The sequence below is a fragment of the Intrasporangium oryzae NRRL B-24470 genome, assembly GCF_000576595.1.
Taxonomy (GTDB): domain Bacteria; phylum Actinomycetota; class Actinomycetes; order Actinomycetales; family Dermatophilaceae; genus Intrasporangium_C; species Intrasporangium_C oryzae.
The window spans coordinates 1-97,753 of record NZ_AWSA01000016.1 but is presented as its reverse complement, the minus strand read 5'-3'; the positions used below and the strand labels follow the sequence as shown (position 1 = coordinate 97,753).

Sequence of the window (97,753 nt, the reverse complement as noted above, 5' to 3'; positions counted from 1 at the left end):
GCCGGCGCCTCCAGCGACCCGCAGGGCCAGGCGCTGACCTACGCCTTCGACTTCGGCGACGGCACCACGTTGCCTGCGCAAGCCTCCCCCACTGCCACCCACTCCTACCCGACGGCCGGCGCCTACACCGTCACCGTCACCGTCACCAACACCTCGGGCCTGAGCGCGACCGCCCAGCAGACCGTCACCGCCACCGCCCCACAACCCCCTGTGGCCCAGATCGGTGTCACGCCGACCAGCGGCATCGCTCCCCTCGCGGTGACTGCCGACGCCGGCGCCTCCACGGACCCGCAAGGACAGACCCTGACCTACGCCTTCGACTTCGGCGACGGCACCACTCTGCCCGCCCAGGCCTCCCCCACCGCGAACCACACGTACGCGGCGGCCGGCGCCTACACCGTCACCGTCGCCGTCACCAACACCTCGGGCCTGAGCGCGACCGCCCGACAGACGGTCACGGCCAGCCCCGCCCCAGCCTGGGTGGCGCTCGTCGGGACGACCTCAGCGACGTCGTCGAAGAGCTCGGCCGTCGTGACCGTGGCCCCCGCCGCAGGCGTCCGGCAGGGCGACCTGCTCGTCGTGAGCGTTCAGATCGCCACGAAGTCCAACGGTGCCGTCTCGGCGACGGACTCCGCGGGCAACACCTATACCGTCGTGCGTGACGTCGCGGTCAGCGGCGGACGGCTGGTCGTGCTCTCCGGCCGCGCCACGAACGCCTTGGCGCCCAACGCCAAGATCACGGCCTCCTTCCCGGGCTCGAGCACGTCTCGGATGGTCGTCGACGAGCTCACTGGTGTGACCCGCGTCGATCGCACTGCTGCAGCCACCGGCACCACCGCAGCCTTCTCGTCCGGCCTGACGGCGACGACGACGTCGCCGCGTGAGGTCGTACTGGGCGTCGTGGCAGCGTTCACCAGCTCCACGAACCCGACGTGGGGGACATCGTGGACGGCGCTCGGCCCACTCGCGACCGGGGCGACCAACCTCGGACGTGCGTACCAGCTCCCGACGACCACCGGCACGTACAGGGCCGACGGGACCACCAAGGGGACCTGGGCCGCTCTGGTCATGACGTTCCAACCCTGAGGCCTCTGGCGACCAGTGGCGTCGGCTCCGGACCAGGGTCTCCCCCCGCCCTCCGGGACCGGCGCCACGCCGGCGCCGCCCGCCCGCTCCCTAGCCGGGCTACAGCGCGATGCCGAGGTAGGTCGTCTCGAGGTACTCCTCGATGCCCTCGAACCCGCCCTCGCGCCCGAATCCGGACGCCTTGACCCCGCCGAAGGGTGCCGCCGGGTTGGAGACGATGCCCGTGTTGACCCCGACCATGCCGAACTCGAGGCGCTCGCCGAGGCGGACGACCCGGGACACGTCGCGGGTGTAGACGTAGGCCGCCAGTCCGTATTCCGTGTCGTTCGCGCTCGCGACCGCCTCGTCCTCCGTGGCGAACGTCGTGATCGGGGCGACAGGGCCGAAGATCTCCTCGCGGAGCAGGTCCGCGTCGGCCGGGACGTCCGTGAGGACCGTCGGGGCGAAGAAGTAGCCGGCCTCGCCGACGGCCTTGCCGCCGCAGGCGACCCGCGCGCCACGTCGGGTCGCGTCGTCGACGAGCTCGGTCACCTTGGCCAGGGCCTTCGCGTCGATGAGCGGGCCGACCTCCGCGCCGTCGTCCGCACCCCGGCCGACCGGCATACGGCTCATCTGCTCGGCGAGCCGCTCCGCGAAGGCGTCGGCGACAGACTCGTGGACGAGGAATCGGTTCGCGGCCGTGCACGCCTCGCCCATGTTGCGCATCTTCGCGAGGAGCGCGCCCTCGACCGCCGCATCGAGGTCGGCGTCCTCGAAGACGATGAACGGCGCGTTGCCCCCGAGCTCCATCGACAGGCGGAGCAGCTGGGTCGCCGACTGCTCGACGAGGAGCCGGCCCACACCGGTCGAGCCCGTGAAGGTCAGCTTGCGCGCCCGCGGGTCGCGGACGAGCGGCTCCATGACCTCGGCGGTCCGGGTCGTCGCGAAGACGTTGACCACGCCCGCGGGCACACCGACCTCGCGCAGGAGGTCGGCCAGGGCGAGCATCGTCAGCGGCGTCTGGGTCGCGGGCTTGACGACCATGGTGCAGCCCGCGGCGATGGCCGCACCGATCTTGCGCGTTCCCATCGCGAGCGGGAAGTTCCACGGCGTCACCATGAGCGTCGGACCGACCGGCTTCCGCAGGGTGAGCAGGCGGGTCGCGCCGTTGGGCGCGGTCATCCACCGGCCGTCGATGCGGACGGCCTCCTCGGAGAACCACCGGAAGAACTCGGCACCGTAGGCGACCTCGCCCCTCGCCTCGGCGAGGGGCTTGCCCATCTCGAGGGAGATGAGCCGCGCGAAGTGCTCGGTCCGCTCGATGAGCAGCTCGTATGCCGCTCGCAGCAGCTCGCCGCGCTCGCGCGGTGCAGTCCGGGCCCAGGCCTCCTGCGCGGCCGAGGCGGCGGCCAGGGCTGCGTCGCCGTCCGCCACCGTCGCATCGGCGACGCTGGCGACGACCTCGCCCGTTGCGGGGTCCTCGACGTCGAACCGGGACCGGTCGGACGACTCCCGCCACTCGCCGGCGACGAACAGGCCGGTGGGGACGGAGCTGACGAGGGCGGACTCGGAGGGGGAAAGCGGCATACGAAGACTCCTGCATGAACGACGGTGGCAGCTGGCCAAGGTCGGGGGACGGGCGCCCGGGTACGGGCCGGGGTTGCTGGACGGGTCGGCGGGTGGGCTCAGGCGTGGGCGACGAAGGCCTGCTCGAGGATGTCGAGACCCTCGTGGAGCAGCTCGTCGGAGATCGTGAGCGGGGGCAGGAAGCGCAGGACGTTGCCGTAGGTGCCCGCGGTCAGGGTGACGAGACCCTGGCCATGGCAGAACGCGTTGACCGCACGGGTCAGGTCCGGGTTGGGCGTCGTGTCGCCGCCGCCGCGGACGAGCTCGATCGCGAGCATGGCCCCGCGGCCGCGGATCTCGCCGACCACGTCGAACTTGTCGGCCAGGCGCTCGAGCCGGCTTCGGAAGAGCTCCTCGACCTGCCGCGCCCGGCCGCACAGGTCCTCGGACTCCATCGTCTCGATGGCGGCGAGGGCTGCGGCGCACGCGACCGGGTTGCCGCCGTAGGTGCCGCCGAGCCCGCCGGCGTGGACGGAGTCCATGACCTCGGCCCGGCCCGTCACCGCCGCGAGCGGCAGGCCGCCGGCGATGCCCTTCGCCGTCGTGATGAGGTCGGGGACGACCCCCTCGTGGTCGCAGGCGAACCAGTCGCCGGTCCGGCAGAACCCGGTCTGGACCTCGTCGGCGACGAGGAGGATGCCGTGCTCACGGCACCAGTCGGCGATGCGACGCAGCCACCCGGCAGGCGGCACGATGAAGCCGCCCTCACCCTGAATCGGCTCGATGACGACCGCCGCGACGTTCTGCTCGCCGATCTGCGCGTGGACCTGCGCGGCGAACGCCTCGAACGCCTCCTCGGCGACCCGCGCCGCGTCGCCGACCCAGCGGTACGGGTAGGCCATGGGTGCGCGGTAGACCTCCGAGGCGAACGGCCCGAACCCCTGCTTGTAGGGCATGGCCTTCGCGGTGAGTGCCATCGTGAGGTTCGTCCGGCCGTGATAGGCGTGGTCGAACGCGACGACCGCCTGCCGTCCCGTGAAGGCGCGGGCGATCTTGACCGCGTTCTCGACGGCCTCGGCCCCCGAGTTGAACAGGGCCGAGCGCTTCTCGTGGTCGCCGGGAGTCAGCTCGGCGAGCTTCTCGCACACGGCGACGTACTCCTCGTAGGGGGTCACCATGAAGCACGTGTGCGTGAAGTCGGCGGCCTGGCGCTGCACGGCCTCGACGACGCGCGGGTTGGACGCGCCGACCGTCGTCACGGCGATGCCGGACCCGAAGTCGATGAGCTGGTTGCCGTCGACGTCGACGAGGATCCCCCCGGAGGCCCGCTCCACGTAGACGGGCAGGCCGGTGCTCACCCCGGCAGAGACGCTCGCGGCCTTGCGATCCTGCAGCTGCTGCGAACGAGGGCCGGGGATCGCCGTGGCGAGGTGGCGTCGCTGCTCGACGACGGACATGGGTGCTCCTTCGGGTGGTCGGTGGGCCGGTGCGGTCACCGCCTCCAGCGTCGAGCCCAAGGTGTCATGCTGTCCAATACCTGTCACGCACGTGATCCATGCTCAGGAGGCATACCGTGGAGATCCGCACCCTGCGCTACTTCTGCGCCGTCGCCGAGACCGGCACGGTCACCGCCGCGGCGGAGGTCGTGCACGTCACCCAGCCGTCCCTGTCCCGCCAGCTTCGCCAGCTCGAGCGCTCGCTCGGGATCGAGGTGTTCAACCGCGACGAGGGACGGCTTCAGCTGAGCGCGGCAGGCCGGGAGTTCCTCCCGGTGGCGCAGCACCTCGTCGCACAGGCCGACGCCGCGCTGGCCACGGCAGCGTCGATCGCCGCCGGTCGCCTCCAGCGGATCACGATCGCCGCCCCCGGGACCACGCTGACCGACGTCGTCGCCCCCTTCCTGGCGACGCTGACGGAAGCGGACCCGATGCCCGCGGTGTGGGAGGAGGTCCCCGCGTCCGTCTACGCCACGCTCGCGCGCGGGGCCGACCTCGCGGTCGGCACGACGACCCCGCCCCCGCCGCTCGCCGGCCGGGCACTCGCCGACCTGCCCGTCTTCGCGTACGTCCCTGCCGGGCACGCGTGGGCGCGTCGCACGCGCGTGGCGCTCGACGAGCTCGTCGCGGTGCCCCTGCTGGCCCAGTCTCGGGACTTCCACCCTCGACGCGCGCTCGACCAGGCCGTCTCCGCCGCCCGTCTCGGCTACGGCGAGCTCCACGAGTTCGATACGGCCGAAGTGGCCCAGGCCGTCGCCGCGTCAGGGCGGGGCGTCGCAGTCGTCTCCGACGACCCCCGCTTCGGCCTGCGTCCCCTCGGCATCGACGGGCCGTCCGGACCCGTCCACATCAGCCTCTATGCCGCATGGGACCGCGCGCACCACGGTGCGGCCGCCATCGGCGAGCTCGCGGGGCGGCTCGCCGCCTTCTGCGTGGCCCGCTACGGCGAGCAGGTCACCCCGCCGCGCAGGCCCGCCAGACGGCATACGGCGAGGTAGGCGCCACGGGGGGCTCACGCGCCCACCGAGTCCACGCGGGGGGCTCACGCGCCTACCGAGTCCACCACCTCGCCCAGGGGGAGATGACGAACGTGCGCCGACTCGGCCACGCCTGGCACGAACCCGAGCTGGACCTGGAACCGCGCGACACCGGGCTGGGCGAGGCCGACCGACCACCACCCCTCGGCCGCATGGTGCTCCTCGTCCGTCAGCGACAGGGCCTCCGCGCCGAGGCGGGGGAAGGCGTGCATGACCGCATCGGTCGCCGCCGCGATGGCCGCGTCGCGCGGCAGCGCGTCGGCTGGTCGAGCCGGGAGCGTCTCGGCCATCCGGGCGAAGGCGGACCGGACCACCGGTGTCACGTCGGGGCCCGACTCATCGGTCGGCGGCGTGGCGCCGAGGGCGAGGACGACCGACAGGTGCGCCTCCCCCAGCCCGTCACGGTCGCTGCGATGCGTGCGGGAGACGTCGACGATCCACGACGTCGGGCCGCCGACAGCGTCGAGCACCGGCTCGAGGCACTCGAGATAGGGCACCTCGTCGAACCGGCCCCCTCCCCTCGTCGGCTGGTCCTGGAGCGCGAGGTCGACGAGATAGACGTCGTGGGGAGCCTCGCCGAGGGCTCGGACGCAGGCGACCGTGACCCGCAGGCCGGCGACACGGCCCTGTCGGAGCGCGGTCAGCATGACGCCAGCCTTCTCCGGTCTGGCCGCGCCCGCAACCGAACGGCGGGGTCCGCGACGTGTCGCGCCGCCACGAGCTGACGGGTGCTCCGCGATTCCCGCCGATCGGCGCCGACCCGAGTCGTGTGCCCTATACGCTGGCCACGTGATCGCTCGCCATGGTGGGGCACGACTCTCGAGCGCGATCCGAGTCCTCCCCGCGACCCGGGCCCGGATCGTCGGCTGACCATGGCCGCGCTCACCGACCGACCTGCTGTCGGACCGAATCGGTGGGAGGAGCGCGTTCCCGGGCTCCGTCTCGCCCGAAGCTACGAGCGCCCCTGGCTGCCGAAGGACATCGTCGCGGGCCTGGTCCTGTCGGCGCTCCTCGTCCCGCAGGGCATGGCGTACGCCCAGCTGGCCGGCCTGCCGCCCGTGACCGGGCTCTACACCTCGATCCTGTGCCTGGTCGGCTACGCCGTCTTCGGGCCCTCCCGGGTGCTCGTCCTCGGCCCCGACTCGTCGCTCGGCCCCATGATCGCGGCGACCATCGCCCCCCTGCTGCTCGCCGGCGGAGACCCGGCCCGGGCCGTCGCCCTCGCGTCGATGCTCGCCATCATCGTCGGCGTCGTCATGGTCGTGGCGGGGCTGGCCCGGTTCGGGTTCGTCGCCGACTTGCTCTCCAAGCCGACCCAGATCGGCTACATGAACGGCCTCGCCCTGACGATCATCGTCGGCCAGCTGCCCAAGCTCTTCGGCTTCTCCACCGACGCCACCGGCTTCGTCGCCGAGACGAGGGCCTTCGTCTCGGGCCTCTTCGCCGGTGAGGCCAACCGAACCGCCGCGGTCATCGGGGTGAGTGCACTGGCCGGCATCCTGCTCCTCAACCGGTTCATCCCCAAGGTCCCGAGCGTCCTCGTGCTCGTGGTCCTGACCGCCGTCGCCGTCAACCTGTTCGACCTGGAGGCACAGGGGGTCGACACGATCGGGGTGCTCCCCCAGGGCCTGCCGACCTTCACGATCCCCCGGATCGGTTGGGGCGACCTCCCGCCCCTCGTCCTGGGAGCACTGGCCATCGCCGTCGTGGCGCTCGCGGACACGATGTCCACCTCCTCGTCCTTCGCCGCTCGGAGGGGCGAGCGGGTCCAGGGCAACCAGGAGATGATCGGGATCGGGGCCGCCAACATCGCGGCCGGGGCGTTCCAGGGCTTCCCGGTCAGCACGAGCGGGTCGCGGACCGCGGTCGCGGAGCAGGCCGGGTCCCGGTCCCAGGTGACCGGCATCGTCGGAGCCGTGGTGATCGCCCTCGTCCTGCTCTTCGCGAACTCGATCATGCAGTACGTGCCGCAGCCGACGCTGGGTGCCATCGTCATCGCGGCCGCGCTCTCCCTGACCGACATCGCCGGCGTCCGCCGCCTCTGGCTGCAGCGCCGGATGGAGTTCCTCCTGTCCGTCGTGGCCCTGCTCGGCGTGGCCCTGCTCGGGGTGCTGCCCGGCATCCTCATCGCCGTCGGGCTCTCCATCCTCAACGTCTTCCGTCGCACCTGGTGGCCGCACCAGGCCGAGCTCGGCCGCGTGGAGGGCGTCGCGGGACTGCACGACACCGAGAGCTACCCCGACGCCGAGCGGCTGCCCGGGCTGATCGTCTACCGGTTCGACGCGCCGCTCATCTTCGCCAATGCTCGGAGCTTCGGCGAGACGGTTCGCGAGCTGGCCGAGGACGACCCGGACCTGCGCTGGATCGTCGTCGCGGCCGAGCCGATCACCGACGTCGACACCACGGCCTCCGACATGCTGCAGGAGCTGGACCTCTGGCTCAACGCGCGCGGGGTCTCCCTGGTGTTCGCGGAGATGAAGGACCCGGTCCGCGCCAAGATCGAGCGGTACGAGCTGACTCGCACCATCGTCCCGGAGCACTTCCTACCCACCGTCGACGCGGCGGTGGCCGAGTACCAGCGACAGACCGGCGCGAGCTGGCGTGGCCCCGAGGAGCCGACATGACGACCTCCGTCCCAAGTGGAAGACGAGACGCCCGTCGCAGGGCCTCGGCCGCGCTCGCCCTGACGGCGCTGGCCGCCGCCGTGCTGTTCCTCGTCGTCGTCTCCATCCGCCGGTGGGACGTGCTGCTGGTGAGCGTCGTCTCGCTCGGGCTGGCCGTGGTGGCCGCCTGGTACGTCGTGTCGCGGCGAGGCAGCGTCCGGGTGGCTGCGGCCGTGCTCGCGGTCATCGCCCTGGCCGTGTTCGTCGCGGTGATCCTCGCGAGCCAGAGCGGTCGCGTGCTGGCCGTCGGCCTGGCCCTCGGGGCGATCTCCACTGTCGCAGCGGGCTATGCCCTCGCACCGGAGCCCGGGCTCGTCGAGGCGGAGAGCGCGCCCAGGGCACGGCATGCGGTCCTGATCATGAACCCGCGGTCGGGCGGGGGCAAGGTCGAGCGGTTCGGCCTCGTCGACCTCTGCCGTCAGCGTGATGTCGAGCCCCACGTCCTCGGGCCCGGCGACGACCTCCGAGAGGTTGCCGAGGCAGCGGTCGCCCGAGGTGCGGAACTGCTGGGCATGGCCGGCGGGGACGGCTCGCTGGCCATCGTCGCCTCCATCGCCAGCAGGCACGGCCTCCCGTTCGTCGTGGTTCCCGCGGGGACACGCAACCACTTCGCCCTCGACCTGGGCATCGACCGAGAGGACGTCCCCGGCGCGCTGGAGGCGTTCGACGACGGCGTCGACACGCGGGTCGACCTCGCCGAGCTCAACGGGCGGGTGTTCGTCAACAACGCGTCGATGGGCGTGTACGCGAAGGTCGTCCAGTCGGCGGACTACCGCGAGGCCAAGGTCCAGACCGCCTCGGCGATGCTGCCCGACATGCTGGGTCCCGGGGCGCGGCCGCTCGACCTGCGCTACACCCTGCCCTCCGGCGAGCAGGCTGTCCCGGGACAGCTCCTGCTCGTGTCCAACAACCCCTACGACCTGGCGCACCTGCGCGGAGGAGGCACCCGGGAGCGCCTCGACGGCGGAGTGCTCGGGATCGTCTCGCTTCGCGTCAGCTCGGCCGCAGATGCGGAGAAGGTGGCCGCGCTGGAGATGACCGGCCAGGTCCAGCGGTTCGCCGGCTGGAACGAGTGGACGGCGTCCGAGTTCGACGTGACCTCGGACGGGCCCGTGGAGGTCGGCGTCGACGGCGAGGCCCTCGTCCTCGATCCGCCGCTGCACTTCGCCATCCGCCCCGGGGCCGTCACGGTCCGACTCCCGCGCGCCGCCGTCCGTCGCCGGGCAGGCGCTCGCCAGCCCGCCCGCATCACCGCCGGGTCCACCCTGACCGCGCTCTGGGAGACCGCGACGGGTCGACAGGCGCAGGCCGGATGAGCGTCCCGCGTCCCCCTGAGCCCGTCGAAGGGCGCCTTGCCGAGCGCCTCTCGACCCGCCACGACCCTCGGCTCTCGCGCGTCGTTTCGCTGCTGCGCAGGCTCGATGCGGCCGACCGCGGCGTCTACCGTGCCGTGGCGGACCTCCCGACACCATGGCTCGACGAGCCTCTGCGCCGGGCCTCCGACTTCGCCAACTTCTCCAGACCCTGGTTCCTGACGGCTGCAGCCCTGGCCGCGTTCGGTGGGGAGAAGGGACGGCGGGCCGCTCTCACCGGGGTGGGCGCGATCGCCGTGACGTCGTTCCTCGTCAACCAGCCGATGAAGCTGGTGGCGCGTCGCCGCCCCCGGCGCACGCAGCTCGGGGTCCCGGAGACCCGATGGGTCGGTATGCCGTCGTCTGCGTCCTTCCCATCCGGTCACTCCGCGTCGGCTGCGGCATACTGCGTCGCGACGAGCGCGGTGGTGCCTCAGCTGCGCTGGCCGCTGCGGGCGGCGGCGGGGGTCGTCGCGTTCTCGCGCGTGTACACGGGGGTCCACTACCCCGGAGACGTCGTCGCTGGTGTGGTCGTCGGCGCTGGGCTCGGACGCGCGGCCTCGGTCGTCGCCGGCCGGCTGCGCCGCCGGTGACGACTGGCCCGCCGTGGGGGCGGGACGTCGCGGCGTGACGTGGCCCGTCGCGGGCCGCGAGGGCCTCAGTTGCGTCGTCGCATGGTCGGGTTGACGAAGAACGCGGTGAACAGGCCCATGCCGACCCCGAGGGCGTAGCCGGCGACGACCTCCGTAGGGGTGTGCACCCCGAGCATGAGCCGGTCGAGCCCGACGACGAGCGCGACGAGCACACCGACGACGAGAACGCGGCGCAGCGCTCGCCGGCTGACGAGCAGCGCCGACAGGACGCAGGCCGCCGTGACGGCCGCGGCGATGTTCGACGCATGCCCGCTCGGCATCGCGCTCGACGCGTACTCGATGATCGGGTGCACCACGACGGGCCTGGCCAGGTCGACGTACCGCTTCAGCACGGCGGTGACGAGGGAGGTACCGGCGATCACCAGCACGACGTACACGGCCGCTCGATGCTGCTTCCTCGCGATCAGCAGGGCGGCCACCAGAGCGGTCGCGATCGTGCTGGCCGCCGTGCCGAACGCGTTGGAGACCCACACCAGCGGGCTCTCGAGCCATGGAGCGGCGCCCCGCCACCGATCGGGACCGAGCTGGAGCAGCCGGTCCCAGCCGGCCATGACGTCGGGGCGCCGCGCGGCCAGGGCGCTCAGGCCGAGGCAGATCACGATGCAGGCGCAGCCCCAGAGCAGGAACCGCCGGCGCGTGCGCGGGCTGAACGCCACGACGCCCGCCGGCTCGCGACCCCGCGCGCGCTGTGCCTCACCGACGCCCATGGAGGACCGAGCCGCCGCGTTCGCCGGCCGCCGCACTCACGACCGGAGCGCTGAGCTTCTCGGACATGCCTTCCTCCATCGGACGAGTTCGCGGTCAGCCCTCGGCGAGACGGGCCCGGTCAGAAGGGCTTGGGAATGTAGCGCGGGGGCAGGGTCGGAGGCGTGTAGCCGCCGGCGGCCTGCCGTTTCGGCAGCTCGACGTCCTTCGTCTTGAGAGGCTCGTAGGGCACCTGGCTCAACAGATGGCTGATGACGTTCAGGCGACCGCGCCTCTTGTCGTCGGTGAGCGCGACGTTCCACGGCGCCCAAGGGGTGTCGGACGCGGCGAACATCGCGTCGCGGGCGCGGGAGTAGTCGTACCACCGGCTGTACGACTCGAGGTCCATGTCGGAGAGCTTCCAGACCTTGCGCGGGTCATGGATGCGACTCTCGATCCGCCGGGTCTGCTCCTCGGGGCCGACCTCGAGCCAGTACTTGAGCAGGATGATCCCCGAGTCGACCATGGCCTTCTCGACCGCGGGGATCATCTCGAGGAACCGCTCGGTCTGGGCGGGCGTGCAGAACCCCATGACCCGCTCGACCCCGGCGCGGTTGTACCAGCTGCGGTCGAAGATGACGACCTCACCGGCCGCCGGGAAGTGCGGGATGTAGCGCTGGACGTACATCTGCGACTTCTCGCGGTCGGTCGGCGCCGGCAGGGCAACCACACGGAAGACCCGCGGGCTCACGCGCTCGACGATCCGCTTGATCGTGCCGCCCTTGCCCGCCGTGTCCCGACCCTCGAACACGATGCACACCTTGGCACCGGACGCCTTCACCCACTGCTGCATGGCGACGAGCTCGGCCTGCAGCACCGCCAGCTCCGCCTCGTACGCCTTGCGTCTCAGCTTGCCCCCGACCTCCAACTCGTCGTGTCCCGCGGTGTCGCCGGGCGACTCTCCCCGAGCCCTCGACTTCTTGCCCTTCTTCTTGCTCATCGCGGGCCTCCGACACGATGCCATTGCGTCAGTCGCTTGCGGTCAACGCACACGGTTGCTGCCTTCGTAGGCTAGCCCTGGATCCGGCGCCGCGTCCGACCTTCACCGAAGGTCGCCGACGAGGTGCGTCGGCGCAGGTCCCGACCGGTCCTGCCAGGACCGGTCGGGAGCGGCCAGGTCCAGGCCCTGGCGGAGATCTCGGGAACGACGAAGCCCCCGAGCCTGCGATCACGCAGGTCGGGGGCTGTCTCGTGCTGGTGGGCGATACTGGGTTTGAACCAGTGACCTCTTCCGTGTCAAGGAAGCGCGCTACCGCTGCGCCAATCGCCCGAGGGTCGTGCTTGGTGGTGAAACCGAGGTGGAGACGGGATTTGAACCCGTGTACGCGGCTTTGCAGGCCGCTGCCTCGCCTCTCGGCCACTCCACCGCTGAAGGCAAGGTGCCTCCGAGCGGACGACCGGGCTCGAACCGGCGACCTCAACCTTGGCAAGGTTGCGCTCTACCAACTGAGCTACGTCCGCGGGAACACCAGCGGTGTAACTTCCCCGCTCGGTGCGAGGTAGACATTACTGGACTCCCCGGCGAGATACAAAACCGGCACCGACCCCGGCCAGGCCCTGAGCGGGCGCGCCGGCCCGCCCCGGTGGTCAGGGTTCGCCGCTCTCGCCGGGCCGAACCATCCCCTGCGCGAGCTCCTTGTCGATCGCGTCGGCGAGCGCCGAGCGCTCCCGGCGGGTGAACTGGCGGTCCCGCGCCCGCCGCGCCTCATCGACGTCACCGTCAGGCTCGGTCAGGGGCTCCGCCGTCGCTCCGGCGTGGCCGGGAGCCGCGCCGTCCGACTCGGTGGTGCGCGCCAGGAGCCCACCGGCACCGTCGCGGGCCCAGTTGACGAGCCGTATGCCGGCCCCGTCGTGCAGGGCCACGGGCCAGAGTGCGCGCGCGGCCGCGTTGAGACCGGCGCCGATGAGGATGGCGATGGCGAGCGCGTAGAGCCAGATGAGCAGGACGATGGGGGCGCTGAGGGGACCGTAGATCGACGGACCGCCGAGGGAGCTCTCGAGGGACGAGCGGACGACGGAGGACGCGAGGACCCAGATCGTCAGGGCCAGCAGGGCGCCGGGCAGGTCGCGCCACCACGAGCTCCGGCGCGGGGTCGCCACGTGGTAGAGCGAGGTCAGGGTCGCGACGCTGAGGACGATGAGGATCGGCCAGTAGGCGGCGCGGACGACCGCAGCGAACGGGTCGGGCAGCCACCCGGAGACGATGCCGGGCCCGAGCAGGGTGAGGGGCAGGACGACGACGGCGACGACGATGCCGATCGAGTAGAGGGCGAGGCTGAAGGCCCGCATGTGGATGATCCCGCGGGCCCCGCTCTGGCCGTACATGATCGAGATCGTGTCGACGAAGACGTTGAGGGCCCGCGAGCCGGACCAGAGCGAGAGCAGGAAGCCGACCGAGACGATCTCAGGTCGACCCCCGCGCAGCACCCCGTCGACCGTCGGCACGAGCAGGTCGGTGATGCTCGACTCGGTGAGGAAGCGGGCGGCATACGTCCTGATCGACTCGACGACCCGGTCGACGGAGTCGGGGCCGAGCCAGGCGCCGACGTAGCCGAGTCCGCCGAAGAGCCCGAGGACGAGCGGGGGGAGGCTGAGGAGCATGAAGAACGCGCCCTCGGACGCGAGGCCCGTGACGCGGTATCTCATGCAGACCCGGATCGTCCCGAGGGTGAGGCGCGCGAGGGCGACCCCACCGGGGACGTGTTCCAGGAGGGTGCGCACCCTGCCCTTGACCGTCATCGCCTCAGAGGCTAGCGGCAGGCCCGGGAGTGTCTCTCCCCGCGCGTCCTAGGCTCGGGACGTGAGCACACACGAGGTGACGAACCAGGTGCCGCCGTACGTCGGGCACCACCTCCTCGCGGAGGACCAAGCCCTCGCCGAGGCGGTGGCCCGGTGGGCGGATCCCGCTGGCCATGGCGAGCTCGCCGCCCTCGGCCTGCTTGCCGGGAGCGAGGAGGCGCAGGAGCACGGCCGGCTCGCTGACGCGAACCCACCCGTGCTGCGGACCCACGACGCGCGGGGGAACCGGATCGACGAGGTGGAGTTCCACCCGTCGTGGCACTGGCTCATGACCCGCGCCGTCGGTGCCGGCCTCACGGCCGAGCCGTGGACGTCCCCGAGCCACAGCGGCGCCCACGCGCGGCGGGCAGCCGGCTTCATGACGTGGTCGCGCGTCGAGGCCGGGCACGGCTGCCCCATCTCGATGACGTATGCCGCCGGGTCGGCCCTGCGGCACGACCCCGGTCTGGCGGGTCGCTGGCTGCCCGCCCTCGCTAGCCGCGAGTACGACTTCGGGATCCGACCGGTGTCCGGCAAGGCGGGCGCCATCGCGGGCATGGGCATGACGGAGAAGCAGGGCGGCTCCGACGTCCGGGCCAACACGACCGAGGCGGTGTCGACCCCTGGCGGGCCGCTCCCCGGCGAGACCTATCGCCTGCGAGGGCACAAGTGGTTCTGCAGCGCGCCGATGAGCGACGTCTTCCTCGTCCTCGCCCAGGCGCCCGGGGGGCTCACCTGCTTCGTCGTGCCACGGGCCCTCGACGACGGGACCCGCAACCCCTTCGCGCTGCAGCGGCTCAAGGACAAGCTCGGCAACCACTCGAACGCCTCCAGCGAGGTGGAACTCGACGGGACGTGGGGCTCGCGCCTCGGCCCGGAGGGGCGCGGGGTCCGCACGATCATCGACATGGTCGGAGCGACACGGCTCGACTGTGTCCTGGGCTCGACTGCGACGATGCGCGACGCGCTCTCCCGGGCCCTACACCATGCGCGACACCGCCGAGCGTTCGGGGCGCTGCTCGTCGACCAGCCGCTCATGCGCAACGTCCTCGCCGACCTCGCCCTCGAGGCCGAGGCCGCGACGGTGCTCGCCATGCGTCTCGCCCACGCCTTCGACGAGGGCGAGTCCGAGCTCGCGCGGCTTGGCGTCGCCCTCGGCAAGTTCTGGGTCTGCAAGCGCACCGCGCCGATGGTGGCGGAGGCGCTCGAGTGCCTCGGCGGCAACGGCTACGTCGAGGAGAACGGTCTGGCGCGCCTCTACCGCGAGGCGCCACTCAACTCGATCTGGGAGGGTTCCGGCAACGTCAACGCGCTCGACGTCATCAGGGCGATCGTCCGGGAGCCGGCCAGTCTCGAGGCGCTGACGAAGCAGCTGCACATCGTCCGGGGGCGCAGCTCCGAGCTCGACGCCCACACGGATTCCGCTCTCGCCCAAGCGAGCTCGCTCGACCCCGCATCGCCGGCGGCAGCCTTCGCCGCCCGGTCCGTCGTCGAGGACCTTGCCATCGCGCTGCAGGGTGCCCTCGTCCTCGAGCACTCCCCCGCACCGGTCGCCGACGCGTTCATCGCGAGCCGCGTGGCCCGCCGCCACGGACACACCTTCGGCTCGCTGCCGGTCGACCTCGCTCGCTCGGCCCAGGCGATCCTCGAACGCACCGGCTGACGACGCCGCCCGACGCGCGGGAGCCGGCCCAACGGCATACGACGTGGGCCGGCTCCCGGCATCGCCGACTCAGGTGGCGCTCAGGCGCGCGGCCTCCGCCTCGATGTCGAAGTCCGCGCCCGGCCACTGCAGGTCCATCCCGCGCAGCGCCTCGAGGAGGAGCTGCTGGACCGCGAGGCGGGCGTACCACTTGTTGTCGGCCGGCACGACGTGCCAGGCGGCGCCGACGGTCGAGCACTTCGTCAGGGCCACCTGGTACGCCTCCATGTAGTCGTCCCAGAAGGCCCGCTCGTCGACGTCGCCCGGGTTGTACTTGTAGTACTTGTCCGGGCGCTCGAGCCGCTCCATGAGCCGCGCCTTCTGCTCGTCGCGGGAGATGTGGAGCATGACCTTGATGATCGTCGTGCCGCCCCGGGCGACCTGCCGCTCGAAGGCGTTGATCTGCGCGTAGCGCTTCGACCAGACCGCCTCGGGGACGAGGTCGTGGACCCGGACGATGAGGACGTCCTCGTAGTGCGAGCGGTCGAAGACGCCGAGCTGCCCGTGGGCCGGCAGCGCCCTCTCGATCCGCCACAGCCAGTCGTGCGCCTTCTCCTCCTCCGTCGGAGCCCTGAAGGCGGTTGCCTTGACGTTCTCCGGGTTGACGGAGACGACGTGACGCATGATGCCGCCCTTGCCGGCGGTGTCCATGCCCTGGACCACGAGAAGAACCGAGCGCCTGCTGCCCGCGGTCGACCCGGCCCAGAGCCTCTCGAGCAGGTCGGTCAGCTCGTCCTTGCCGTCGGAGAGAGCCTTGTCACCGTCCTGCTCGTCACCGTCGAAGTTCGGCGTCGACCCGGGGTCGACGTCGGCGAGGACGAAGCCCCGCCCGACGCGGAGCACCTCGGTGAACCCGCCGAGCGGCTTGGCGAAGTCGTCGTCGACGGGCTGCGTGTCGACCTTGACCTCGGGCGCGGGGCCCGCCGCGGCCGCGGCGAGCGCGGCCTTCTTGGCCTTCTTCGCTTCCTTCTTGGCCTTCTTCGCGTCCTTCTTGGCCTTCTTCTCCTTCTTGCCCATGCGCTCATCCTGCACGAAAGGGGTGCTTGCGACGGGGCGACGCACGGAACGGGCTCTGAGCGCCGCCGCCGCTGTCGCCGTGCCGACGACGGTCGACGGACGACGGACGACGGACGACGGACGAGGGACGACGGACGACGTCGCGGACATACTGGCCTCATGCGCCTCCTCGTCCCCGGCTCGTCGGGTCTGCCCGTCAACGCCGACCTCGACACCAGGGCACTGGCCCTCGCGTATGCCGCCCCGCACGGACCCTGGGTCCGCTGCAACATGGTGACGACCCTCGACGGCGCGGCGAGCGGCCCGGACGGGCGGTCCGGCTCGATCAACACGGAGGCCGACCACGTCGTCTTCGAGCTGCTCCGGGCGCTCAGCCACGTCGTCGTCGTCGGGGCGGGCACGGTTCGGGCGGAGGGCTACCCGGCGCTCACGGTCGCCGACGCGCTTCGGCCGCTGCGGCAGGAGGCAGGCCTTCCCGAGGCGCTCCCCCTGGTCGCCGTCACCCGGTCGGCCGACCTGCCGGCCACGCTCCGTGACTCGCCGCCCGGTCTGGTGCTGCTCGCGACGACGGCCGGTGCGCCCGGTCTGGCCGCCGCCCGCGAGGCCCTCGGGCCGGAGCACGTGCTCGTGTGCGGTGACGACGAGGTGTCGATCGACGCGCTGCTCGCGCAGCTCGGCGAGCGAGGGTGGACGCACGTGCTCACCGAAGGCGGGCCGAGCCTCGTCGGGTCCTTCCTGGCCGCCGGCCGCCTCGACGAGCTCTGCTTCACGATCGCCCCGCGCGTCGTCGGCGGGCAGCACCCGCGCCCGGTCGGACCAGCCGGCGTGCCCGTCGACCTCGGGCTCTCGCTCCTCGTCGAGGAGGACGGGACCCTGCTCGGCCGCTGGGTCACCCGGCGCTGACCGTCCTGGACACAGCCCGGATCACCGGCCGTCGAGGAAGTCGCGCAGCACGCCCTCCCAGCGCTCGGGGTCGACATTCCACTCGCGGCAGTGCCGCGCGACCGACCACCGCTCGAGGTGGACCAGATCGGGACGCCGGGCGGCGAGCGCGGCGGCCGGCCCGATCGGGACGAAGTCGTCGCCGTCGGAGTGGATGACGAGCATCGGGTGACGGAGCTCCGCGGAGCGGGTCACCCAGTCGGTGAGAGCCACGTCGATCGGCTCGCGGACCCCGACGAGACGCCTCGTCCGCTCGGAGCCCATCAGCCCCTTGGCGACGCCGACGAGCGGGCTCGGCACGCGGTGGAGACGGGCGTGGTGCGCGAGGACGTCGCCCCAGTCGACGACGGCGCTGTCGAGGCACACGCCGACGACGCGGTCGGCGAGGGGCGACCGGTCGAGGGCCTGGAGGACGACGGCCCCGCCCATCGACCACCCGAGCAGGACGATGCGCTCGGCACCGTGGGAGATGGCATGACCCATCGCCGCCTCGACGTCGCGCCACTCGGACAGGCCGAGGTTGTAGCGCCCGTCGGGCCCCTTTGCTGCGTCGAGGTCGTTGCGGTAGGCCGTCACGAGGCTCGTCCAGCCGGCAGCGCGCAGGACCGGCACCGCGCGGAGGGTCTCCTCCTTCCGGGCCCCCCGGCCGTGGACCAGGACCGCCCAGTCGCCGCTCGAGCCACCGTCTGGTCGCACGACCCACCCGGGCAGCGGCCCCACGTCGGACACGACGGAGACGTCCTCGTCGGGGATCCCGAGGCTGATGGACGGCCGGTCCCACCAGTAGTACTGGTTCCACCGGGCCGGACCGTCGCGGAGCGCGCCCCGGTCGACGCCGAGCAGACTCCGGGTGACCGACGCGTCGTCCTGCTCGACGATCTCTCCGACCCGCAGGTGTCCTGCACCGCCGTCGAGCCACACCCCGTACCTCCCGGGCTCCACCGTGTCGGCAGTGACCGCGAAGGTCACCGTGTCGGAGTCGTGCCGCAGGATCTCCACGTCGTCGGGCAGGAGCGCGTCGGGCGTCAGGATGCGTCGCGCGAACCACGCCGCGGCGGCGACCGTCCCCGCCGCCGCCCCCACGAGGGACCCGCCCCCCGCCGCTCCGGCGACGAGGACGGGCCGGGTGAGGGGGTTGCGTCGCTCCATGGCGAGCATCGTCGCAAACCCGGCACCTCCTCCACGACCAGTCCCGCGGCGTGCCCTCGTGGAATGTGGCGAAGACGGTGGATGTCCCTACCGTTCGAAGGTCGCCACGTCCCCCTGGACGTTCGCGTACCGCACGCCTGAGACCGGCACGGCCGGGTCGCCCACCCTGAAGTGGATGGCCCCGGCGCCGCACTCGCCGGTGTTGTAGTACTTCTGCCTGGGAAGCGCACCAACGAGGCCGGCCAGCCCCGCGTCGGGCCTGATCTTCCGTCCGTCCTCGAGGACGAGCGTCCATGGGTCCCAGCTGATCCGTGTGCGTCCATCCTCCGCGTCCGGAGCAGCCGAGGTGACGCAGACCCGGACCATGAGGTCGTAGATCAAGGAGCCCGACCCGTCCGTGCGCGGCCCCTTCAACTCGTTCACCTGGACGGTGAAGTGCTGGAACTCCCGGTGGCCGGCGAAGGGCGTCGTCCCCACCTGACGGCTGCTGGTTGTCGGGCCCACGAAAGCGTTCGGGCTGGTCGGCTGGTCACTCCGACCGCTCAGCACAGAGGTGGCCACGACTCCTGCGACGGCGGCGAGCACGGCGCCGACGACGCCGATCACCGCGTTGAGCATGGCGTGCCCGCCTGCCCCGTTCCCGTCCCCTGAGCGATCGCTCATTGCAGGCTCCATCTCGGACCCAGACGCGTTGATCGAATCGGTGCCACGCTTCTGCCCGGAGCGGCCGCGGCCATTCCGGCCGTATTCGTGACGTTCCACCCATGGTTGCACCACGGAGCCCGGCGCGTCGTAAGAACATCGTCAGATCCCGGAGCCGAGGTCGAGGGCACAAACGCCGGTACGCCGGCGTTGGCTAGGACATGAGCGACCAGACGAAGAACCAGCAGTCGTATGCCGTCCAGCACAGTGACGAAGAATGGCGCGCCCAGCTCACCCCGGCCGAGTACCACGTGCTGCGCCAGGCGGGCACCGAGCCGGCCTTCCGCGGCGAGTACACCGACACGAAGACGAAGGGCGTCTACTCGTGTCGCGCCTGCGGCGCGGAACTCTTTCGCAGCGACACCAAGTTCGAGTCCCACTGCGGCTGGCCGTCGTTCTACTCCCCGCTCGCCGGTGACACGGTCGAGTACATCGAGGACCGCTCCTTCGGGATGAAGCGTGTCGAGGTCCGCTGCGCGACGTGCGGGTCACACCTCGGGCACGTCTTCGAGGGCGAGGGGTACGACACGCCCACGGACCAGCGCTACTGCATCAACTCGATCTCGCTCCGTCTCACCCCCGACGAGGGCTGAGCGTCGACCCGCCCGGTCCCACCGGCTCGGCCGGGACGGCGACTGGGATCGCTCACGTGGGCCCGCGGCCACCCGGTCGCGGGCCTATCGTGTGCCCATGACGGACGACAGGGAGATCCGGGTCGGCGAGCCTGAGCGGCAGCGGGCCCTCGAGCTCCTCGCACTCCACTTCGCAGCAGGCCGCCTCGACCCCGACGAGTACGAAGACCGGCGGGGCAGGGCGACGGACGCGATCACCCGAGGGGAGCTCAACGACCTCTTCACCGACCTGCCCGCGGTCGACGACAAGGGGCAGGTCGTCGAGCGGAGACCGCCGGCCGGGATGGCAGCCCGACACCGCAACCCGAGCCAGCTCATCATGGGGCTGGTCCCGTTCGTGGCGGTGGGTCTCTTCCTCGCCACCGGGAGGTGGTGGTGGTTCCTGCTCATCCCCGTCGCCGGTGTCGTCGCGCGCTACCTCGACGGCAACGGCTGACGTCCGGCCGGGAGCGCGACCGGACCCGCCTCCGTGGGACGGGTCGGGGCGGCCTCCCTCAGCGAAGGCTCTCGACGAGCGCCCGCGGCTCGACCTTCGGACCGGTGTAGAACGGCACCTCCTCGCGGACGTGACGCCGGGCCCGGGAGGCCCGCAGGTCGCGCATGAGGTCGACGATGCGGAAGAGCTCGTCGGCCTCGAAGGCGAGGAGCCACTCGTAGTCGCCGAGCGCGAACGACGCGATCGTGTTGGCGCGGACGTCAGGGTAGTCGCGGGCCATCTGACCGTGCTCTCGCAGCATGTCCCGCCGCTCGCTGTCCTCGAGGAGGTACCACTCGTAGGACCGGACGAACGGGTAGACGCAGACGTACTTGCGGGCGACCTCGTCGGCCATGAAGGCCGGGACGTGGCTCTTGTTGAACTCCGCCGGGCGGTGCAGGGCCGCCTGGCTCCAGACCGGCTCGAGGTGCGAGCCGAGCTGGGTGTGGAGCAGGGCGTGGTAGGCCGCCTGGAGCTGCTCGATCGTCGGGGCGTGCCACCAGACCATGAAGTCGGCGTCGCCGCGCAGGCCCGCGACGTCGTAGATGCCGCGCACGGTGACACCGTCGGCCGCGACCGTCGCGAGCAGCGCGTCGAGCTCGTCGCCGAGGGCCTGTCGGTCCTGGCCGAGGGGGGAGGCGACCCGGAACACCGACCACATCGAGTAGCGGATCGTCTCGTTGATCTCTCGCATCTGCGCCGGGGTCAGCTTCTCGCTCATGCGGCCATCATCCCAAGTCGGCACCCGCGTCACGCAGGCGGGTCAGGAGCGTGCCGGCCGCGGCCCGTCCGGAGCCGATGCACGCGGGGATCCCCACGCCGTCGTATGCCGCCCCGCCGAGCACGAGGGTCGGCGGCAGGGCCGCTCGCGCCGCCTCGACCCGGGAACGGTGCCCGACGGCATACTGCGGTAGTCCGCCACCCCAGCGCTGGACGTGCGACCCGACCACTCCGGTGAGCGGGCTCCCGAGCACCGTCGCCAGGTCACGGAGGGCCACCTCGACGAGCTCGTCGTCGGTGCGCTGGAGGCTCGCCTCCTCCCGGTGGCGGCCGATGGAGGCACGCAGGAAGGTGCGGTCGGGGTGAGCGGCCCGCAACCACGGCCACTTCGTGCTGCTGAACGTCGAGGCCTTGATCGTGAGCGGCTCCGTCGGGGGGACGAGGAACCCGCTCGTCGTGGCCAGCTCCACGGGCCGTCCGTCGAGGACAAGACTCACGATCGCCATCGAGGCGTACTCGATGCCTGAGAGGTGCCGCGCGCTCTCCGGAGCCACAGGTCCGAGGAGGCGCGCCGTCGGCGCGGCCGGGGTCGCGATGACGACGGCGTCGAAGGGCTCCTCGCGCTCGTCGATGGTCGGCCCGGAGACGAGGACCCACTCCTCGCCCACGGGACGCACCGCCCGCACGGTGGTGTCCGTGCGGATCTCGACCCCCCGCGCCACCAGCGCCTCGCCGAGCAGGTCCGGCAGCGAGCCGAGGCCGCCCACGAGGGTCGCGAAGACCGGGGTGCCGGCCTGCGGTCCGTCCTGGGCGGCTCGGGCGGCCTCGCGCGCCGCCTCGAGCACCGACCGTCCCTCGCGCGCCGCGCGGTCGAGGACGGGGACCGCCATCTCGAGCGAGATGGCGCGCGAGTGGCCGGCGTAGACGCCGGCGAGGAGCGGCTCGACGAGCTTGTCGGTCACCGCCGGCCCCAGCCGGTCGTCGAGGAAGGCACCGACGGCGAGGTCGGAGCCGGTCGGGCCGGTGAGCTGCTCGGCGTGGAGGCGCTCGACCTCGGCGTCGGTGAGCAGCCCGCGGACCGACTCGGGGTCGGACGGCACCCCCATGAGCGTGCCGGTCGGCATCGGCCACTGCCGACCCCCGGACACGATCGTCGCGGAGACGGCCGCCGGGTGCGTCAGCCGTTGTCCGAGGCCGAGCTCGCGGATGAGGCCCACGGCCTCCGGGCGCCGGGCGAGGACCGACTCGGCCCCGACGTCGATGAGGTCGCCACCCACACGGTCGACGCGGAGCTTGCCGCCGATCCGGTCCGACCCTTCGAGAACGCTGACCACAACGCCGGCGCGGGAGAGCTCCCACGCCGCTGCCAGCCCAGTGATCCCACCGCCGACCACCGCAACGCGACAACCCATGCCGCCACTCTTCCACTCGCTCCTCGCAACGATCGAACCGGCCCCGGTGTCTTCCCATCAGGACGTCGCCGCGGGGCGACAGGAGGAAGGAGCTGCCATGAGCGCCACGACCGCGAGGACCGGACGGCGTCACCGTCTCGTCGCGGACCATCGAAAGACCATCGGGTGGGTCGTCGCGGTCATCGCCCTGGTGGCCCTGTCGATCCCCGTCGGCCTGGCCGCCCGCGACGGCCGCGGCGGCGCGGCGACCAGCTCGTCCGGGTTCGCCGGCTCCGCTGCCGTCGACGGCAGCTCGGGCGCGCCCGAGCCCGCTTCAGGTTCGACCTCTGGTCGAGGCTCAGGCTCAGGCTCGGGTTCAGCGTCAGACTCGGCCGGCATTGCTCCGGGTGCCCCGGCCAAGGGCAGCGCGGCAGACGCGGCAGGCGCGCAGGCCGCTGCCGCCGACCCGCTGGGCGGTCCGAAGATCGCCCGCACCGCCTGGCTCGGGATCGAGGTCACCGACCTCACGGCGTCGAGCGGGCGGGTGCGCGCCATCGCGACGGCGGCCGACGGCCAGGTCGTCTCCGAGAACGTCGTCACGGGGTCGGACCCCACCGGCGGCTACGGCCCCGACGGAATGTCGGGCGGCGCGCCCAAGACCTCCGACGGCACCCAGCCCTCCGTCGCGACCGAACCGGTCGGCGTCAACGAGGCCAGGCTCACGATCCGTGTCCCCGCCGAGCGGCTCGATGCGGTGCTCGCCGAGCTCTCCCGGGTCGGGACCGTCTCCTACCGCTCGTCCCAGTCGGAGGATGTCACGGAGACGTACGTCGACACCAAGGCGCGGATGGGGCCGGCCCAGGACAGCATCACCTCGATCCGGGCGCTCATGCTCAAGGCGACCGACCTGCAGCAGATCGTCCTGCTCGAGAGCGAGCTGACGCGGCGGCAGGCCGAGCTCGATTCGCTGGTCCAGCGCCTGGCCGAGCTCGAGCGCCGCACGACGACCTCCGACGTGACCGTGACCCTGTGGACGGCCGGGGTGACACCGGTCGCGACGGTGGACAGCGGGTTCGTGGCCACGCTCCGGGCTGCCTGGGACCACCTGCTCGCCTCCGTGGGAGTCATCGTCACGGGTCTCGCCGTGCTGCTCCCCTGGCTGCTCATCGGCCTGATCGTGGCGTGGGTCGTGCGTCGCATGCGCCTGGGCCGCAACCGTCCGGCGACCGGCGGATCGGCGCCGGCCGGCGACTGAGCACCGGGCGGCGCCGTCGGCCTTTCCGCGGGCCCTCAGCGACCGATCCGGCGCCGGACCATGTCGGACAGGTCCTGGACCTCCCGGACGCGGAAGGCGTGTGCCAGGCCGACGTAGACGGCCGTGAAGACGAGGCCGCTGAAGGTGATCGCGACGGCACTGCCGAAGATCCGGTCGAAGGTCGAGGTCGCAGCGGGGTCCTGCGGGTCGCCGAGGATCGGCGAGAGGACGGTGAGGGTGCCCCACGCCAGCAGGCCGGCGATCGCCGCCGCGACGCCGATGCGGGCCGCGGAGTCCATGATCCGCATGAGGCCGAGCGGACCGAGGTGTCCCCGGACCCGAAGCACACCCGTCGTCGAGCTGATGATGTTGCCGAGCGTCATGCCGGCCGCCATGACACCGAGCGCCCACTGAGGGGCGATCAGCAGCGTGGCCGCACCACAGGCCAGGCTCGTGCCGGTCAGGAGCACCTGCATCACCAGTGGCGACTTGCCGTCCTCGAGGGCGAAGAAGAGCCGGTAGCAGAGCAGGTCGACCCCGAAGGGCACGATGCCGATGATCATGACGACGAGCGCCGCCGCCGCCAGGTCGATCGAGAGGTCGTCGATCCCGGGGTTGAGCAGGGCGACGATCGGCCGCGCCGCCACCATGAAGAAGGCCATCACCGGCACGTTCGCGACGAGGGGAAGGGTGAGGCCCCGACGGAAGTCGGACCTCAGCCGCGAGTAGTCGTGGTCGGCCGCCGCGTGCGCGAGACGCGGGAAGAGTGCGGTGATGATCGAGACGGCGATGAACGCGTGCGGGAGCATGAAGATCGTGAACGCGATCGCGTAGACCGAGTTGCCGCGAAGCGGCGGCTGCCCGCGGGGGACGCGGCCGGCCGCGTAGTTGAGGACCCACTGGGTGATGAAGAAGCCCACCTGCGAGATCGCGAGCCCCGCGAAGGCCCAGAGCGCGAGGCGGCTCACTCCCCCGAGCCCCACGCCGCGCAGCCCCCACCGCGGCCGGTAGGTGAAGCCGGTCCGGCGCAGGGCGGGGATCAGCCACACGGCCTGGGCGACGACCGAGAGGGTGGCAGAGCCGGCGAGGAGCCAGATCATCGGGCCGGTCCACATCTCGGGAGGGCGTGGCAGCCGGTGCCCGGCCCCGTCGAGGACCTTCGGCGCCGGGAAGAGCACGATGAAGAGCAGCAGCCCGACCACCGCCACGACGTTCGCGACGAACGGCGCCCACGCGAAGGCCCCGAAGTGGCCCTTCGCGTTGAGGATCTGTCCGAGGAGCGCGAAGACGCCGTAGAAGAAGATCTGGGGCAGGCAGATGAGGGAGAACGCCAGGGCCAGGTCGGAGAACGACTGCCCACGGTTGCCGTCGAGGAGCCGGACGAACAGCCCTGCGCACGCGGTGATGACGATCGTGAAGAGGAGCATCGCCCCGAGGGCCATGGTGACGACCCGGTCGGTGAACTCCTTGCCGCCGTCCTCGAGCTTCATCGCCCGCGAGAGTGCGGGGATGAGGACGGCGTTGAGGATGCCGCCCGCGGCGAGCATGTAGAAGACGTTGGGCAGGGAGTTGGCGAGGCTGAACGCGTCACCGGCGGCCAGCGTCCCGATGATCGCGGTGAGCAGGGCCGACCGCACCACCCCGAGGACGCGGGAGCCGAAGGAGCCGCCCACCATGACGAGGCTCGAGCGGGCGAGGGACCCCTGCGCCATCAGCGCGCCGAGACCTCGTGGACGAGCTCCGTCACACGTGTCAGGACGTCGGGGTCGACGTTGGGAAGGACCCCGTGCCCGAGGTTGAAGATGTGGCCCGGGGCCTGCCGCCCCTCCTCGACGATCCCCCGCACGGCCGCCTCGATGACCTCCCACGGCGCGAAGAGCAGGGCCGGGTCGAGGTTGCCCTGGACGGCATACCCCTGACCCAGACGGGCGATGGCGTCGGTGAGGCTCACGCGGTAGTCGACGCCGACGACGTCGGCCCCGGCCTCACCCATGAGGCGGAGCAGCTCGCCCGTGCCGACCCCGAAGTGGATCTTCGGCACGTCGAGGTCGTCGACGGCGGCGAGCGCGGCGGCGGAGTGACGCTGGACGAACCGGCTGTAGTCGGCCCGCTGCAGCGCGCCGACCCACGAGTCGAACAGCTGCACGGCGCTCGCCCCGGCCTCGGCCTGGACGCGCAGGAAGGCGCCCGAGATCTGGGCGAGGCGGGCGCACAGGGCGTCCCACAGCGCAGGGTTGCCGTGCATCAGCGCCTTGGTCTTCTCGTGGTTCTTCGAGGGGCCGCCCTCGACGAGGTAGGAGGCGAGGGTGAAGGGCGCGCCCGCGAAGCCGATGAGGGGGGTGCCGCCCAACTCGGCGACGAGCATCCGCACGGCTTCGGTGATGTACGGGACGTGCTCGGGCGTCAGCGGGACGAGACGGTCGAGGTCGCGCTCCTCGCGGATCGGCTGGGCCACGACGGGGCCGACCCCGGCGACGATGTCGAGGTCGACACCGATCGCCTTGAGCGGCACGACGATGTCGCTGTAGAAGATGGCGGCGTCGACGCCGTGCCGGCGGACCGGCTGGAGGGTGATCTCGGTGACGAGCTCGGGGCGCATGCACGACTCGAGCATCGGGATGCCCTCGCGGATCGCGCGGTACTCGGGGAGCGAGCGGCCGGCCTGCCGCATGAACCAGACCGGGGTCCGCGAGACCGGCTCGCGGCGCGCGGCGCGCACGAGGTCACTGGTGCGGGCGGGGGCGGGGGCGTCGGTCGGCACCGGTCAATCCTGCCACGCACGCGGCAGTGCCCCGCACACGACGCGGCGTGCCCTCGGGACATCAGGGTCGACGCGGCATACCCTCATCGGGTGCACACGAGAACGTTGCCGGGGCATCACGGCGCGAGCTTCGCGAGGGCGCTGGCGGCCCTGCGTGACGTCCGTCTGCGCTCCGAGATCCGCTTGACCGAGGTCCCGGCACCGACCCGCATCGCCCCTTATGCCGCCGCCCTGACCGCCGACGTGGCCGACCCGACCGACCCCGACGAGGACCTCGCGACCGGACGCTTCGTTCTGCTGCACGACCCGGCCAGCCCGGAGGCGTGGGACGGCGCGTGGCGCATCGTGACGTTCGCCCGGGCCCGGCTCGAGCCGGAGCTCGCCGGTGACCCCATGCTCGGCGCGGTCGGCTGGTCCTGGCTCAGCGACTCCGTGGCCGAGCGCGGCCTGACGTGGCGGGCGGAGGCCGGGACCGTGACCCGCGTCGTCAGCGAGAGCTTCGCCGGGATCGCCGACCGCGAGGCGAGCGTCGAGATGGAGATCCGGGCGTCGTGGACCCCGGCCGGCGGCGACCTCGCCGAGCACCTGCGTGCGTGGGGCGACCTGCTCTGCACGATCGCCGGCATCCCGCCCCTGCCCGAGGGCGTCGTCCCGCTCCCCGGGCAGCGCCGGTGACGGCGGTCCCGGCGTCCCCGGACGAGCCGGCTGAGACTCCCCCGCTCGTCCCCCTCACGGTCCCCCGTGACGGGGTGCCCGACGTCGTGGTCGACGAACGTGTCCTGCTCCGGTGCGCCGAGGCGGTCGCCAACGGCAGCGGCCCGGTCGCCATCGACGCCGAGCGGGCCTCGGGCTACCGCTACGGCCAGCGGGCCTATCTGGTGCAGCTGCGCCGGAAGGGCGCGGGCACGTGGCTCATCGACCCCGTCGCCGTGCCCGACCTCTCCCCCGTCGGCGAGGCGATCGGTGACGCCGAGTGGATCCTCCACGCGGCGACCCAGGACCTCGTGTGCCTCGCCGAGGTCGGCCTGCGCCCCCGGGCCCTCTTCGACACCGAGCTCGGCGGCCGGCTGGCCGGCCTCCCGCGGGTCGGGCTCGGGGCGATGGTCGAGCACTACCTCGGGCTCCAGCTCGCCAAGGAGCACTCCGCGGTCGACTGGTCGGCCCGGCCGCTTCCCGAGCCGTGGCTGCTCTATGCCGCCCTCGACGTCGAGGTCCTCGGCGACCTGCGCGACGCGGTGGCGGCCGACCTCGCACGGCAGGGCAAGTCCGCCTGGGCGGAGGAGGAGTTCGCCTCCCTGCTCGAGTTCTCCGGCCCCGAGCCGCGGGTCGACCCGTGGCGGCGCACGTCCGGCATACACAAGATCCGGACCCGGCGCGGTGTCGCCGTCGTCCGCGAGCTGTGGCAGCTGCGCGACCGGATCGCCCGCCAGCGCGACACCTCCCCCGGCAGGGTCCTGCCCGATGCCGCGATCGCCGAGATCGCCCTGGCCCATCAACGGTCCGAGTCGATCCCCCGCACGCTCTCGTCCCCCGACCCGCGGCTGGCCCGGTCGATCCGGCGCAACCAGGAGGCGTTGCGCGAGGCGCTCGCTGACGCGCTCGCCCTGCCCGAGGACGAGCTCCCACCGCTGACCCTGCCCCCGACGGGACCGCCGCCGCCCAAGGCCTGGGCCGACCGTGACCCGGTGGCCGCGGCCCGCCTCACGCGGGCCCGCGAGCTGCTCGGCGCGGTGTCCGAGGAGCTCGCCGTCCCCGTCGAGAACCTCCTGACGCCCGACCTGCTCCGGCGCTTCCTCTGGGAGGGACCCGCCGCGCCCACGACCGACGAGATCGCCGAGGCCCTGATCGGGATGGGTGCGCGCCGGTGGCAGACGACGGTCGCGGCCCCGCTCATCGCCGTCGCCTGCAGCGAGCACCCGCGCTCCTGAGCCGATGCGGCGCGTGACGACGGTCACGGAGAGGGCCCTTCGCGGCGAAGTTACCGGGAAGTAGGATCGACGCGGACGGCCTCGTGCCGCCCCTCCCGATCGTCTCGAACCACCCGCATCGAACCCAGGAGGCACTGTGCCCCGCCAGCTCAATGAGGTCGTCTTCGTCGACGGCGTCCGCACGCCGTTCGGCAAGGCCGGTGAGAAGGGCATGTATGCCCAGACCCGCGCCGACGACCTCGTGATCAAGTGCATCCGCGAGCTCCTTCGCCGCAACCCGGACCTGCCGAAGGAGCGCGTGGAGGAGGTCGCCATCGCGGCGACGACGCAGATCGGCGACCAGGGGCTCACCCTCGGCCGGACGGCCGCGCTCCTCTCGGGTCTGCCGAACACGACGCCCGGCTACTCGATCGACCGGATGTGCGCGGGCGCCATGACCGCCGTGACGACCACGGCCTCGTCCATCGCGTTCGGCGCCTACGACGTCGCCATCGCGGGCGGCGTCGAACACATGGGCCGCCACCCCATGGGTGAGGGCGTCGACCCCAACCCCCGGATCCTCGCCGAGAAGATCGTCGACCCCGACGCCCTCGTCATGGGCAAGACGGCCGAGAACCTCCACGACCGCTTCCCGCACCTCACCCGCTCGCGCTCGGACGCCTTCGCGGTCGCGAGCCAGGACAAGCTGGGGCGCGCCTACGCGGCCGGCAAGATCCAGCGCGACCTCGTCCCCGTCGCGACCCGCCACGCCGAGCTCGGCTACGGCCTCGCGACGGTCGACGAGCCGCCGCGGCCCGGCACGACGGTCGACGACCTCGCCTCCCTCAAGACCCCGTTCCGCGCCCACGGCAACGTCACGGCGGGCAACGCCGCCGGCCTCAACGACGGCGCGACGGCCTGCCTGCTCGCCTCCGAGCAGGCGGCTGCCGAGCTCGGCCTTCCCGTACGCATGCGCCTGGTCTCGTACTCCTTCGTCGGCGTCGAGCCGGAGGTCATGGGCGTCGGGCCCGTCCCGGCCACCGAGAAGGCCCTCGCCAAGGCCGGCCTCACGATCGAGGACATCGGCCTCTTCGAGCTCAACGAGGCGTTCGCCGTGCAGGTCCTCGCCTTCCTCGACCACTTCGGCATCGCCGACGACGACCCGCGCGTCAACGAGTACGGCGGCGCGATCGCGGTCGGGCACCCCCTGGCGAGCTCGGGCGTCCGACTCATGACCCAGCTCGCCCGCCAGTTCGAGGAGCACCCCGAGGTCCGCTACGGCCTCACGGCCATGTGCATCGGCATCGGCATGGGAGGCGCCGTCATCTGGGAGAACCCCAACCACCCTGACTACCAGCGCACGCACGAGACGGCCGCCTCCGGCGCCGTGAAGGAGTCGGACCAGTGACCTCAACCACGACGACCGGCACGACGACCGGCACGAACCCCGGCACGAACCCCGGCACGAGCGCCTTCGCGACCGAGGTCGTGACCCGCACCCCCGTCCGCGACATCGCGCTCCCCGGCGGCGCGGGCACCCTCGCCCTCGTCACGCTCGACAACGGCCACGACCACACCAAGCCCAACACCTTCGGACCGCAGTCGATCGCCCAGCTCACCGCGACGATCGCCCGCCTTCGCGAACGTGCCGAGGCCGGCGAGATCGCCGCAGTGGCCGTGACGGGCAAGCCGTTCATCTTCGCGGTCGGCGCCGACCTGACGGGGGTGCCGTTCATCGGCTCGCGAGACCAGGCCATCGAGATCGCGCGAGCCGGGCACGCGGCATTCGCCTCGTTCGCCGACCTGCCGGTCCCGACGTTCGCGTTCGTCAACGGCGCCGCTATGGGCGGCGGCGTCGAGCTCGCCCTGTCGGCCGACTACCGCACGATCAGCGCGGGGGTCCCCGCCGTCGCCCTGCCGGAGGTCTTCCTCGGCCTCGTGCCCGGGTGGGGAGGCTGCTGGATGCTGCCCAACCTCGTCGGCGTCGAGAAGGCCCTCAAGGTCATCATCGAGAACCCGCTCAGCCAGAACCGCATGATGAAGGGTGTCGAGGCCTTCCAGCTCGGGATGGCCGACGCGCTGTTCGAGCCGGCCGACTTCCTCGAGGAGTCGATCGCCTGGGCCGCGAGGGTCGTCTCCGGCGAGACGACCGTGACCCGTCCCGTGGTCGACCGCGACGAGACCCTCTGGGCGACCGCCGTCGCCAAGGCGAAGGGGCTCGCCGACGTCAAGACGGGCCGCCAGGCGCGCAGCCCGTATGCCGCCCTCGACCTCGTCGCCGCCGCCCGGACCGCGTCGCGCGAGGACGGCTTCGCCGCCGAGGACGAGGCGCTCGCCGACCTGCTCATGAGCGACGAGCTCCGGGCCGGCCTCTACGCGTTCGACCTCGTCCAGAAGCGCGCCAAGCGTCCGGCCGGGGCCCCCGACCAGGCGCTCGCGCGGCCGGTGACGAAGGTCGGCATCGTCGGCGCGGGGCTCATGGCGAGCCAGCTCGCGCTGCTGTTCGTCCAGCGCCTCCAGGTGCCCGTCGTCCTCACCGACATCGACGACGAGCGGGTCGCGAAGGGCGTCCGCTACGTCCACGCCGAGCTCGACAAGCTCGCCGCGAAGGGGCGGCTCAACCCCGACCGCCTGAACCGCTACAAAGCCCTCATCACCGGCGCGACGTCGAAGGTCGGTTTCGCCGACGCCGACTTCGTCATCGAGGCCGTCTTCGAGGAGATGTCCGTCAAGCAGCAGGTCTTCGCCGAGGTCGAGGCGGTCGTCTCCCCCGAGTGCGTCCTCGCGACGAACACGTCGAGCCTCTCGATCGCCGAGATGGCCTCGAGGCTGGAGCACCCGGAGCGTGTCGTCGGCTTCCACTTCTTCAACCCGGTCGCCGTCATGCCGCTCCTCGAGATCATCCCGGGCGAGCGCACCGACGACGCGACGCTCGCCACGGCCTTCGCGGTCGGCAAGGCGCTCAAGAAGACGTGCATCCGCGCCGCCGACCGTCCGTCGTTCATCGTCAACCGCCTTCTCGGGCGGTTCATGGGCGAGGCGGCGCGGATCCTCGACGAGGGCACCCCGATCGAGGTCGTCGACCGCGCCTTCGCCGGCCTCGCTCCGATGCCGCCGTTCGTCCTCATCGGCCTCGTGGGACCGGCCATCGCCCTGCACAACGGCGAGACGCTCGTGCGGGCGTTCCCCGACCGCTTCTACGCCTCGCCGACGCTCCAGCGTCTCGTCGCGGCGAAGAAGCCGGGCTTCTACGACCTCAGCTCGGGCCGACCGGTCCTCGACCCCGAGGTCGCCGAGCTCATCGAGGAGCCGGCGGAGCCGGTCGTCCTCGACGTCGCCCAGGTCCGCGAGCGGGTCCTCACGGTCCTCGCGGACGAGGCCCGTCGGATGCTCGACGAGGGCGTCGCCCAGGCGCCCATGGACATCGACCTCGCGATGATCACCGGCGCCGGCTTCCAGTTCTGGAACGGCGGCATCACCCCGCTCCTCGACCGCACCGGCGTCGCCGAGCGCGTCACGGGGTCGCGGTTCCTGCCGAACGGCGTCGCGAACGCCCCCGCCTGACGGCGAACGTCGCTCAGGCCCCGGATGCCGCCGGGCTCCCCCACCACGCCGGTCGTGGTCGTGGGGCGAGCCCGGCGGCATCCGTGCGTCCGGGGACCTCGGTGGTGGCCGGCGCGTGGCCTCACGGGAGCAGGTGGGCCGTCAGTCCCCGCTCTACGAACGCGCTGAACTGCTCGGGCGTCCACCCGCTCTGCTTCACGAGCCGGTCGTAGAACGTCGTGTAGAGCAGCAGGACGTCGCGGGCCTGCTCGGGCGTGACCCCGTCACGCAGGTAGCCAGCCTCGACGAGGTATGCCGCATTGTGCGCCATCCGGGCGGTGCGCTCTCGCTCGATCGCGTCGCGCAGTCGAGCCGCCTCGGGGTCGACATGGGCCGCGCTCTCGACGAGGCGGAGGACCGGGTCTGCCACGGCCCCGACCTCGGCGGCGAGCCGCGCCCAGTTCCGGATGACGGTGGCGCCGTCGGTGGCCCGGCGAGACCCGGCGTCGCTGCGACGTTCGGCGTGCGTCGGACCCGACCCTGCGAGCGAGCGGTCCCAGACCGCCCGGAGCAGCCCGGCCTTCGAGCCGAACCATTTGTAGACGCTCTCGACAGAGACCCCGGCGTCGGCGGCCACGGCGGCGACCGTCGTCGCGACGAACCCGTCGGCGAGGAAGTGCTCACGGGCCGCCGTGACGACAGCGTCGCGACGCTCGGCTGCGCGAGCGCGTCGGCCGGAGGCGTCGTAGCGACGACGCCGGGGGTGGCGGCCGTGGGTGGAACCGTTGACACGGGAGGGCATGAGGCGCACCCTTTCATTAGATACAGATAACTGTATCCAATTGGAGGTGGGATCCATGTACGCGACGGCCCCTCACACCCGCACTCCCGCGCAGGTGCTCGACACGCTCGTGTCGGCGACCAACGCGCACGACCTCGATGCTCTTGTCGAGTGCTTCGCCGCGGACTACGAGCTGACCGACCCCGTCCACCCGGCGAGGTCCTTCACCGGGGCCGCCCAGGTGCGCAGGAACTGGGAGACGTTCTTCACGGCGATACCGGACATCCGGCTCGACGTGACGCAGCACTGCGTGACCGAGGGAGGCTTCTGGCTCGAGGCCGTCCAGGCAGGGACCCGGCAGGACGGGGTGGACCTGGACGGCCGGATGGTCTTCATCGCCGAGGTGGCCGACGGCCGCATCCAGCGGGCCCACATCTACGTGGCTCCGGTGGAACCCGGCGGCCCCGACATCGACACGGTGGTCCGCGCCATGGCTGGAACGCTCGGGCGGGATGCCGCCGGGGCGGCCCCGACACGTGGAGCAACGTCATGATCACCATCGTCGGGGGGACGGGACGGCTCGGACGTCTGGTCGCGGCGCGGCTCGTGGCGGACGGGCGGTCGGTGCGGGTCGTCGCTCGGTCGACCCCCTCCACCCCGGTCCCGGGCGCCGAGTTCGTGCCGGCCGACGTGCGCGTCCCGACCAGCCTGCCCGACGCCGTGGACGGCTCGGAGGTGGTCATCGCGGCGATGCACGGGATGGCGCCAGACGCGGGCGAGTCGCCGGCGCAGGTGGACCGCGACGGTACGCGCGCACTCGTGGCCGCTGCCCGCTCGGCCGGAGCCGACGTGGTGCTCGTGTCGATCGTCGGCGCGGCCGACGAGCACCCGATCGAGCTGTTCCGGATGAAGGCCGCCGCCGAACGTGCGGTGCGAGAGGGCTCCCTTGGCGTCGAGCCCGACTGGACCATCGTCCGGGCCAGTGCGTTCGCGCAGCTGTGGCTCGACCTTTTCCGGTCGACGGCAGGTGCCTCCGGGGTCCCGAAGGTGATGGGTCCGGGCCGCAACCCGGTCAACTTCGTGTCCGTCGACGACGTCGCCGTCGCCGTCGCGCGGGGGGCCACGGACCCGTCGCTGCGGGGGCACGTCATCGAGGTGGCGGGCGAGGACCTCAGCCCCACCGAGCTCGCGACCCTCGTGACTCCCCCGGGCGAACGGCCGGGCCACATCCCCACCGCCGCGGTGTGGGCGCTCGGCACCGTGCTCCGTCCGTTCCGACCGGCGCTCGCGAGGCTGGCCCGGCAGACCCTCGCCATGGAGCACGTGCCCCTGGGCACCGACCCCGGACCGGGACACGCCGACCATCCCTGGCTCCCCCAGACCCCCATCGCGGAGCTGGCGCGGGTGTCCTGAGCCGGACCGACACCCCGGCGTGGCGGTTCGCGGATATCTCATATATGAGTTAGTGTCGTCGTTCGTGACGCAGACCTACCTCACCCGGATCGGCGGACTCATCCGCGATGCCCGGCGCCACAAGGGCATGACACAGGCCGAGCTCGCCGAGCTCCTCGGCACGTCCCAGAGCGCCGTCGCACGGATCGAGCAGGGCAAGCAGAACCTCAGCCTCGACACGCTCGCCAAGATCGGCGACGCGCTCGACTCCGAGTTCGTGTCCCTCGGCCACTCGGGCCCGCAGCACCTGCGCATCGTGGGCGGCCAGAAGCTGAGCGGCTCGATCGAGGTCAAGACCTCCAAGAACGCGGCCGTGGCGCTCCTCTGCGCGTCCCTGCTCAACCGTGGTCGCACCACGTTGCGCAACCTCGCCCGCATCGAGGAGGTCAACCGGATCCTCGAGGTCCTCGCCTCGATCGGCGTCCGCACCCGCTGGCTGCCCGACAGCAGCGACCTCGAGATCATCCCGCCGGCGCGGCTCAACCTCGCCGACATCGACGTCGCAGCCGCCCGCCGCACGCGCACCGTGATCATGTTCCTCGGCCCGCTGCTGCACGACTACAGCGAGTTCCGGCTGCCGTATGCCGGGGGCTGCGACCTCGGCACGCGCACCGTCGAGCCGCACCTCGCCGCGCTGCGCTCGTTCGGCCTCGAGGTCACCGCGACCCACGGCTTCTACGAGGCGCACTCGGACCGCTCGGTCAACCCGACCCGCGCGATCGTCCTGACCGAGCGCGGCGACACCGTCACCGAGAACGTCCTCATGGCCGCCGCGCGCCACCAGGGCACGACGGTCATCCGCAACGCGAGCCCCAACTACATGGTCCAGGACCTCTGCTTCTTCCTCGAGAAGCTCGGTGTGCGGATCGAGGGCATCGGCACCACGACCCTGACCGTCCACGGTCGTGGCGAGATCGACGTCGACGTCGAGTACTCCCCCAGCGAGGACCCGATCGAGGCGATGAGCCTCATCGCGGCCGCCGTCGTGACCGACTCGGCGATCACGATCCGCCGCGTCCCGATCGAGTTCATCGAGATCGAGCTGGCGACCCTCGACGGCATGGGGATGAAGTACGACCTCACGCCGGAGTACACCTCGGCCAACGGCAAGACCCGTCTCGTCGACCTCACGACGATCCCCGGGCCGCTGCACGCGCCAACAGACAAGATCCACCCGATGCCCTTCCCGGGCCTCAACATCGACAACCTGCCGTTCTTCGCGCTCATCGGAGCCGTTGCTCAGGGCAGCACGATGATCCACGACTGGGTCTACGAGAACCGTGCGATCTACCTCACCGAGCTGACCAAGGTCGGCGCCCGCGTCCAGCTGCTCGACCCCCACCGGGTCATCGTCGAGGGACCGACGAAGTGGCGGGCGGCCGAGGTCGTCTGTCCGCCGGCACTGCGCCCCGGCGTCGTTGTCCTGCTCGCGATGCTCGCCGCGCCGGGGACATCGGTGCTGCGCAACGTCTACGTCATCAACCGTGGCTACGAGGACCTCGCCGAGCGGCTCAACTCCCTCGGCGCGACCATCGAGGTCTTCCGCGACATCTGAGTCCGGCGCGGCCTCGCCCGGCGCCGGTCAGCGAGCTGCCGCGCCCGGCATCCGTGCCTGAACCGTTCTCGACGGCGGGCGCCCTCAGAGGCGGGCCGCCGTGAGCTCGACGGCGGTCCCCGAGACGGTGACCCGCGTGTCATCAGGGCGCAGTCCGACGAGCAGCTCACTGGGTCGCCCCATGTCGTAGCCCTGCAGCACCCGGACGGTTCGAGGCCGCCGAACCAGGCCCAGCGCGAGGAGGTAGCCACCGAGTGCGGCGGCCGCTGCACCGGTCGCGGGGTCCTCCACGACGCCCCCCACGGGGAACGGGTTACGCGAGTGGACGGTGGTCTCGTCCTGCACCCAGATGAGCTGCAGCGTGGTCCATCGTTCCCGCGTCATCAGGGTCTTGAGCCGGTCGAAGTCGTAGTCCAGGTCGGCGAGCAGAGGCCGGCTGCGGACCGCGAGGACCAGGTGCTCGTTCCCGGCGTAGGCCACCTGAGGGGGCAGATCGTCGGCCAGGCGCTCAGGGGACCAGCGCAGGGCCTGGAGTGCTTCGCCCAGGACGGCGTCCGACACCGGGCGGCTGTGGGTCTCGACACTCGTGAGGCTGGCGCGGACCACCCCGTCGACGCGCTCGGTGCCCACCTCGATGTCCCCGACGGGCGTCTCGAAGACCACGGTCCCCGTCGCACCGCGTTCCGCCAGGGCGACCGCGGTGGCGATCGTGGCGTGGCCGCAGAAGGCGACCTCGTCCAGCGGGCTGAAGAACCGGAGGCCGTAGCGCGGCGGCGTCCGATCCGCCCGGAAGAGGAAGGCCGTCTCGGAGTAGCCCACGTCGGCGGCGATCCGCTGCATCTCGTCATCGCGAAGCCCGTCGGCGTGGAGCACGATGCCGGCAGGGTTGCCACCTGCGGGGTCGGAGGTGAAGGCGGCATACCTCAGAACGTCTTTCATGCGCGGCTGCTCCTCTCGCGGTGGCGGTCAGGTGACCCTCGCCAGCAGGCCGGCTGCGACCGCGTCATCCCAGCCTCACCGTCCTGCCGAACGGAGCCGGCACGAGCACGTCGGCGATCCCCTCGGCTGCGAAGGCGTCGGGAACCGTGGCTGCGTTCTCGGTGAAGTGCGACCAGCCCTCGGTGTGGACGACGACGACGCTCGGGCTCGCGAGCAGTCGTGCCGCCTGTGCCGCCATGGCACTGGACAGGGTGAGGAAGCGGTCGCCGAGCAGTGGTGTCCGGGCGCCCCCGGCGAAGAGCACGGCGACATCGATCTTGGGGAACCGGCCCGCGATCTCGGCCACGAGGTCCAGGGACGCGTTGTCGCCGCTGACGTAGACGGTCGGCAGGTCGTCCCCGTGCAGGACGAACCCGGTCACCTCGCCCGTCAGGTGCTCGGTGCCCTCGGGGCCGTGCCGCGCCGGGACACCGGTGATCTGCAGGGCCCGGCCGTCCGTCCCCGGCACGTCGACCGTCTCCCACGCCCCCAGCGCCCGGACGGTGCCGCCCAGCCGGGTCGCAGCCGAGGCGGTCGAGAGGACGAGCGGCGCCTCGCTGAGGAAGGTGCGCCCGGCACGGTCGAGGTTGTCGGGGTGCTGGTCGTGGGACAGGAGGACGACGTCCACGTCACCGACCTCGGCGGGCGTCCACGAGGACGGCTGGGTCTTGGTCAGCCGCCTCTCGCCGACCGGGTAGTCGCCCGGCGGGTCGAAGGTCGGATCGGTGATGAGGCGCAGGCCGGCGAGGTCGAGCACCACAGTGGGACCACCGAGCACGGTCAGCTCGAGCGGCGTGCCGACAACCCGTCCGGTCCCGGCTGAGGCAGTTGGAGAAGTCATGTCCCAAGAATGGCCAAGGGCCTCATCGCAAAGAACTGGCTGGGAAGACATCCTTCGTAAAGATCCTGCCACGTCACCCACCGTCGGTCGTCGAGTGAGGCGAGGGCCGTTCGCTACGCTGTCCTCGATGGCGGTGGGGCTCGCCGATAACCGCGACAGGGGTCGCCGACAGTCCCTACCTGAGACAAGGTAGGAGTCCGTATGCCCAACAACGGTCACACCGATCCGGCGGCGATCGACGACGATCCGCCGGACCACCGCCGCGGCCACGACACGATCCCCACGGACCCGGACGTGACGGCCGCGGACCGCCCACGCGCCGTCGCCCGCGAGGGCCTCGTGCGGGGGCGCCTCGACGTCCTCGGTGTGATCGCGGTCGGCGGCGCACTCGGCAGCGCCGCGAGGTTCGGCCTCGCAACGATCGTCCCCCACGGACGGACCGAGATCGCATGGTCCACGGTCATCGCGAACCTCACGGGCGCCTTCCTCCTCGGCCTGCTCATGGTCTTCGTCAACGAGGTGTGGCCGCCGCAGCGGTACGTGCGGCCGTTCCTCGGCGTGGGCGTGCTCGGGGGCTACACGACGTTCTCGACGTACATGCTCGACGCGCACGCCCTCGTCGATGCGGGCCGTGCCCTGAGTCTCGTCACCTACCTGCTGAGCACGCTGGTGGGCGGCCTGGTCGCCGTGTGGCTCGGAGCAGCCTCCGGCCGACTCGTCGTCCGTCGCGGCCGAGGCGGGGTGACGACGTGACGCGCGTCGCCGGCCGCCTGCCGGCCGCTCCTGCCGCAGCGGCGCCCGCCCCAGCGGCGCCTGCCCCAGCGGCGCCCGCCTCACCTTCCCAGACCACTCCAGCCGTGAGAGGAAAGCGATGACGCTCGATGGTGCAGCAAGGCGCCTGACGGTCCTGGTCGGCGAGTCCGACCAGTGGCACCACCACCCGGTGTATGCCGAGATCGTCCACCGCGCCCACCGCGCCGGACTCGCCGGGGCCAGCGTGTTCCGCGGCATCGAGGGCTACGGCCGCTCGAGCCGGATCCACACGAACCGGATCCTCTCGCTGAGCGAGGACCTCCCGGTCTCGGTCGTCATCGTCGACACGGAGGAGCGCATCCGTGCGTTCCTGCCCGAGATCGAGGAGCTCGTGACGGGGGGCCTTGTCATGATCGACCCCGTCGAGGTCGTGCGGCACGTCGGCACCGCGGATCCGGAGACTCCGGCGTGACGCTGCTGCTCGTCCTCGTGGGCGGGGCCGTGGGTGCGCCGTTGCGCTACCTGACCGACCTGGTCGTCCAGTCCAGGCATGACAGTGTCTTCCCGTGGGGCACCCTCACCGTCAACGTCGTCGGCTCCGCAGTTCTCGGGTGGATCCTGGCGGCGGCCTCTCTCGGGCAGCTCTCACCCGAGATGGTCGCGCTGCTCGGGACCGGGCTGTGCGGCGCCCTGACCACGTTCTCGACCTTCGGCTACGAGACCGTGCGACTGCTCCAGGAAGGGTCCACGCTCGAGGCCGGACTCAATGTCGTGGTCAGCCTCGTGGCCGGCTACCTCGCCGCTGCGGGCGCGTGGAGCGCCACGGTCTGGCTGCTCGGTGCGTGACCGCGGAACGCGACCGGCTCAACGCGGGACGTAGGTTCTCTCCCACCGGGACAGCTCGGCGAAGAACTCCGCGCGCGCCGGCTCGGCAGAGAGCGCGAGGTCGTGGATGCCACCCGTGATCCGCACGAGCGTCACGCATCGTCCCAGCTTCACCGAACGCCTGGCGATGTGCTCGACGTCGAGCACGACGTCCGCGTCGGCCACCGCCTCGGGGTGCTTGGCCGCGTCGGCGCTCCGCGTCGAGCACGCGACGAACACCGGGGACGGCAGTTCGAGGCCACGGCCCAACTCGGCGTGCCCCTGGCGGATGGCGCGGAGCCAGCCGGCGAGGACGGGGAAGCCCTCGATGGGTTTCCACTCGAGGTTGTATTCCCACGGGCCTCCTGTGCTCACGTGGAGGGCCCGGCCGTACTCCTGACCGAGCTTGCTCACCTCCGTGTGCGGCCGGAAGGACCCGACCTGGTGGATGACGGCCGTGCCGACGGTCCGGAGCAGGAGGTTGGCGTTGAGGTCGAACCACGGGCTGTTGAGCACGAGCGCGTCGACGACACCGTCGTGACGCCGCCGGTGGGCCCAGAGGCTGACGATGAGCCCGCCCGTCGAGTGGCCCATGACGGTGAGGGATGTGTGGCCGTCCTCCTCCCGGATGATCCGGACGGCGGCGTCGAGCTCCTCGTCGTACTCGTGGAGCGAGGTGACGTAGTTGGGCGTGTGGTGAGTGCGCAGCGACCGACCGTACTTGCGCAGGTCGAGGGCGTAGAAGGTGTAGCCCGCGTCGGCCCAGAACTCGGCCAGGTGCGTCTGGAAGAAGTAGTCGATGAAGCCGTGGACGTAGAGCACGGCCCGCGTCGACGCAGCCTCACCGTCGGGGCCAGCCACCCGCTTGACCAGCGTCGCGTGCACCTCACCCTCGGCGTCGGGGGCGAGCTCGATCGTCCGTGTGGTGTAGTCCGGCCCGAGGACGTCGTGGTCGGGGTCCGTCGTCGACATGCGCACTCCTGGATGCCTTGGGTGGTGCCTGGGGTGGTGGACTCTGCCCCGAATCTACGCGATCAGCCCGCCCGCGCCCGGGCAAGCGCGAACGGCGTTGCGGCCCAGCGGCATACGACCTCGTCCGTATGCCGCTGGGCTCCTTGTCGACCCAGCGACCCACGTGCCGCTCCCCCACATCGGGCGGGCCGTTTTGTGTGTGTGGCGCACATGAGTGGCTCCGACCCGCCTGCCTAGTCTTCCCGCATGGCCGACGCCCGCACTGCCGCTCGCGACGACGTCCGCGATGCCGCCACCGACGAACTGACCCGACCCGCCGCGATCCGCGTCAACGAACGCATCGAGCTGACCGGGCGGACCGCCCTCGTCACGGGCGCCGCGAGCGGCATCGGGGCCGCCGTCGCCCACGCCCTGGCGGCCGCCGGCGCTGCCGTCCACGCGGTCGACCGCGACGAGGTGGGTCTCGCTGAGCTCGCTCGCTGCCCGGGCATCACGGCGACGACCGCCGACCTGTCGGACCTCGACGGGCTCGCCGCCCTGCCGACCGAGGTCGACATCCTCGTCAACAACGCCGGTGTCCAGCACGTCAGCCCCATCGAGGACTTCCCCCTCGAGAAGATCGACTTCATCCTCGACCTCATGCTCGTCGCCCCCTTCCGCCTCATCCGCCAGACGCTCCCCCACATGTACGCGCAGGGCTGGGGCCGGGTCGTCAACGTCTCCAGCGTCCACGGACTGCGGGCGAGCGCCTTCAAGTCGGCCTACGTGACGGCGAAGCACGGCCTCGAGGGGCTCTCCAAGGTCGTCGCCCTCGAGGGCGGTCCGCGTGGGGTGACCTCCAACTGCATCAACCCCGCCTATGTGCGCACCCCCCTCGTCGAGAAGCAGGTCGCCGACCAGGCGCGCGCGCACGGTATCCCGGCTGCCGAGGTCGTGGAGACGATCATGCTGTCGCCGGTGGCGGTCAAGCGCCTCGTCGAGCCGGAGGAGGTCGCCGCCCTCGCGCTCTTCCTCTGCGGGCCGGCGTCCGCGTCGGTCAACGGCACGTCGTTCGCGATGGACGGCGGCTGGACCGCTCACTGAGCCGGTCCGGAACCCCGCCCGCCCAGCGGTCCTGCCTAGGATCTGCCCGTGCCCACCGATCCCGAGCCCGATCCCGAGCCCGATCCCGAGCCCGACGAGACCGCGGCAGTCGTGCGCCTGCTCGAGCTGCTGGCGTCCGACGCGCCGCTCGGGGTGATCGCGGCCGCGAGCGCTCCCGCCGAGGCGCGCGAGCTGGCCCTGCGGATCAGCACGGTCCGCGACGACCACCGTCGCCGCGAGGCGGGGCTCGCGGCCCTGCTCGACACCGCGCGGGAGCTCGCGACCGAGAGCGACCCGGGCCAGGTTCTCGAGGCGATCGTCAGGCGAGCGCGCACGCTGCTCCGCACCGACCTCGCCTACCTCACGCTGTATGACGCCGAGGCCGGCGACACGTTCATGCGCGCCACCGACGGGTCGGTCTCGGCGGTGTTCCAGTCGGTGCGCCTCGCCCTCGGCGCTGGTCTCGGCGGCCTCGTGGCCTCGACCCACAAGCCGTACTGGACGGCCGACTACTGGTCCGACGACCGCTTCCGCCACACGAGTGCCATCGACGGGGCCGTCGGCGAAGAGGGCATCATCGCGATCTGCGGGACGCCTCTCATCGTCGAGTCGCACTTCGTCGGGGTGCTCTTCGCGGCGAACCGGTCACCACGCCCCTTCACCCGCGAGGAGGTCGCGCTCCTCGGCAACCTTGCGACCCTCGCCGCGGTCACCCTGGTCCAGACCCGTGCCCTGGCCGATGCCGAGAACGCCCTCCGGGCGCTCTCGGAGGCTCACGAGACGGTCCGGCACTACGCCGACGGCATCGAGAAGGCCGCCGCGGCCCACGATCGGTTCGCGTCCCTCGTGCTCGACGGCGGTGGTGTCGACGACATCACCCATGCCCTCGGGGAGCTGCTCGGCGGCTGGGCCGTCCTCGTCGACGAGAACGGCACGCGTCGCAGCGCGTACGGTCCGGCGCCCGCCGAGGGGCCGTCGGGCGCCAACCCGTTCGCCGCACTCGACTCCGTCCCCGACTTCGACACCGGACGGCTCGTCGAGCGCGACGGCGTCTACGCCGTGACGATCACGGCGGCCCGCGAGCGCCTCGGCACGATCTACGTCGGTGGCCTGGGCCACCTGAGCGACTCCGACCAGCGGACGGTCGAGCGCGCCGGTGTCGTCACGGCGCTCGTGCTGCTCTTCGAGCGCAACGCGGCCGACGCTCGTCAGTCGGCCCGCAACCGGGTCGTCTCCGACCTCGTCACCGGGCGCGGCACCGTCGAGGAGCGGATGCAGGTCGCACGCGCGGCGGGGTTCGACCCTCGCGCCCCGTTCTGTCTCCTCGTCCTGCGGGGCGAGGACCGGGCGGCACACCGGGCCGTGCTCCTCTCGGCGAGCACCGCAACCGGCGAGCGTGCCCTCGTCGGCTCCCACGAGGGTGACATCGTGGCACTCGTGCCAGGCACGGACGCGGGGGCGCTCGCGACGTCGGTCGCCACCCGGATCGGCAGGCGCACGTGCGTCACGGTCGCCGGGGTGGGGCCGGTGACCGACGTCGCAGGAGTGCCGGCGGCCCACCTCGAGGGTGTGCGCACGGTCGGCGCGCTCATCGCCCTCGGCCACCGAGGACGTGGCGCGGCCGCCACCCAGCTTGGGTTCGCCGGGCTCATCGTCGGTGCCGATCCCGACGTCGACGACTATGTGCGCCGGCTCCTCGGGCCCCTGCTCGACTACGACCAGCGGCGCGGGACCGATCTCGTCGGCACCCTGGACGCCTACTTCGCGGCGGGGGCGAGCCCGCGGCATGCCGCCGGCGCTCTCCACGTCCACGTCAACACGGTGTCCCAACGGCTCGAGCGGATCACGGCGCTGCTCGGCGAGTCGTGGCAGCAGCCGGACCGGTCGCTCGAGCTGCAGATCGCCCTCAAGCTGCGCCGGCTGCAGGCCCAGCGCTGAGCCGGGGCGCCACAGTCAGGTGGCGGACCGGCGGAGGTTCGAGGCACGGGCCGCGTTTGGGGCCAGGGACCGCTGTGCGAACGGCGGTTCCTGACACGAAGCGCAGCCCGTGCCGACCGGCGCGGGGGTCAGAGCGTGCGTGCTGCGAGTTGCCGGTCGATCGCGTCGACGACCGCGGTGACGCCGCTCTCACCGAAGATGACGTCGTAGTGGTTCGCGTCGACCGCCGTGGCCCGGACCTCGTCCGGCACCTGCAGCGCAGCAAGGCGCGTCTCGTCATAGACCCCCTGGGGCTCGTCGAGCAGGCCGCGCCGGGCCCAGACGAGCTCGACGGGGAGCCCCAGCTCGACCGCGCGGCGGACTGCGCCGTGCGTGGCGGCGTCGGCGAGGACGTCGGCCCCGTCCGCCCGGACTGCGTCGAGGACACACGTGCTGCGCCACTCCGCCGGGTGCTCGGGGTCCGCCACGAGGTCGTGCGCGATGTAGCGCCGAGCGGCATCGCCTGCGGATCCGCGCAGGACCGGCCCGAGGGCCGGGTGTGCCTCCCAGAAGGAGACGTATGCCGCCTGGTCGGCGAACGTCATCCGCAGCCGGTCCATCGCCGGCCCGATGACGGTCTGCAGCGTGGCGTCGATGTCGAGGTCGGGCGGGGTTCGGAACGCGAGGCCGCCGTCGACGAGGACCGCGCCGGTGAACCGGTCGGGATGGGTCGCGAGCGCGAGCGCGCCGATGAAGGCCCCCATCGAGTGCCCGACCAGTACCGGGTCGGTCCCGAAGACGTTGGCGATCGAGAGGAGGTCCTCGACATGCGCCGACAGGCCGTACGGGCCCGCGACGGCGCGGCTGTCGCCCCGTCCACGGAGGTCCGGTGCGAGGAACCGCACCGCGCCAGCGCCGTGGCGGCGGTCCACCTCGTCGGCGACCCGACGCCACGACAGCCCGTTGGCCGTGATGCCGTGGACCGCGAGCACCACGGGGGCGTCCTCGGAGGGCACCCCCAGGGTGAGGTCGTGGATCGCGAGGCTGCCCTCGGGCAGCTCGACCGCGAAGGCGGAGCTGGTGCTGGTCATGTGGACCTGCCCTTCCTGATGAGCCGGCCCCCGAGCCCGGTGAGACCCGAGGGGGCGAAGTAGACGACGACGATGAAGATGATGCCGAGGATGAAGAGGGGTTGTGACAGAACCTGGCCGATGGTGTGCGGAAGCGACTCGAGCAGGCTCGACCCGCTGACCTCGACGAGCCGGGCATCCGCATACGCGTAGAGGAACCCGCCGATGAGGGCCCCCCACGTGCTGCCGGCACCGCCCAGGACGACCATGACGAGCAGGGCGAGCGTGAACTCCGACGTGGTCAGGTGGGGGTTGGATCCGCCGAGCACGAGGGCGTGGACGATCCCGCCCAGGCAACCGAGGAGGGAGCCGATGACGATGGCGAGGAGCTTGACCCGGTAGGTGCCGAGCCCGAGGACGGAGGCCCGCGTCTCGTTCTCCCGGACGGCGGCCATCGCGTGGCCCGCCCGCGACCGGACGAGCAGCGAGACGACGAGCCAGGCCACCGTGACGAACGCGAGGGCGAGCCAGTAGCGGTAGGGCGCGTTGGCGACCCCGACGAGGAGGGACGGCAGCGCCTCGCGTTCGAGCGTCAGGCCCTCCTCCCCGCCGGTCACGCCGCCGGGGTTGCGCAGGACGACGATCGAGGCTGCCTGCGCGAAGGCGAGCGTCACCATCGCGAACGCGATCCCCCCGACGCGCAGGGCGATCCCACCGACGACGACGGCCAGCACACCCGTGATGGCGAGGGCGAGGAGGACCGCCACCGGCAACGGCAGGGACCACGTCGAGAGCGAGATCGTGAGCAAGTAGCTGCCTGCGGCGACGAAGAGCGCGTGGCCGAAGCTGAGCAGCCCCGTCCGGCCGAAGAGGACGTCGTAGCTGAGCGCGATGCCGCCCATGACGAGGCAGGTCGCGAGCAGCTGGAGCGAGCCCGGACCGTTGACCCGCCCCGGGAGGATGCCGGGGAGCTCGGTGGGCACGTAGGGCAGGTACGCGAGGACCATGAGGACGGCGAGCGGGAGGGCGGCGCGTGCCAGGGCCTGGGCTCTCGTCGACGACGTCGGCGCGGATGTCGCCGTGGCCGACGGCGAGGGCACGGAACCCGATGCCTCGGGCGTCAACGCTGCGGAGGCGGGGCGCGCGGCTCCGGCCGCGGCGGTGGAGGCACGCGAGACCGAGCTCGCGCGGAGCCTCGCCTCGGTCGTCGCGTCGGGGTTCACACCGGACTGCGCAGGGGAGGTCATGCGGTGGCCCCCTTCAGGGACGTCGGACGCAGCAGGAGCACGAGGGCGAGGAGGAGGACGACGGACAGGTCGCCGACGCCGCTCGCGGCGTAGTAGTTGGCGAGCTGCTGCACGAGACCGACGGCGACGGCGGCCACCGCCGTCCCGACGATCGAGCCCATTCCCCCGATGACGACGACGATGAACGCGAAGATGAGGAGCGACCCGCCCTGCGCCGGGGACACCGACCCGGCGTACTGCGCGTAGAGGATGCCGGCGAGGGCCGCCGCCGCCCCACCGATGGCAAAGACGATGGTGAAGGTCCGTTGGACGTCGATGCCGAGGGCCTGGACCATCGTCCGGTTCTCGACGCCGGCCCGGATGATGAGGCCAAGGCGGGTCAGCCTGAGCAGGGCGAGCAGCCCGGCGAGGACCGCGAGGGCGGCAACGACGTAGACGAAGCGGTCGGTCGGCAGCCGGGCCCCGAGCAACGAGGTCGTGCCGCTCATCCAGTCGGGTTTCTCGACCGGCCTCGGGTCCGCGCCCCAGATGCCCTGGGCCGCGGCGACGCTGGCAAGGGACAGGCCGACCGTGACGAGCACCTGCTGGATGTGGTGCCGGTAGAGGGGTCGGATGAGGACGACCTCGACGACGACGCCGACGGCCGCCCCCAGTGCGACGGCGACGACGGCCGCGACGAGCAGGCGCACCCCGACCGACAGGCTCGGGGGCAGGTCCGTCATCGTCAGCCAACCGGCATACGCACCGACCATCATGAACGCCCCGTGTGCGAAGTTGAGCACCCCCATGAGCCCGTAGATGAGGCTGAGGCCGCTCGCAGCGAGGAAGTAGAGGGCGCCGAGGGCGAGGCCGGTCGTCGCGAGCAGGACGAAGTCGCTCATGCCGCTCCCTCCCGCCGCATCGAGACGCCGAGAAGGCCCCGGGTTAGCTCGGCATCGGCCACGAGCGCGTCGGCTCGACCGCGGTGGACGACCCGGCCCGCATCGAGGACGACGACGGTGTCGGCGATCCGCCGCACGAGGGCGAGGTTCTGCTCGACGAGGAGGATGGGCGTCATCCGGGCCACCTCGGCGAGGACGTCGGCCACCTCCGTCACGAGCTTGGGGGCGAGGCCCTTCGTCGGCTCGTCGATGAGCAGGACGGTGTTGTCCCGCAGGAGGACCCGGGCGAGGGAGACCATCTGCTGCTGACCGCCGGAGAGGGTCCCGGCCCGCTGAGCGCGTCGGGCGATGAGGTCGGGAAAGAGGTCCCGGACGATCGGCGCCTCGATCCCGCGCTCCGGGTCGACCAGACGGAGGTTCTCGTCGACGGTCAGGCCGGCGAACACCTCCCGGTCCTCGGGCACGTAGCCGATGCCGTCGCGCACGATCCTCGTGGTCGCCTGAGTCTCGATCGGGTTGCCCCGCACGGCGATCGAGCCGGTTCGTGGCGCGAGACCGAGGACGGCCTTGAGCGTGGTCGTCTTGCCGACGCCGTTGCGCCCGAGCAGCGCCGTCACACCCGTGGCCGGCACCTCGAAGGTCACCCCCTGGAGGACGTGGGACCCGCCGTAGCGGACGTGGACGTCGTCGAGCGTGAGGACTGGCGTGAGGACCGCGGTGTGGCCGCCGTCGACCGGACGGGCGCTGGTCTCGGGGCTGGTCTCGGGGCTGGTCACAGTGCTTCTCCCAGGTAGGCCTGCTGGACGAGCTCGTCCCGGGTCACCTCGGACGGTGAGCCGGTGGCGAGGAGCTGGCCGTGGTGCAGGACGGCGACCCGGTCTGCGAGACCGAGGACGACGTGCATGTGGTGCTCGACCATGGCGACGGCGACACCGCTGTCGCGGACCTCGCCGATGATCTCGGCGAGCCCGTCGACGTCCTCCGCGGAGACACCCGCCATCGGCTCGTCGAGCAGCAGGGCTTTCGGCTCGGACGCGAGCGCCATCGCGAGCTCGAGCTTGCGGCGGTCGCCGTGCGAGAGGTCGCGGGCGAGGGTGGTGGCGCGGCCCGGCATACGGACCCTCTCCAGGAGGTCCTCGGTGCGGGCGCCGGAGGCCGCACCGGCCCGACGGAAGGGCGAGAAGGGCGCCGGCCCGCTCGCCTGGATCGCGAGGCGGACGTTCTCACCGGCGCTGAGGCCGTCGAAGAGCGCCGAGGTCTGGAACGAGCGCGACAGCCCGAGCCGGGCCCGCCGGGTCGCGCTCGCCCGCGTGACGTCCCTGTCCTGCAGGGTGATCCGGCCGCTGGACGGGCGGATCACCCCGCTCAGGATGTTGACGAGCGAGGACTTGCCCGCCCCGTTGGGGCCGATGATGCCGAGCAGCTCACCGGCCCCGACGGTCAGGGACACGTCCTCGAGGATCCGTGCTCCGCCGACCTTCCAGCCGACGTGGTTCGCCTCGATCACTGGAACGGCGTGACCGGGGGTGCGACGGCGGCCGGGTCGAGGGTGTTGACCCGCTGCGGGACGAAGGTCGCACCCTGCTTCGTGAGCGAGGCCGTGAACATCGGCTGCAGGAGCGCGTGGTCCTCGGCGCGAATCTGCATCTGGCCCTTCGGGCCCTCGAACGACCACCCCTCGAGCGCCTTGACCATCGCGTCCGTGTCGGTCCCGCTCGCCTCGAGCGCGTGGACGATCATCTGGCCGGCGACGAACCCGTCGTTGGTGAAGAGGTCGACCGTCGCCCCCTGCTTCTTGAGGCCGGCGTCGAGCGCCCGGTAGGCGGCGTTGTCGGCGGCTCCCTCGAAGAAGTGCGAGAGGAAGCTGATCTTCGTGCCGGATGCACCGAAGAGCGCGTGCGTCGGCTTGATGTCGAGCCCCGTGACGACCTTGGTCTTGTCGAAGACGCCCTGCTGGCCGAGGGTGGTCCACATGGCTGTGGCGTTGGCGCCGGCCCAGGCCACGAAGAGCAGGTCGGGAGCCGAGCCCTTGATCTTCGTCGCGAAGGGCGTCAGGTCGGTGGCGGCCGCCGGCACGAGCACCGAGTCGACCTTCGCGCCCTTGGCCCCGAGGATTGCCGTGACGCCGGCGACGTTGGCCTGACCGAAGGCGCTGTCCTGGGCGAGCACGGTGACCTTCTTGCCGTTGACGTCACCGAGCATCGACCCGGCCGTCGCGATGTCCTGGTAGGTCTGGCGGCCGGAGCGGAAGGTGTACCTGTTCGCGCCGGTCACCTTGTCGGCGGCGGCCGGGCCGGAGATGAAGAGCACCTTGTTGTCCTTGGCGAGCGGGGCGACCTGCAACGCGACGCCGGACGCGGTCGATCCCGCGATGATCTTGCTGCCCTGGCCGATGAGGTCCGTCGCCGCGGCGACGGCCTTTGCCGGGTCTCCCGCGTCGTCCTGCTCGGTGATCTCGATGGGGTGACCGGCGACGGCGCCGGTGCCCTTCGTCGCGTAGTCGATGCCGGCCGTCAGTCCCTGCCGGTACTGCTCGCCGTAGGTCGCGAGCGGCCCGGACTTCGAGTAGACGAGGCCCACCTTGTACGGCGCAGAACCGCCGGTCCCCGCTGCCGTGCCGTCGCCCCCGGGAGCCGCGCCGGGCTGGCCCGGGCTGCCGCACGCCGCGACGGAGAGGGTGATCATGGCACTCGCGAGAGCGAGGCTCCAACGCTTGGACACGGACGTCCTCCACCTCTGGCGGGCGCTCGCGCCTTTGCTGCAACGAGAATCGTTGACGCCCAACCGTTCCGGCGAAAGTAGTTGAGGTCAGCGGCCACGTTCGTGGCACCGCCCACCACAAATCGGCCGGTCGGGTGTGGCTGGGCGACACCGCCTCGCCGGTCGTATGCCGCTGGGCCCGGGCCCCGGGGCAGGGCAGGTCAGGCGCCTCCCGTGGTGGCGCCCCTCCCCCCGGAACCGATCTCGTCACCCGCCGCGTGTACGGACTCGTCGTCGGGTCGGTCGACCGACCTCGCGTCCGGTCCGTTGTCCTGTCCGTTGTCGGGTCTGTTGTCGGGACCGTTGGTGCCGTTGGTGCCGTTGGTGCCGTTGCCCGGCACCTCGAGGTCGGCGAGCTCCGGCACCAGCTCGTGCCGCTGGCTGAACGTGTTGACGATCGAGAGGGCGACGGCGGCGATCGGGATGCCGATGAGGGCGCCGATCGGTCCGAAGAGGGCCGCGCCGGCGATGACCGAACCGAGGGCGATGGCGGGGTGCAGGTCCATCGTCCGGCGGCTGATCCGCGGCGTGAAGACGTAGTTCTCGAGCTGCTGGTAGACCGTGGCGAAGATCAGGATCCAGACGGCGTTGATCGGCTTGTCGAGCAGCGTGAACAGGGCTGGCAGGGCCACCCCGATATAGGTGCCGATCGTGGGGATGAACTGGCCCACGATGCCCGCGAAGACGCCGAGCGGCAGCCAGAACGGCACGTCGATGAACCAGAAGAAGGCGACGTGGAAGGCCGCGGACAGCGCGGCGAGCACGAGCTTGGAGATGACGTAGCCGCCCGTCTTCTCGACCGAGATCGTCCAGACGGTGATGAACACGCGTTGGAAGCGCTGCGGGAGCCATGACCCGATCGTCTGGCGCAGCCGTGGGCTGTCGGCCGAGAAGTAGTACGCGAAGACGAGGATCGTCAGCAGGTCGAAGAGGAAGGTGAAGAGTGACCCGAACACCCCGAGGAGACCGCCGCCGTACTTGCCGGCCATCTCCCCGAGCTTGGCGGGCGTCAGCTGCAGGGCGTCCTGGATCTGGGCGATGTCGAAGCTCGTGTGGAAGGTCTGGTTGACCCAGTCGAGGGCGGAGGTGACCGCGGACGGGAACTGCTTGGCGAGCTCGGCGACCTGTGATGCGAACACCGACCCGAAGAGCTCCCCGAGGCCGAGGAAGATCAGGACCATGACGAGCATGGTCACGCCGGTCGCGAGCCCGCGGCGCAGACCACGGGCCGACAGCCAGAGGACGGCCGGCTCCATGGCGATGGAGGTGAGCCAGGCGAGGAGGAGCAGGAAGAGGAACGAGCCCATCGCCCCGAACACCCACGTCGCGGTCCAGAGCGCCGCTACCGCCACGACGGCGGTGAACGCCACCCGGCGGGCGTTGCCCGGGGCGACGGCGACCCACTGCGGTCTCTCCGGATGGGTACCCGGCGTCCCGTGGGTCGGGGTGCCTGCCCTCGCATGTTGTCCGGTCACAACGCCGAGCGTAGGGCCCCCGGCGGGTTCCGAACCGGAACGGCACGGACCAGGTCGCACCTCCTCGTCGCAGACGAAGCGGCCGGGACGTCGGCCGTCAGGACAGCCGCGGCTCGAGGTCGACGACGATGCTGTCGGCCGTGAGCCCGAGCGCCTCGAGGATCTGGCCGCGCGACGCGTGGTCGAGGAAGCGCTTGGGGATGCCGTAGGGGTGGACCGGCGCCTCCACGCCGGCCGACCGCAGCGCGGTCGCCACGGCCGAGCCGACGCCGCCCTCGACGAGATTGTCCTCGATGACCGCGACGTGCGCCGCCGTACCCGCGAGCGCGACGAGATCCGCGCTGACGGGGACGACCCAGCGCGGGTCGACGACGCGGACGGTCCGGCCGTGGGCGGCGATCTTCTCGCCGACCTCGATCCCGGTGCCGGCGAAGGCCCCGACGCCGACGACGAGCAGGTCGACCGGCCCCTCGCCCGTCTCGAAGAGGACGTCGACGTCACCCGCCGAGCACACCGCCGCGAGCGGCTCGGCGACATCGCCCTTGGGGAACCGGATGACGGTCGGGGCGTCGGAGACCTCGACGGCCTCACGCAGCTGCCTGCGGACCTGGTCGCCGTCGCGCGGGGCGGCGATCCGCAGGCCGGGGACGATCGAGGTGAGGGTCATGTCCCACATCCCGTTGTGGGATGCGCCGTCGCTGCCGGTGACGCCGGCCCGGTCGAGGACGAAGGTGACACCCGCCCGGTGGAGCGCGCAGTCCATGAGCAGCTGGTCGAAGGCGCGGTTGAGGAACGTCGCGTAGACGGCCACGACCGGGTGCATCCCCGCATAGGCGAGGCCTGACGCCATCGTGACAGCGTGCTGCTCGGCGATGCCGACGTCGAAGACGCGGTCGGGATAGGCGGCAGCGAACCCGTCGAGGCCCACGGGGATGAGCATCGCCGCGGTGATGGCGACGACGTCCGGGCGGTCGCGGCCGATCGCGACCATCTCGTCGTTGAACTCGTCGGTCCAGATGCGCCCGGCGACCTCGAACGGCAGACCCGTCTCGGGGTTGATCTTGCCGACGCTGTGGAACTGGTCGGCGTCGTCGTCGATGGCCGGCTGGTAGCCGCGACCCTTCTGCGTGATGACGTGGACGATGACCGGACCGCCGAACTCCCTGGCCTGGCGCAGGGCCTTCTCCATCGCCTGCTCGTCGTGGCCGTCGACCGGACCGACGTACTTGAGGCCGAGGTCCTCGAACATGCCCTGCGGGGCGACGATGTCCTTGATGCCCTTCTTGACGCCGTGGAGCGTCTCGAACATCGCACCGCCGACGACGGGCGTCCGGGCGAGGGAGCGCTTGCCCCAGTCGAGGAACTTCTCGTAGCCGCGGGTCGTGCGCAGCGTGGCGAGGTGCTCGGCGAGCCCGCCGATCGTCGGCGCGTAGGAGCGCTCGTTGTCGTTGACGACGATGACGAGCGGGAGGGTCTTGTCGACGGCGATGTTGTTGATGGCCTCCCACGCCATGCCGCCGGTCAGCGCGCCGTCACCGATGACGGCCACGGTGTGCCTGCCGGTCTCGCCCCGGAGCCGGCGGCCCTTGGCGATCCCGTCGGCCCACGAGAGCGCCGTCGAGGCGTGGGAGTTCTCGACGACGTCGTGCTCGGACTCGGCCCGGCTCGGGTAGCCCGAGAGGCCGCCCTGCTTCTTCAGCTTGCTGAAGTCGTGGCGCCCGGTGAGGAGCTTGTGGACGTAGGACTGGTGGCCCGTGTCGAAGATGATCGCGTCGCTCGGCGAGTCGAAGACGCGGTGGAGCGCGATCGTCAGCTCGACGACCCCGAGGTTGGGGCCGAGGTGACCGCCGGTCTTGGAGACCTCGCTGACGAGGAAGGCCCTGATCTCCTCGGCCAGCTCCGGGAGCTGGGTCGCCGGGAGCGCCTTCAGCTGCGCCGGGCTCGTGATCGTGTCCAGCAGGCTCACGCTTGCCTCGTCCTCTCGTCAGATGGGTCGATCGAGTCTACGGGTCAACGACGGGGACCACCGAACCGTGCACGCGTCGCGCCCTTCGTCGGCAACGTCACATCCGTTGTGGGACGGGCTCACAGACGCGGCGCGAAGACCTTGCCCTGGAGGGCCTCGTGGAGCAGCCGGGCCGACCGCGACGCCGCGAGCAGGCGGATCCCCTCGGCCTCGATCTGGGCGAGGATCTCAGGCAGGGCCTCGGCGGGCACGTGGGGACCGATCGCGACGCGGGCCTCGCGCCACGCCTCGCGCATCGCGACGACCTGACCGTCGAGATGCCGGCCCGCGAGCCAGGCGAGCGCGATCGGGTGACGCCGCCACGCGGCATACGAGCGGTAGTCGGGCGGGCACTGGTCGAGGAGCCACAGCACGGCGCGGTCCTCCCACCCGGGGGTGTGCGCGGGCGGGACGCCGACCGGCCAGCCGGGGGGCGTGTGCGCGGACATGCTCCCAGTCTGCCTCGCCTGCGCGCGGGGGCCGCGCACCGGTCCTAGGCTCGGCCCATGACGACGGTCCACTGGGTTACGGCGTTCATCGACCTGCCGCCAGGGCTCCACGCGGCGGGGACCGCCTTCTGGTCCGGGGCCACGGGGTATGCCGTGTCGCCGCCTCGCGGGGACCACCTCGAGTTCACGACGCTCCTCCCCCCGGTCGGCAACCCCTTCCTCAAGGTCCAGCAGGTCGGCTCCGGGCGCCGGATCCACCTCGACCTCCACGTCCGCGACCCCGAGGACGCGGCTCACCGCGCCGAGGAGCTCGGCGCGAAGGTCACCCATCGTGCAGGCCCGGGCGGGTACGTCACGCTGCGGTCCCCGGGCGGGCTCGTCTTCTGCTTCGTCACCGAGCACCACGAGATCCGTCCCGGACCGACCCGCTGGACCTACGGCCACGAGAGCCTCGTCGACCAGGTCTGTCTCGACATCCCGCCTGACCTCTTCGAGGCCGAGTGCTCCTTCTGGTCGGACCTCACCGGCTGGCCGCTGCGCCGGTCTGCGCGCCGCCCCGAGTTCTCGCACCTCGTGCGCCCTGAGGGGATCCCCTTCCGTTTCCTCTTCCAGCGGCTCGACGAGTCCGCGACCGGCGAGGTCGGCGCCCATCTCGACCTCGCCACCGACGACCGCGAGTCCGAGGTGCGCCGGCACGAGCACCTCGGCGCGACGCGCGACCCCGCCCCGCCGACGAGCCCGCGCTGGACCGTCATGCGCGACCCCACCGGAGCCGCCTACTGCATCACCGATCGCAACCCGGAGACCGGGCTGCTCGACTGAGCAGCCCGGTCTCCGGAGACGCGACGGCGCGGCGTCCGTGCGCGGGTCGTCAGCCGTCGCGCCGGGTCGGCCCGCTCACCAGTTGGCCTCGGCCGGGGCCGCGGGCAGCGGGTGGTCCTTCGGGTGGATGACGTAGGCGATCCCGCCCGTGCGCGGGATCCAGACGTTCTCGAACTCCGAGCGGAAGTAGGTGACGCGGACCTGGTTGTCGTCCGGGATGAGATGCGATGCCGGGTCGTTGACGACGACGTCACCTGTCGCGGTGAACCCGACGATCACCATGAGGTGGCCGTTCGTGCCGTAGCCGGCACCGGTCAGCTCGCCCTTCTTGAACGAGACGGAGACGACGAGGGGGATGCCGGCAGCGATGAACGCCTCCGCCTCCGTGAGGGTCCGAAGCCGCGTGACGAACCCGTCGAGCCCGCGCGTCGCGGCGTACGCGGTGTTGAAGGGCCAGTTGCCCGCGCCGTTGTAGGTGTAGTCGAAGACGTTGCGCGCGGTGAAGTCGACCTGCGCGTCGACGGGCGGGTCGACCCACGCCGTCTCGGCGGCGCTCGGCCCGGCACCCCAGTAGGCCACGACCATCGAGGTCGACGTCGGCGAGCACCAGGCCTCGCCGCCGTTGTCCCACTGCGGGTAGTGGCCGATGTGCACCTCTTGCGAGTAGGTCGGGACGGCGAGGGTGGTGCCGCAGGCCGGCCCGGTCGCGCTCACGGCGACCGTCCGGTCGAGTGGCAGGGCCGATGCCATCGCGCCGAGCGCTGCGACCGTGGGCACGTCCGACGAGCCGACGGGCCGCAGCAGCCGGACCTCGAGCTGCCAGTCGGTGAGCGTGTGGCCGTTGAGGGTGGCCAGCGTGTCGGTGTAGACGGTGGCGTACGTCGTCGCCTGGCCACCGAGAGAAGTGCGGTGGATGGCGCCCCCGGCGGCCGGATCGGACGCGGCCCAGCGGCCGAGGACGTACCACCCGGTCTGGGTGCCGTCGTCGGCCGTGCCGCGGACTACGACCTCGACCCAGGAGTGGCCGGGCGTCGAGGCGTTCCACGAGGCGACGAGCTCGGTCAGGCCGAAGCCGGGCGCGACGACCGGCGAACGCCACGACGCGACCTCGTAGGTGACCGCCGGCGCACCGGCGGCGTGGGGGTCCGCGTAGTCCCGGGTCGACGTGGCCGCAGCGAAGGCGAGCCCCGCGGCGCTCACCGTCGTGCCGCTGCCCTGCCCTGCGGTGAACGCGTCCCCCGCCCAGGCGGTTCGGGTGATCCGCCGGGGCGAGGCGCCCTTCTTCTGCTTGTCGGAGCTCGCAAGGGCAGGCGAGGCCCCGGCAGAGCCGACGAGGGCCGCGGCGCCGGCGAGCGAGGCGAGGACGGTACGGCGGGACGGCTGGAGGGCCGCCGCGCCGCTGAGGACGGAACGACTGGGCAATGCTGCTCCTCGGTGTGTGAGTGACGGTGCGCGCACAGTCAACACGGAGAAGGCGAGCCCCGCATGCCGAATCCCGTTGCGGTCAGGACCAGTTCGCCTCGAGCGGCGCCGGGGGCAGTGGGACGTCGCGCGGGTGCATGACGTAGGCGAGCCCCCCGTCGCGCCCGAGCCAGACGCGCTCGAACTGGTCGCGCCGGAAGACGGCCCGGACCTGCTCGTTGCTCGCGATCTGGTGGGAGTTCGGGTCGTTGGAGACGACGTCGCCGTCCTCGGTGAACCCGATGATCGTCAGCAGGTGGCCGCGCGTGTCGTAGCCCGCGCCGTCGAGCTCGTCGGCCGTGAAGCTCACCGACACGACGAGCGGCACACCGGCCGCGACGAACGCCTCGGCCTCGGTGAGGTCCCGCAGGCGCGTCACGTAGGCCCGCAGGCCTCGTGTGCCTGCGTAGGCCGTGTTGAACGCCCAGTTGCCCGCGGCGCCGTAGTCGCGGTCGAAGACCCGGCGGACGGCGTGGACGACCGCGGGATCGATGTCGTGCCCGACCCAGGCCGACTCGTCGGCGTCGGGCGCGACACCCCAGTGGGCGAGAAGCATCGTCGTCGACGTCGGGGAGCACCACGACTGGCCGCCGTTGTCCCACTCCGGGAAGGTGTCGACATGGCGGCGTTGGGACAGCGGCGGCACCGCGATCTCGCATCCGCCCGGAAGAGCCGGCCGGCTGGTGGGCTCCCCCGGCTCGATCTCCATGGCCGACACGGCCGCCGCCACGAGCGTCACCTCGGGCCACCCGGGCGCGGACCCGGCGTCACCCTCTCGGGCCGGCACGAACCCGGTCAGCCGCAGCTGCCACTGCGTGAAGGGGTGCAGCGCCGATGCGACGAACGAGTCGGTCGCGACGTGCCCGACCTCGTGCTTCTGGTCCGGGACCGTCGTGCGGGTGATGGAGCCGTCGCCCTCGGGGTCCCCCTCGGTCCAGCGCGCCATGACGACCCACGGCGTCCAGCCGTCGGCGCCGCCGACCCTGGCCTCGACGAGCAGCCACGACCCCGCGGGGGTCCGGGCGTTCCATGACGGGATGAGCTCGGTCGCCGCGAAGGCGGACGACACGACCGGGGACTCCCAGCGGCGGCCCAGGTACGCCATCTCCGGAGCGCCGTCGACATGGACGTCGGCGTAGGCCACGGGGTCGGTCGGGGACCACGCGAGGTCCTGCTCCCACAGCGTCAGGGTCACGTGTCGCTCAGTCACGCGGACGAGCATGCCATCCCCGTCCCGAGCACCCGAAACGGCCCCGCGGACGGGCGCCGGCGGCATACGACGAGGGTCCCGGGGACGCGACGGGCCCCGCACACCGACTGCGGTGTGCGGGGCCCCGTCGTGGGCGACGCGTGCGGGCTCAGCCGTTGACGAGCGAGCGGAGGACGTACTGGAGGATGCCGCCGTTGCGGTAGTAGTCGGCCTCGCCGGGCGTGTCGATGCGCACGACTGCGTCGAACTCGACCGTCTCGCCCGACTCCTTGGTCGCGACGACCTTGACCGTGCGCGGCGTCGTACCCTCGTTGAGGGCCGTGATGCCGGTGATCGAGAACGTCTCGGTGCCGTCGAGGCCGAGCGAGTCGGCCGTCTGCCCGGCGGGGTACTGGAGCGGGATGACGCCCATGCCGATCAGGTTGGAGCGGTGGATCCGCTCGTAGCTCTCGGCGATGACGGCCTTGACGCCGAGCAGGCTCGTGCCCTTGGCCGCCCAGTCACGCGACGAGCCGGAGCCGTACTCCTTGCCCGAGAGGATGACGAGCGGCACGCCGGCGGCCTGGTAGGCCTGCGACGCGTCGTAGATCGTCGTCTGCTCGCCACCGCTGAGGCCATCACTCTTCAAGAACAGGCGGGTGAACCCGCCCTCGACGCCGTCGAGCAGGAGGTTCTTGAGGCGGATGTTGGCGAACGTGCCGCGGATCATGACCTCGTGGTTGCCGCGACGCGAGCCGTAGGAGTTGAAGTCCTTGCGCTCGACGCCGTGCTCGGCGAGATACTTCCCCGCGGGGCTCTCGGTCTTGATCGCGCCGGCCGGGCTGATGTGGTCGGTCGTGACCGAGTCGCCCAGCTTGGCGAGGACGCGGGCCCCCTCGATGTCGCTGACGGGGGTCGTCTCCATCCGCATGCCGTCGAAGTACGGGGGCTTGCGGACGTAGGTCGACTCGCCGTCCCACTCGAAGGTGTCGCCCTGCGGCGTCGGCAGCGACTGCCAGCGCTCGTCACCGGCGAAGACGTCGGCGTAGTCCTTGGTGAACATCTCCTGGGTGATGCTCTCGGTGATCGTGCGCTCGACGTCGGCCGGAGCGACCCAGATGTCGCGGAGGAACACGTCGTTGCCGTCCTGGTCCTGCCCGAGCGGCTCGGTCTCGAAGTCGAAGTCCATCGTCCCGGCGAGGGCGTAGGCGATGACGAGCGGCGGGGAGGCGAGGTAGTTCATCTTGACGTCGGGGTTGATGCGGCCCTCGAAGTTGCGGTTGCCCGAGAGGACGGAGACGACGGCGAGGTCGTTGTCGTTGATCGCCGTGCTGATCTCGTCGTTGAGCGGGCCCGAGTTGCCGATGCACGTCGTGCAGCCGTAGCCGACGAGGTGGAAGCCGAGCTTCTCGAGGTAGGGCCACATGCCGGCCTTCTCGTAGTAGTCGGAGACGACCTTGGACCCGGGCGCCATCGACGTCTTGACCCACGGGGCGACGGAGAGGCCCTTCTCGACAGCGTTCTTGGCGAGCATCGCGGCCGCCATCATGACCGACGGGTTGGACGTGTTGGTGCAGCTCGTGATCGAGGCGATCGAGACGATGCCGTGGTCGATCTCGAACTCACGCCCCTCGGCGTCGGTGACCGAGACCTTCTTCGAGGGTCGTCCGGAGACGCCACCGGTGTCGGCCGGGCGGTCGCCGCCGTTGCTGCCGTCGGTGCTGCCCTGGGGGCTCGGGTCGCTCGCCGGGAAGGAGGACGCGTTGCCGGCGTCACCCTCCTCGTGGGCGACGTAGGTCGGCAGGACCTTGCGGAACGCAGACTTGGCGTCGGTGAGGGCGATGCGGTCCTGAGGGCGCTTCGGGCCGGCGATCGAGGGGACGACGGTCGACAGGTCGAGCTCGAGGTACTCGCTGTAGCGCGCCTCGGGCTGGTCGGGGCCGGCCTTGAGCCACATCCCCTGCTCCTTGGCGTAGGCCTCGACGAGGGCCACGGACTCGTCGGAGCGCCCGGTGAGACGCAGGTAGTCGAGCGTGACGTCGTCGATCGGGAAGATCGCGCACGTTGAGCCGAACTCGGGGCTCATGTTGCCGATCGTGGCGCGGTTGGCGAGCGGGACCTGGGAGACGCCCTCGCCGTAGAACTCGACGAACTTGCCGACGACCCCGTGCCCCCGCAGCATCTCGGTGATGGTGAGGACGACGTCGGTCGCGGTCGCGCCGGGCGGGATCGAGCCCTTGAGCTTGAAGCCGACGACGCGCGGGATGAGCATCGAGACGGGCTGGCCGAGCATTGCCGCCTCGGCCTCGATGCCGCCGACGCCCCAGCCGAGCACGCCGAGGCCGTTGACCATCGTCGTGTGGGAGTCGGTGCCGACGCAGGTGTCGGGGTAGGCCACGCGCTCGCCGTCGATCTCACGGACCATGACGGTGCGGGCGAGGTGCTCGATGTTGACCTGGTGGACGATGCCCGTGCCCGGCGGGACGACCTTGAAGTCGTCGAAGGCGGTCTGGCCCCAGCGCAGGAACTGGTAGCGCTCGCGGTTGCGGTCGTACTCGATCTCGACGTTGCGCTCGAAGGCGTCGGAGCGGCCGAAGACGTCGATGATGACGGAGTGGTCGATGACGAGCTCGGCGGGGGCGAGCGGGTTGATCCGGGCCGGGTCACCGCCGAGGTCGGCCACCGCCTCACGCATGGTCGCGAGGTCGACGACGCACGGGACGCCGGTGAAGTCCTGCATGATCACGCGCGCGGGCGTGAACTGGATCTCCGTGTCGGGCTCGGCGTTCGCGTCCCAGGAGCCGATGGCGCGGATGTGGTCGGCCGTGATGTTGGCGCCGTCCTCGGTGCGCAGGAGGTTCTCCAGCAGCACCTTGAGGCTGTAGGGGAGGGTCTCCTGGCCCTCGACCGCGGCGAGGCGGTAGATCTCGTAGGACTGGCCACCGACCTCGAGGGTCCCCTTGGCCTTGAAGCTGTCAACACTGCCCACGACGGGCTCCTTCCAGCAACGCTTCTCGACGACTGTGTCTCGATCAAACTATCTTGATGTCAAGATATCTAACCACACCACCCCGGCCATTGTCAGCCTCCCGCGGCAGGGCCGCCACAGGTCGGACTCGGGCCGTGCGGATGGGCTCGTCGCCGGACCACCAGATCCCGTGGCGCACGGTGGAGGACGAGCGCGAGACGGCGCTGCTCGGCGGACCACTCCGGCCCGGACTGGCCCTTCCGTGGTCGGCTCCCCCGCGCGCCGGACCGTACCAGCCGCCTCCTTGCACTCCGTATGCCGCCGGGCCGCGTGCCGCCGTCGGCCCGGCCCGTGCCCCGCTGCGACACCAGCACGCCGAACGTCGCCCGCAGCGGGCCGCCAGCCTGCTAGACAGTCACGGTGACCCACATCGCCGATCCCGTCACGCACCGCCTCGCGATCGCCGAGCGCGCTGCCGCGGCATACGTCTCACACCCGAAGGTGGCCGCCGTCCTCGTCGCCGGCTCCGTCGCGCGAGGGCTCGCGGACGCCTTCTCCGACGTCGAGCTCGACGTCTACTGGTCGGTGCCACCGAGCGAGGACGACCGGGTCGCGGCGGTCGAGGGCGCCGGCTGGACCCGGGTGTACGCCGAGGTCGACGAGAACGAGTGGGCCGACGGGTATGCCGTGGACGGCGTCAAGATCGACACGAGCGGCTTCCTCACCTCGACGATCGACGGGTATCTCGATGCCGTCCTGCTCCGTGCGGACGTCGAGCCCGAGCTGCAGGTCCGCGTCACGGCGCTGCTCCACGGGCGGGCCCTGCACGGTGCAGCGCTCATCGACGCGTGGCGCGCCCGCTGCACGGAGTACCCGACCGCGTTGGCGCTGGCCATGGTCGGCAAGGGCCTGGCACTGCGCCCCCGCGACCGGCTCGAGATGCTCGTCGCCCGCGACGACGTCCTGCTCCTCCACAGTGACCTCGTGGAGAACGTGCAGCGGCTCCTCGACGCGCTCTTCGGCCTCAACCGGGTCTATGCGCCGCACCCCTTCCACAAGTGGCTCGACTGGGAGGCAGGCCTGCTCGCCACGACTCCCCCGGACCTCGTGTCTCGGGTTCGGCGGCTCCTCGCCGCTCCACCCCGGGCCGCGGTCGACGAGGTCTGCGCCCTGGCCGAGGAGACGTTCGACCTCGTCGAGCGCGATCTCCCCGGGTTCGACGTCGCCACGGCGCGGGCAGAGTTCGGCTTCCGGCGCAGCCTCACGGCGCCGCGTGGAATGGATGTCCCGCCCCGCTCCGGCGACGACCCTCAGGTGCAGTGAGCCGTCCCGGAGGGCGGGACGGCCGATGGCGTGCGCGTCACGCACCGGGCGCGGAGATGACCGTGTCCGCGTCACGCTGCCGCCTCACGGCCGCATCGCCAGAGCCCACCAGACGCCGGCGGCTCCGAGGAGGAGGACGTCCGCTCGCCGCGCGCCACCGGCCAGGACACGCGCGAGCCGGTCCCAGACGATGGGGACGAGCAGCGTTAGGTAGACGATGTGGCTCGTCGGCATGAGCAGCAGGACGCACCCCGTGACGTGCACAGGGCCAGGGGCCATCCCTGCTCAGCGGCGCGTTCCCCCGTGCGTCGCGGCGTCATTCCGAAGCGGGCTCGAGCACTGCGATGCTCTCGACGTGGTGCGTCATGGGAAAGGCGTCCCAGGCCTCGAGCGAGGCGAGGCGGTATCCGTGCTCGGACGCCGCCCTGACGTCGCGGGCGAGCGCCGCCGGGTCGCAGGCGACGTAGACGACGCGGCGGGGCCCGAGCGCGGCAACGAGTGCCATGACGTCCTTGCCGGCGCCGGTTCGCGGGGGGTCGAGGACGACGAGATCGGCCGTGATCTGCTGGTCGACGAGCGAGCGGACCTCACGGTCGACACGGTTGGCCCGCCATTCGACGTTGTCGAGGTGCTCGGTGTTGCGGGTGCCGTTGTCGACGGCTCGTGCGTCGCCCTCGACTCCCAGCACGAAGCCGCCCGGCGCCACGAGCTCGCCGAGGCGCACCGTGAACAGGCCCGACCCGGCATACAGGTCGAGCACCCGGTCGCCGGGCTCGGCACCGAGCAGCGCCGTGACGCGAGAGAGGAACGTGCTCGCGGCGCCGGGGTGCACCTGCCAGAACCCACGTGCCGCGACGACGTACTCCCCTGACCAGTCGCCGTCGGTGACGAGCTCGCCGACGAGTCCCCCGGAACCGTCGGAGCCCTCCGGCCCGGGGACCGGCACGAGGACCGGCTCCTCGGGGTGGGCCGCGTCGACGACATCGACGGACTCCACGCCGGTCCACTCGGTGTCGAGCACGCCCGAGTCGATGACGCCGTGGGTCGCGATGAGGCAGTCGTCGACCGGGATGATCGCGCGCGAGCGGTGGGCGCGCAGCCCGGCCCGACCGTCCTGGTCCACGGCGAACTCGACGCGCGTGCGCCAGCGCAGGCCGTCGGTGTCACCCGGAACGGCCCGGACCGCCGGGTCGACGTCGAGGCCCGCAAGCCGCGAGAACTGCTCGCGCACGACTGACGCCTTGAGCTGACGCTGGTACGGGAGGGAGACGTGCTGGAAGTCGCATCCCCCGCAGAGGCCGGGGGCGGCATACGGGCAGGGCGGCGTCACACGCTCGGGCGAGGCCGAGAGCACCGACACCGCGTCGGCGCGCACGAACCGGTCGCCGACCCGCCCCTCCGTGACGCGCGCGACCACCGTCTCCCCCGGCAGGGCGTGACGGACGAAGAGCACCTGGCCCTCGTGACGGGCCACGCAGTGCCCGCCGTGGGCGATGGGCCCGACCTCGACGGTCCACTCGGACCCGACGAGGGACTCCCCGCCGGCTGCCTTCTCCCGTGGCCGCCGTCCGTGGGGAGCGGGCGACGTGCGGCGGGGAGCGTCGCCAGGTGGTGTACCGGTGCGCGACCGGCGTCCGCCGGACGTCGGACCGGTGGTCACAGGGCCCCGCCCCGGACCGACCCGCTGACCGGTGGCTCGTCGATCCAGTCCTTCTCGGCGCCCTGCGACGACGCGAGCTGCCAGGGGACGCTGACGACCATGACGCCCGGGGTGAAGAGGAGTCGAGCCTTGAGGCGGAGCGCGCTCTGGTTGTGCAGCACCTGCTCCCACCACTTCCCGAGGACGTACTCCGGGAGGTAGACGGTGACGACGTCGCGCGGGTTGCCGCTCCGGATCGAGCGGACGTAGTCGAGAATCGGGCGCGTGATCTGCCGGTACGGCGAGGCGAGGACCTTGAGCGGCACCGGAATGTGGTGGCGGTCCCAGTCGAGCAGCAGCGCCTGGGTCTCCTCCGGGTCGACGTCGACGGTGACGGCCTCGAGGAACGACGGGCGGCTCGCCCTGGCGTAGGACAGCGCGCGCATCGTCGGCTTGTGGATCTTGGACACGCAGACGATCGCGTGGACGTGGCTCGGGAGCATCGGCTTGTCGCTGTCCCAGTCGATGGCGAGCTCGTCGCGGACGCGGTTGTAGTGCTTCTTGATCCCGAGCATGACCACGAAGAGCACGATCATCGCGAGGATCGCGTACTTCGCGCCCGCCTGGAACTTCGTCAGGAGCACGACGACGAGGACGGTCGCGGACAGGGCCGCACCGACACCGTTGATGACTCGTGAGCGCTGCATCCGCGCTCGTGCCTTCGCGTCGCGCTCGAGCCGCAGGTGGCGCGTCCAGTGCCGGACCATGCCGACCTGGCTCGTCGTGAACGACACGAAGACACCCACGATGTAGAGCTGGATGAGGGCGGTGACCTCCGCCTTGAAGACGATGACGAGGACGATCGCCGCGCCGGCGAGGATGAGGATGCCGTTGGAGAAGGCGAGCCGGTCTCCACGCGTGTGCAGCTGGCGCGGCAGGTAGCCGTCGCGGGCGAGGATCGACCCGAGCACGGGGAAGCCGTTGAAGGCGGTGTTGGCCGCGAGGACGAGGATCAGGCCCGTGACGATCGACACGAAGACGACGCCCACCGGGAAGTTGGCGAAGACCGACTCGGCGAGCTGGCCGATCGCGGTGTGCTGGACGTAGCTCTCGCCGACGGGCGTGCCGTCGCGGAGCAGCTGGGTGGCGGGGTTGTCGGCGATCTTGATGCCGGTCCACTGGCTGAGGGCGATGATCGAGCCGAGCATCGTGATCGACAGCGTCCCCATGAGCAGCAGGGTCATCGCCGCGTTGTCGCTCTTCGGCTTGCGGAACGCCGGCACGCCGTTGGAGATCGCCTCGACCCCGGTGAGGGCCGCGCAGCCGGACGAGAAGGCGCGCAGAAGTAGGAACGCCGCGGCGAGGCCGGTGACGTCCTGGCCGCCCTCGGGCACGAGGGTGAGCGAGGCGCTCTCTGCGGGCGTCAGCGTGCCGGTGAAGTGCTGGACGAAGCCGAAGAGGCCCATCCCGATGATGGCGAGCATGAACGCGTAGACGGGGACGGCGAAGGCCTTGCCCGACTCGCGCACCCCGCGGAGGTTCATCGCCGTGAGGAACGCGATGAGCGCCACCGCGACGATGACCTCGTGCCCCCGGACGAAGCCGAGGACGGTCGCGGCGTTCTGGACGCCCGAGGAGATCGACACGGCGACCGTGAGGACGTAGTCGACGAGCAGGGCGCTCGCGACGGTGAGCCCCGCTTTGGGCCCGAGGTTGACGGTCGCGACCTCGTAGTCGCCGCCGCCGGAGGGGTAGGCGTGGACGTTCTGCCGGTAGGAGGCGACGACGACGACCATGACGAAGACGACGGCGATCGTGATCTGCCAGCTGTGCGTCGCGACGAAGGCGCCGCCGGCGAGACCGAGCATGAGGAGGATCTCGTCGGGTGCGTACGCGACGGAGGAGAGCGCGTCACTCGCGAAGATCGGCAGCGCGAGCCGTTTGGGGAGCAGCGTCTCCCCGAGGCGGTCGCTGCGCATCGCCCGACCGACGAGAAGCCGCTTGAACAGCGAACCTGTACCTGGCACGACGACACTGTATGCCCGTTGGGCGCGCGACACCGCGCCGCTCGGCCGACGTGGGCGGCCCCGCCGCCCACCGTCCCTCACCGGCCCGTCCGATCCCCCACGCCGTATGCCGCCGGGCCGCGACCCGGCACCCGCCCACGTCCGCGGTGGCGCGCGGTGGGCCGGAGCGGCTGGGTGTAGCGTCGCCACCGTGCACTTCGTCATCATGGGCTGCGGTCGCGTCGGGTCGACCCTCGCCCGCACTCTCGGGCGCAGCGGTCACGACGTGGCCATCATCGACGCAGACGCCTCGGCGTTCCGCCGGCTCGGCACCTCGTTCGAGGGCCAGACCGTGACGGGGATCGGCTTCGACCGCGACACCCTCATCGCTGCGGGGATCCGGGAGGCCTACGCCTTCGCCGCCGTGAGCAGTGGCGACAACTCCAACATCCTCGCCGCCCGGGTCGCCCGCGAGACGTTCGGCGTCGAGCACGTCGCCGCCCGGATCTACGACCCGCAGCGTGCCATGGTCTACCAGCGCCTCGGCATCCCGACGGTCGCGACGGTCCGCTGGACCGCCGACCAGATGATCCAACGGCTCCTCCCCCAGGGCGCGATGCCCGAGCTGACCGACCCGAGCGGGAAGGTCGTCATCGCCGAGGTCCCATTGGCATCCGGCTGGATCGGCCGCCTGCTCACCGATGTCGAGGACCAGACCGGGAGCCGGGTCGCCTACGTCACCCGGCTCGGGGAGGGCACCCTCCCCCGGCCGGACATGGTGGTCCAGGAGGGCGACCTCGTGCACCTGACCGTGATGCGTGACGAGCTCGCCCGGGTCGAGCGCATCTGCGACCAGCCCCCCGCTCCCCACTGACCCGGCCCGACAGGAGAACCACCCGCATGCGCGTCGTCATCGCCGGAGCCGGGAGCGTCGGCCGCTCCATCGCCCGTGAGCTGCTCGCCAACGGCCACCAGGTCCTGCTCATCGACAAGGATGCCGACGACGTCCAGGCCTCCCGGGTCCCCGAGGCGTCCTGGCTGCTCGCCGACGCGTGCGAGCTGGCGGCGCTCGAGGAGGCCCGCCTCGAGGAGTCCGATGTCGTCGTCGCCGCGACCGGCGACGACAAGGCCAACCTCGTCCTGTCCCTGCTCGCGAAGACGGAGTTCGGGGTCCCGAGGACCGTCGCCCGGGTCAACAACCCCAAGAACGAGTGGATGTTCGACGAGTCGTGGGGGGTCGACGTCGCGGTCTCGACGCCGCGCCTCATGACGGCCCTCATCGAGGAGGCCGTCAGCATCGGCGACCTCGTGCGGATCTTCGAGTTCCAGCAGGGGCGTGCCTCGATGGTCGAGATCACCCTGCCGGAGGGCAGCCCGTTCGCCGGACGGCGCGTCGGCGACGTCGACTGGCCCGAGGACACCGTGCTCGTCGCGATCATCCGCGAGGAGCGCCCGCTCGCGCCGACGCCCGACGACGCGATCGAGGCCGGCGACGAGCTGCTCTTCATCTCGACGACCGAGCAGGAGGACCGGCTCCAGCAGCTGATCGCCCCCGGGGAGCGCCCGGGCGCCCTCGACGCCCGGCTCTGAGAGACCTCAGGCACCTGCCGGAAGGCGGCGCGCCTCGGCGGTCGGACGGCGTCAGGCAGCGTCAGCCGGCCTCGGCCGCCGCCCGACGCGCGGGGTCGATCGGCGTGTTGCCGCGCAGGAGGATCGCGCCCATCGCCGTCAGCGCCACGACGTAGGCCGGCCAGCCGAGGACGACCTTGGCCACGCCGAGCGCGCCGACCTGCTCTGCCAGGTAGAGGGGCACCATGACGGCGAGCCTCATGACGTTGAGGGCGATGAGCACCCAGGCGAGGCGCGCGGCGACCTTGACGATGCCGCGGTGTCGGCGCCACCACGCCGGGTCCTCGGCGAACGCCTCGGGCTCGGCGACGCCGACGACGAAGCCGAAGAGCGGCCACCGGGTGAGGTTGGTGACGAGGAGCAGGACGAGCAGTGCGGCGTTCTGGAGCATCCCGGGCAGGAACGCGTCCTCCGCACGACCCGAGCGCAGCGCGAAGATCGCCGAGATGCCGACGCCGGCAGCGGCATACACGATGAAGCGGGCGTCCTGGCGCTGGACGAGCCGGACGAGGAGCAGGATGCCGACGAAGACCGCCGCGATGACGAGGGAACGGCGGAGGTCCTGCGTCCTCGCCCAGGTGAGGGCGAACGCCAGGGTCGGGACGGCCGACTCGATCGCCCCACGCCACCCGCCGATGGCCTCCGAGAGCTTCTCGCGAAGGAGCTCCTCGACGGTGTCGTAACGCCGGAGGTCGGCCTCGGAGCGGGCCACCCCGTCGTCGGTCGCGTCAGCCATGGGACTGCCCCGGTCGCCCGATGATCTCGTAGGCCGGGTTGAACATCGTGATCGCGTGCCGCTGGCGGGTGGCCCGCCCGGTGGCCTGGATCGCGACACCGGGTGCGATGCCGACGATCCGGCGCCGGCCCAGCCACACGAGGTGGAGGGTGCCCGTGCCGTCCCACAGCTCGACGTCGAGGGCAGGGACGTCGACCCGCGGGCGCAGCGTCACCGAGCGGACCTCGCCGCGGACGGTCGCGCGCGACCGGAGGACGAGGTCGCCGATGTGGACGACCCCCAGGTCGCGCGACTCGCGCCGGAGCTCTGCCGAGTGCAGGTCGTCGGACGTGCGCGTCACGCGGTCGGTGAGCCGCCGGAGCACACCCGGTCGCCCGTCGGTCATGGGGTCACCGGACCTCGGTGATCTCGGGGCCCCGCTCGAACGGCCGGAGGTCGTCGAGGTGCGCCTCGGGCGCCTCCTCGGCAGGGGCCTCGGGCGCCGGCGCCTCAGGGAGGCGGAGCGGGAGCAGCTCGCGCGGCGGCATGGCCTCGCCGCCGCGGTCGATGACCGTCGTGCGGATGACGTCGTGGATCGGCGCAGCCGCGGCCGGCTCGATGGCCGCGCGGCCGCTGACGACGGCACGGAGGAACCAGCGCGGGCCGTCGACGCCGACGAACCGGGCCGGCATGAAGACGGTGCGGCCATCGGGGCCGGCCTGGGGCATGCGCGTCAGCAGCTCCTCACCGAACTCGCCCGTGACGATCTCGGCCGTGCCACCCGCATCGGTGATGCTCTTGGCGATCTCGTTGCGGATGTCGATCCACACACCCTCGGTCTTCGGGGCGGCGAACGCCTGGAGCTGGACCGCGGACTCGCCGAGGACCGCCGTGACGCCGGTGATCTGCTGCTCCTGCTCGTTGACCTCGAGCCGGAGCTCCATGCCGCCCTGGCCCTTGAGCCAGATGGAGCCGAGGTTGATGTAGTCGCTGTCGTCGTCGACGTGCGCTCGGTCGAGGGGTCCGGCGTCGCCGGCCGAAGGCGTCGACAGGGGGGCGGAGTCGATGCCGTCGGTCACCTCGTCGGTCGGGTCGTCGGTGTCGGGGCCGTCATAGGCCGCCTCGGTGTCAACGGCGTCCCGGTTCGACCTGCCCCGGCTGAAGAGTCCCACGTCATTCCGTCCTTAGTGTCGTGCTGCCCGTGTCGGGCGTGGTGTGCGGCGGGTTCTCCGGCCTCGTGCCGAATCCGCCCGTCGATCCATGTCCAGTGTCCCCCCGTGCGGTCGCGTCGAGCGAATCGACCTCGACGAACCTCGCCCGCTCGACGCGCTGGACGACGAGCTGGGCGATGCGGTCGCCCCGATGGACCGTGAAGGCCTCGCGAGGGTCGAGGTTGACGAGGTTGACGAGGATCTCGCCCCGGTAGCCCGCGTCGACGGTTCCCGGAGCGTTGACGACGGAGATCCCGTGCCGCGCGGCGAGCCCGGAGCGAGGGTGGACGAACCCGGCGTGACCGGGTGGCAGGGCGAGGGCGACGCCGGTCGGAACGAGGACCCGCTCCCCCGGTGCGAGGGTCACGTCGATGCGGGCGAGCAGGTCGGCGCCGGCGTCTCCGTCATGGGCGTAGCCGGGGACCGGCAGGTCCGGGTCGAGCCGCAGGATCGCGATGTCGACCTGAGTCCCCGGGCCTCCGGGGGTAGCACAAGGGTCGGTCACGAGGACCGACCCTACTTGCCCCCGGCTCCCGCTCAGGCTGCACACTCCGTGCAGATCATCTGACCGCCGACCTCCTTGGCCAGCTGGCTGCGGTGGTGGACCAGGAAACAGCGTCCACATGTGAACTCGTCGGCCTGCTTCGGCAGGACCCGAACCGACAGCTCCTCACCGGAGAGGTCGGCGCCGGGCAGCTCGAAACCCTCGGCCTGCTCGGTCTCGTCGACGTCGACACTCGACGAGCTCTTGTCGACACGCCGTGCCTTGAGCTCCTCGATGGAGTCCTCGTTGAGGTCGTCGTCGGTCTTGCGTGGCGCGTCGTAATCCGTTGCCATGGCTGTCTCGCTCCTCGTCGTCCTGCGCCCTGCTCGTGCTGCGCCTCGTTGTCTGTGCCGCGGAAACGTCCGCGGCCCCCTGCTTGTTCCCGAGGGAGTCCTGCCGGCGTTACATCACCGAAACATCTCGGCGTGGGCGTATGCTGCCCGATCGGCACGCGCTTGTCACCTCACTCCACGGAGTGTGGGCGGCGCGTCGCCCGATGTGCCCGTTTCAGTGGCGTTTCCGGGCCGATTCCGTACCAAGAGTTCACGATCTCTTTGCCATTTCCCTACCAAGTGGGCGGCAGGCTGGGCCTTCCGGCGGCACGGTAGGGTCGGCGGACCCGACCCCCACTCGCCCAGCCTCGGAGGTGCACCATGACGGAGTTCGTCGACCAGATCCGCACGCGCGTCAGGGACGCGCTGGAGGACCTCGCCCGGGCACGGGCCGCCGGCGACGACTACGGCGCGCAGATCCACACGGGTGAGCTCGAGTCCTTCGCCCGGCTCGCCGCGGAGAACGGCCTGCGCGTTCCCGAGCTCGAGCCCTTCCGGGCGGCCTGAGCCCAGCGCGGGTCCCGGCCCGGCGCCCGGGACGCGACTGTTCGGCTCTGTTCGGCTCTGTTCGGCTCTGTTCGGCTCTGTTCGGCTCTGTTCGGTCGTATCGGTTCGCGTCCGGGCCCGGGCCTTCGGACGCCTCCGCTCTACGCGGTGAAGAGCGACCGGACCGGCTCGACGAGGGCCGGTCCGGCAGCGACGGTGAGCACCTTGCCCGGGTGCCTGCCCTCCCCCGTCACCACGCCGCCCGCCTCCTCGACGATGAGCCACCCCGCAGCGAGGTCCCACGCGTTGATCCCCGACTCCGCGTAGGCGTCGACCGACCCCTGCGCGACGCGGACGAGGTCGAGCGCCGCGCTGCCGATCCGACGGATGTCGCGCACGGCCGGCAACACCCGGGTGAGGACCTGGGACTGGCGGGCCCGGACCTCGGCGTCGTAGCCGAACCCGGTCGCGAGCAGCGACCGGCCGAGACGGTCCTCCGCAGACACGGTCAGCCGCTCCGGCGGCGCGCCCTCGACGGGCGCCTCGGCGCGGGTCCACGCCCCACCACCTGCGCGGGCGTGGTGCACGAGCCGCAGGCTGGGGTCGGCGACCGCCCCCGCTACCGGCCTCCATGCGCCCTCGGTGTGCGCGTCGCCGACGACGACGGCGACGGACACGGCATACGCGGGGATCTCGTAGAGGTAGTTGACGGTGCCGTCGATGGGGTCGACAACCCAGGTCAGCCCCGACGTGCCGACGACGTCGGCGCCTTCCTCGCCGAGGATCCCGTCATCGGGGCGCTCCGCGAGGATGAGCCCCCGGAGCAGCTCCTCCGACCGGCGGTCCATGACCGTGACGACGTCGGTGTCCGTCGACTTGGTGGTCACGCCGAGCCGGGCCGGACGCTCGTCGCGGATGAACCGCCCGGCCTCGACGGCGACGGCGATGCACAGCCGTTCGAGGGCCTCGAGCTCCTCGGGTGCCGGGACGGCAGCCTGCTCCGACGTCATCGTGGACCCGCCGCTCAGTCGCTGCCGCACAGAGCGGGGCGGTGCTGACGCAGGTTGGGGCAGCAGCCGGGTGCGCAGACGGACGGCCGGCGGCCCTCGAAGTCGGGCACCGCCTCTCCCCTGGCCTCGGCCGCACGCTCCAGGAGGGCATCGACGAGGTCGGCGACGAAGGTCGGGTCCGTGCCGACGGTGGGAACGCGGACGAGGCGCTGGCCCAGGCGGTCGGCCGTCGCCCGGGCCTCGGTGTCGAGGTCGTAGACGACCTCCATGTGGTCGGACACGAACCCGATCGGTGCCGCCACGACGACGGACACGCCCGACGCGGCGAGCTCCTCCATCCGGTCGTTGACGTCGGGCTCGAGCCACGACTGGCTCGGGGGGCCGGAGCGCGAGCAGAAGACGAGCTCGCTGCCGAGGTCGCGACCGAGGATCCGGTTGGCCTCCTCCGTGAGGACCTCGGCCACGGCCCGGTGCTGGCGCTGGTAGAGGTGGCCGGCCCCGTCGCCCGGGCCGGACGTCTCGTCCATGGTCTCGGGGATCGAGTGGGTGACGAAGAGGAGCGCCACCTCCTCGTCGGGAACGCCGTCGATGGTGCGCAGCGACTCGACGAGCCGGCCGAGGTTGGCCCGGATGAAGCCGGGCCGGGGCGCGTACGGGCCGACCTTGTCGATGTCGATCTCGATGCCCTCCTCGCGGAGGGTCGCGACGGCGTCGGCGAGGTTCTCGCGGTACTGCCGGCAGGACGAGTAGCAGGAGTAGGCGCTCGTCGTCACGACGAGGACGCGACGGTGCCCGGCGGCATACGCCTCGCGGAGCGCGTCGGGCAGGAACGGCTCGCTGTTGCGGTTGCCCCACAGCAGGGGCGTGTCGATGTCGCGGGAGTCGAGCTCGGCACGGAGCGCGGCGAGGAGGGCGCGGTTCTGGTCGTTGATCGGGCTGCGACCGCCGAAGAGGTAGTAGTGCTCGCCGACCTCCTCGAGTCGCTCGTCGGGGATCCCGCGCCCGGCGGTGACCCGACGAAGGAAGGGGACGACCTCCTCGGGCGCCTCGGGGCCCCCGAAGCTGAGCAGGAGGATGGCGTCATAGGGCTGCATGGCTGACCACTTTCATGAGAGAGGACGAGACGGACGAAGGGGTCTCGGCGCGTTGAGGTCGAGGTGGACGGCGACGAGCCGGATGATGAAGACCAGAGCCGCCGCGGTCCACATCACCCAGTCCTGCAAGGCACCCAGCTGCGCGGCGACGACGACGATCACCGCCCCGATCGCGGCCGGGACGGCGTAGAGCTCGCGCCGGAGCACTTCCGGCACCTGGTCGGCCAGCAGGTCGCGGATCACCCCGCCACCGACGGCGGTGGTCAGGCCCACGATGACGGCGGCGATCGGCGAGACGCCGGGCGTCGTGATCGCCTTGACGCTGCCGGACACGGCGAAGGCGCCGAGGCCCGCGGCGTCGAGGACACGCACGAAGCGCGTGATCCGCCCGACCTCCGGGTGGTAGACGAACGTCACGAGGCCGCCCAGCGCGGCGGCGGCGAGCAGGCGCCAGTCGCTGATGCCCACGGGCGGGACGGCCCCGATGAGGATGTCGCGGACGATGCCGCCGCCGAGGGCCGCGGCGCACGCGAGGACGAGAACCCCGAAGAGGTCGAAGCGCTTCTTCACGGCGACCAGCCCACCGGAGAGCGCGAAGACGAACACGCCGACGAGATCGAGGGCGAGCTGAGCGGACTGGAAAGTCGTGACCATGCCGAGGCAAACGCTACCCGCTGCGGCGTGGGCGCTTTCGGTGCATGCGGGGCGATGGCATGGTGAAGGCAGCAGACGTTCGGCCGTTTCGTTCTACCGGGAGACCCCAGCCATGCAGGACCTCAGGTTCATCGGCGTCCACGAGGACGGAGGGCACCTCTTCCTCGCCGACGACCAGGGAAACCGCTACACGGTGCCCCTCGACGAGCCGCTCCGTGCGGCGGCCCGGCGGGACCGCCCCCGGATGGGGCAGCTCCAGATGGAGATCGGCGAGGTGCGGCCCAAGGACGTCCAGTCGATGATCCGCGCGGGCATGACGGCCGAGGAGGTCGCCGAGCGCTCCGGCTGGCCGGTCGAGAAGGTGCACCGCTACGAGGGTCCCATCCTCGCCGAACGTGACCACGTCGCCGGGCTGGCCCAGCAGGTCCGGCTCCGGGCCCGCGGAGGTGGTGCGGGCGCCCCGACGCTGGGAGCCCGGGTCACCGAGCGTCTGCGGTCGCGCGAGATCGACACGACGAGCGCCCGGTGGGATTCGCGCCGCAGCGAGCAGGGCGCCTGGACGGTGCTGCTGCTCTTCAACGCCGGGGGTCGCAGGCGCGAGGCGTCCTGGGACTTCGACCTGATGGCCCGCACGGTCACCGCGGTCGACGACGAGGCCCGCTGGCTGAGCGAGGACGAGGACTCCCAGTCCCCTGGGCCGATCCCGGCTCCCCATCTCGCGGGCCACGCGAGCCCGAGCGACGTCTACGACGTCGAGGCCGAGGGCGGGATCGGCTCGCCGGCCCGGCGACGCGACGGAGACACCGTCGATCTCATGGCGGCCATGCGTGAGCGCAGCGCCCAACGGGGGCGCCGCCGACGGCCCCGGGCCACCGAGGTGCCGGGCATCGAGCACGCCCCCGAGGAGGCGCTCCCGCTCGAGCCGCTCGCCCGGGACCCCCGCACGCTCGCCCCGCCGCCCGCGGCCCACACGCATCCGGAGGACGACCCGGACGTCCGCAAGCCCGGGTCCCGCCCGGCGCCGTCGCGCGCGTCCGGATCCCGCACGCCGAAGCCCGCCGGCCGTTCCCGTTCGCCCAAGGTGCCCGTTGATCCCGAGGACGCCGTGGCTGTCGACGACGATGCCGACGCGAACCTCGGCGATCTCGGGGCCGACCTCAGGGCCGACCTCGATGGGCTCGGCAACGACCTTGACGGGCTCAGGCACGACCTCGCCGACGACGACGACCTCGACGACATCGACGACGAGCTGGTCGAGGAGCCCGACGTCTTCGACGACGTCGAGGCCCGCGTCGAACCGGCCAGGCCTGCGGCGCGGGCGGTTCCGCGGCCGTCGACGACGCGCCGGTCGGGCCGGCCCAGCGTGCCGAGCTGGGACGACATCATGTTCGGCCGCCGGGGCGAGTGACCACCCGCACCCGACCGGCGCACGGGTATGCCGCTCGGCCGGGTCGGCGCCCGAAGCTCAGTCGGCCTTGCTGACAGGTCTCAGTCGGCCTGCGTGATGGGCAACGACGGCAGCGGGCAGACCTCGAGGTCGAACGGCAGCACCTCCGGGGAGAGCGCGGCAGCCCGCGCCGCGTGGGAGGTCATCCGCCGCATGTAGTGGCGACGGCAGAGCACCTCGTACTCGACGAGGCCGGTCGTGCCGGGTTTCGTGTCACCGACGACGACCTGCTCGCCCTCGACGACCATCGAGCCGTCGAGGACGCGGGCGTTCGTCGTCGCCTTGCGGCCGCACCAGCACAGGGCCTCGACCTGGAGGACCTCGACCCGGTCGGCGAGCTCGATGAGCCGCTTGCTGCCGGGGAAGAGCTCGGTGCGGAAGTCGGCCGTGATGCCGAAGGCGAAGACGTCGATCTCCATCTCGTCGACGGCACGAGCGAGCTGCTCGACCTGCTCGCCGGTGTAGAACTGGGCCTCGTCGCAGATGAGGTAGTCGATGCGCTGGCCGGCGGTCGCCCGCTCGACGATCGACTCCCAGAAGTCGAGGTCGTCGGACACCTCGAGGGCGCCCGTCGACAGCCCGAGCCGCGACGAGAGGACGTTGGCGCCCGCCCGGTCCATCTTCGTGAAGATGAGGCCGACGCGGCCTCGCGCCGCGTGGTTGTGGTCCATCTGCAGGGCCAGGGTCGACTTGCCGCAGTCCATGGTGCCGGAGAAGAAGACGAGCTCAGCCACGGGGCACCACCTTAGGACCCGCGGCGCGGCGGAACCACGATGACGGGCACCGCGATCTCTGCCTCGCTCGTCGAGCCGTGCAGGCCGAGGAGCCGGACGAGCTCGGGGCGCATGAGGCCGCTGTGGACGACGGCGAAGCTGCCCCGCATCGAGACGATGACGTCGCCGATCCGACCGAGCACCGCCGGACGCACCGGACCGAACCAGCCCTCGTCGACGGCCTGCTCACGGGTCAGGACGGCCGCCCGGGTCCCGAGCCGCTCGGTCCAGGTCGACACGACGTCGGCGGCCGCACCCTGCTCGGCGTAGAGCTGGAGGCTGCGTGGCTCACCCCCGAGATGGCGGACGCCGCTCATCAGCGCCGGCTCGTGGACGAGGTCGATGCGGTCGGTGAAGGGGACGTCGACCATGCCGTGGTCGGCGGTGATGACGATCGAGGTGTCGTCGGGCACCCGTGCGGCGAGGCGGGCGAGGGCTGCGTCGACGGCCTCGACCTCGTCGCCCCACTGCCAGGACTGGCACCCGTGGACGTGGCCCACCTTGTCGACCTCGCCCCAGTAGAGGTACACGAGCGCCCGACGGCTGGCGCGCACGGCCGCGACGGCGGCGTCGACCCGCTCGTCGAGGGTGCGGCCCGATGCGAAGCGGGCTCCGCGCAGGGTCGCCGTCGTCAGGCCGGAGCCGTCGAAGTAGTGCGGGCCGACCATCGTGACCTCGACACCCGCACCGGTGACGCCCTCGAAGACCGTCTCGTGCGGCTGCCAGAGCCGCGGGTCGGGGCCGCCCTCCCACGAGAGCTCGTTGAGGAGCCGGTCGGTCTGAGGGTCGAGGACCTGCATGCCGACGAGACCGTGTGCTCCCGGCAGCAGGCCGGTGCCGAAGCTGCCCATCGACGTGGCCGTCGTCGTGGGGAAGCCGCACGGGACACGGTGGGTCTCGGGAAAGTGGGCGCGGAGGAACGGGGCGTGGCCGCTGCGCTGGCGGAGCAGGTCGTGACCGAGCCCGTCGACGAGGACCACGACGGTGCGCGGGACCTCGGGCAGGTCGAAGACGTCGCGAGCGGCATACCGCGCGACCCCGAGGCGGTCGGCCACGGACGGCAGGACCGAGGCGAGCGTCCCCCTCGACCAGTCGGGCGCGGCGGGAGTCTGGTCGGTCACAGGGGGGCCCGGCCCCCGATGCTCGCCGAGAGGATGCGTGCGAACTCGAGGGCACGGTCGACCGCGGCCTCGCCGTCGGCTGCAGCGCTGACGCGCAGCGAGATGTCGTCGGAGGCGATGGTGCCCTCGAACCCGTGGTCCGACGTGCAGTCGGGGTCGCCGCACTGCGCCGGAAGCAGGTCGAGCCGGCTCACCGCGCCCCAGCCCAACGTCAGGGTGAGGTCCCGTGAGTGAGTGCCGGGGGTGAAGGTCTCGGGCTGCGCGACGACGTGGGTCAGCATCACACCGCGGACCGCGCCGAGCGGGACGGTCTCGGTCGTCGCCGTCGCCATGGGCCGGTCGTCGCTCTCGGCGTGGTCGTCGGCGTGGGCGATGACGAGGCGCCCGGGCGTGATGATGAGCACCGTGACGTGGCGCCGGACGGTGTCGTGGTCGAACGTGGTCTCCTGGTGGACGAGGTGCGAGCGCACCTCGTCGCCGGCGACCGCCGACTCCACGACGTCACAGACGAGTGCCGGGTAGTAGCCGGCGCGGGTGATGGCTTCGGTGAGGTCCTCGGGAAGGGCACCAGGACCCTGGGTGACGCGACGCATACCCCCATCCTTGCACTCGATCCGGCACGCCCCGATCACGTCATCCGGCGGCGCCCGGGATCCTTGCGCACGAGCGCGGGCCGCACGACGATGTCGGCGCCGAGCACGTCGACCCCGCCCGTCCAGGCGTTGACGGGGTTGAGCTCGACCGAGGACAGGTCCGGGTGGTTGTCGGCGAGGACCGACAGCCGGGCGATGAGGTCGCTGAGCGCGGCTCGGTGGACGGGCGCGGCACCCCGGTGGCCCGCCAGCAGCGGCGCGGCCTTGACGCCGTCGATGAGGTCGGTGACGTCGACGTCGGTGAGCGGCGGGATCCGGTATGCGACGTCGTCGAGCAGCTCGGTCGGCGGCCCGGCCACGGAGAAGCTGACCACGGGCCCGAAGAGCGGGTCCTCGCTCGCCTTGAGCACGCACGAGACGCCGGGCACGGCCATCCGCTGCACGACGAACCGGTCGGCGTCGAGCGGGCCGAGCCGCTCGGTGAGCGAGGCGTGGGCGTCGCGGACGGCGTCGGCGTCCACGAGGTCGCCTCGTACGCCGACGAGGCCCGGCTGGTGCCGGACGAGCGGTGAGGTCGACTTGAGGATGACCGGGTAGGTCAGCTCCTCCGCGGCCTCGACGGCGGCATCGACCCCAGTCACCTCGAGGGCCGGCCAGACCCGGATGCCGTAGGAGGAGAGCAGCTCGCGGGTCTCGTCGCGCCGCAGGGCCCGACCCTCCGGGTGCTCGGCGAGGACCGCGTCGATGAGCCCTTCGGCCCGGGCGCGGTCGATCCCCACGGGGGCCACCGGCGTGCCGCGGTCGCGAGAGCGCCACTGGGCGTACCGGGTCACGGCATTGAGCGCCCGGATGCCGTCCTCGGGCATGCCGTAGGACGGCACGGAGCGGCTCACCCCGTCGTGCTGGACGTAGTCAAGGCCACCGTCGACCCCGCGCATGCCGAGGAAGGTCGCGACGCAGGGCTTCTCGTACTTCGCGACGACCGTCCGGACCGCGGTCGACACCTCCTCGTCGAGGGTGACGAGCGGAGGGATGAACGCGGCCACCACGCTGTCGACCTCCGGGTCCGCGAAGGCCGCGTCGAGAGCGGCGGCGAACTCCTCGGCCGAGGCCTGCGGCAGGAGCGACACCGGTCCATGGGTCACCTTGAGGCCCCAGCTGAGGCACGCGCTCCCACTGAGTGCGCCCAGGGCGTCGGAGTTGCCGACGATCGCGACCCGGTCGCCGCGGGGCATCGGCTGGTGGAGGGTCAGCTGGGCGACGTCGAAGAGCTGGTGGACGTTCTCCACCCGGATGACGCCGGCCTGGCGCAGCAGGGCACGGAAGGCCTGCGGAGGGACGTTCGTCGTCCGGGTGCGGTGCCCGGGCGGGGCGGCGAAGCTCGAGACGCCCGACGACACGGCGATGACGGGCTTGACCGAGGCGAGGTGGCGGGCGATCCGCGAGAACTTGCGCGGGTTGCCCATCGACTCGAGGTAGAGCCCGACGGTGTCGGTCTCCGGGTCGTCGATCCAGTACTGCATGAGGTCGTTGCCGGACACGTCGACGCGGTTGCCGGCCGAGGCGAACACGGAGATCCCGAGCCCTCGGCGGGCAGCGGACGCGAGGACCGCCACCCCGAGCGCGCCACTCTGGGCGAAGAGCCCGAGACGTCCGGTCCCGGGGATCACCGGTGCGAGGGAGGCGTTGAGGCGCACGGACGGGTCGTTGTTGATCAGGCCGAAGCTGTTGGGCCCGACGATGCGCATCCCGGCCCGTCGCACCCTCTTGCGCAGCTTCTCCTGGAGCTTGACGCCCTCGTCGCCAGCCTCGGCGAATCCGGACGAGAGGACGAGCAGCGCCTTGACCCCCGCCTTGCGGCAGTCCTTGACGACCTCGAGGGTCTGGGCGGCCGGCACGACCACGACGGCGAGGTCGACGGGACCGGGCACCTCCCGGATCGAGCGGTAGGCCCGCACACCCTGGATCTGGTCGGCCTCGGGATGGATCGGGTAGAGCTCGCCCTGGTAGCCGGCCGCGAGGATGTTGCTCATGACGAGCGCCCCGATCGACTCATCGCGGCGGCTCGCGCCGATGACGGCGACCCGCTCGGGGAAGAGGATCGTGCGGACGCTGCGCGCCTCCGCACGGTGCTCGCGGGAGAGCTGGACCGCCTTGCTCTGCTCGGTGGGCAGGATGAAGAAGGAGACCTCGACGACGCCGTCCTCGATGTGGTGCGAGACCTCGTAGCCGGCCTCCTTGAAGACGGTCAGCATCTTGCGGTTCTGCGGCAGGACCTCGGCCGTGAACCGCGTGATCCCGAACTCCTGCGCGATCGCGGCAAGGTGCTCGAGCATGACCGAGCCGATGCCCTTGCCCTGGTAGTGGTCGGAGATGTTGAAGGCGACCTCGGCAGAGGTCGGGTCGACCCGGTCGTAGCGGCCGATCCCGATGATCTCGCCGTCGAGGGTCGCCACGAGCGCGACCCGGTCGTGGTGGTCGACGTGGGTGAACCGGTAGACGTCCTTGTCGCTCAGCTCGCGGAGCGGCGCGAAGAAGCGCAGGTAGATCGACTCGGCCGACTGGCGGCTGTGGAAGGCACGGACCCGGTCGGCATCTGCGGGCGTGATCGCCCGGATGTGGGCCACCGTCCCGTCCTTGAGCACGACGTCCGCCTCCCACTCGAGAGGGGCCGGGTGCTCGACCTCGGGCCGGGGCTCGTCGACGGGAGCGCCCGCGCCCGGCTGACCTGTCAGGTCACGACCGTCCGCCATGGGCTCATCGTGTCATGCCCGACGGACGGCCGCCTCGAGTGCGAGGCTGGTCGCCATGGAGTTCTCCGAGGTCGTCCGTCGACGCCGCATGGTCCGCCGCTACGACCCCGACCGGCCGGTGCCGGACGAGGTCGTCGAGAGGTGTCTTGCCAACGCCGTCCGCGCCCCCAGCGCCGGGTTCTCCCAGGGCTGGGACTTCGTCGTCCTCACGACGGAGGACGAGCGCGAGGCGTTCTGGAGGGTGACGACGGACGAGGGCGCTCCGAGCGACGCCTGGCTGAGCGGCATACGGGCTGCTCCGGTGCTCGTGCTGTGCCTCTCCGACAAGGAGGCGTACCTCGAGCGCTACGCCGCCCCCGACAAGGGGTGGACCGACCGCGACGAGGCGCGCTGGCCCGTCCCCTACTGGGACGTCGACACGGGGATGGCCTCGCTCCTCATCCTGCTCACGGCCGTCGACGAGGGCCTCGGCGGGCTCTTCTTCGGCGTCCCGCCGGAGCGGCAGGCTGCGGTCAAGGAGGCCTTCACCATCCCCTCGGGGCGAGGGATCGTCGGCGTCGTGTCGATGGGGTATGCCGTCCCGGGCCCGAAGAGCCCCAGCCTCCGACGCCACCGGCGGGGAGCGTCCGAGGTCGGCCACTGGGGTCGTTTCGGCGTGGCACGTGAGGACCACTGACCGGCCTGCGCGAAGATGGGGCGTTACCCCGCGACACGGCAAGGAGCAGGACCCGGCATGGCCCGACGCACCACCACCCCGCCTCCCCCCGAGGACTTCGAGGAGAAGATCGTCGGCATCGACGTCGAGGAGGAGATGCAGAACGCCTTCCTCGAGTACTCCTACAGCGTCATCTACTCGCGGGCCCTCCCCGACGCCCGTGACGGCCTGAAGCCGGTCCAGCGCCGCATCCTCTACGGCGCCAACGAGCTCGGCCTGCGTCCCGACCGCGGCCACGTCAAGAGCCAGCGCGTCGTCGGCGAGGTGATGGGCAAGTACCACCCGCACGGCGACCAGGCGATCTACGACGCCCTCGTGCGCATGGCCCAGCCCTTCACCCTGCGCCTGCCGCTCATCGACGGGCACGGCAACTTCGGCTCGCTCGACGACGGCCCCGCGGCGGCCCGCTACACCGAGGCACGGATGGCGAGCGCCGCCCTGCTCATGGTCTCGGGGCTCGACGAGGACACGGTCGACTTCGTCCCCAACTACGACGACACGCAGTACCAGCCCGGGGTGCTGCCCGCGGCCTACCCCAACCTCCTCGTCAACGGCGCCGCCGGTATCGCCGTCGGCATGGCGACCAACATGGCCCCGCACAACCTCGTCGAAGTCATCGGCGCGGCCCGGCACCTCATCGCCAACCCGACCTGCTCGCTCGAGGACCTGATGAAGTTCGTCCCCGGGCCCGACCTGCCCTGCGGCGGCAAGATCATCGGCCTCGAGGGCATCCGCGACGCCTACCTGACGGGTCGGGGCAGCTTCCGCACGCGTGCCACCGCCCGGATCGAGTCGATCACGCCGCGCCGCAAGGGCATCGTCGTGACCGAGCTGCCCTATCTCGTCGGCCCCGAGAAGGTCATCGAGAAGATCCGCGACCTCGTCCAGGCCAAGAAGCTCCAGGGCATCAGCGACCTCAAGGACCTGTCCGACCGGCAGCACGGCCTGCGCCTCGTCATCGAGGTCAAGAACGGCTTCAACCCCGAGGCCGTCCTCGAGCAGCTCTACAAGCTGACGCCGATGGAGGAGAACTTCGGCATCAACAACGTGGCGCTCGTCGACGGCCAGCCGCGCACCATGGGGCTCAAGGAGCTGTTGCGTGTCTACGTCGACTTCCGGACCGACGTCGTGCGCCGTCGGAGCGCCTACCGCCTCGCGAAGCGGGAGGAGCGCCTGCACCTCGTCGAGGGCCTGCTGATCGCGATCGTCGACATCGACGAGGTCATCCAGCTGATCCGGTCGTCCGACGACGCCGCGACGGCCAAGGCCCGTCTGATGGACGTCTTCGACCTCTCCGACGCGCAGGCGACCTACATCCTCGACCTCCAGCTGCGCCGGCTGACCAAGTTCTCGCGGATCGAGCTCGAGGCGGAGAAGGACGAGCTCGAGCGCGCGATCGAGGAGCTGCGCGCCCTCCTCGACAACGAGAAGCTCCTCCTCAAGCTCGTGTCCACCGAGCTCGGGGAGGTCGCCAAGGCCCACGGCACGCCGCGACGGACCGTCCTGCTCGAGAGCTCCGGCGCCAACGCGTCTGCCACCTCGGCCACGCCGCTCGAGATCACCGACGACCCCTGCTGGGTGCTGCTGTCCTCGACCGGGCTGCTCGCGCGCACCGCGACCGCCGACCTGGTCTCGGCCGAGGGCTCCCGGTCGAAGCACGACGCGGTGATCGGCGCCGTCCGCACGACCGCCCGCGGTGAGTTCGGCCTCGTGACGAGCGCCGGCCGGATGGTGCGGCTCTCTGCCCTCGACCTGCCCACGCTCCCCCCGACCAACGGTGCGCCGAGCCTCTCCGGCGGTGCGCCGCTCGCGGCCTACGTCGACCTGCCCAAGGGTGAGGAGCCCGTCACGATCGTGCCGATCGGGATCGACGCGCCCGTCTTCGCCGTCGGAACCGCAGCGGGCGTCGTCAAGCGCGTCACCCCCGACGCGCCGAAGAACGGCGAGTGGGACATCATCAGCCTGAGGGACGGCGACCGTGTCGTCGGCGCCGGGGTCGCCGCCGACGACCTCGACCTGGTGTTCATCACCACCGACGCCCAGCTGCTCCGCTTCCCCGCGCGGTCGGTGCGGCCGCAGGGCCGGAGCGCGGGGGGCATGGCCGGGATCAAGCTCGCGACCGGCGCCTCGGCGATCTTCTTCGGCATCGTCGACCCCGCCAAGGAGGGTGTCGTCGTCACGTCGGCCGGTTCGTCGGGCGCGCTGCCGGGCACCGAGGGCGGTTCGCTCAAGGTCACCCCGTATGCCGAGTACCCGCCGAAGGGGCGCGCCACCGGCGGCGTCCGTTGCCAGCGCTTCCTCAAGGGCGAGGACACCCTCGTGCTCGCGTTCGCGGGCAACACGCCGGCGCGCGCCGCGGCAGCCAACGGGGTCGCGATCGACCTGCCACCCGCCGACGGGCGGCGAGACGGGTCGGGGACGCCGACCACCGCCGTCATCGCCCACGTCGTTGCGCCGGTCGCGGGTTCAGTCGATCCCGACGTCGATCCCGACGTCGATCCCGACGTCGACCGCGTCGTCGACCCGGCGAGCGACTGACGTGTCCCGGGCGCGCTCGGAGAAGGCCTCCGCCGGCTCGGCGGCAGCCCCGGCACGTGCGGAGGAGTCGGTCGACGAGGTCGCGGCTCCGGAGCAGCCGGCTCCGGAGCACCCGGCTCCGGAGCACCCGGCGACGGCGGGGCACGGCCACCCCGCCGAGGACGCCTGCTCGGTGCTGTGGGACCACGACGGGACGAGCGCCTTCGGGACCGCCGCCACCGCAGGCTTCTTCGTCGCCGTCGAGCAGCCGGGGCCCTGGGGTCGCGAGGCCGCCCGTGAGTGCCACCTCGACCCCGAGCTCGCGCTCGAGCTCGACGCGCGGTGCGTCCGGGCCGGGGGAAGGTTCATGCTCATCCGCAGGCCGGGTCCCCACTCGGAGCGTCCCGGGCCCCGCCGGGTGCTCGTCGCCCACGCGGGTGATCACCCGGCCCAGTCCTGGCTCGTCGCGGCCGACCGGGAGCACCTCGGCGACCTCCTCGGGCTCGACTGGGGTGCGCTCGCCCGAGGAAGCAAGGCCCTGGTGATGGCCTCTCTGACCGGCTCGAGGACTGCCGACCCGACCCTGCTCGTGTGCACCAACGGGCGCCGCGACGTCTGCTGTGCCGTCCGGGGCCGCCCGGTGGCCGCTGCTGCCGCGGCCTCGGCGCCCGACCGCGTCTGGGAGGTCTCCCACACGGGCGGCCACCGGTTCGCCCCGACGGCCGTGCTCCTGCCCTGGGGGCAGACCTACGCCCGGCTCGACGAGAAGACGGCGGGCTGGGTCCTCGGGGCGTCCATGGACGGGCACACGCCCGTCGAGCTCCTCGGCGGGGCGCACGACCGGGGCAGGTCGGGACTCGACCCCGCCTCGCAGTGCGCGGAGTCCACGGTCCGCGCGGCGATCGCGGAGACCCGGCTCGCCGCCCTCGCCGCCGGCCCGCCGACACCCTCGGGCGAGGGAAGCGAGGTCACCGTCGCCCACGTCGACGGACGCTCGTGGCTCGTGCACGTGGTGCGGGCGCCGAAGGGAGTGCAGCGCCCGGAGTCGTGCGGCAAGGCGGCGATCGACGTTCTCGAGTTTCACGGGGAGATCGTCGAGGGGCCAGATCAGCAGTAGGGCGGGTCGGTCACCAGGGTCGCGGATACGTCTGGCCCGGGTCGGCAGGCGGGAGATCGCCCTGACCCTGCTCGAGGTTGCGTTCGATGGTGTTCTGGCGCTGCTGCTCCTGGAGCCGCTCCTGGTCCTGCTGACTGGGCGTTCTCCCGGGGTCGGGTGATGGCTCGGGCCGGGGGGCCGCCTCTGGGTCGGACTGTTGCGGCTCCGCCGGCTGGGTGTCGCCGGGCTGCCCCGCGTCCTTCTGTTCCATCCGTTGCTCGGCCTGCTGCAGCTGCCGGCCGGTGTCGCTGCCCTCGGGTGCGTCGCAGAGCGGGGGGCGACCCCTCGTGACGGCGATTCCCTTGTCGTAGAACTGCTTCCACTCCAACGTGCGGTCGCGCGCCTTTGCCGCGTCGCCGAGTGCCTCGTAGGTCAGCCCCAGGTTGACCCGCACCTTGCACTCGTCGATGCCGCCCTTGGGGACGAGCTCGAAGGCTTGCTCGAACCACGGGCGGGCGAGGTCGAAGTGGCCCCCCAGCACGTGGGCGTCCCCGTTCGCGAAGGGCGCCCGGAACGTCTCGACGACGTTGAGCCAGCCCTGCCGCGCAGCGGAGTGAAGCGTTGCCTGGCGGTCCCCCGCGTCATAGGCGGCACGGGTCTGCCCGTGGACGACGTTGAGCGTGAGCAGCCGCAGGGCGAGCAGGACGAGCATCGCGACGACCGGGGCGGAGCCGAGCAGCAACCGACGCCGACGCCGACGAAGGTGCTCCGGAAACGGTCGCCGTGTCCGGGTCTGTTGAGGGTGGTCCGTGACGAGCCCGGGCCGTCCGTCGTCGGTCGTCTGGTCTGGGTCCGGGTCGCGGCTCGAGAGGGTCGTCACGAGGTCGGCTCCCTTCGGCTGCGAGTCTGGGCCAGGCCGGCACCGGCGGCGCCGACCTCCCAGACCGCGAGGGCGGCCACGCCGAGCAGGAGCGGCCAGTAGAGCTCCCGGCGCGAGAGCGCCTTCTGCGCCTCGATCTCTGGACTCGTACCGAACTCGTCGAGGTCGATCGGCGCAACGACGGGCTCGATCGAGTCCCCGGCCTCGCGATGGAGGTAGGGAACGCCGAGCTGACCGGCGATGGAGCGCAGGGTCGCCTCGCTGATGACCGACCGGGCGTCCTCTCCGGTCGCCGGGTCCTTGATGTAGGTCGGCGAGGGGTCGTAGCGCGCGTGTACCGACTGCATGCGACCGCCCTGGGTCGTGCCGTAGCCGAGGACCGCTCCCCCGTTGATGAGCTTCCTCGGCACCGTGAACGGCGCGGGCCGGCCCTCGGCGGTCTGCTCACCGTCGCCGAGGTAGAACACGAGGCGCCCGCGCTCGGGATGGCGCGCGTCGGCCTGCTCGAGCAGGGTGGTGAGCCGGTCGTTCGCCTCGGTGACGGAGGAACCGCGCGAGACCTCTGGGGCCTCGGGCACGAGGGTCTCGAGGGCGGTGCCCAGGGCCGTCGTGTCCGACGTGAGCGGCAGCCGGACCCGGGCAGCCTGGTCGAAGGTCACCACGGAGTACCGAGCGCCCGGGAGCGCTTCGGCGATCGCGGCGATATCGCTCCGGACGCCGTCGAGACGGGGTCGGCTGTTGCCGTAGTCCTCGGCCACGATGCTGCTCGTCGTGTCGACGACGTAGTAGACGTCGAGGTTGGCAGCGGTCGCGTCCGCGAGCTCGCCGGGCACGCCCGGACGCAGGGCGGCGGCCGTCAGGAGCAGGACAGCGGCGGTCAGGCGCAGGTGGCTCGCCCGCGACTCACCCGGGGTCGTCCGTGACGTCGGGTTCCACCAGACCGCCGCGAGAGCGGCGAGCCCGAGGACGAGGAGCAGGGGCCAGGGCAGCATCGGGAGGAACGTCACGACGACCACCTCCGGCTCGCCCCGATGACACCGGCGAGGGCGATGCCGGCGGCGGCGATGGGCAGCGCCGGGCTGTCGGCGTGGAGCGAGCGCGAGGCGGCATCGATGACCGTCGCCTCCTGCGCCTGGACCGCGTCGACGATGCCCCTCACGGCCTTCGTGTCCTCCATCCGGTAGTAGGCGCCGGCGGTGCCCTCGACGACCGACTGGAGCTCGGCCGCCTCGAGATCATGGCCTTCCTGCTCGGGGTTGAGCCCGTAGACCCGGACGCCCCGGAGCTTGGCCAGCTCACCCGCCTCGTCGAGGGAGACGATCGGACGCCCGGCGAGGTGGTTGTCGGTGGCGAACACGACCGACCGCGCCCGGCGCGTGTCGATCCGGTCGAAACCGGCGACGCACGTGGCGAGGCCGTCACCGATGAGGGAGGTCCCCCTGCCGTTGAACGTCCCGGCGAAGAACGACTCGAGGTCGGGGTCGCCCGAGAGGGCACGCGCGGCCGTGTCGAGCTCACCGTTGATGAACTCGTAGTCGTCGGTGAGGGGGAAGACGGTCGCGGCGGACGAGTTGAAGATCACCATCCCGATCCGCTCTCCCTCGAAGCTCTTGACGAGCGTCCGGAAGGTCGCGACGAGCTCGGCGTCGAAGGAGGCCATCGACCCGGAGATGTCGAGGCAGAGCACGATGTCGCGACTGCGGGTCTGCGGGGTCTGCACGGTCGCGTCCAGTGGCCGGGCCGCCCCGACGAGGGCAGCCACCATGAGCAGCGTCCCGCTCCCAGCGAGGACGGCCATCCGGAGTCGGTGGCCTCGAAGGGCGCGCTGGTACTCGGGGAGCCTCGTCAGGCCTGACGAGTTGGCGACCGCGGCCCGGGCGCCCCGGCCGTGGGCGACGAGGCGGCGGTACACGGCATACGCGATGACGGCCGCGAGGGGAAGGCCGACCCCGACGACGAGGGGATAGGTCAGCTCCACCGGGCGACCACCTCCTTGGCCGCCGCCGCGGCGCCGGCGAGCGTGCGCGCCTCGTGCGGCGCGAACTCGCCGGGATAGAGAGCGGACACGACGTGCGACACGGGCGTGAGCCGGGGACCCGAGGCGACGAGGTCGGTCAGCGTCATCGCCGGCGCCTGCACCCCTGACACCTCGAGGACGAAGTGACGCAGCAGGACGCTGAGCTGCTGGTGTGCCCGACGGTCCGTGATCTCGCCCGCCCGCGCCCGCCGGACGACGGCGTCGATCTGGCGCGTGTAGTCGTCGCGCAGCCGGCTCAGCCGCTCGGGGGTCGCCCTCGGTGGGATGACGACGGGCCGCTCACGGGTCGAGCGCCAGACCCAGACGTACCAGAGGGCCACGACCGCAAGGATGCCGGCGCCGACCCAGACCCAGATCGGTGCGTAGGGGTCCGGGGGGTAGAAGCCCGGAGGGGGCGACTCAGCGACGGGCACGACGGTGCCTCTCGAGCAGGCCGAAGACGGCCGGCACGACCTCGTCCGTCGTGCCGAGGCGGGCGTGGGCGATCGCGCGGCGGTCCAGGACCTCACGGGTGTGCGCCACGCGACGGGCCACGGCAGCGGCATACGCCTCGCGCACCGAGGGGTCGAGGCGCACGGACGTCGGCACCGTATAGCCGTCGGCGACGTCGTAGGCGAGGCGGTCACCGCCGATCGCCGTCGGGTCGGCGTCCTCGACGGTGACCCAGAGGATCTCGTGCTGGACGCGGAGGCGCCGGAGCAGGTCATCGATCGCCGGGTCGAGGTCGCGGTCGTCGGCGACGACGAGGAGAACGTGGCGCCGCCGCACGGTGCGGGCGATCCAGTCGAGCTGCGTGGTGAGGTCGCTCTGCTCGCCGTCGAGCGTCGTGGACGTGTCGATCGCGCGGAGGAGCAGCTCGAGGTGCGCCTCGCTGCCCCGCGTCTCGTGGGCCACCGTCGACGAGGCGGTCCCCTGGACGAGGCCCACGAGGTCGCCGTGCCGCTGGGCGAGGTAGGCCACGAGGCCCGCGGCAGCGATGGCGACCTCCTTCTTCGCCTCGCCCCCGCGCGACACCGCCGCCATCCCGCGACCGGTATCGACGACGAGCAGGACGTGCTGCTTGCGCGTCGCGACGTAGCGCTTGACGAGCGGGGAGCGGTGCCGAGCCGTCGCCTTCCAGTCGATGTCGCGGACCTCGTCGCCCGGCACGTAGTCACGCAGGTCGTCGTAGTCGAGGCTGCGTCCGTGGAAGACGGAGGCGTACTCACCCTCGAGCACGCTCCTCGACCGACGCCCGGACGCTATGAAGAGCTTGCTCTTGACCCTCGTCAGCAGCGTCGCCATCCCGTGTCCCCCGAGACGCCCTCAGGGCGTGCGGATCCCGCCGACCATCGCATCGACCACCGTCTCGACGGGGACGTCGTCGGCGAGCGCCTCGAAGGTGAGCGTCACGCGGTGGCGCAGGACTCGGTGGGCGAGCGCCTTCACGTCGTCGGGCACGACGTGGTTGCGCCCGTCGATGAGCGCCCTGGCCCGCGCAGCGCTCGCGAAGGCGATGCTCGCCCGTGGGCTCGCCCCGAAGTCGACGTATGCCGCGAGCCGAGGCGGGATGTAGTCGCCGGGGTGACGCGTCACGTAGCCGATGCCGACGAGGTAGTTGACGATCGACGGATCGATGTAGACCCGGGCTGCGAGCTGCTGGAGGCGCCCGACGTCCGTCGTCGAGAGGACCGGGTCGGCCGCGGTGCCGAGGATGCCGGCATCGATACGGCGCAGAATCTCGGCCTCCTCCGCCGGCGACGGGTAGTCGAGGACGTCCTTGAGCATGAAACGGTCCATCTGCGCCTCGGGCAGCGGGTAGGTCCCCTCGTGCTCGATGGGGTTCTGGGTCGCGAGGACGAGGAACGGGTCGGGCAGGGCATAGCTGCGGTTGCCGATCGAGGTCTGCCGCTCCTGCATCGCCTCGAGCATGGCCGACTGCGTCTTCGCGCTGCTCCGGTTGATCTCGTCGAGGAGGACGAAGTTGGCGTGCACGGGACCGAGCTGGGTCTCGAACGTGCCGGACTGCTGGTTGTAGACCTGCGTGCCGACGATGTCACTCGGCAGCAGGTCGGGCGTGCACTGGATACGGTGGAACCGGCCACCGACGGCCTGCGCCAGGGTGGCCGCGGCCGTCGTCTTCGCGAGGCCGGGGACGCTCTCGAGCAGGACGTGGCCTCCCGTGAGGAGGGCGACGAGAAGGGTCTCCTGCAGGCGCGCCTGGCCCACGACCTTGGCGCTCAGTGCTGCGGACAGGGCCCCGATGCGCTCGCGTGCCCAGGACAGCTCCTCCGCGTCGAGATACGGTGCGGACGCTGCCGGCCCTGCGACGGCCGGTGGCGGTGGGGTCGGCGGGACCTGCCTGCCGGGTGCTGGGGACGCGTTGGACGGCAGGACGGCGCTGCCGTCATGATCGTCGACCGACGCGTCGGTGTTCACCTTGCCCTGCACGCTCGACCCCCTTTCGACGCACGCCGGACGGCGACGACCACCGGCAGGCACATCGTAAGCACCCGGACCGGTCGGGCGCTCGAGTCCGGAGACTCCCGTGGACGGTGGCGCCGACCGCGGGCCGCCGCCTCTCAGGCGTCGATGCGCTCCCGGTCGACCTCGGCCGCCGACTCGATGATGAAGTCCTTGCGGGGCGCGACCTCGTTACCCATGAGCAGCTCGAAGGTGCGCTCGGCGGCCTCGAGGTCGCGCATCGTCACCTTGCGGAGGGTCCGGTGCCGGGGGTCCATGGTCGTGTCGGCCAGCTGGTCGGCGTCCATCTCGCCGAGGCCCTTGTAGCGCTGCATCGGCTGCTTGATCTTCTTGCCGCTCTTCTCGAGGCGGGCGACCGTGCGACGCATCTCCAGCTCGTTGTAGGTGTAGATGTACTCGTTCTTCTTCGAGCCGGCGTTGATCACCTCGATCCGGTGCAGCGGCGGCATCGCTGCATAGACCCGGCCTGCCTCGACGAGCGGACGCATGTAGCGGAAGAAGAGCGTGAGGAGCAGGGTCCTGATGTGGGCGCCGTCGACATCGGCGTCGGTCATGATGATGACCTTGCCGTAGCGGGCCGCCTCGAGGTCGAAGCTGCGACCCGAGCCGGCCCCGATGACCTGGATGATCGAGGCGCACTCGGCGTTCTTGAGCATGTCCGCGACCGAGGCCTTCTGGACGTTGAGGATCTTGCCCCGGATCGGGAGCAGCGCCTGGAACTCCGAGCTGCGGGCCTCCTTGGCGGTCCCCATCGCGGAGTCCCCCTCGACGATGAACAGCTCGGAGCGCTCGACGTCGCTCGTGCGGCAGTCACGCAGCTTGGTCGGCAGCGTCGAGCTCTCGAGGGCGTTCTTGCGCCGCTGGGTCTCCTTGTGCAGCCGCGCGCTGATCCGCGACTTCATCTCCGAGACGACCTTCTCGAGCAGGAGGGCCGACTGGGCCTTGTCGCCCCGCTTGGGCGAGGTGAGGCGGGCGGTCAGCTCCTGCTCGACGACCTTGGCGACGATGGCGCGGACGGCGTTGGTGCCGAGCACCTCCTTCGTCTGGCCCTCGAACTGGGGCTCGGCGAGGCGCACCGTGACGACCGCGGTCATCCCGGCGAGGATGTCGTCCTTCTCGGGCTTGTCGGAGCCGACCTTGAGGCGTCGCGCGTTGATCTCGAGCTGGCGCCGGAACACCTTGAGCAGGGCCTGCTCGAAACCGGTGACGTGGGTGCCGCCCTTGGGGGTCGTGATGATGTTGACGAACGACTGCATCCGCACGTCGTAGCCCTGCCCCCAGCGCAGCGCGATGTCGACGCCGCACTCGCGCTCGACCTCGGTCGGGGTCATGTGCCCCTTGTCGTCGAGGACCGGGACGGTCTCGGTGAAGGTGCCGGAGCCCTCGAGCCGCCAGACGTCGGTGACGGCCGGGTCGGGCGCGAGGAACTCGACGAACTCGGCGATGCCGCCGTCGTGCTGGAAGACCTCCTCGACCGGGCCGTCGGCACCCGGGCTCCCCGGGACGCGCCGCTCGTCGCGCAGGACGAGACGAAGACCGGGGATGAGGAACGAGGTCTGGCGCGCGCGCCCGACGATCGCCTCGAAGTCGAGCTCGGCGTCCTTGAGGAAGATCTGCCGGTCGGGCCAGAAGCGGATCCGGGACCCGGTGACGCCCCGCCTGGCCTTGCCGACGACGGGCAGCTCGCTCCGCGTCTCGTATGCCGTGAAGGGCGCGTCGGGCGAGTGCGGGGCGCCGGCGGCGTCGGTGAAGGTGCCCGGCTCGCCGCGACGGAAGCTCATGCCGTAGGTCTTGCCGCTCCGGTCGACCTCGACGTCGAGGCGGGAGGAGAGCGCGTTGACCACCGAGGCACCCACCCCGTGGAGGCCACCGGTCGCGGCATACGACCCACCGCCGAACTTGCCGCCCGCGTGGAGCTTGGTGAAGACGACCTCGACACCCGAGAGGCCCGTGCGCGGCTCGATGTCGACGGGGATCCCCCGGCCGTTGTCTCGGACCTCGATCGACCCGTCGCTGCCGAGGATGACCTCGATGTCGGTGCAGACCCCCGCGAGGGCCTCGTCGACGGCGTTGTCGATGATCTCCCAGAGGCAGTGCATGAGGCCACGCTGGTCGGTCGAGCCGATGTACATGCCCGGGCGCTTGCGCACCGCCTCGAGCCCCTCGAGGACCTGGAGGTGGCGAGCGGTGTAGTCCCCGTTGCCGGAGGATGTGGTGCGGGGAGCGGTGGCCAAGGCGGTGGTTCTCTCTCATTCGGGGCGGTGCTCGGTCGCTGGGCGACAGACGCAGCCTAGTCACCACCCCCGACCAGGCTCGTGAGGCTCGCGGCTGGGCGCGACCGGGCGTCCTGCGGGGCGTCCTTCCAGCCGGTCCCTTCCCGCGGTCCTTCCCGCTGCAACAGGGGCGACGCCTCGCGAGCCGGGTTCGCACCGGATCGACCCGAACCATCCGCTGCGGACGGTGTGCCGAACCCTGGGTAGAGGGCACTGTGTGACGTAACGATCAGGCGCCCACGGACCGAGCCTTCATGCCGGGAAGGTTTCGACGTGGTTGACTGTTGGAACGTCCGCGAAGCACGACGGGAGCACGAATCACCTCCGTCGGGCGTCGCAGGTAGATGGCAGGGTCTCCCTTGGGGGATCCCCCGAGGGACAGAAAGAAGGCGAGCAAGATGACGACAGCACTGGCACCCGAGATGACCGCAGCTGACCGCTGCGACCGGTGTGGGGCCCAGGCCTACATCCGCGCCCGCCTCATCTCCGGCGGAGAGCTCCTCTTCTGCGCGCACCACGGCCGTGAGCACCTCCCGGCCCTCATGGACAAGACGACCGACATCGTCGACGAGACCGACCGCCTCCGCGAGGCATCGCCGTCGGCCCCGCTCGACGGGCGGTGAGCGGCCGGCCCTGAGGCCGAGGAGCTGAGCTCTCCGAGGTGATCACCGCCACGAACCTCGTCGTGCTGCTCATGATGCTCGTGGGCATCGTGGGCATCGTCGTCCCCGTCCTTCCCGGGCTCCTGCTCGTGTGGGCGGGGACGCTGCTGTGGGCGGTCGAGTCCCAGTCGACGACCGGGTGGGTCGTGCTCGGCGTGTCCTCGGGGTTGTATGCCGCTGGGCTGGCTGCGCAGTACCTCCTCCCCGGGCGCCGCATGCGGGCCGCAGGGGTGGAGACCCTCACCATCGGCCTTGCCCTGGCCGTGGCTGTCGTCGGCTTCTTCGTGATCCCCGTGATCGGGGCGCCCATCGGTTTCGTCGCGGCGATCTACGTGATCGAGCGGGTGAAGTACCGCGACCACGGTCGGGCCCGCACCGCGACGGTGCAGGCCCTCAAGGCGGTGGCCCTCAACATGGGGATCGAGCTGTCGACCGCTCTCGCCATCCTGACGACATGGGCGATCGGCGTCTGGGTCAGCCGACCCTGATCTCACGACCCAGGTTCGTGACCCGGCCGAGGTCTCGTCGGCTGCGCCGTGGCCTGCTCACCACTGGTCGCGGCGACGGCGCTCCCAGCGGGCTTCCATGCGCTCCATGAACGTCCCGCGCTTCGGCGGGGTCGCCTTGGCTCGGCCGCGAGTGCGCGTCGTCGTGCCGTCGGGGTTGACCGCAGCAAGGCGGCTACGGGAGGGGGTGATCGCGTAGACGATGCCGGCGACCATGACTGCGAAGCCGACGGCGCCGAGCCAGATCTGGGAACTCATCGCCGAGAAGACCACCAGAGCCAAGCCGGCGACGCCGGCTGTTGCGCCGATGACGATCCGTCCGCGCCCTGCGGTGCGGGACTTGGTCTTCTCGATCCGCGAGGCGAACCGCGGATCTTCGGCGTAGAGAGCCTCCTCCATCTGCTGGAGCAGGGCTTCCTCGTGTTCCGAGAGTGCCACTCGGCACCTCCCTGTGCGATCTCGTCGGCTTACTTCGCATCGTATGTCCGAAGCACCGAACCGGGGGCTGTTTTCCTCAGGATAGGTCGCGCTGACCACCAAGGGAACCCGAGGTCGGATCGGGCATGAGGCTGGCGGGCCGGACCACCCCTGCGCCGAATCGGGCGCTGGCGCGGTCGACGGCCCGATCGGCATCCCGCCAACCGTGCTCGGGCTCGTCGAGACGCCCCTGGATGGGCGCCTCGGCGCTCCGGACGAGCCCCTCGAGGCGGACCCCGACGAGCCTGACCCGCGCTCGCTGGAGCCCGAGCCGGTCGTAGAGCTCACGCGCTGTGGCGAAGATCTCACGCGACACGTCGGTGTGGTGACGCAGCGTCTTGGACCTCGTGATCGTCGTGAAGTCGGCGAACCGCACCTTGATCGACACGGTGCGCCCGGTCATCCCGGCCGACCGGGCACGCGCCGCGGTGCGGTCGGAGAGCCGGAGCAGCTCCCGGTGGATGCGGGCGGGGTCGTCGATGTCGTGGGCGAACGTCTCGTCGGCTCCGATCGACTTCTCGCGCCGCTGTGGGACGACGGCGCGCGGGTCGCGACCCCAGGCGAGGTCGTGCAGGCTCTGGCCGGCGACGTCGCCGAGGGCACGCTGGAGCGTCTCGACGGGAGTGTGTGCGAGGTCGGCGACGGTCCGCAGCCCGAGCCGGTGCAGGTGCTCCTCCGTCTTGTCCCCGACGCCCCATATCGCGCCGACCGGGAGCTGGTGCAGGAACGAGACGGTCTCGTCACGCGGGACGACGATGAGCCCGTCCGGCTTGGCGAGGGTCGAGGCCAGCTTGGCGACGAACTTCGTCGAGGCGACCCCGACCGAGCAGGTGATGCCCTGCTCGTCGGCGATCGTGTCTCGCAGCTGCTCCGCGATCCGGGTCGGGCTGCCGAGCCGGCGCAGCGCCCCGGCGACGTCGAGGAACGCCTCGTCGAGCGAGAGGGGTTCGACGCTCTCGGTGATCGTCGCGAAGGTCGCCATGATCGCCTCGGAGATGGCGGCATACCGTCGGTGGTCGGGCTCGATGACGACCGCCTGGGGGCAGAGCCGACGGGCGCGGGCCATCGGCATCGCGGAGGCCACCCCGAAGGCGCGGGCCTCGTAGGTCGCGGACAGCACGACGGACCGCCCACTCGCCCCGCCGATGATGACCGGCTTGCCCCTCAGGTCGGGCCGCGAGATGAGGGACGCCGACGCGTAGAAGGCATCCATGTCGACGTGGAGCACCGTGCAGCCCGTGTCGTCGGGAGGCCCGAGGTCACCCCGGTCGGGAGCGGTGAACTGGCGGCGGCTCATCGGCGCCTCTCCCTTCGCAGCCCCCGGCACACGACCGACCGACCGCCGACCGACCGTCCGCCGATCGTCTCGTCCGGGCGGGCGGGGTCAGTCGCGACGGGCGATGACGTGCAGGCCACTGCCGAGCGTCCGGAGGAACTCACGGCCCTCCCCCGCCACGAGCAGCTCGTCGAGCTCGGCGAGGGCGGCCCGGTCGGAGTCGGAGTCGATGAGGGAGTCGGGGACGAGGTGCCCGAGGATGGCGAGACCGCGTGTGTGCACGGTCGTGAAGCCGGTGCGGGTGAGGAGCGACTCGACCTCCTCGAGGTCGAAGCGTCGCGGCAGCGGGTCGGTGCTGCCCCACCGGCCGCTGGGGTCGGTGAGAGCCGAGCGCGCTTGGGCGAACTCACCGGCGAGAGCCTTGGCGAAGACCACCGCGAGGCGCCCGGAGACGAGGAGCGAGAGCATCCCACCCGGGGCGAGAGCAGCGGCGATGGCGCGCAGCGTCGCCTCGGGGTCGTCGACGAACTCGAGCGTGCCGTGGCAGCAGGCGAGGTCGACCTCGTGCCCGGCGAGGACGGCGTCGAGGGAGTCGCCGTCGCCCTGGACTCCCCGGACACGCTCGGAGATCCCTGCCTCCCTGGCCCGGCGGGCAAGCGCCGCGAGAGCGTCGGGACTCGGGTCGACGACGACGACCCGGTGACCGGCCTCGGCGAGGGGGACCGCGACGCCACCGGTGCCGCCCCCGAGGTCGAGCACCTCGAGGGGCCGGCCGAGCCGGGTCGCGCACTCGTCGGCGAGCTGTGCCACGGCGGAGACGACGGCCGACGGCCGGGCCGCACCGCGTCGCTGGGGGCGCTGCTCGTCGGGCACGGGGTCCTCCTCGGGTGGTGTGGCTGCAGGTTCACCCTAGTGCCCCGAACTTCCCGGGCTCGCGTGCCACAGCTTGCGGGGTGGGCCCGTCGGACCCTCGGTCGGCACGAGCGCGGCCGAGCCCCGCGAGCCCCGTACGTCGGCGCCCGCGGGGCGGACATCGGCATAGGGAGACTGCCTGAAACCGGAGGCGTGCACGAGCACCCGACGACCTTCGGCCGACTCCCCCACCCCGAGGGGCTCGCCATCGGTACCGGTCACCGCGAGGGCCCGCTCCCAGGCCGCACGGTCGGCGGCCTCGAGGGTGTCGCGGACCGCCCCGATCCCGCCGGCGGTCCAGGCTTCCTGGAGGGTGCTCAGCTCCCAGGCCCCCGTCGCCCGGATCGAGATCCCCCGCGGCCCGGTGCGCCGGACCAGCCCGCGGCAGAGGATCAGCCACGAGTGGAAGACGGTCGCGGCATACGGCCCCTGGACGTCCTCGAAGAAGGTCAGGTCGATCGGCCCGGTCGCATCGTCGAGCGTGAGGAACACGACCCGGCGACCCGACCGGATCGGCGGGGTCTGGGTCGCCACCTTGACCCCCGCAACCCACACCTCGCGCCCGTTGCGCCCCGAGAGCAGGTCACGGGCGCGGGTCACCCCGAGCGCGTCGAGCATGGGCCCGTAGAAGTCGACGACGTGACCGCTCGCATCGAGCCCGAGGACCTCGAGCTCGGCCCGGACCCGCTCGGGGCCGGTCATCTCCGGCAGTCCGCTCGTCGCGCGGAGGTGGGGGGCGTCGCCGAGGTCGAGGGTCAGCTGCGAGGCCACCCGGGAGGGCGCGCCGGCGGGAGCCTGCGACTGGGCCGCGGCGAGCGCTCGGATGTCGCCCGTCGCCGACACGGAGGTGACCCGGCGCCCGACGCCAGAGCGGCTGCTCGCGGCCGACACCCGGCGGGACGAGCCCGATCGGCGCATCGAGGCGGACCAGCGGTCGAGCTCGGCGACGTGGAGGAGCAGGTCCCGGCGGGTGACGCGGCCGCGACGTCCGAGGCTGCCACGCGCGGGGCTCGCGCCCGGCCGGGCGAGCCGCGCCGGACCGCCGAGGTCGATGTCGTGGATCGAGTCGAACCCGCCCGCGAGGACGAGCCGCTCGGCCACCGGCCTGGACACGTGGGCCCGCTGCCAGAAGTCGGACAGGCTGGAGTACGGCTGCCCCGCGACGACCTGGGCGACCTCGGCCTCGCTGATGCCGTGGACGTCGGCGAGGGACAGCCGGATGCCCGGCCCGCCGTCGTCGGTCCGTTCGTAGCGGTAGCTCTCCGTGGACACGTTGACGTCGAGGCCGAGGACCGCGATGCCGAAGGCGCGGGCGTCGTCGAGGATGAGCCGCTTGGGATACATGCCCGGGTCGTGGGTGAGCACGCCGGCGAGGAAGGCCGCGGCGTGGTGCGTCTTGAGCCACGCCGACTGGTAGGTCGGCAGGGCGAACGCCGCCGCATGCGCCTTGCAGAAGCCGAACGAGGCGAAGGCCTTGAGGACCTCCCAGATGCGGTCGACGTCGGCCGGCGCGTAGCCGCGGGCCGAGGCGGCCGGGCGCCACCACCGTTCGACCTCCTCCTGGCCCGCGGGGGTGCCGAGCGCCCGTCTGACCTCGTCGGCCTGGGCGAGCGTCACGCCCGTCGTCTCGGCGACGATCATGAGCACCTGCTCATGGAAGACGACGACGCCCTCGGTCTCCTCGAGCGCTGGGATGAGGGTCGGATGGAGGTAGGAGGGGTCCTTCCACCCCTGCCGGGCATTGAGGAACGGCACGATCATGTCGGACTTGACCGGGCCTGGCCGGAAGAGCGAGATGTCGATGATGAGGTCCTCGAAGGTCTGCGGGCCAAACTTGCCGATGAGCTCGCGCTGACCCGGGCTCTCGATCTGGAAGCAGCCGAGTGTCCGGGTCGAGCGGATCAGCTCGAACGTCTCCGGGTCGTCGAACGGCACCTGGGTCTCGTCGTCGAGGTCGATCCGGACCCCGTCGACGCGCTCGACCTCGGCGGTGGCGTGGGCCATCGCCGACTGCATGCGGATGCCGAGGATGTCGAGCTTGAGCAGGCCCATCGTCTCGACGTCGTCCTTGTCGAACTGGCTCATCGGGAAGCCGAGCCAGCTCGCCTCGACAGGGGTGCGGTCGAGGAGGGCGGAGTCGGAGAGCACGACGCCGCACGGGTGGAGCGAGATGTGGCGCGGCAGGCCGTCGAGCCGCTCGACGATGTCGAACATGAGCTGGAGCCGGGGCACGTCGAGGCCGCTCGCCCTCAGCTCGGGCAGCTCGGCGAGGGCGCTGCGGACGTTGCGCGCCGCGATGTGGGGAAAGGCCTTGGCCATGGCATCGATCTCGGGCGGCGGGAGCCCGAGGGCGGCGCCGGCGTCGCGGATGGCGTGGCGGACGCGGTAGGTGTCCATCATCGACACGCACGTGACCCGCTCGCCGCCGAAGTGGTCGAGCACCTTCTCGTAGATCTCGGTCCGCCTCGCCGACTCGACGTCGATGTCGATGTCGGGCAGCTGCGCCCGGAGCGGCGAGCAGAAGCGCTCCATGAGCAGGCCGTGGCGCATCGGGTCGACCCCGGAGATCCCGAGGAGGTAGTTGACGAGCGAGCCGGCCCCCGAGCCGCGGGCGGCGACCCGGACGCCCAGGTCACGGATCAGGTCGCAGACCTGCGCGACGGTGAGGAAGTACGTCGCGTAGCCGAGGGTCTCGATGACGGCCAGCTCGTCCTCGAGCCGGTCGCTCACCGCGGCCAGCTGCGTCGACGTGTGGGCCGGGTAGCGGGTCGCGATCGACTCCCGGCACCGCCGGGCGAGCACGTGGTGGGGGTTGGTCCCGGCCCGGATCCCGAGGACGCCCGGCTCGGGAAGGTGGACCGAGCCGACCCCGAGGTCGGCGCGCGGGTCCTGGATGCACTCCGTGGCGAGGGCCGTCGTGCGGGCGACGAGCTCATGGGCCGCCTCCTTGACGGCCATCCCTCCCCCGGCGAGGCCGGGGCCGGAGACCTGGACGACGTCGCGAGCCAGCGCATGCATCATCGGGGTCGGCGAGAGGTGGCCGGCGGTGGTGACGCGGTCGAGGTGCCGCTCGTCGAGGGCGACGAGGCGACGAGCGGCGTCGAGGACGTCGACGACGGCCGCGTCCTGCGGGTCGGCGTGCCGTACCGCGGCGGTGATGACGCTCGGGACCCCGACCTCGCGGGCGAGCGCGAGCATCCGCCCGGCCTGGCCGAGGCTGCCGGGCAGGTGCTCGGGACCGCCGTGGCACACGACCTCGACGACGGTGGCACCCCGTGGCAGCAGGGCGACCCAGCGCTGGAGGAGCGCCCGGGCCTCGGTGTGCCGCTTGGCGAGAACCGCGCGCCCGACGTCGGAGTCGGGGCCGAGGAGGACGACGAGCCGGCCGGGCCCGTCGGCCGGACCCTGGTCAGGGTGGGCGCCCCGGGCGTGCTCAGCGAGGAGCCGGGCCGAGGTGACCGGGGCACCGCGCTCACCGCGTAGGTGGGTCGCCGTGACGAGCCGGCAGAGGGCCGCCCAGCCCTCGCCGGGCGCG

88 protein-coding genes and 3 tRNA genes are annotated in these 97,753 nt (G+C 71.9%); 33 read left to right on the top strand and 58 right to left on the bottom strand.

The features are described 5' to 3' along the window. On the top strand, positions 1-1,086 hold a 1,086-nt coding region (locus tag N865_RS21735; protein ID WP_157557640.1), incomplete at its 5' end, for a PKD domain-containing protein. 99 nt (positions 1,087-1,185) lie between these two features. Here N865_RS21735 and N865_RS09410 read toward each other — a convergent pair. Beyond that, positions 1,186-2,652 carry an NAD-dependent succinate-semialdehyde dehydrogenase gene (locus tag N865_RS09410; protein WP_034804578.1) on the bottom strand — a complete coding sequence of 489 codons (1,467 nt, stop codon included), beginning with the start codon at positions 2,650-2,652 and terminating at the stop codon, positions 1,186-1,188. Positions 2,653-2,750: 98 nt separating this feature from the next. Then, complete coding sequence (gene gabT, locus N865_RS09405) at positions 2,751-4,088, bottom strand: 4-aminobutyrate--2-oxoglutarate transaminase (protein WP_034804575.1); 1,338 nt, start codon at positions 4,086-4,088, stop codon at positions 2,751-2,753. Positions 4,089-4,204: 116 nt separating this feature from the next. Here gabT and N865_RS09400 point away from each other — a divergent pair, with 116 nt between their 5' ends. Further along, complete coding sequence (locus tag N865_RS09400) at positions 4,205-5,125, top strand: LysR family transcriptional regulator (RefSeq protein ID WP_051510402.1); 921 nt, start codon at positions 4,205-4,207, stop codon at positions 5,123-5,125. 44 nt (positions 5,126-5,169) lie between these two features. On the opposite strand, the gene N865_RS09395 is transcribed toward N865_RS09400, so the two are convergent. Beyond that, entirely contained in the window at positions 5,170-5,811 is a 642-nt protein-coding gene (locus N865_RS09395) for a hypothetical protein (protein ID WP_034804573.1), read from the bottom strand. A 225-nt stretch (positions 5,812-6,036) separates the two neighbouring features. Between N865_RS09395 and N865_RS09390 the strand changes: the two genes are divergently transcribed. The 3 genes from N865_RS09390 to N865_RS09380 are packed head-to-tail and all read left to right on the top strand — an operon-like array spanning position 6,037 to position 9,772. After that, on the top strand, positions 6,037-7,788 hold the full coding sequence (locus N865_RS09390) for a SulP family inorganic anion transporter (RefSeq protein WP_034804571.1): 1,752 nt from the start codon (positions 6,037-6,039) through the stop codon (positions 7,786-7,788). Then, complete coding sequence (locus N865_RS09385; protein ID WP_034804569.1) at positions 7,785-9,143, top strand: diacylglycerol/lipid kinase family protein; 1,359 nt, start codon at positions 7,785-7,787, stop codon at positions 9,141-9,143. The genes N865_RS09390 and N865_RS09385 overlap by 4 nt, the downstream gene beginning before the upstream one ends. Further along, complete coding sequence (locus N865_RS09380) at positions 9,140-9,772, top strand: phosphatase PAP2 family protein (RefSeq protein WP_084328098.1); 633 nt, start codon at positions 9,140-9,142, stop codon at positions 9,770-9,772. Before N865_RS09385 ends, N865_RS09380 begins: the two co-directional genes overlap by 4 nt. A 65-nt stretch (positions 9,773-9,837) precedes the next feature. On the opposite strand, the gene N865_RS21730 is transcribed toward N865_RS09380, so the two are convergent. The 6 genes from N865_RS21730 to N865_RS09345 all read right to left on the bottom strand — a co-directional run bounded on the left by N865_RS21730 (position 9,838) and on the right by N865_RS09345 (position 13,315). Then, entirely contained in the window at positions 9,838-10,539 is a 702-nt protein-coding gene (locus tag N865_RS21730) for a phosphatase PAP2 family protein (protein WP_051510401.1), read from the bottom strand. A gap of 119 nt (positions 10,540-10,658) precedes the next feature. Continuing rightward, positions 10,659-11,516 carry a polyphosphate kinase 2 gene (gene ppk2 / locus N865_RS09370; protein WP_034804566.1) on the bottom strand — a complete coding sequence of 286 codons (858 nt, stop codon included), beginning with the start codon at positions 11,514-11,516 and terminating at the stop codon, positions 10,659-10,661. 255 nt (positions 11,517-11,771) lie between these two features. Next, positions 11,772-11,846 (bottom strand) — tRNA-Val (locus tag N865_RS09360). A gap of 26 nt (positions 11,847-11,872) precedes the next feature. Further along, a tRNA-Cys gene (locus N865_RS09355) sits at positions 11,873-11,943 on the bottom strand. A gap of 21 nt (positions 11,944-11,964) precedes the next feature. Next, a tRNA-Gly gene (locus N865_RS09350) sits at positions 11,965-12,037 on the bottom strand. Positions 12,038-12,163: 126 nt separating this feature from the next. Further along, complete coding sequence (locus N865_RS09345; protein ID WP_034804560.1) at positions 12,164-13,315, bottom strand: YihY/virulence factor BrkB family protein; 1,152 nt, start codon at positions 13,313-13,315, stop codon at positions 12,164-12,166. A 61-nt stretch (positions 13,316-13,376) separates the two neighbouring features. Here N865_RS09345 and N865_RS09340 point away from each other — a divergent pair, with 61 nt between their 5' ends. After that, on the top strand, positions 13,377-15,017 hold the full coding sequence (locus N865_RS09340) for an acyl-CoA dehydrogenase family protein (protein WP_034804557.1): 1,641 nt from the start codon (positions 13,377-13,379) through the stop codon (positions 15,015-15,017). A gap of 69 nt (positions 15,018-15,086) precedes the next feature. On the opposite strand, the gene N865_RS09335 is transcribed toward N865_RS09340, so the two are convergent. Continuing rightward, positions 15,087-16,073, bottom strand: a complete 987-nt coding sequence (locus N865_RS09335) for a PPK2 family polyphosphate kinase (protein WP_034804652.1) — start codon at positions 16,071-16,073, stop codon at positions 15,087-15,089. 159 nt (positions 16,074-16,232) lie between these two features. Between N865_RS09335 and N865_RS09330 the strand changes: the two genes are divergently transcribed. Continuing rightward, positions 16,233-16,976, top strand: coding sequence for a dihydrofolate reductase family protein (locus N865_RS09330; protein WP_034804554.1), 744 nt, complete (start codon positions 16,233-16,235; stop codon positions 16,974-16,976). Between the two features lie 21 nt (positions 16,977-16,997). On the opposite strand, the gene N865_RS09325 is transcribed toward N865_RS09330, so the two are convergent. After that, positions 16,998-18,164 (bottom strand): alpha/beta hydrolase family protein, encoded by a 1,167-nt coding sequence (locus N865_RS09325; protein ID WP_034804650.1) that lies wholly within the window; start codon positions 18,162-18,164, stop codon positions 16,998-17,000. A gap of 87 nt (positions 18,165-18,251) precedes the next feature. Next, positions 18,252-18,827: a hypothetical protein gene (locus tag N865_RS09320; RefSeq protein WP_034804551.1), complete on the bottom strand. Its 576-nt coding sequence runs from the start codon at positions 18,825-18,827 to the stop codon at positions 18,252-18,254. Positions 18,828-19,027: 200 nt separating this feature from the next. Here N865_RS09320 and msrB point away from each other — a divergent pair, with 200 nt between their 5' ends. Continuing rightward, the gene (msrB, locus tag N865_RS09315; RefSeq protein WP_034804549.1) at positions 19,028-19,459 is read left to right on the top strand and encodes a peptide-methionine (R)-S-oxide reductase MsrB; all 432 of its coding nucleotides are present in this window, start codon (positions 19,028-19,030) and stop codon (positions 19,457-19,459) included. A gap of 97 nt (positions 19,460-19,556) precedes the next feature. After that, complete coding sequence (locus N865_RS09310; protein ID WP_034804546.1) at positions 19,557-19,934, top strand: DUF1707 SHOCT-like domain-containing protein; 378 nt, start codon at positions 19,557-19,559, stop codon at positions 19,932-19,934. 58 nt (positions 19,935-19,992) lie between these two features. Here the strand turns inward: N865_RS09310 and hemQ are convergent, their stop codons facing one another. Both hemQ and hemG read right to left on the bottom strand, forming a co-directional pair. Beyond that, complete coding sequence (hemQ, locus tag N865_RS09305) at positions 19,993-20,694, bottom strand: hydrogen peroxide-dependent heme synthase (RefSeq protein ID WP_034804543.1); 702 nt, start codon at positions 20,692-20,694, stop codon at positions 19,993-19,995. Between the two features lie 7 nt (positions 20,695-20,701). Beyond that, positions 20,702-22,105, bottom strand: a complete 1,404-nt coding sequence (gene hemG / locus N865_RS09300) for a protoporphyrinogen oxidase (RefSeq protein WP_034804540.1) — start codon at positions 22,103-22,105, stop codon at positions 20,702-20,704. Between the two features lie 97 nt (positions 22,106-22,202). Here hemG and N865_RS09295 point away from each other — a divergent pair, with 97 nt between their 5' ends. After that, a complete protein-coding gene (locus N865_RS09295) occupies positions 22,203-23,339 on the top strand; it encodes a DUF4349 domain-containing protein (RefSeq protein WP_034804537.1) in 1,137 nt (378 codons plus the stop codon). A 35-nt stretch (positions 23,340-23,374) separates the two neighbouring features. Here the strand turns inward: N865_RS09295 and murJ are convergent, their stop codons facing one another. Both murJ and hemE read right to left on the bottom strand, forming a co-directional pair. Beyond that, positions 23,375-25,051, bottom strand: coding sequence for a murein biosynthesis integral membrane protein MurJ (gene murJ, locus N865_RS09290; RefSeq protein WP_034804534.1), 1,677 nt, complete (start codon positions 25,049-25,051; stop codon positions 23,375-23,377). After that, entirely contained in the window at positions 25,051-26,100 is a 1,050-nt protein-coding gene (gene hemE, locus N865_RS09285) for a uroporphyrinogen decarboxylase (protein WP_034804532.1), read from the bottom strand. Before hemE ends, murJ begins: the two co-directional genes overlap by 1 nt. Positions 26,101-26,190: 90 nt before the next feature. Between hemE and N865_RS09280 the strand changes: the two genes are divergently transcribed. The 4 genes from N865_RS09280 (at position 26,191) to N865_RS09265 (ending at position 31,571) form a co-directional block, all read left to right on the top strand. Next, positions 26,191-26,775, top strand: coding sequence for a DUF3000 domain-containing protein (locus N865_RS09280; protein ID WP_034804529.1), 585 nt, complete (start codon positions 26,191-26,193; stop codon positions 26,773-26,775). Further along, complete coding sequence (locus N865_RS09275) at positions 26,772-28,028, top strand: HRDC domain-containing protein (RefSeq protein WP_034804527.1); 1,257 nt, start codon at positions 26,772-26,774, stop codon at positions 28,026-28,028. The genes N865_RS09280 and N865_RS09275 overlap by 4 nt, the downstream gene beginning before the upstream one ends. Before the next feature lie 136 nt (positions 28,029-28,164). Continuing rightward, positions 28,165-29,415 (top strand): thiolase family protein, encoded by a 1,251-nt coding sequence (locus tag N865_RS09270; protein ID WP_034804524.1) that lies wholly within the window; start codon positions 28,165-28,167, stop codon positions 29,413-29,415. An 80-nt stretch (positions 29,416-29,495) separates the two neighbouring features. Continuing rightward, positions 29,496-31,571: a 3-hydroxyacyl-CoA dehydrogenase NAD-binding domain-containing protein gene (locus N865_RS09265; RefSeq protein ID WP_034804647.1), complete on the top strand. Its 2,076-nt coding sequence runs from the start codon at positions 29,496-29,498 to the stop codon at positions 31,569-31,571. A 121-nt stretch (positions 31,572-31,692) separates the two neighbouring features. Here the strand turns inward: N865_RS09265 and N865_RS09260 are convergent, their stop codons facing one another. Further along, positions 31,693-32,352 (bottom strand): TetR family transcriptional regulator, encoded by a 660-nt coding sequence (locus tag N865_RS09260; protein ID WP_034804644.1) that lies wholly within the window; start codon positions 32,350-32,352, stop codon positions 31,693-31,695. A gap of 55 nt (positions 32,353-32,407) precedes the next feature. Between N865_RS09260 and N865_RS21725 the strand changes: the two genes are divergently transcribed. The 3 genes from N865_RS21725 to N865_RS09245 all read left to right on the top strand — a co-directional run bounded on the left by N865_RS21725 (position 32,408) and on the right by N865_RS09245 (position 35,338). Then, the gene (locus N865_RS21725; RefSeq protein ID WP_051510400.1) at positions 32,408-32,884 is read left to right on the top strand and encodes a nuclear transport factor 2 family protein; all 477 of its coding nucleotides are present in this window, start codon (positions 32,408-32,410) and stop codon (positions 32,882-32,884) included. After that, positions 32,881-33,744: an SDR family oxidoreductase gene (locus N865_RS09250; RefSeq protein WP_034804521.1), complete on the top strand. Its 864-nt coding sequence runs from the start codon at positions 32,881-32,883 to the stop codon at positions 33,742-33,744. Before N865_RS21725 ends, N865_RS09250 begins: the two co-directional genes overlap by 4 nt. A 64-nt stretch (positions 33,745-33,808) precedes the next feature. Continuing rightward, entirely contained in the window at positions 33,809-35,338 is a 1,530-nt protein-coding gene (locus N865_RS09245; RefSeq protein WP_034804638.1) for a helix-turn-helix domain-containing protein, read from the top strand. A gap of 84 nt (positions 35,339-35,422) precedes the next feature. Here the strand turns inward: N865_RS09245 and N865_RS09240 are convergent, their stop codons facing one another. After that, entirely contained in the window at positions 35,423-36,277 is an 855-nt protein-coding gene (locus N865_RS09240; RefSeq protein WP_034804519.1) for a PhzF family phenazine biosynthesis protein, read from the bottom strand. A 64-nt stretch (positions 36,278-36,341) separates the two neighbouring features. Next, positions 36,342-37,157, bottom strand: a complete 816-nt coding sequence (locus N865_RS09235; RefSeq protein ID WP_034804516.1) for an MBL fold metallo-hydrolase — start codon at positions 37,155-37,157, stop codon at positions 36,342-36,344. Positions 37,158-37,358: 201 nt separating this feature from the next. On the opposite strand from N865_RS09235, the gene N865_RS09230 reads away from it, so the two are divergent. The 3 genes from N865_RS09230 (at position 37,359) to crcB (ending at position 38,756) form a co-directional block, all read left to right on the top strand. Beyond that, positions 37,359-37,910 carry a fluoride efflux transporter FluC gene (locus N865_RS09230; RefSeq protein WP_084328095.1) on the top strand — a complete coding sequence of 184 codons (552 nt, stop codon included), beginning with the start codon at positions 37,359-37,361 and terminating at the stop codon, positions 37,908-37,910. Positions 37,911-38,028: 118 nt separating this feature from the next. Further along, complete coding sequence (locus N865_RS09225; RefSeq protein ID WP_034804514.1) at positions 38,029-38,382, top strand: DUF190 domain-containing protein; 354 nt, start codon at positions 38,029-38,031, stop codon at positions 38,380-38,382. Next, positions 38,379-38,756, top strand: a complete 378-nt coding sequence (gene crcB, locus N865_RS09220; protein ID WP_034804511.1) for a fluoride efflux transporter CrcB — start codon at positions 38,379-38,381, stop codon at positions 38,754-38,756. Before N865_RS09225 ends, crcB begins: the two co-directional genes overlap by 4 nt. 18 nt (positions 38,757-38,774) lie before the next feature. Here crcB and N865_RS09215 read toward each other — a convergent pair whose 3' ends face one another. Beyond that, positions 38,775-39,746 carry an alpha/beta hydrolase gene (locus tag N865_RS09215; RefSeq protein ID WP_034804617.1) on the bottom strand — a complete coding sequence of 324 codons (972 nt, stop codon included), beginning with the start codon at positions 39,744-39,746 and terminating at the stop codon, positions 38,775-38,777. A 246-nt stretch (positions 39,747-39,992) separates the two neighbouring features. On the opposite strand from N865_RS09215, the gene N865_RS09210 reads away from it, so the two are divergent. Then, a complete protein-coding gene (locus tag N865_RS09210) occupies positions 39,993-40,829 on the top strand; it encodes a 3-hydroxybutyrate dehydrogenase (RefSeq protein ID WP_084328094.1) in 837 nt (278 codons plus the stop codon). Positions 40,830-40,877: 48 nt separating this feature from the next. Then, positions 40,878-42,767, top strand: coding sequence for a helix-turn-helix domain-containing protein (locus tag N865_RS09205; protein WP_084328093.1), 1,890 nt, complete (start codon positions 40,878-40,880; stop codon positions 42,765-42,767). 128 nt (positions 42,768-42,895) lie between these two features. Here the strand turns inward: N865_RS09205 and N865_RS09200 are convergent, their stop codons facing one another. The 9 genes from N865_RS09200 to N865_RS09160 all read right to left on the bottom strand — a co-directional run bounded on the left by N865_RS09200 (position 42,896) and on the right by N865_RS09160 (position 52,633). Then, positions 42,896-43,837, bottom strand: a complete 942-nt coding sequence (locus N865_RS09200; protein WP_034804508.1) for an alpha/beta fold hydrolase — start codon at positions 43,835-43,837, stop codon at positions 42,896-42,898. Then, entirely contained in the window at positions 43,834-45,063 is a 1,230-nt protein-coding gene (locus N865_RS09195; RefSeq protein ID WP_245603717.1) for a branched-chain amino acid ABC transporter permease, read from the bottom strand. Before N865_RS09195 ends, N865_RS09200 begins: the two co-directional genes overlap by 4 nt. Next, positions 45,060-45,944, bottom strand: a complete 885-nt coding sequence (locus N865_RS09190) for a branched-chain amino acid ABC transporter permease (RefSeq protein WP_034804503.1) — start codon at positions 45,942-45,944, stop codon at positions 45,060-45,062. Before N865_RS09190 ends, N865_RS09195 begins: the two co-directional genes overlap by 4 nt. Further along, positions 45,941-46,720 (bottom strand): ABC transporter ATP-binding protein, encoded by a 780-nt coding sequence (locus N865_RS09185; protein ID WP_034804499.1) that lies wholly within the window; start codon positions 46,718-46,720, stop codon positions 45,941-45,943. The genes N865_RS09190 and N865_RS09185 overlap by 4 nt, the downstream gene beginning before the upstream one ends. Beyond that, a complete protein-coding gene (locus tag N865_RS09180; protein ID WP_034804495.1) occupies positions 46,717-47,451 on the bottom strand; it encodes an ABC transporter ATP-binding protein in 735 nt (244 codons plus the stop codon). Before N865_RS09180 ends, N865_RS09185 begins: the two co-directional genes overlap by 4 nt. Further along, positions 47,448-48,665, bottom strand: a complete 1,218-nt coding sequence (locus N865_RS09175) for a substrate-binding domain-containing protein (protein WP_034804492.1) — start codon at positions 48,663-48,665, stop codon at positions 47,448-47,450. The genes N865_RS09180 and N865_RS09175 overlap by 4 nt, the downstream gene beginning before the upstream one ends. A 200-nt stretch (positions 48,666-48,865) precedes the next feature. After that, positions 48,866-50,179: an AI-2E family transporter gene (locus N865_RS09170; protein ID WP_169735727.1), complete on the bottom strand. Its 1,314-nt coding sequence runs from the start codon at positions 50,177-50,179 to the stop codon at positions 48,866-48,868. Positions 50,180-50,276: 97 nt separating this feature from the next. After that, positions 50,277-52,145 (bottom strand): 1-deoxy-D-xylulose-5-phosphate synthase, encoded by a 1,869-nt coding sequence (gene dxs, locus N865_RS09165; RefSeq protein ID WP_034804490.1) that lies wholly within the window; start codon positions 52,143-52,145, stop codon positions 50,277-50,279. A 119-nt stretch (positions 52,146-52,264) separates the two neighbouring features. After that, positions 52,265-52,633 carry a hypothetical protein gene (locus N865_RS09160; protein WP_051510398.1) on the bottom strand — a complete coding sequence of 123 codons (369 nt, stop codon included), beginning with the start codon at positions 52,631-52,633 and terminating at the stop codon, positions 52,265-52,267. Positions 52,634-52,690: 57 nt separating this feature from the next. Here N865_RS09160 and N865_RS09155 point away from each other — a divergent pair, with 57 nt between their 5' ends. Then, positions 52,691-53,455 (top strand): VOC family protein, encoded by a 765-nt coding sequence (locus N865_RS09155; RefSeq protein ID WP_034804488.1) that lies wholly within the window; start codon positions 52,691-52,693, stop codon positions 53,453-53,455. Positions 53,456-53,530: 75 nt separating this feature from the next. On the opposite strand, the gene N865_RS09150 is transcribed toward N865_RS09155, so the two are convergent. From N865_RS09150 to acnA, 3 genes are all read right to left on the bottom strand, one after another. Beyond that, a complete protein-coding gene (locus N865_RS09150) occupies positions 53,531-54,877 on the bottom strand; it encodes a peptidase C39 family protein (protein WP_034804487.1) in 1,347 nt (448 codons plus the stop codon). Between the two features lie 82 nt (positions 54,878-54,959). Then, positions 54,960-56,126 (bottom strand): C39 family peptidase, encoded by a 1,167-nt coding sequence (locus N865_RS09145; RefSeq protein ID WP_169735726.1) that lies wholly within the window; start codon positions 56,124-56,126, stop codon positions 54,960-54,962. 148 nt (positions 56,127-56,274) lie between these two features. Beyond that, the gene (gene acnA / locus N865_RS09140) at positions 56,275-59,094 is read right to left on the bottom strand and encodes an aconitate hydratase AcnA (protein ID WP_034804486.1); all 2,820 of its coding nucleotides are present in this window, start codon (positions 59,092-59,094) and stop codon (positions 56,275-56,277) included. 399 nt (positions 59,095-59,493) lie between these two features. Between acnA and N865_RS09135 the strand changes: the two genes are divergently transcribed. After that, positions 59,494-60,396, top strand: a complete 903-nt coding sequence (locus tag N865_RS09135; RefSeq protein WP_034804484.1) for a DUF4037 domain-containing protein — start codon at positions 59,494-59,496, stop codon at positions 60,394-60,396. Between the two features lie 84 nt (positions 60,397-60,480). Here N865_RS09135 and N865_RS09130 read toward each other — a convergent pair whose 3' ends face one another. The 3 genes from N865_RS09130 to N865_RS09120 are packed head-to-tail and all read right to left on the bottom strand — an operon-like array spanning position 60,481 to position 64,014. Continuing rightward, the gene (locus N865_RS09130) at positions 60,481-60,660 is read right to left on the bottom strand and encodes a hypothetical protein (protein ID WP_034804482.1); all 180 of its coding nucleotides are present in this window, start codon (positions 60,658-60,660) and stop codon (positions 60,481-60,483) included. A gap of 52 nt (positions 60,661-60,712) precedes the next feature. After that, positions 60,713-62,056: a class I SAM-dependent RNA methyltransferase gene (locus N865_RS09125; protein ID WP_084328089.1), complete on the bottom strand. Its 1,344-nt coding sequence runs from the start codon at positions 62,054-62,056 to the stop codon at positions 60,713-60,715. Further along, complete coding sequence (locus N865_RS09120) at positions 62,053-64,014, bottom strand: APC family permease (protein ID WP_051510396.1); 1,962 nt, start codon at positions 64,012-64,014, stop codon at positions 62,053-62,055. The genes N865_RS09125 and N865_RS09120 overlap by 4 nt, the downstream gene beginning before the upstream one ends. A gap of 238 nt (positions 64,015-64,252) precedes the next feature. Here N865_RS09120 and N865_RS09115 point away from each other — a divergent pair, with 238 nt between their 5' ends. Then, the gene (locus N865_RS09115; protein WP_034804476.1) at positions 64,253-64,915 is read left to right on the top strand and encodes a potassium channel family protein; all 663 of its coding nucleotides are present in this window, start codon (positions 64,253-64,255) and stop codon (positions 64,913-64,915) included. A gap of 26 nt (positions 64,916-64,941) precedes the next feature. Next, a complete protein-coding gene (locus N865_RS09110) occupies positions 64,942-65,631 on the top strand; it encodes a potassium channel family protein (RefSeq protein WP_034804473.1) in 690 nt (229 codons plus the stop codon). 61 nt (positions 65,632-65,692) lie between these two features. Here N865_RS09110 and N865_RS09105 read toward each other — a convergent pair whose 3' ends face one another. From N865_RS09105 to N865_RS09085, 5 genes are read right to left on the bottom strand one after another with little or no spacing between them, the layout of a single operon-like run. Then, complete coding sequence (locus N865_RS09105) at positions 65,693-66,406, bottom strand: DUF3159 domain-containing protein (protein WP_051510395.1); 714 nt, start codon at positions 66,404-66,406, stop codon at positions 65,693-65,695. Next, complete coding sequence (locus N865_RS09100; protein WP_034804470.1) at positions 66,399-66,791, bottom strand: OB-fold nucleic acid binding domain-containing protein; 393 nt, start codon at positions 66,789-66,791, stop codon at positions 66,399-66,401. The genes N865_RS09105 and N865_RS09100 overlap by 8 nt, the downstream gene beginning before the upstream one ends. A 4-nt stretch (positions 66,792-66,795) precedes the next feature. Next, positions 66,796-67,557: a DUF3710 domain-containing protein gene (locus N865_RS09095; protein WP_034804466.1), complete on the bottom strand. Its 762-nt coding sequence runs from the start codon at positions 67,555-67,557 to the stop codon at positions 66,796-66,798. Between the two features lies 1 nt (position 67,558). After that, positions 67,559-68,101, bottom strand: coding sequence for a dUTP diphosphatase (gene dut / locus N865_RS09090; protein WP_051510394.1), 543 nt, complete (start codon positions 68,099-68,101; stop codon positions 67,559-67,561). Positions 68,102-68,133: 32 nt separating this feature from the next. Then, on the bottom strand, positions 68,134-68,433 hold the full coding sequence (locus N865_RS09085; RefSeq protein WP_034804463.1) for a DUF4193 domain-containing protein: 300 nt from the start codon (positions 68,431-68,433) through the stop codon (positions 68,134-68,136). 360 nt (positions 68,434-68,793) lie between these two features. Between N865_RS09085 and N865_RS09080 the strand changes: the two genes are divergently transcribed. Further along, the gene (locus N865_RS09080) at positions 68,794-68,979 is read left to right on the top strand and encodes a hypothetical protein (protein ID WP_034804460.1); all 186 of its coding nucleotides are present in this window, start codon (positions 68,794-68,796) and stop codon (positions 68,977-68,979) included. A 140-nt stretch (positions 68,980-69,119) separates the two neighbouring features. On the opposite strand, the gene N865_RS09075 is transcribed toward N865_RS09080, so the two are convergent. The 3 genes from N865_RS09075 to N865_RS09065 are packed head-to-tail and all read right to left on the bottom strand — an operon-like array spanning position 69,120 to position 71,716. Then, entirely contained in the window at positions 69,120-69,968 is an 849-nt protein-coding gene (locus N865_RS09075) for an inositol monophosphatase family protein (protein ID WP_034804457.1), read from the bottom strand. A gap of 14 nt (positions 69,969-69,982) precedes the next feature. Then, the gene (locus tag N865_RS09070; protein WP_034804454.1) at positions 69,983-71,062 is read right to left on the bottom strand and encodes a ferrochelatase; all 1,080 of its coding nucleotides are present in this window, start codon (positions 71,060-71,062) and stop codon (positions 69,983-69,985) included. A gap of 12 nt (positions 71,063-71,074) precedes the next feature. Beyond that, entirely contained in the window at positions 71,075-71,716 is a 642-nt protein-coding gene (locus N865_RS09065) for a trimeric intracellular cation channel family protein (protein ID WP_034804452.1), read from the bottom strand. Between the two features lie 112 nt (positions 71,717-71,828). On the opposite strand from N865_RS09065, the gene sepH reads away from it, so the two are divergent. Then, on the top strand, positions 71,829-73,124 hold the full coding sequence (gene sepH, locus N865_RS21720; protein WP_051510393.1) for a septation protein SepH: 1,296 nt from the start codon (positions 71,829-71,831) through the stop codon (positions 73,122-73,124). 80 nt (positions 73,125-73,204) lie between these two features. Here the strand turns inward: sepH and N865_RS09055 are convergent, their stop codons facing one another. The 4 genes from N865_RS09055 to N865_RS09040 are packed head-to-tail and all read right to left on the bottom strand — an operon-like array spanning position 73,205 to position 78,403. Further along, the gene (locus tag N865_RS09055) at positions 73,205-73,897 is read right to left on the bottom strand and encodes a thymidine kinase (RefSeq protein WP_034804449.1); all 693 of its coding nucleotides are present in this window, start codon (positions 73,895-73,897) and stop codon (positions 73,205-73,207) included. A gap of 11 nt (positions 73,898-73,908) precedes the next feature. Beyond that, positions 73,909-75,057 carry an alkaline phosphatase family protein gene (locus N865_RS09050; RefSeq protein ID WP_034804447.1) on the bottom strand — a complete coding sequence of 383 codons (1,149 nt, stop codon included), beginning with the start codon at positions 75,055-75,057 and terminating at the stop codon, positions 73,909-73,911. Beyond that, positions 75,054-75,650: a DUF5998 family protein gene (locus tag N865_RS09045; RefSeq protein ID WP_034804444.1), complete on the bottom strand. Its 597-nt coding sequence runs from the start codon at positions 75,648-75,650 to the stop codon at positions 75,054-75,056. The genes N865_RS09050 and N865_RS09045 overlap by 4 nt, the downstream gene beginning before the upstream one ends. A gap of 35 nt (positions 75,651-75,685) precedes the next feature. Then, positions 75,686-78,403, bottom strand: a complete 2,718-nt coding sequence (locus tag N865_RS09040; RefSeq protein ID WP_084328087.1) for a bifunctional acetate--CoA ligase family protein/GNAT family N-acetyltransferase — start codon at positions 78,401-78,403, stop codon at positions 75,686-75,688. Between the two features lie 55 nt (positions 78,404-78,458). Between N865_RS09040 and N865_RS09035 the strand changes: the two genes are divergently transcribed. From N865_RS09035 to N865_RS09025, 3 genes are read left to right on the top strand one after another with little or no spacing between them, the layout of a single operon-like run. Continuing rightward, positions 78,459-79,079, top strand: a complete 621-nt coding sequence (locus N865_RS09035) for a nitroreductase family protein (RefSeq protein ID WP_034804442.1) — start codon at positions 78,459-78,461, stop codon at positions 79,077-79,079. Positions 79,080-79,136: 57 nt separating this feature from the next. Next, a complete protein-coding gene (locus tag N865_RS09030; RefSeq protein ID WP_084328086.1) occupies positions 79,137-81,656 on the top strand; it encodes a DNA gyrase/topoisomerase IV subunit A in 2,520 nt (839 codons plus the stop codon). A gap of 1 nt (position 81,657) precedes the next feature. After that, entirely contained in the window at positions 81,658-82,752 is a 1,095-nt protein-coding gene (locus tag N865_RS09025; RefSeq protein WP_084328100.1) for a sucrase ferredoxin, read from the top strand. 10 nt (positions 82,753-82,762) lie between these two features. Here the strand turns inward: N865_RS09025 and N865_RS09020 are convergent, their stop codons facing one another. From N865_RS09020 to N865_RS08990, 7 genes are all read right to left on the bottom strand, one after another. Next, a complete protein-coding gene (locus N865_RS09020; RefSeq protein ID WP_034804440.1) occupies positions 82,763-83,611 on the bottom strand; it encodes a tetratricopeptide repeat protein in 849 nt (282 codons plus the stop codon). Continuing rightward, positions 83,608-84,618, bottom strand: a complete 1,011-nt coding sequence (locus N865_RS09015; RefSeq protein WP_157557637.1) for a vWA domain-containing protein — start codon at positions 84,616-84,618, stop codon at positions 83,608-83,610. The genes N865_RS09020 and N865_RS09015 overlap by 4 nt, the downstream gene beginning before the upstream one ends. Then, positions 84,615-85,589: a vWA domain-containing protein gene (locus tag N865_RS09010; protein WP_034804439.1), complete on the bottom strand. Its 975-nt coding sequence runs from the start codon at positions 85,587-85,589 to the stop codon at positions 84,615-84,617. The genes N865_RS09015 and N865_RS09010 overlap by 4 nt, the downstream gene beginning before the upstream one ends. Continuing rightward, positions 85,580-86,062 (bottom strand): hypothetical protein, encoded by a 483-nt coding sequence (locus tag N865_RS09005; protein ID WP_034804437.1) that lies wholly within the window; start codon positions 86,060-86,062, stop codon positions 85,580-85,582. Before N865_RS09005 ends, N865_RS09010 begins: the two co-directional genes overlap by 10 nt. After that, positions 86,049-86,933, bottom strand: coding sequence for a DUF58 domain-containing protein (locus N865_RS09000; protein WP_034804435.1), 885 nt, complete (start codon positions 86,931-86,933; stop codon positions 86,049-86,051). The genes N865_RS09005 and N865_RS09000 overlap by 14 nt, the downstream gene beginning before the upstream one ends. A 21-nt stretch (positions 86,934-86,954) precedes the next feature. After that, on the bottom strand, positions 86,955-87,914 hold the full coding sequence (locus tag N865_RS08995; RefSeq protein WP_051510403.1) for an AAA family ATPase: 960 nt from the start codon (positions 87,912-87,914) through the stop codon (positions 86,955-86,957). A gap of 296 nt (positions 87,915-88,210) precedes the next feature. Then, positions 88,211-90,346, bottom strand: a complete 2,136-nt coding sequence (locus N865_RS08990) for a DNA gyrase/topoisomerase IV subunit B (protein ID WP_034804434.1) — start codon at positions 90,344-90,346, stop codon at positions 88,211-88,213. Between the two features lie 437 nt (positions 90,347-90,783). Here N865_RS08990 and N865_RS08985 point away from each other — a divergent pair, with 437 nt between their 5' ends. After that, on the top strand, positions 90,784-91,008 hold the full coding sequence (locus tag N865_RS08985; protein WP_034804432.1) for a DUF7455 domain-containing protein: 225 nt from the start codon (positions 90,784-90,786) through the stop codon (positions 91,006-91,008). Positions 91,009-91,046: 38 nt separating this feature from the next. Then, entirely contained in the window at positions 91,047-91,535 is a 489-nt protein-coding gene (locus N865_RS08980) for a DUF456 domain-containing protein (protein WP_051510390.1), read from the top strand. Positions 91,536-91,592: 57 nt separating this feature from the next. Here N865_RS08980 and N865_RS08975 read toward each other — a convergent pair whose 3' ends face one another. The 4 genes from N865_RS08975 to N865_RS08960 form a co-directional block, all read right to left on the bottom strand. Next, positions 91,593-91,991 (bottom strand): DUF3040 domain-containing protein, encoded by a 399-nt coding sequence (locus N865_RS08975; protein WP_034804429.1) that lies wholly within the window; start codon positions 91,989-91,991, stop codon positions 91,593-91,595. A gap of 76 nt (positions 91,992-92,067) precedes the next feature. Next, a complete protein-coding gene (dinB, locus tag N865_RS08970; protein ID WP_034804427.1) occupies positions 92,068-93,327 on the bottom strand; it encodes a DNA polymerase IV in 1,260 nt (419 codons plus the stop codon). 87 nt (positions 93,328-93,414) lie between these two features. Next, positions 93,415-94,179 carry a class I SAM-dependent methyltransferase gene (locus N865_RS08965; RefSeq protein ID WP_034804425.1) on the bottom strand — a complete coding sequence of 255 codons (765 nt, stop codon included), beginning with the start codon at positions 94,177-94,179 and terminating at the stop codon, positions 93,415-93,417. A gap of 36 nt (positions 94,180-94,215) precedes the next feature. Then, positions 94,216-97,753 (bottom strand): DNA polymerase III subunit alpha (locus tag N865_RS08960; protein WP_034804423.1); only part of this gene is annotated, 3,538 nt, incomplete at its 5' end.

What these genes read in the sequence shown, in the direction of transcription:
- N865_RS09065 (WP_034804452.1), bottom strand. Translation starts at nt 71,716, where the DNA reads ATGGTCACGACTTTCCAGTCCGCTCAGCTCGCCCTCGATCTCGTCGGC.
- N865_RS09395 (WP_034804573.1), bottom strand. Translation starts at nt 5,811, where the DNA reads ATGCTGACCGCGCTCCGACAGGGCCGTGTCGCCGGCCTGCGGGTCACG.
- sepH (WP_051510393.1), top strand. Translation starts at nt 71,829, where the DNA reads ATGCAGGACCTCAGGTTCATCGGCGTCCACGAGGACGGAGGGCACCTC.
- N865_RS09040 (WP_084328087.1), bottom strand. Translation starts at nt 78,403, where the DNA reads ATGGCGGACGGTCGTGACCTGACAGGTCAGCCGGGCGCGGGCGCTCCC.
- N865_RS08985 (WP_034804432.1), top strand. Translation starts at nt 90,784, where the DNA reads ATGACGACAGCACTGGCACCCGAGATGACCGCAGCTGACCGCTGCGAC.
- N865_RS09045 (WP_034804444.1), bottom strand. Translation starts at nt 75,650, where the DNA reads ATGCGTCGCGTCACCCAGGGTCCTGGTGCCCTTCCCGAGGACCTCACC.
- N865_RS21725 (WP_051510400.1), top strand. Translation starts at nt 32,408, where the DNA reads ATGTACGCGACGGCCCCTCACACCCGCACTCCCGCGCAGGTGCTCGAC.
- N865_RS09225 (WP_034804514.1), top strand. Translation starts at nt 38,029, where the DNA reads ATGACGCTCGATGGTGCAGCAAGGCGCCTGACGGTCCTGGTCGGCGAG.
- N865_RS09295 (WP_034804537.1), top strand. Translation starts at nt 22,203, where the DNA reads ATGAGCGCCACGACCGCGAGGACCGGACGGCGTCACCGTCTCGTCGCG.
- N865_RS09000 (WP_034804435.1), bottom strand. Translation starts at nt 86,933, where the DNA reads ATGGCGACGCTGCTGACGAGGGTCAAGAGCAAGCTCTTCATAGCGTCC.
- N865_RS09210 (WP_084328094.1), top strand. Translation starts at nt 39,993, where the DNA reads ATGGCCGACGCCCGCACTGCCGCTCGCGACGACGTCCGCGATGCCGCC.
- hemG (WP_034804540.1), bottom strand. Translation starts at nt 22,105, where the DNA reads ATGGGTTGTCGCGTTGCGGTGGTCGGCGGTGGGATCACTGGGCTGGCA.
- N865_RS09410 (WP_034804578.1), bottom strand. Translation starts at nt 2,652, where the DNA reads ATGCCGCTTTCCCCCTCCGAGTCCGCCCTCGTCAGCTCCGTCCCCACC.
- N865_RS09075 (WP_034804457.1), bottom strand. Translation starts at nt 69,968, where the DNA reads ATGACGTCGGAGCAGGCTGCCGTCCCGGCACCCGAGGAGCTCGAGGCC.
- N865_RS09215 (WP_034804617.1), bottom strand. Translation starts at nt 39,746, where the DNA reads ATGTCGACGACGGACCCCGACCACGACGTCCTCGGGCCGGACTACACC.
- N865_RS09260 (WP_034804644.1), bottom strand. Translation starts at nt 32,352, where the DNA reads ATGCCCTCCCGTGTCAACGGTTCCACCCACGGCCGCCACCCCCGGCGT.
- N865_RS09105 (WP_051510395.1), bottom strand. Translation starts at nt 66,406, where the DNA reads ATGGCTGACGCGACCGACGACGGGGTGGCCCGCTCCGAGGCCGACCTC.
- N865_RS09120 (WP_051510396.1), bottom strand. Translation starts at nt 64,014, where the DNA reads ATGCGCAGCGACCGCCTCGGGGAGACGCTGCTCCCCAAACGGCTCGCG.
- N865_RS09240 (WP_034804519.1), bottom strand. Translation starts at nt 36,277, where the DNA reads ATGAAAGACGTTCTGAGGTATGCCGCCTTCACCTCCGACCCCGCAGGT.
- N865_RS21730 (WP_051510401.1), bottom strand. Translation starts at nt 10,539, where the DNA reads ATGGGCGTCGGTGAGGCACAGCGCGCGCGGGGTCGCGAGCCGGCGGGC.
- N865_RS09325 (WP_034804650.1), bottom strand. Translation starts at nt 18,164, where the DNA reads ATGGAGCGACGCAACCCCCTCACCCGGCCCGTCCTCGTCGCCGGAGCG.
- N865_RS09155 (WP_034804488.1), top strand. Translation starts at nt 52,691, where the DNA reads ATGACGACGGTCCACTGGGTTACGGCGTTCATCGACCTGCCGCCAGGG.
- N865_RS09390 (WP_034804571.1), top strand. Translation starts at nt 6,037, where the DNA reads ATGGCCGCGCTCACCGACCGACCTGCTGTCGGACCGAATCGGTGGGAG.
- N865_RS09085 (WP_034804463.1), bottom strand. Translation starts at nt 68,433, where the DNA reads ATGGCAACGGATTACGACGCGCCACGCAAGACCGACGACGACCTCAAC.
- N865_RS09200 (WP_034804508.1), bottom strand. Translation starts at nt 43,837, where the DNA reads ATGACCAGCACCAGCTCCGCCTTCGCGGTCGAGCTGCCCGAGGGCAGC.
- gabT (WP_034804575.1), bottom strand. Translation starts at nt 4,088, where the DNA reads ATGTCCGTCGTCGAGCAGCGACGCCACCTCGCCACGGCGATCCCCGGC.
- N865_RS09235 (WP_034804516.1), bottom strand. Translation starts at nt 37,157, where the DNA reads ATGACTTCTCCAACTGCCTCAGCCGGGACCGGACGGGTTGTCGGCACG.
- N865_RS09100 (WP_034804470.1), bottom strand. Translation starts at nt 66,791, where the DNA reads ATGACCGACGGGCGACCGGGTGTGCTCCGGCGGCTCACCGACCGCGTG.
- N865_RS09320 (WP_034804551.1), bottom strand. Translation starts at nt 18,827, where the DNA reads ATGAGCGATCGCTCAGGGGACGGGAACGGGGCAGGCGGGCACGCCATG.
- N865_RS09030 (WP_084328086.1), top strand. Translation starts at nt 79,137, where the DNA reads ATGGCCCGACGCACCACCACCCCGCCTCCCCCCGAGGACTTCGAGGAG.
- N865_RS09035 (WP_034804442.1), top strand. Translation starts at nt 78,459, where the DNA reads ATGGAGTTCTCCGAGGTCGTCCGTCGACGCCGCATGGTCCGCCGCTAC.
- N865_RS09380 (WP_084328098.1), top strand. Translation starts at nt 9,140, where the DNA reads ATGAGCGTCCCGCGTCCCCCTGAGCCCGTCGAAGGGCGCCTTGCCGAG.
- msrB (WP_034804549.1), top strand. Translation starts at nt 19,028, where the DNA reads ATGAGCGACCAGACGAAGAACCAGCAGTCGTATGCCGTCCAGCACAGT.
- murJ (WP_034804534.1), bottom strand. Translation starts at nt 25,051, where the DNA reads ATGGCGCAGGGGTCCCTCGCCCGCTCGAGCCTCGTCATGGTGGGCGGC.
- N865_RS09385 (WP_034804569.1), top strand. Translation starts at nt 7,785, where the DNA reads ATGACGACCTCCGTCCCAAGTGGAAGACGAGACGCCCGTCGCAGGGCC.
- N865_RS09335 (WP_034804652.1), bottom strand. Translation starts at nt 16,073, where the DNA reads ATGGGCAAGAAGGAGAAGAAGGCCAAGAAGGACGCGAAGAAGGCCAAG.
- N865_RS09070 (WP_034804454.1), bottom strand. Translation starts at nt 71,062, where the DNA reads ATGCAGCCCTATGACGCCATCCTCCTGCTCAGCTTCGGGGGCCCCGAG.
- N865_RS09250 (WP_034804521.1), top strand. Translation starts at nt 32,881, where the DNA reads ATGATCACCATCGTCGGGGGGACGGGACGGCTCGGACGTCTGGTCGCG.
- hemQ (WP_034804543.1), bottom strand. Translation starts at nt 20,694, where the DNA reads ATGAGCGAGAAGCTGACCCCGGCGCAGATGCGAGAGATCAACGAGACG.
- N865_RS09330 (WP_034804554.1), top strand. Translation starts at nt 16,233, where the DNA reads ATGCGCCTCCTCGTCCCCGGCTCGTCGGGTCTGCCCGTCAACGCCGAC.
- N865_RS09080 (WP_034804460.1), top strand. Translation starts at nt 68,794, where the DNA reads ATGACGGAGTTCGTCGACCAGATCCGCACGCGCGTCAGGGACGCGCTG.
- dinB (WP_034804427.1), bottom strand. Translation starts at nt 93,327, where the DNA reads ATGAGCCGCCGCCAGTTCACCGCTCCCGACCGGGGTGACCTCGGGCCT.
- N865_RS09310 (WP_034804546.1), top strand. Translation starts at nt 19,557, where the DNA reads ATGACGGACGACAGGGAGATCCGGGTCGGCGAGCCTGAGCGGCAGCGG.
- ppk2 (WP_034804566.1), bottom strand. Translation starts at nt 11,516, where the DNA reads ATGAGCAAGAAGAAGGGCAAGAAGTCGAGGGCTCGGGGAGAGTCGCCC.
- N865_RS09190 (WP_034804503.1), bottom strand. Translation starts at nt 45,944, where the DNA reads ATGAGCGACTTCGTCCTGCTCGCGACGACCGGCCTCGCCCTCGGCGCC.
- N865_RS09230 (WP_084328095.1), top strand. Translation starts at nt 37,359, where the DNA reads ATGCCCAACAACGGTCACACCGATCCGGCGGCGATCGACGACGATCCG.
- N865_RS09195 (WP_245603717.1), bottom strand. Translation starts at nt 45,063, where the DNA reads ATGACCTCCCCTGCGCAGTCCGGTGTGAACCCCGACGCGACGACCGAG.
- N865_RS09160 (WP_051510398.1), bottom strand. Translation starts at nt 52,633, where the DNA reads ATGTCCGCGCACACGCCCCCCGGCTGGCCGGTCGGCGTCCCGCCCGCG.
- N865_RS09110 (WP_034804473.1), top strand. Translation starts at nt 64,942, where the DNA reads ATGCGCGTCGTCATCGCCGGAGCCGGGAGCGTCGGCCGCTCCATCGCC.
- N865_RS09345 (WP_034804560.1), bottom strand. Translation starts at nt 13,315, where the DNA reads ATGACGGTCAAGGGCAGGGTGCGCACCCTCCTGGAACACGTCCCCGGT.